Annotated in this window: 106 protein-coding genes, 7 pseudogenes and 1 other annotated feature (1 of these 114 only partly in view); of the genes and pseudogenes, 80 read left to right on the forward strand and 33 right to left on the reverse strand. The window is 32.0% G+C overall.

What is annotated here, in order from left to right; translation table 11 throughout:
- The 7 genes from CN946_RS07565 to CN946_RS07600 form a co-directional block, all read left to right on the forward strand.
- Positions 1 to 944, forward strand: the 3' portion of a protein-coding gene (locus tag CN946_RS07565; protein ID WP_176547246.1) for a glutamine synthetase family protein. It extends 358 nt beyond the left edge of the window; only the last 944 of its 1302 coding nucleotides appear in the window; its start codon lies beyond the left edge, outside the window; it ends in the stop codon at positions 942 to 944.
- A gap of 114 nt (positions 945 to 1058) precedes the next feature.
- Positions 1059 to 2393, forward strand: a complete 1335-nt coding sequence (gene glnA, locus CN946_RS07570) for a type I glutamate--ammonia ligase (RefSeq protein WP_098860584.1) — start codon at positions 1059 to 1061, stop codon at positions 2391 to 2393.
- Positions 2394 to 2828: 435 nt separating this feature from the next.
- The gene (locus tag CN946_RS07580; RefSeq protein WP_098860585.1) at positions 2829 to 3287 is read left to right on the forward strand and encodes a TspO/MBR family protein; all 459 of its coding nucleotides are present in this window, start codon (positions 2829 to 2831) and stop codon (positions 3285 to 3287) included.
- A 335-nt stretch (positions 3288 to 3622) separates the two neighbouring features.
- Positions 3623 to 4063, forward strand: a complete 441-nt coding sequence (locus CN946_RS07585) for a MarR family winged helix-turn-helix transcriptional regulator (protein ID WP_286133863.1) — start codon at positions 3623 to 3625, stop codon at positions 4061 to 4063.
- A gap of 28 nt (positions 4064 to 4091) precedes the next feature.
- Positions 4092 to 4730: a nitroreductase family protein gene (locus tag CN946_RS07590; protein WP_098860586.1), complete on the forward strand. Its 639-nt coding sequence runs from the start codon at positions 4092 to 4094 to the stop codon at positions 4728 to 4730.
- A 42-nt stretch (positions 4731 to 4772) separates the two neighbouring features.
- Entirely contained in the window at positions 4773 to 5066 is a 294-nt protein-coding gene (locus CN946_RS07595; RefSeq protein ID WP_098860587.1) for a putative quinol monooxygenase, read from the forward strand.
- 359 nt (positions 5067 to 5425) lie between these two features.
- Positions 5426 to 5599, forward strand: coding sequence for a hypothetical protein (locus tag CN946_RS07600; RefSeq protein ID WP_025671792.1), 174 nt, complete (start codon positions 5426 to 5428; stop codon positions 5597 to 5599).
- Between the two features lie 200 nt (positions 5600 to 5799).
- Here the strand turns inward: CN946_RS07600 and CN946_RS07605 are convergent, their stop codons facing one another.
- Positions 5800 to 7074 (reverse strand): MFS transporter, encoded by a 1275-nt coding sequence (locus tag CN946_RS07605; RefSeq protein WP_098860588.1) that lies wholly within the window; start codon positions 7072 to 7074, stop codon positions 5800 to 5802.
- 201 nt (positions 7075 to 7275) lie between these two features.
- On the opposite strand from CN946_RS07605, the gene CN946_RS07610 reads away from it, so the two are divergent.
- Positions 7276 to 8511 carry a sulfite reductase subunit alpha gene (locus CN946_RS07610; protein ID WP_483295375.1) on the forward strand — a complete coding sequence of 412 codons (1236 nt, stop codon included), beginning with the start codon at positions 7276 to 7278 and terminating at the stop codon, positions 8509 to 8511.
- Positions 8512 to 8677: 166 nt separating this feature from the next.
- On the opposite strand, the gene iadA is transcribed toward CN946_RS07610, so the two are convergent.
- Positions 8678 to 9850, reverse strand: coding sequence for a beta-aspartyl-peptidase (gene iadA / locus CN946_RS07615; RefSeq protein ID WP_098860590.1), 1173 nt, complete (start codon positions 9848 to 9850; stop codon positions 8678 to 8680).
- 32 nt (positions 9851 to 9882) lie between these two features.
- Complete coding sequence (locus CN946_RS07620) at positions 9883 to 11304, reverse strand: YfcC family protein (protein WP_098860591.1); 1422 nt, start codon at positions 11302 to 11304, stop codon at positions 9883 to 9885.
- 261 nt (positions 11305 to 11565) lie between these two features.
- Here CN946_RS07620 and CN946_RS07625 point away from each other — a divergent pair, with 261 nt between their 5' ends.
- Positions 11566 to 13632, forward strand: coding sequence for a sigma-54 interaction domain-containing protein (locus CN946_RS07625; protein WP_098860592.1), 2067 nt, complete (start codon positions 11566 to 11568; stop codon positions 13630 to 13632).
- 109 nt (positions 13633 to 13741) lie between these two features.
- Here the strand turns inward: CN946_RS07625 and CN946_RS24080 are convergent, their stop codons facing one another.
- From CN946_RS24080 to CN946_RS07640, 4 genes are all read right to left on the reverse strand, one after another.
- A complete protein-coding gene (locus tag CN946_RS24080) occupies positions 13742 to 13861 on the reverse strand; it encodes a hypothetical protein (RefSeq protein ID WP_483295376.1) in 120 nt (39 codons plus the stop codon).
- A 253-nt stretch (positions 13862 to 14114) separates the two neighbouring features.
- The gene (locus CN946_RS07630) at positions 14115 to 14477 is read right to left on the reverse strand and encodes a YciI family protein (protein ID WP_098860593.1); all 363 of its coding nucleotides are present in this window, start codon (positions 14475 to 14477) and stop codon (positions 14115 to 14117) included.
- A 290-nt stretch (positions 14478 to 14767) separates the two neighbouring features.
- A complete protein-coding gene (locus tag CN946_RS07635) occupies positions 14768 to 15166 on the reverse strand; it encodes a hypothetical protein (protein WP_098860594.1) in 399 nt (132 codons plus the stop codon).
- A gap of 211 nt (positions 15167 to 15377) precedes the next feature.
- Entirely contained in the window at positions 15378 to 15812 is a 435-nt protein-coding gene (locus tag CN946_RS07640) for a hypothetical protein (RefSeq protein WP_286133864.1), read from the reverse strand.
- A gap of 369 nt (positions 15813 to 16181) precedes the next feature.
- On the opposite strand from CN946_RS07640, the gene CN946_RS07645 reads away from it, so the two are divergent.
- From CN946_RS07645 to CN946_RS23775, 8 genes and pseudogenes are all read left to right on the forward strand, one after another.
- A complete protein-coding gene (locus tag CN946_RS07645; protein WP_098860596.1) occupies positions 16182 to 16847 on the forward strand; it encodes a DUF2642 domain-containing protein in 666 nt (221 codons plus the stop codon).
- A 417-nt stretch (positions 16848 to 17264) separates the two neighbouring features.
- Entirely contained in the window at positions 17265 to 18620 is a 1356-nt protein-coding gene (locus tag CN946_RS07650; protein WP_098860597.1) for an arsenic transporter, read from the forward strand.
- Positions 18621 to 18656: 36 nt separating this feature from the next.
- On the forward strand, positions 18657 to 19319 hold the full coding sequence (locus tag CN946_RS07655) for a DUF2642 domain-containing protein (protein ID WP_098860598.1): 663 nt from the start codon (positions 18657 to 18659) through the stop codon (positions 19317 to 19319).
- Positions 19320 to 19494: 175 nt separating this feature from the next.
- A pseudogene (locus CN946_RS07660) lies at positions 19495 to 20190 on the forward strand (SpoVR family protein); the annotation flags it as partial.
- A 464-nt stretch (positions 20191 to 20654) separates the two neighbouring features.
- Positions 20655 to 21920 (forward strand): radical SAM/SPASM domain-containing protein, encoded by a 1266-nt coding sequence (locus CN946_RS07665; RefSeq protein WP_098860599.1) that lies wholly within the window; start codon positions 20655 to 20657, stop codon positions 21918 to 21920.
- A 3-nt stretch (positions 21921 to 21923) separates the two neighbouring features.
- Positions 21924 to 23171 carry an MFS transporter gene (locus CN946_RS07670; protein WP_098860600.1) on the forward strand — a complete coding sequence of 416 codons (1248 nt, stop codon included), beginning with the start codon at positions 21924 to 21926 and terminating at the stop codon, positions 23169 to 23171.
- A 28-nt stretch (positions 23172 to 23199) separates the two neighbouring features.
- A pseudogene (locus CN946_RS07675) lies at positions 23200 to 23562 on the forward strand (stage V sporulation protein R); the annotation flags it as partial.
- 41 nt (positions 23563 to 23603) lie between these two features.
- Positions 23604 to 23838, forward strand: a pseudogene (locus CN946_RS23775) (hypothetical protein); the annotation flags it as partial.
- A gap of 517 nt (positions 23839 to 24355) precedes the next feature.
- Here CN946_RS23775 and CN946_RS07680 read toward each other — a convergent pair.
- Entirely contained in the window at positions 24356 to 25021 is a 666-nt protein-coding gene (locus tag CN946_RS07680) for a hypothetical protein (RefSeq protein WP_098860602.1), read from the reverse strand.
- Between the two features lie 790 nt (positions 25022 to 25811).
- Here CN946_RS07680 and CN946_RS07685 point away from each other — a divergent pair.
- Positions 25812 to 26348 (forward strand): annotated as a pseudogene (locus tag CN946_RS07685) (SpoVR family protein); the annotation flags it as partial.
- 353 nt (positions 26349 to 26701) lie between these two features.
- Here the strand turns inward: CN946_RS07685 and CN946_RS07690 are convergent.
- The 4 genes from CN946_RS07690 to CN946_RS07710 form a co-directional block, all read right to left on the reverse strand.
- The gene (locus CN946_RS07690; protein ID WP_286133865.1) at positions 26702 to 27550 is read right to left on the reverse strand and encodes an N-acetylmuramoyl-L-alanine amidase; all 849 of its coding nucleotides are present in this window, start codon (positions 27548 to 27550) and stop codon (positions 26702 to 26704) included.
- Positions 27547 to 28590 carry a YARHG domain-containing protein gene (locus CN946_RS07695; RefSeq protein WP_286133866.1) on the reverse strand — a complete coding sequence of 348 codons (1044 nt, stop codon included), beginning with the start codon at positions 28588 to 28590 and terminating at the stop codon, positions 27547 to 27549. Before CN946_RS07695 ends, CN946_RS07690 begins: the two co-directional genes overlap by 4 nt.
- Positions 28591 to 29026: 436 nt before the next feature.
- Positions 29027 to 29221: a VanZ family protein gene (locus CN946_RS23985; protein ID WP_098860603.1), complete on the reverse strand. Its 195-nt coding sequence runs from the start codon at positions 29219 to 29221 to the stop codon at positions 29027 to 29029.
- 806 nt (positions 29222 to 30027) lie between these two features.
- Positions 30028 to 30492 carry an HAD domain-containing protein gene (locus tag CN946_RS07710; RefSeq protein WP_098860605.1) on the reverse strand — a complete coding sequence of 155 codons (465 nt, stop codon included), beginning with the start codon at positions 30490 to 30492 and terminating at the stop codon, positions 30028 to 30030.
- Between the two features lie 248 nt (positions 30493 to 30740).
- Between CN946_RS07710 and CN946_RS07715 the strand changes: the two genes are divergently transcribed.
- The 13 genes from CN946_RS07715 (at position 30741) to CN946_RS07770 (ending at position 40781) form a co-directional block, all read left to right on the forward strand.
- Positions 30741 to 31997, forward strand: coding sequence for an alkaline phosphatase (locus CN946_RS07715; RefSeq protein ID WP_098860606.1), 1257 nt, complete (start codon positions 30741 to 30743; stop codon positions 31995 to 31997).
- 225 nt (positions 31998 to 32222) lie between these two features.
- Complete coding sequence (locus CN946_RS07720) at positions 32223 to 33086, forward strand: alkaline phosphatase family protein (RefSeq protein WP_286133867.1); 864 nt, start codon at positions 32223 to 32225, stop codon at positions 33084 to 33086.
- A 774-nt stretch (positions 33087 to 33860) separates the two neighbouring features.
- Entirely contained in the window at positions 33861 to 34019 is a 159-nt protein-coding gene (locus CN946_RS23365; protein ID WP_176547247.1) for a hypothetical protein, read from the forward strand.
- Between the two features lie 83 nt (positions 34020 to 34102).
- On the forward strand, positions 34103 to 35035 hold the full coding sequence (locus CN946_RS07725) for a M48 family metallopeptidase (protein WP_176547248.1): 933 nt from the start codon (positions 34103 to 34105) through the stop codon (positions 35033 to 35035).
- Between the two features lie 244 nt (positions 35036 to 35279).
- Positions 35280 to 35999, forward strand: coding sequence for a metallophosphoesterase family protein (locus tag CN946_RS07730; protein WP_098860609.1), 720 nt, complete (start codon positions 35280 to 35282; stop codon positions 35997 to 35999).
- A gap of 201 nt (positions 36000 to 36200) precedes the next feature.
- On the forward strand, positions 36201 to 36728 hold the full coding sequence (locus CN946_RS07735) for a dihydrofolate reductase family protein (protein ID WP_098860610.1): 528 nt from the start codon (positions 36201 to 36203) through the stop codon (positions 36726 to 36728).
- 343 nt (positions 36729 to 37071) lie between these two features.
- Positions 37072 to 37758 (forward strand): Dph6-related ATP pyrophosphatase, encoded by a 687-nt coding sequence (locus CN946_RS07740; RefSeq protein WP_098860611.1) that lies wholly within the window; start codon positions 37072 to 37074, stop codon positions 37756 to 37758.
- 87 nt (positions 37759 to 37845) lie between these two features.
- Positions 37846 to 38259, forward strand: coding sequence for a hypothetical protein (locus CN946_RS07745; RefSeq protein WP_098860612.1), 414 nt, complete (start codon positions 37846 to 37848; stop codon positions 38257 to 38259).
- A 98-nt stretch (positions 38260 to 38357) separates the two neighbouring features.
- Entirely contained in the window at positions 38358 to 38762 is a 405-nt protein-coding gene (locus tag CN946_RS07750; RefSeq protein ID WP_286133868.1) for a DUF5412 domain-containing protein, read from the forward strand.
- Positions 38763 to 38829: 67 nt separating this feature from the next.
- Positions 38830 to 39066: a hypothetical protein gene (locus CN946_RS07755; RefSeq protein ID WP_098860613.1), complete on the forward strand. Its 237-nt coding sequence runs from the start codon at positions 38830 to 38832 to the stop codon at positions 39064 to 39066.
- A gap of 168 nt (positions 39067 to 39234) precedes the next feature.
- Complete coding sequence (locus tag CN946_RS07760) at positions 39235 to 39510, forward strand: DUF4190 domain-containing protein (RefSeq protein WP_286133869.1); 276 nt, start codon at positions 39235 to 39237, stop codon at positions 39508 to 39510.
- A 163-nt stretch (positions 39511 to 39673) separates the two neighbouring features.
- Positions 39674 to 40045, forward strand: a complete 372-nt coding sequence (locus CN946_RS07765) for an iron chaperone (protein WP_098860615.1) — start codon at positions 39674 to 39676, stop codon at positions 40043 to 40045.
- 184 nt (positions 40046 to 40229) lie between these two features.
- A complete protein-coding gene (locus CN946_RS07770) occupies positions 40230 to 40781 on the forward strand; it encodes an AAA family ATPase (RefSeq protein WP_098860616.1) in 552 nt (183 codons plus the stop codon).
- Between the two features lie 34 nt (positions 40782 to 40815).
- Here CN946_RS07770 and CN946_RS07775 read toward each other — a convergent pair whose 3' ends face one another.
- Positions 40816 to 41583, reverse strand: coding sequence for a divergent polysaccharide deacetylase family protein (locus CN946_RS07775; protein WP_098860617.1), 768 nt, complete (start codon positions 41581 to 41583; stop codon positions 40816 to 40818).
- Positions 41584 to 42077: 494 nt separating this feature from the next.
- Here CN946_RS07775 and CN946_RS07785 point away from each other — a divergent pair, with 494 nt between their 5' ends.
- The 4 genes from CN946_RS07785 (at position 42078) to CN946_RS07795 (ending at position 43411) form a co-directional block, all read left to right on the forward strand.
- A complete protein-coding gene (locus tag CN946_RS07785) occupies positions 42078 to 42167 on the forward strand; it encodes a PspC domain-containing protein (RefSeq protein WP_098860619.1) in 90 nt (29 codons plus the stop codon).
- A 69-nt stretch (positions 42168 to 42236) separates the two neighbouring features.
- On the forward strand, positions 42237 to 42359 hold the full coding sequence (locus tag CN946_RS23785; protein ID WP_286133870.1) for a hypothetical protein: 123 nt from the start codon (positions 42237 to 42239) through the stop codon (positions 42357 to 42359).
- A 91-nt stretch (positions 42360 to 42450) separates the two neighbouring features.
- Positions 42451 to 42981 (forward strand): nucleotidyltransferase domain-containing protein, encoded by a 531-nt coding sequence (locus tag CN946_RS07790; protein ID WP_286133871.1) that lies wholly within the window; start codon positions 42451 to 42453, stop codon positions 42979 to 42981.
- Positions 42982 to 43027: 46 nt separating this feature from the next.
- Positions 43028 to 43411 carry a glyoxalase superfamily protein gene (locus CN946_RS07795; protein WP_098860621.1) on the forward strand — a complete coding sequence of 128 codons (384 nt, stop codon included), beginning with the start codon at positions 43028 to 43030 and terminating at the stop codon, positions 43409 to 43411.
- A 120-nt stretch (positions 43412 to 43531) separates the two neighbouring features.
- On the opposite strand, the gene CN946_RS07800 is transcribed toward CN946_RS07795, so the two are convergent.
- Positions 43532 to 44023, reverse strand: a complete 492-nt coding sequence (locus CN946_RS07800) for an FUSC family protein (RefSeq protein WP_098860622.1) — start codon at positions 44021 to 44023, stop codon at positions 43532 to 43534.
- 150 nt (positions 44024 to 44173) lie between these two features.
- Between CN946_RS07800 and CN946_RS07805 the strand changes: the two genes are divergently transcribed.
- Positions 44174 to 44485, forward strand: coding sequence for an antibiotic biosynthesis monooxygenase (locus CN946_RS07805; protein ID WP_098860623.1), 312 nt, complete (start codon positions 44174 to 44176; stop codon positions 44483 to 44485).
- A gap of 109 nt (positions 44486 to 44594) precedes the next feature.
- Here the strand turns inward: CN946_RS07805 and CN946_RS07810 are convergent, their stop codons facing one another.
- The gene (locus tag CN946_RS07810) at positions 44595 to 45464 is read right to left on the reverse strand and encodes a metallophosphoesterase (RefSeq protein WP_098860624.1); all 870 of its coding nucleotides are present in this window, start codon (positions 45462 to 45464) and stop codon (positions 44595 to 44597) included.
- A gap of 172 nt (positions 45465 to 45636) precedes the next feature.
- Between CN946_RS07810 and CN946_RS07815 the strand changes: the two genes are divergently transcribed.
- Entirely contained in the window at positions 45637 to 46281 is a 645-nt protein-coding gene (locus CN946_RS07815) for a response regulator transcription factor (protein ID WP_098860625.1), read from the forward strand.
- Positions 46278 to 47663, forward strand: a complete 1386-nt coding sequence (locus CN946_RS07820) for a sensor histidine kinase (RefSeq protein WP_098860626.1) — start codon at positions 46278 to 46280, stop codon at positions 47661 to 47663. The genes CN946_RS07815 and CN946_RS07820 overlap by 4 nt, the downstream gene beginning before the upstream one ends.
- A gap of 138 nt (positions 47664 to 47801) precedes the next feature.
- Here CN946_RS07820 and CN946_RS07825 read toward each other — a convergent pair whose 3' ends face one another.
- The gene (locus CN946_RS07825; RefSeq protein WP_098860627.1) at positions 47802 to 48137 is read right to left on the reverse strand and encodes a L,D-transpeptidase; all 336 of its coding nucleotides are present in this window, start codon (positions 48135 to 48137) and stop codon (positions 47802 to 47804) included.
- 196 nt (positions 48138 to 48333) lie between these two features.
- Here CN946_RS07825 and CN946_RS07830 point away from each other — a divergent pair, with 196 nt between their 5' ends.
- The 3 genes from CN946_RS07830 to CN946_RS07840 all read left to right on the forward strand — a co-directional run bounded on the left by CN946_RS07830 (position 48334) and on the right by CN946_RS07840 (position 50327).
- Positions 48334 to 48975: a glucosaminidase domain-containing protein gene (locus CN946_RS07830; RefSeq protein WP_098860628.1), complete on the forward strand. Its 642-nt coding sequence runs from the start codon at positions 48334 to 48336 to the stop codon at positions 48973 to 48975.
- 134 nt (positions 48976 to 49109) lie between these two features.
- Positions 49110 to 49526 carry a GNAT family N-acetyltransferase gene (locus CN946_RS07835; RefSeq protein WP_098860629.1) on the forward strand — a complete coding sequence of 139 codons (417 nt, stop codon included), beginning with the start codon at positions 49110 to 49112 and terminating at the stop codon, positions 49524 to 49526.
- 360 nt (positions 49527 to 49886) lie between these two features.
- Positions 49887 to 50327 (forward strand): hypothetical protein, encoded by a 441-nt coding sequence (locus CN946_RS07840; protein WP_098860630.1) that lies wholly within the window; start codon positions 49887 to 49889, stop codon positions 50325 to 50327.
- A 69-nt stretch (positions 50328 to 50396) separates the two neighbouring features.
- On the opposite strand, the gene CN946_RS07845 is transcribed toward CN946_RS07840, so the two are convergent.
- Together CN946_RS07845 and lexA are read right to left on the reverse strand one after the other, a co-directional pair.
- On the reverse strand, positions 50397 to 51023 hold the full coding sequence (locus CN946_RS07845) for a GyrI-like domain-containing protein (protein WP_098860631.1): 627 nt from the start codon (positions 51021 to 51023) through the stop codon (positions 50397 to 50399).
- 105 nt (positions 51024 to 51128) lie between these two features.
- Positions 51129 to 51776 (reverse strand): transcriptional repressor LexA, encoded by a 648-nt coding sequence (gene lexA / locus CN946_RS07850; protein ID WP_098860632.1) that lies wholly within the window; start codon positions 51774 to 51776, stop codon positions 51129 to 51131.
- Positions 51777 to 51916: 140 nt separating this feature from the next.
- On the opposite strand from lexA, the gene CN946_RS07855 reads away from it, so the two are divergent.
- From CN946_RS07855 to CN946_RS07880, 6 genes are all read left to right on the forward strand, one after another.
- Positions 51917 to 52573 (forward strand): YneB family resolvase-like protein, encoded by a 657-nt coding sequence (locus CN946_RS07855; RefSeq protein WP_098860633.1) that lies wholly within the window; start codon positions 51917 to 51919, stop codon positions 52571 to 52573.
- Positions 52574 to 52795: 222 nt separating this feature from the next.
- Positions 52796 to 53035 carry a DUF896 domain-containing protein gene (locus tag CN946_RS07860; RefSeq protein ID WP_098427400.1) on the forward strand — a complete coding sequence of 80 codons (240 nt, stop codon included), beginning with the start codon at positions 52796 to 52798 and terminating at the stop codon, positions 53033 to 53035.
- A 187-nt stretch (positions 53036 to 53222) separates the two neighbouring features.
- A complete protein-coding gene (gene tkt / locus CN946_RS07865) occupies positions 53223 to 55226 on the forward strand; it encodes a transketolase (protein ID WP_098860634.1) in 2004 nt (667 codons plus the stop codon).
- A 190-nt stretch (positions 55227 to 55416) separates the two neighbouring features.
- Positions 55417 to 55854 carry a sporulation inhibitor of replication protein SirA gene (sirA, locus tag CN946_RS07870; protein ID WP_098860635.1) on the forward strand — a complete coding sequence of 146 codons (438 nt, stop codon included), beginning with the start codon at positions 55417 to 55419 and terminating at the stop codon, positions 55852 to 55854.
- An 85-nt stretch (positions 55855 to 55939) separates the two neighbouring features.
- Positions 55940 to 56152 carry a YneF family protein gene (locus CN946_RS07875; RefSeq protein WP_056476721.1) on the forward strand — a complete coding sequence of 71 codons (213 nt, stop codon included), beginning with the start codon at positions 55940 to 55942 and terminating at the stop codon, positions 56150 to 56152.
- A gap of 946 nt (positions 56153 to 57098) precedes the next feature.
- Positions 57099 to 59390, forward strand: coding sequence for an FIMAH domain-containing protein (locus CN946_RS07880; protein ID WP_176547250.1), 2292 nt, complete (start codon positions 57099 to 57101; stop codon positions 59388 to 59390).
- Between the two features lie 251 nt (positions 59391 to 59641).
- On the opposite strand, the gene CN946_RS23370 is transcribed toward CN946_RS07880, so the two are convergent.
- From CN946_RS23370 to CN946_RS07890, 3 genes are all read right to left on the reverse strand, one after another.
- Positions 59642 to 59785, reverse strand: a complete 144-nt coding sequence (locus CN946_RS23370; RefSeq protein WP_176547251.1) for a hypothetical protein — start codon at positions 59783 to 59785, stop codon at positions 59642 to 59644.
- A gap of 79 nt (positions 59786 to 59864) precedes the next feature.
- The gene (locus CN946_RS07885; protein ID WP_098860636.1) at positions 59865 to 60062 is read right to left on the reverse strand and encodes a hypothetical protein; all 198 of its coding nucleotides are present in this window, start codon (positions 60060 to 60062) and stop codon (positions 59865 to 59867) included.
- Between the two features lie 71 nt (positions 60063 to 60133).
- Positions 60134 to 61021, reverse strand: a complete 888-nt coding sequence (locus CN946_RS07890; protein ID WP_286133872.1) for a type II toxin-antitoxin system SpoIISA family toxin — start codon at positions 61019 to 61021, stop codon at positions 60134 to 60136.
- Positions 61022 to 61266: 245 nt separating this feature from the next.
- On the opposite strand from CN946_RS07890, the gene CN946_RS07895 reads away from it, so the two are divergent.
- From CN946_RS07895 to CN946_RS07910, 3 genes and pseudogenes are all read left to right on the forward strand, one after another.
- Complete coding sequence (locus CN946_RS07895) at positions 61267 to 63018, forward strand: ABC transporter transmembrane domain-containing protein (RefSeq protein WP_098860638.1); 1752 nt, start codon at positions 61267 to 61269, stop codon at positions 63016 to 63018.
- A gap of 1 nt (position 63019) precedes the next feature.
- A pseudogene (locus CN946_RS07900) lies at positions 63020 to 64804 on the forward strand (ABC transporter ATP-binding protein).
- A 704-nt stretch (positions 64805 to 65508) separates the two neighbouring features.
- Positions 65509 to 67398, forward strand: coding sequence for a S53 family peptidase (locus CN946_RS07910; RefSeq protein ID WP_098860640.1), 1890 nt, complete (start codon positions 65509 to 65511; stop codon positions 67396 to 67398).
- Positions 67399 to 67482: 84 nt separating this feature from the next.
- Here CN946_RS07910 and CN946_RS07915 read toward each other — a convergent pair whose 3' ends face one another.
- Together CN946_RS07915 and CN946_RS07920 are read right to left on the reverse strand one after the other, a co-directional pair.
- Positions 67483 to 67788, reverse strand: coding sequence for an AzlD domain-containing protein (locus tag CN946_RS07915; RefSeq protein WP_098860641.1), 306 nt, complete (start codon positions 67786 to 67788; stop codon positions 67483 to 67485).
- Positions 67785 to 68525, reverse strand: a complete 741-nt coding sequence (locus CN946_RS07920) for an AzlC family ABC transporter permease (RefSeq protein WP_098860642.1) — start codon at positions 68523 to 68525, stop codon at positions 67785 to 67787. Before CN946_RS07920 ends, CN946_RS07915 begins: the two co-directional genes overlap by 4 nt.
- A gap of 615 nt (positions 68526 to 69140) precedes the next feature.
- On the opposite strand from CN946_RS07920, the gene CN946_RS07925 reads away from it, so the two are divergent.
- Both CN946_RS07925 and CN946_RS07930 read left to right on the forward strand, forming a co-directional pair.
- Complete coding sequence (locus CN946_RS07925) at positions 69141 to 69848, forward strand: cytochrome c biogenesis CcdA family protein (protein ID WP_098860643.1); 708 nt, start codon at positions 69141 to 69143, stop codon at positions 69846 to 69848.
- Between the two features lie 199 nt (positions 69849 to 70047).
- Positions 70048 to 70527, forward strand: coding sequence for a CcdC family protein (locus CN946_RS07930; protein ID WP_097977948.1), 480 nt, complete (start codon positions 70048 to 70050; stop codon positions 70525 to 70527).
- A gap of 29 nt (positions 70528 to 70556) precedes the next feature.
- Here the strand turns inward: CN946_RS07930 and CN946_RS07935 are convergent, their stop codons facing one another.
- Positions 70557 to 70988, reverse strand: a complete 432-nt coding sequence (locus CN946_RS07935) for a DUF2621 family protein (protein WP_097977842.1) — start codon at positions 70986 to 70988, stop codon at positions 70557 to 70559.
- 186 nt (positions 70989 to 71174) lie between these two features.
- On the opposite strand from CN946_RS07935, the gene CN946_RS07940 reads away from it, so the two are divergent.
- The gene (locus CN946_RS07940; protein WP_098860644.1) at positions 71175 to 71645 is read left to right on the forward strand and encodes a hypothetical protein; all 471 of its coding nucleotides are present in this window, start codon (positions 71175 to 71177) and stop codon (positions 71643 to 71645) included.
- Positions 71646 to 71910: 265 nt separating this feature from the next.
- Positions 71911 to 72060, forward strand: coding sequence for a hypothetical protein (locus CN946_RS23375; protein ID WP_091021567.1), 150 nt, complete (start codon positions 71911 to 71913; stop codon positions 72058 to 72060).
- Between the two features lie 165 nt (positions 72061 to 72225).
- Here CN946_RS23375 and CN946_RS07950 read toward each other — a convergent pair whose 3' ends face one another.
- On the reverse strand, positions 72226 to 72741 hold the full coding sequence (locus tag CN946_RS07950) for a hypothetical protein (RefSeq protein WP_098860645.1): 516 nt from the start codon (positions 72739 to 72741) through the stop codon (positions 72226 to 72228).
- Between the two features lie 932 nt (positions 72742 to 73673).
- Here CN946_RS07950 and CN946_RS07955 point away from each other — a divergent pair.
- Positions 73674 to 74378 carry a DsbA family protein gene (locus CN946_RS07955; RefSeq protein WP_098427415.1) on the forward strand — a complete coding sequence of 235 codons (705 nt, stop codon included), beginning with the start codon at positions 73674 to 73676 and terminating at the stop codon, positions 74376 to 74378.
- A 231-nt stretch (positions 74379 to 74609) separates the two neighbouring features.
- On the opposite strand, the gene CN946_RS07960 is transcribed toward CN946_RS07955, so the two are convergent.
- From CN946_RS07960 to sspO, 3 genes are all read right to left on the reverse strand, one after another.
- Positions 74610 to 74768 (reverse strand): YfhD family protein, encoded by a 159-nt coding sequence (locus CN946_RS07960; protein WP_286133873.1) that lies wholly within the window; start codon positions 74766 to 74768, stop codon positions 74610 to 74612.
- 32 nt (positions 74769 to 74800) lie between these two features.
- Positions 74801 to 74935 (reverse strand): small acid-soluble spore protein P, encoded by a 135-nt coding sequence (locus CN946_RS07965; protein WP_084006741.1) that lies wholly within the window; start codon positions 74933 to 74935, stop codon positions 74801 to 74803.
- A 667-nt stretch (positions 74936 to 75602) separates the two neighbouring features.
- Positions 75603 to 75749 (reverse strand): small acid-soluble spore protein O, encoded by a 147-nt coding sequence (sspO, locus tag CN946_RS07975; RefSeq protein ID WP_069032362.1) that lies wholly within the window; start codon positions 75747 to 75749, stop codon positions 75603 to 75605.
- 447 nt (positions 75750 to 76196) lie between these two features.
- Between sspO and CN946_RS24085 the strand changes: the two are divergent.
- From CN946_RS24085 to tlp, 8 genes and pseudogenes are all read left to right on the forward strand, one after another.
- Positions 76197 to 76586 (forward strand): annotated as a pseudogene (locus tag CN946_RS24085) (M15 family metallopeptidase); the annotation flags it as partial.
- A 108-nt stretch (positions 76587 to 76694) separates the two neighbouring features.
- A pseudogene (locus CN946_RS24090) lies at positions 76695 to 76814 on the forward strand (peptidoglycan-binding domain-containing protein); the annotation flags it as partial.
- 264 nt (positions 76815 to 77078) lie between these two features.
- Entirely contained in the window at positions 77079 to 78119 is a 1041-nt protein-coding gene (locus CN946_RS07985) for an acyltransferase family protein (RefSeq protein WP_176547252.1), read from the forward strand.
- 426 nt (positions 78120 to 78545) lie between these two features.
- The gene (gene acnA / locus CN946_RS07990) at positions 78546 to 81272 is read left to right on the forward strand and encodes an aconitate hydratase AcnA (RefSeq protein ID WP_098860649.1); all 2727 of its coding nucleotides are present in this window, start codon (positions 78546 to 78548) and stop codon (positions 81270 to 81272) included.
- 526 nt (positions 81273 to 81798) lie between these two features.
- On the forward strand, positions 81799 to 82350 hold the full coding sequence (locus CN946_RS07995; RefSeq protein ID WP_098860650.1) for a TlpA family protein disulfide reductase: 552 nt from the start codon (positions 81799 to 81801) through the stop codon (positions 82348 to 82350).
- A gap of 72 nt (positions 82351 to 82422) precedes the next feature.
- Positions 82423 to 82560 carry an FbpB family small basic protein gene (locus tag CN946_RS08000; protein WP_082459651.1) on the forward strand — a complete coding sequence of 46 codons (138 nt, stop codon included), beginning with the start codon at positions 82423 to 82425 and terminating at the stop codon, positions 82558 to 82560.
- 136 nt (positions 82561 to 82696) lie between these two features.
- Positions 82697 to 82837 carry an acid-soluble spore protein N gene (locus tag CN946_RS08005; protein WP_056476763.1) on the forward strand — a complete coding sequence of 47 codons (141 nt, stop codon included), beginning with the start codon at positions 82697 to 82699 and terminating at the stop codon, positions 82835 to 82837.
- A 44-nt stretch (positions 82838 to 82881) separates the two neighbouring features.
- Positions 82882 to 83109: a small acid-soluble spore protein Tlp gene (gene tlp / locus CN946_RS08010; RefSeq protein ID WP_286133874.1), complete on the forward strand. Its 228-nt coding sequence runs from the start codon at positions 82882 to 82884 to the stop codon at positions 83107 to 83109.
- A 53-nt stretch (positions 83110 to 83162) separates the two neighbouring features.
- Here the strand turns inward: tlp and CN946_RS08015 are convergent, their stop codons facing one another.
- Positions 83163 to 84449: a glycosyl hydrolase family 18 protein gene (locus tag CN946_RS08015; RefSeq protein WP_098860652.1), complete on the reverse strand. Its 1287-nt coding sequence runs from the start codon at positions 84447 to 84449 to the stop codon at positions 83163 to 83165.
- Positions 84450 to 84539: 90 nt separating this feature from the next.
- Between CN946_RS08015 and CN946_RS08020 the strand changes: the two genes are divergently transcribed.
- Positions 84540 to 84737 carry a hypothetical protein gene (locus CN946_RS08020; RefSeq protein ID WP_098860653.1) on the forward strand — a complete coding sequence of 66 codons (198 nt, stop codon included), beginning with the start codon at positions 84540 to 84542 and terminating at the stop codon, positions 84735 to 84737.
- 41 nt (positions 84738 to 84778) lie between these two features.
- Here the strand turns inward: CN946_RS08020 and CN946_RS08025 are convergent, their stop codons facing one another.
- Both CN946_RS08025 and CN946_RS23380 read right to left on the reverse strand, forming a co-directional pair.
- Positions 84779 to 85666: a prohibitin family protein gene (locus CN946_RS08025; RefSeq protein WP_286133878.1), complete on the reverse strand. Its 888-nt coding sequence runs from the start codon at positions 85664 to 85666 to the stop codon at positions 84779 to 84781.
- On the reverse strand, positions 85653 to 85814 hold the full coding sequence (locus CN946_RS23380; protein ID WP_176547254.1) for a hypothetical protein: 162 nt from the start codon (positions 85812 to 85814) through the stop codon (positions 85653 to 85655). The genes CN946_RS08025 and CN946_RS23380 overlap by 14 nt, the downstream gene beginning before the upstream one ends.
- A 140-nt stretch (positions 85815 to 85954) precedes the next feature.
- On the opposite strand from CN946_RS23380, the gene CN946_RS08030 reads away from it, so the two are divergent.
- The gene (locus tag CN946_RS08030; protein ID WP_098427428.1) at positions 85955 to 86377 is read left to right on the forward strand and encodes an acyl-CoA thioesterase; all 423 of its coding nucleotides are present in this window, start codon (positions 85955 to 85957) and stop codon (positions 86375 to 86377) included.
- Positions 86378 to 86469: 92 nt separating this feature from the next.
- On the opposite strand, the gene plsY is transcribed toward CN946_RS08030, so the two are convergent.
- Positions 86470 to 87072 carry a glycerol-3-phosphate 1-O-acyltransferase PlsY gene (gene plsY, locus CN946_RS08035; protein WP_069032376.1) on the reverse strand — a complete coding sequence of 201 codons (603 nt, stop codon included), beginning with the start codon at positions 87070 to 87072 and terminating at the stop codon, positions 86470 to 86472.
- Between the two features lie 175 nt (positions 87073 to 87247).
- On the opposite strand from plsY, the gene CN946_RS08040 reads away from it, so the two are divergent.
- The 11 genes from CN946_RS08040 to CN946_RS08090 all read left to right on the forward strand — a co-directional run bounded on the left by CN946_RS08040 (position 87248) and on the right by CN946_RS08090 (position 102012).
- Positions 87248 to 87922: a response regulator transcription factor gene (locus CN946_RS08040; protein WP_098860655.1), complete on the forward strand. Its 675-nt coding sequence runs from the start codon at positions 87248 to 87250 to the stop codon at positions 87920 to 87922.
- A gap of 3 nt (positions 87923 to 87925) precedes the next feature.
- Entirely contained in the window at positions 87926 to 89716 is a 1791-nt protein-coding gene (locus tag CN946_RS08045) for a sensor histidine kinase (RefSeq protein WP_098860656.1), read from the forward strand.
- Between the two features lie 81 nt (positions 89717 to 89797).
- Positions 89798 to 90991 carry a S1C family serine protease gene (locus tag CN946_RS08050; RefSeq protein ID WP_098860657.1) on the forward strand — a complete coding sequence of 398 codons (1194 nt, stop codon included), beginning with the start codon at positions 89798 to 89800 and terminating at the stop codon, positions 90989 to 90991.
- Between the two features lie 243 nt (positions 90992 to 91234).
- On the forward strand, positions 91235 to 91645 hold the full coding sequence (locus CN946_RS08055) for a CoA-binding protein (RefSeq protein ID WP_098427433.1): 411 nt from the start codon (positions 91235 to 91237) through the stop codon (positions 91643 to 91645).
- A 546-nt stretch (positions 91646 to 92191) separates the two neighbouring features.
- Positions 92192 to 94165 carry a DNA topoisomerase IV subunit B gene (gene parE, locus CN946_RS08060; protein ID WP_098860658.1) on the forward strand — a complete coding sequence of 658 codons (1974 nt, stop codon included), beginning with the start codon at positions 92192 to 92194 and terminating at the stop codon, positions 94163 to 94165.
- On the forward strand, positions 94165 to 96597 hold the full coding sequence (parC, locus tag CN946_RS08065; protein ID WP_098860659.1) for a DNA topoisomerase IV subunit A: 2433 nt from the start codon (positions 94165 to 94167) through the stop codon (positions 96595 to 96597). The genes parE and parC overlap by 1 nt, the downstream gene beginning before the upstream one ends.
- A gap of 318 nt (positions 96598 to 96915) precedes the next feature.
- Positions 96916 to 98097, forward strand: a complete 1182-nt coding sequence (locus tag CN946_RS08070; RefSeq protein ID WP_098860660.1) for a branched-chain amino acid ABC transporter substrate-binding protein — start codon at positions 96916 to 96918, stop codon at positions 98095 to 98097.
- A 140-nt stretch (positions 98098 to 98237) separates the two neighbouring features.
- Complete coding sequence (locus tag CN946_RS08075) at positions 98238 to 99221, forward strand: branched-chain amino acid ABC transporter permease (RefSeq protein ID WP_098427437.1); 984 nt, start codon at positions 98238 to 98240, stop codon at positions 99219 to 99221.
- A 9-nt stretch (positions 99222 to 99230) separates the two neighbouring features.
- Positions 99231 to 100499 carry an ABC transporter permease subunit gene (locus tag CN946_RS08080; protein WP_098860661.1) on the forward strand — a complete coding sequence of 423 codons (1269 nt, stop codon included), beginning with the start codon at positions 99231 to 99233 and terminating at the stop codon, positions 100497 to 100499.
- A 16-nt stretch (positions 100500 to 100515) separates the two neighbouring features.
- Entirely contained in the window at positions 100516 to 101286 is a 771-nt protein-coding gene (locus CN946_RS08085) for an ABC transporter ATP-binding protein (protein ID WP_098860662.1), read from the forward strand.
- A gap of 18 nt (positions 101287 to 101304) precedes the next feature.
- Positions 101305 to 102012 (forward strand): ABC transporter ATP-binding protein, encoded by a 708-nt coding sequence (locus CN946_RS08090; RefSeq protein WP_069032386.1) that lies wholly within the window; start codon positions 101305 to 101307, stop codon positions 102010 to 102012.
- A 578-nt stretch (positions 102013 to 102590) separates the two neighbouring features.
- On the opposite strand, the gene CN946_RS08095 is transcribed toward CN946_RS08090, so the two are convergent.
- Complete coding sequence (locus CN946_RS08095; RefSeq protein ID WP_098860663.1) at positions 102591 to 103019, reverse strand: hypothetical protein; 429 nt, start codon at positions 103017 to 103019, stop codon at positions 102591 to 102593.
- Between the two features lie 211 nt (positions 103020 to 103230).
- Positions 103231 to 103410, forward strand: a binding site (T-box leader).
- Between the two features lie 80 nt (positions 103411 to 103490).
- Between CN946_RS08095 and CN946_RS08100 the strand changes: the two genes are divergently transcribed.
- The 4 genes from CN946_RS08100 to CN946_RS08115 all read left to right on the forward strand — a co-directional run bounded on the left by CN946_RS08100 (position 103491) and on the right by CN946_RS08115 (position 106346).
- The gene (locus CN946_RS08100; RefSeq protein ID WP_098860664.1) at positions 103491 to 104876 is read left to right on the forward strand and encodes a glycine--tRNA ligase; all 1386 of its coding nucleotides are present in this window, start codon (positions 103491 to 103493) and stop codon (positions 104874 to 104876) included.
- A 127-nt stretch (positions 104877 to 105003) separates the two neighbouring features.
- Positions 105004 to 105726: a Bax inhibitor-1/YccA family protein gene (locus tag CN946_RS08105; RefSeq protein WP_098860665.1), complete on the forward strand. Its 723-nt coding sequence runs from the start codon at positions 105004 to 105006 to the stop codon at positions 105724 to 105726.
- Positions 105727 to 105840: 114 nt separating this feature from the next.
- Positions 105841 to 106035 carry an NETI motif-containing protein gene (locus tag CN946_RS08110; protein WP_098860666.1) on the forward strand — a complete coding sequence of 65 codons (195 nt, stop codon included), beginning with the start codon at positions 105841 to 105843 and terminating at the stop codon, positions 106033 to 106035.
- A 62-nt stretch (positions 106036 to 106097) separates the two neighbouring features.
- Positions 106098 to 106346, forward strand: coding sequence for a DNA alkylation repair protein (locus CN946_RS08115; protein ID WP_069032392.1), 249 nt, complete (start codon positions 106098 to 106100; stop codon positions 106344 to 106346).
- The last annotated feature ends 78 nt before the right edge of the window (positions 106347 to 106424 follow it).

The raw sequence follows: 106424 nt of genomic DNA on the forward strand, positions 1-106424 counted from the left end.
TTAATGTAGGACCTGAACCTGAATTCTTCTTATTTAATAAGGAAGGAAATCAGTTAGTTCCAAATGACAATGGTGGATATTTTGATGTAGCCCCCCTAGATAAAACAGTTACAATACGACGTGAAATTACGAAAGCACTTCAGGCTTTAGGTTTAGAAGTTGAGGCTTTACATCACGAAGTTGCAATCGGTCAACATGAGATTGATTGGAAATACGCACCAGGATTACAAACAGCTGATAATATTCAATTATTTAAATATACAGTTAAAACAATTGCTGAAAAAAATGGTTTAGTTGCTACTTTCATGCCAAAACCAATTTTTGGAGAAAATGGCTCAGGTATGCATTGTCATATGAGTCTAGGAAATGATAATGGTAATGCCTTTTATGATCAGCATGATTCAATTGGATTATCTGAAACAGCACGACAATTTATTGCAGGTGTTTTAACACATGCTCGTGCAAATGCTTCAGTTACAAATCCAACAGTTAATTCATATAAACGTTTAGTTCCAGGCTATGAAGCACCAGTTTATGTAGCTTGGTCACAAAGTAATCGTACATGTACAATTCGTATACCAGCTGCAAGAGGTGCAGGTACTAGAATCGAAGTACGAAATCCAGACCCATCTGCAAATCCTTATTTAGCTTTAGCTGTTCTATTATCTGCAGGCTTGGATGGTGTTGAAAGAAAATTAACACCTCCAGTCGAGCGTAGTGAAAACCTGTATTTGATGGATGATGTAACTAGAAAAGCAGAAGGTATTGAAACATTGCCTGGAAGCTTACTAGAAGCAGTTACAGAACTTGAAAACAGTGAATTCCTGCAGCAAGTTTTAGGAAAACATGTATTTTATTCATTCCTTCAAAATAAAAAAGAAGAATGGGATGCATATCGATTACGTGTATCAGAATGGGAAAAAGAAACATATTTAAACTGCTAATCACTAAACTTAAAATAAAAAAATAGAAAAGTGGAAGTAGGATCTCTCTACTTTTCTATTTTAAAGTGTGTTAGACTAATTTTGTTTGTTGCATACGAAAGGGGAACTTTTATAATGGCTAAGTTTACAAAAGAAGATATTTTCCGTATTTCAAAAGAACAAAACGTAAAGTACATACGTCTACAATTTACGGATTTACTAGGGATTATCAAAAACGTTGAAATTCCAGTAAGTCAGCTTGAAAAAGCTTTAGACAATAAAATGATGTTTGACGGTTCTTCAATTGAAGGATTCGTTCGTATCGAAGAGTCAGATATGTATTTATTCCCAGATTTAGACACTTGGGTAGTATTCCCATGGACTGCTGAAAAAGGAAAAGTAGCTCGTTTAATCTGTGATATTTACAATGCAGATGGCACTCCATTTGAAGGAGATCCTCGTAATAACTTAAAACGTATGTTAAAAGAAGCGGAAGCTTTAGGCTTCACAGATTTCAACTTAGGGCCTGAGCCAGAATTCTTCTTATTTAAATTAGATGAAAAAGGCGAGCCAACTCTTGAATTAAATGATAAAGGCGGTTACTTCGACTTAGCACCAACTGATTTAGGTGAAAACTGCCGTCGTGATATCGTTCTTGAACTTGAAGAAATGGGCTTTGAAATCGAAGCATCTCACCACGAAGTAGCTCCAGGACAACATGAAATTGATTTCAAATATGCTGGTGCAATCAAAGCTTGTGATGACATTCAAACATTTAAATTAGTTGTAAAAACAATCGCTCGTAAACACGGTTTACACGCTACTTTCATGCCAAAACCACTATTTGGTGTAAATGGTTCAGGTATGCACTGTAACTTATCGTTATTTACAAATGGTAAAAACGCATTCTACGATGAGACTGGTGAATTAGGTTTAAGTGAAACTGCACGTCATTTCATCGCAGGGATCTTAAAACATGCTCCAAACTTTACAGCTGTTACAAACCCAACTGTAAACTCATACAAACGTTTAGTACCTGGCTATGAAGCTCCATGTTACGTTGCTTGGTCTGCAAGAAACCGTAGTCCACTAATTCGTATTCCTGCATCTCGTGGCTTAAGCACACGTGTAGAAGTACGTTCAGTTGACCCAGCTGCAAACCCATACTTAGCATTATCAGTATTATTAGCAGCAGGTTTAGACGGAATCAAAAATAAATTAGAAGCTCCAGCTCCAGTAGACCGTAACATCTACGTTATGTCTAAAGAAGAGCGTGAAGAAGTTGGAATCATCGATTTACCAGCAACTTTAGCAGCTGCACTTGATCTATTAAAAACTGACGAAGTAATCGTTGGTGCTCTAGGATCACACTTATTCGAACACTTTGTAGAAGCAAAAGAAATCGAATGGGATATCTTCCGTACTCAAGTTCACCCTTGGGAAAGAGATCAATACATGTCAGTATATTAATGAAATCAACCCTTGACGCTATTGGCGTTGAGGGTTTTTTATTTATGGGCAGTTTGTTGGTTGTTTATTAATTATTTTTATTGCCCGTAAATCGCCAAATTTCTTAGCATATAATTTACTTGAAAATGATCAAACAAAAGAAGTACATAGTTATAGTTTTAATGATGATAAAGGATTTGAACTAACATTTAGAAAAACAGCTGAAACGAATGGGTACTGGACGTATAAGGATGGTCAAAAAGATGATTATAGTGTGGTAAATGTTTCGTTAGATATTAATCCTATAAATGTAGAAATACGATAGGACTTTATATTCGTTTAAGTTGAAAATAATGTTGTAATCCCTAAAAAAGAGTATTTAATAAAGTACTCTTTTTTTTAAACCATACTATATACATATAAATTGGTAGAGTACAAGTATAGGGAGGTACGGATGTGAGCTCAATTCTTACATTTATTTTCGCGTTAATATTATTTTCATTGTCTGGGATATTATTTCCAATAGATCTTAAATGGTATAGCAAGTTGAAAAAACCTGTATGGACTCCACCTAGTAAATTATTTGGAATAGTGTGGGGAGTGCTCTATCTATTAATTGCACTGTCACTCGCTATTGTAGAGTACAAAATTGGTTTAAAAAATACTTCATTTATTTATTTGCTTATCTGGATTATAAATTATATAAGTAACCAGGCATTTAGTTATTTTCAATTTAAATTAAAGAGACTTGATTTAGCAGCATTAGATTGTTTAATTGTGGCAGTAACAGCAGTATTATTAATCATATTAACTATACCCTATTCGATGTTAGCCTCTGTTTTATTAATTCCTTATGCTATTTGGACTATTTTTGCTACATTTTTAGCTTTTTCTATTTACAGTCTAAATCATTAAAAATTTTTGTCTCATATAAAATTATTAAATCTTAGACTCTTCTACAAATTAAATTTTAAACAACCAATTATTGCTAAAAAATTATGAAGAAGGAAACAAATAACTAAGGGTAATGTTATTTGTTTCCTTCTTTGCAGGGAAGAAAAATCATCAATAAGAAATGAAATTGAATCATCTGAAATTTATAACAAAATTAAATTTTTATTTTGTACTTGATTCATGTAGGACTAAGGTGTATATTAATTGACATATCAATGGTTGACCCGTCAATGATTGATGTGTCAATAATTATTAACTGTTAATAAAATTTCATCATATTTTTTTGGAGGTAGCGCGTGCCTAATACAAAAGAAACAAAAGTACTTTCACTATTAAAAGAGTTAAAAGTTCAAATTGAAACAACATTTGAAAAATGTATGGGTATTAGTCAATCACGATTAGAAATTTTGAATCAATTGTTTGAGCACGGTGAAATTAGTCAATCTCAGCTTCAAAAAACTTTAAAAATTGATAGTGCTGCAATTACTAGACATTTAAAACAACTTGAGTTAAATGGAAAGATCACTAGAAGAAAGTGTGAGACTGATAACAGAATAACGTTAGTTAGATTAACAGAAATGGGACAAGATCAAATGTCTAGTTTATGGAAGGAAAAAGTAGAGTTTGTAGAGAACATGCTTATTGGCTTTTCCGAAGAAGAAATTGACTTAACGCTTGAATATTTAAACCGTATACAAATAAATATGAACCAAATTAATTCTGTTCGCGATAACTAAATAAATTAGTAAAGAGGAGAATACAACAATGACTACGACAACATTAACTAATAATTTTAACGAAATTTTAAAAGGAAGACGCTCGATCCGCAAATATGATCCAAATGTTAAAATCCCAGTGGAGGAAATGCATGAAATAATTGAAACGGCTACTTTAGCCCCTTCTTCAGTAAATATGCAACCGTGGAGGTTCTTAGTAATTGAAAGTGATGAAGCAAAAGCTACATTAGCTCCATTGGCTCGATTTAATCAATCTCAAGTTGAAACTTCTTCTGCGATGATTGCACTTTTTGGGGACTTAAATAATTTTGACTATGCTGAAGAAATATATGGTCGTGCAGTCGAATTAGGTTATATGCCAGCAGACGTTAAGGAGAAACAACTAGAAACACTTAGTGGTTTCTTTGCAAACAGTACTGCCGAGCAAATGAAAGATACTGTTTTAATTGATGGTGGATTGGTAGCAATGCAATTTATGCTAACTGCTCGTGCTTATGGTTATGACACTTGTCCAATCGGTGGCTTCGAAAAAGACGAAATTGCAGAAGCATTCGGTATGGATAAAGACCGATATGTTCCTGTTATGTTGATATCAATAGGTAAGGCTGTTGATGCAGGATATCAATCTGTGCGATTACCAGTTGAACGTGTAGCAGAGTGGAAATAAAAAATAATATATAATAAAACACAATGAAAGAAGGTATATATCATGATTATTATTCATGCGAAAATGACAATTGATTCAGCAAAAGAAACGAAATTTTTAGAGGAAATGACTTCGCTATTAGAATTATCAAGAGCAGAAGAAGGGAATATTTCATACGATTTGACAAAACAAACGGATAGGGAAAATGATTACATCATGGTCGAAACTTGGCAAGATTTAAATGCTGTAGCTGCACATAATACAAGTGCTCATTTTACAGCGTTTTCTGAAAAAGCAAAAGAATACCTTACAGCGCCTATTCAAATAAATCTTTATGAAGCAAATAAAATAAAGTAATTTATCAAAAATTGAATAGTGTTAGTAAATATACTAGACGATAATTTGAAACGTATAAAAATTAAACTATAAGAGCCAGTTATGAATTTGGTTCATAATGTACATTAAACCTATCTTAAGCTTTATGGTAAGATAGGTTTTTTTCTTCTCAAAATTAAAACTTTGTAAGAGTAAAAAGCTAACTTTAAAATATAAAGGTAAATGTGTTTCCTCATTAGTAACTTCAATTTCATGAAATTACATAGCTGGATTTAGGTTCATGTTGCTTTTTGAATTCTTACATACATAGAATTATTATAGCCGATACTAAAATTATGGTGTAAATTACATCATAAACTTCGATGTGGAGGTAAACTTATATGAATATTCGTGAAGGTTTAATTCCAACAGTTTTAGGTTCTGCTGTAACAGCTACTGGTTATGCATTAAAACAAAAACGAGGAACGAATAAAATGATCGCAAATACAGTTTTTGGTTTTGGTTTAGCCCATATTGTATTAGGTGCGATTGACTTAGTTGAGCATCGAAGTTAGATTGAAAGAGGAGAGTGTTAATTTCTAAACACTCTCTTTTTTCAATCTTTTATTTAACAGAATTTTCACTTGCCCAATGTTAGTTTAATAAGGAAGAAAGCTTCATAACGTGGCTTTTTTTGAATATTGAGCAGTTTTATTGAATATGAAAATGAGAAAACTATTTAAGGGTGCCCCTATTTTGGACACCCCTATCTCTTTTAGTAATTTGTAGTTTTCGCAACTTCTGTATTATTTGGTTCAGATACACGAGTTAAAAAGAAGATACCAATAACAAATAGAATAATTAGACTAAATACACCCATATTAGAATGACCTGTAAGTTGAGCAGTCAAGCCGACTATTAATGGTCCCATGATCGATGCAAATTTACCGAATATATTATAAAAGCCAAAAAACTCATTTGATTTTTCTTTAGGGACAAGTTTTGCGTAATATGAACGACTTAAAGCTTGGATTCCACCTTGAGATGTGGCAACAAGCATAGCTAAAATCCAAAAGTCTAGAGTAGAATTTAAAAAGTAAGCATATATACAAACAATCATATAAATAATGATTCCAACATAAAGCATAATTTTACCTGAAAATTTATCTGCAAGTTTTCCGTAAATAATTGCAAATGGAGCAGCAACGACCTGTGTAACAAACAAAATAATTAATAGATTTGTTGAACTGATTCCAAGGTCAGTTCCATAAGCGGTTGACATCGTTATAATCGTCCCAACGCCATCGATATAAAAGAAATATGCAAGTAAAAATATAAATAAAGCACGATATTGTCGGATGTTTTTAAAGGTTTTTCCTAGTCTCTTAAAGCTATTTAATACAGGTTTTTGTTCAGGTTCAATAAAATAATTTTGACGAACGTTTCGTAACAAAGGAATTGCAAAAATGCCCCACCAGACAGCAGTTATGAGAAAGGCAATTTGACTTGCGAGAGTTGTTGGAATTGGAAGGATCTCCTTTTGAGCTAATACGATCAAAGCAATACTAATGATAAATGGGATTGTACTACCTATATATCCTAAACTAAAACCTCGGGCGGATACCTTATTCATGCGTTCCTCTGACGTTACATCTACTAAAAAAGCGTCATAAAATACATTCGCACCTGCAAAGCCAATAGCTGTAATCGTATAACAAATCAATAGTAAAAGCCAGTTATCATTAGGAATAAAAGTAAGTAGTACAGTAAAAGAAACACCGAGAGTAAAAAAGAAAGTAAAGAGCTTCTTTTTAAATCCTTTATAGTCGGCAATTGTTCCAAGAATTGGACCTAGCATAGCTAATATGAAAGTAGAAATTGCGATCGTATAACCTAAATAAGCAGTAGAATCAGAAGCACTTATTCCGGCTTTTGAAGCAGAAGCTTTATAAAAAAGAGGGAATACGGCAGTGCTAATAATAATAGAATAAGCTGAATTGGCCCAATCGTAGAAAATCCAACTATTTTCTTGCTTCGTAAAACTCTTCATGAGTTTTTTCCTCCCAATGATTAGTAACTGCTATGTTTAGAATAGGTTATAGATTAGATACTACTAATATTTTATTTATCCTCTACAGTTTTCAGTATATTATCTAAAAATTCCCTGTATTAGTAGTGTACAAGAGGAGAATCCGTAAGAATTCGGGACACGCGGCTAAAGAAAAGCACAAAAAAGGTAAAAAAGTCGTAGATGTTAATACATAATTTCCCACTTCTATGTTATCTTAGTTATATACACAATTCTTGGAGGTTACGAGTAATGAAATCTACTTTAAACGATACTACAAATGAGAAACTCCCATATTCAAGAACCAATCCATTTCCAGCGAAGGTTCTCAAAAATATTAATTTAAATGGAACTGACTCAAACAAGGAAACAAGGCATATTGAATTATCATTGAAAGGGTCAGGATTTACTTATGTCCCAGGTGCTGCACTTGGTGTGGTTCCTTCGAATGATCCAGAGTTAGTTGCTGCTCTTATAAATGAAATGAAATGGGATGCAGAAGCAATTGTTACTGTTGGTAAGCAAGGTGAAACACTATCTTTAAAAGAAGCGCTTACATCCTACTTTGAAATTACACTGTTGACGAAGAAGATATTACAACAGGCAGCTGTATTTACAGAAAACGAAGATCTGAAAAACCTAGTGTTGGTTGAAAATGCAACTCAACTAAAGGAATATTGTTATGGACGAGATTTACTTGATATGTTACGTAATTTTGGTCCATGGAGTGCATCTGCTCAAGAAATCGTTTCATTATTAAGAAAAATGACTCCGCGACTATATTCAATCGCAAGCAGTATTGCTGCAAATCCAGATGAAGTTCATCTAACAATCGGTGCAGTACGCTACACTGCACACGGACGCGAACGAAAAGGTGTTTGTTCAGTTTTATGTTCTGAACGTATTAAAGACGGAGATACTCTTCCAGTCTATGTTCAAGCAAATAAACACTTCTATTTGCCAGAGTCTGGGGACAAAGACATTATTATGGTTGGACCTGGGACGGGTATTGCACCATTCCGTTCGTTCATCCAAGAAAGAGCAGTCAATAAAGTCACTGGCCGTTCATGGCTATTTTTTGGAGACCAGCATGAAGCGTCAGATTTCCTTTATAAAAATGAGTTGGAAAAATATCAACAAGATGGAGTGTTAACGAAAATTGACACTGCATTCTCTCGTGATACGGATCAAAAAGTCTATGTGCAACATAAAATGCTTGAAAATAGCAAAGAATTGTATGAATGGATTGAAAAAGGAGCTTATTTCTACGTTTGTGGGGATAAGGAATATATGGCTAAAGACGTTAACGAAGCGCTTATTACTATTCTTGAAAAAGAAGGTTCAATGGATCGCGATGCAGCTGAAGCACATCTTAAAGATATGCAGAAGCAAGGGCGTTATCAACGTGATGTGTATTAATATTAAAAGGTATTAAGAATACAGGTATTTTGTAACATAAAGTAACCCTTCGTTCCAGCTGGTACGAAGGGTTGCTTTTTTTATTGTTTTTAAGGTTAATTTTTTGCTCTAACGCCTAAATTTAATGCGACTTTCCCTTTTTGAGATATACCTTTTCTAATGATTGTTATTCAAAAGTGCCTTTTACAATTGGAGTACCATTTTCAACCATCTTTCTTCCAAGTGCAAATACTGTTTCAATTTCTAAAGTTTCTTGATTTAATAAAACAATATCTGCGTCGTTACCGGATATTATGTTACCTTTGTGAGATAGTTTTAGCACTTGTGCAGGATTTGAAGTAATTACTTGAATTGCTATTTCTAATGGAATCCCTTCATTAATTACCGCATCTCTTACTTCTTGATATAAAGATGAAATTTTGCCAATTTGAAGTCCTAAATAGTCACCATTTGTGTCAAAAAAGGGAAGACTTGCCTGAGCATCTGATGAAAAAGTTATGTTTTCAATCTGAACCCCTTCTTCAAGCATTACTCTTAGTCCTTTGCTACACTTTACTTCGCCTTTTTCTAAAAACTGAGGAATTGTACTTGTAGTAAAATCTACAAATCCACCTTTTAGTGCAAAATCTATACCAGCTTTAAACAATTCTTCATTCCGATTAATATGAGTCGGATGAAACTGACGAATTGGAATATTTGTATGATCGACTAGTTGATAAAGAAGGGAAAGTTTATCTTTGCCATCACCGACATGAATTTCTAATATGCCAGCCTTTCCAGATAAAATTCCTCCATTCCGCGCAGCCGATGCAATCTTTGAAAGTTCTTCAATTGTTGGTTCCGAGGAGCGGTGGTCAGCTATAGCGATTTCACCAACACCAATAATCTTATCAATCAGAATAATATCTCTTTGGATTGATTCTGTTAGTGTCTTTACAGGGGTTTGATAGGAACCAGTATGAATATAACAAGTAATGCCTTCTTCTTCTAATCCACGTGCTTTTGCAAGTAAATTCTCCGTAGTTCTTGTTGTACCGTCTGTACCTAGTACACCAACTACTGTAGTAACGCCAGCGATTGTTACATTCGTAAGCATTAGTTCAGGAGTGCGTGTTTTAAATCCACCTTCGCCACCACCTCCGATGATATGTACATGTGAATCAATAAAACCTGGTACAACTAAAAAGTTGGAGGCATCTATGACATCGCATGAAAGAAAGTCTGGTGGAATAGTGATATGATCTGCAATCTTTTCAATTTTTCCTCCTGCTAAAAGTAAATCTTTTCTGCCAATAGAGTGTGGTGTGTATACTTGACCGTTTTTTATTAAGGTTAACAAATTTTTTTCCTCCTAATACCTTTGTTAATATTTTAAAAAGGACCGTAATTTATTAAGTGTGCGATTACAACAGCAATTAAACCGATTAAATATTGAATGAATACTAATGGGAAAATCCATCGAGCCCATTTTGTCCAAGGTATTCCAGCGATTGCTAATCCTGCCATTAAAGTTCCAGCTGTTGGGAAAATAATGTTCCCAATTCCATCAGCAAAAGAAAATGATAGGACAGCAGTTTGTCGAGTAATTCCTAGTAGGTCGGCTAATGGTGCCATTATGGGCATTGTTAGCATTGCATGACCACTACCCGAAGCTAAAATAAAGTGTATAGCTGCTTGGAAATTATATATTCCAATTACACTTAAAGAAGCAGGGATATGTTTAATAACTTCAGATACTCCATGAAGCATTGGATCAACAATATGTCCTTGATTTAAAACGACTAGAATTGCACGGGAAACACCTATAATAAGGGCACCACTAATTAAAGAAGCAGATCCCTGAGTAAATGATTTAACTACTTCATCGATTGATAATCCTCCAATTATCCCAATAGTAATTGTTAAGATAATAAACAAAGAAGCAATTTCGCTAATATACCATTGATATTTAATGACACCATAAGCTAAAACAATATAGTTTATAAGAAAAGCAAAGAATATCCATTTATGTCTAGAAGATAATTTAGCTTTAGACGATAATAGGTCATTAGATTGCTCAACAGAGTATTTTCCGTAAAATCCCATTTGTGGGTTTTTCTTTACTTTCATGGCATATCGATAAATAAAAATAACTGATATTAAATAAACAATTACAAACAATACAAGTCGAAATCCTATTCCAGAAAATGTAGGTAATTCTGCAATTCCTTGAGCGATACCAACTGTAAACGGATTCATTATTGCCGTTGTAAAACCTGCTGATGCGCCAACTAATACGATTGCAGTTCCTGTCATTGTGTCGAAACCTAAAGCAAGGGCTAATGGAATAAGAAGTGGGATATAAGCCAAAGATTCTTCAGCCATTCCCATTAAAGAACCTGCTATTGCAAAGAAAAGCATCATAATTGGAATTAATAATTTTTCTCTATTAGCTAGTTTTTTAGCCAAAGTAGAGATTAATGCTTCAATTGTGCCAGTTGCACTTAATACACCGAAAAAACCTCCGATTATTAGAACAAAGAAAATAATATTTGCTGCATCTACCATGCCCAAATGAATGGCTTTAATCATTTCAAAGAATCCTACTGGTGTTGCTGCGATTGATTTAAATGAATTTGGATCAACTGTTGAATGTCCATTGATGTCTATGTGTGCGTATTCACCTGTTGGTAAAACATAAGTAAGAATTGTTGCAATAAGTAATATTACTAATAAGAGTGCAAAGATATTAATTTTACGTTCTTTGATAACATTTCTCTGTTGTGCTATTTTATTAGCCTGAATTTGTGACATCATTTCATCTCCTTTGAAAGTAGAGTACTAGAATAATCTGATTTAATATTCTAGAATTAGTAGCAAAAAATTATTAAACGCTATTCGATATTCCCTCCTATCTTATTGGATTAACTATTAAAATTACTACAATCTACTATTAGCAAATAGCGTGCCAAGTTTTAAAGTCTAATTTTAAAGAAAATTTATGTGTTATCTGGGTTTGTTGTTTCTTTTTGGGTGATATAATAGAACCAAAAAGAACTGATTGGAGGGAATTATATGAAGAAAAACTCACTTACTTTGATTACAGGGAGTAAAAAAACAAGACAAGCTCTGTCTAATCAGTTAATTCAATTACTAGAAGATTATATAAATATTAAATCCTATGCAATTGCTGACTGTGAGTTATTAGAGTTTAAAGACGATATTATTCTTTTTTCTTCTGAAGAAGCAAAAAATGAAACCGAAAAAATAGCGACAGTTCGTGGTAAACATGTCATGGTAGGAAAGAGAACACTTAATCATGAGAATGTTGAAAAACTATTAAGGATTGAGGAGGGTACAAATGTATTAGTTGTTAATGATGATTTTCATTCTACGGTTGAATTAATACAGTCCCTTTACCAATTAGGAATCGACCATATAGAATATTTCCCATTTAAAAATGATCAATTATATTATCCAAACATAAGCATTGCAGTATCTCCTGGTGAAACTCATTTAAGTCCTTCATATATTAAAGAAGTAATTGATATAGGAGTTCGTCTTTTTGATATCTCCGCTATACTTCATATTGTTGAAATCTGTAACCTTAATAAAAACATTTCATCATTAATTTCGGAAAAATATATTAGAAATATTATTGAATTGCAAAGAGAACTTTTACATGCAGAGCAAAATGAGAAAAAAGTAAATAGGCATTTACAAAATGTTGTAGATACAGTTGATGATGGTATTTTAGCGTTAGATATTAACGGAAACATAACGGTATTTAATGAAAAACTTTCTTTGCTTTTTCAAGTACCTATTGAGAATGCATTAGGAAAACACATAGACAATGTTATTGAACTGCAAAATGTTAAGGAGTTTATATTAAATGGATTTGAAGAATTTAAATTTTTTTCCATCAATAACACTGATTTAGTCATCTATCGATTCTATATAAAAGATGATGAAAGAGTTGTAGCTACCTTTAAAAGTGTAAACAGAGCTTCTGAAATAGAAAAAACTGCTCAAAGAGAGCTTAGAAATCAAGGTTTTTTTGCTAGATACGATTTTAAAGATATTATTGGCGAGCATCAATCCATTATAGAGTGTAAAAATATTGCCAAAAAACTTGCGATGACAGAGCACCCGATATTAATCCAAGGTGAGACGGGTACTGGTAAAGAACTCTTCGCTCATGCTATGCATCAACAATCTAATCGGAAAAATGGACCTTTTTTAGCAGTTAATTGTAGTGCTTTTACGGAGAGTTTATTAGAGAGTGAGCTATTTGGTTATGACGAAGGTACCTTTACAGGAGCTAAAAAAGGTGGAAAAAAAGGGTTGTTTGAACTTGCAAATGGAGGGACATTATTCTTAGATGAAATTGGTGATATTAGCCTAAACGTACAGTCACATTTATTGCGTGTACTTCAGGAACAAGAGATTCGCAGAATTGGAGGAAGGAAAATTATTTCAATAAATGTACGGATAATTGCTGCAACTAATAAAGATCTTCATCTTAAAATTGCTGACGGTTCATTTCGGTCAGATTTGTTTTACAGATTAAACGTTTTAAATCTATTAATCCCACCGTTACGATCTCGGAAATTGGATATACCTTTGTTAGTAAATCATTTTGTTACAAAAAGTGGAAAAAAAGTGATGATGGATAAAGACGTTTTAGAAACATTAAATGATCTTGAATGGAACGGAAATATTAGGGAACTAAAAGGAGTAATTGATTACATGCTCACTGTCTGTGAAGGAGGGATTATTACTCTAAAAGATTTTCCTAATCATATTCAAACAAAAACTAATCGATTAAAGACTATAGAAAAAACTGAATATGAATTACCAAGAAGTGTCCTTGAGGTACAAGAATCCATCACGATACTAGAATCAATAAAAAATTTAAATGACATAGGAAAGATAGCAAGTAGAGAGGCCATTTCAACTAGAAGTGAGGAGATTGGTAGATACTTAACCTCACAACAAATTCGACTTCGATTAAATACAATGGAACAAAAAGGATTTGTTATTAAAGGTAAAGGAAGAGCAGGTACAAAAATTACTTCCTTAGGTACTGATTATTTATATTTCTTAAAGGGGAATTCAACACTTTTATCGAGTGAACAATGATAGCTGCCATAAACTACTTTAGAACTCAAGTTAAATATTGGGAAAAAGAAGAAATATGTCAGTATATTAATCAATGCAACCCTTGACGCTATTAGTGTTGAGGGTTTTTCTATTTGAGGGCAATTTTCTTTTTTGCGTTTCTATAACTTGTTAAATAGATGCTAATTCGATTTTTCAGCAAATCACAAACTAGATTTTCTACTAATTTTTTCGTTTTTGTCCAACGCATATTAATTTTTTATACTCCTGATTTCTTCACATGTTCGTATCTATTATACTATGAACTAATCTGCCAGTTACTTGAATAAGAAAAAAAGCTACCGAAGCAGCTTAAAGGTTAATTAACATATGTATGAGTTAGTTAAACAACATTTAGTATTTGGCAGTATAGTTGTTTAGGATTGACTAATGAAGTAAATGATTTTGAATGATTTAAAACACTTCATTTGAAGCGTTGTTACTCCAATGTTTAGCCTACTAGTCTATTCGAATACTTGACGTAGTTCAATCTGTCCTTCTCCAAGACCATGTGGGTCTGGCGCCCGCATCGCCCACTCGATGGCTTCCTCGCGAGATTTTACATCTATGAACCAGTATCCTGCAATCAACTCATTAACTTCAGCAAAAGGTCCCTCTGTAATGGTCGGCGTTTCTCCGGGAACAGGGTAAGTAATACGTATACCATTGGAGCTTGGATGCAGTCCACCGACTGACACCAGAACTCCAGCTTTCTTCAGTTCTTCATTATATTTCTTCATCGCAGCAAACATAAGATCCATCTGCTCCTTTGGCATTGTCCCTGCTTCAGAATCCTTTGATGCCTTCACAACCATCATAAATTTCATTAATAACTCCTCCTCTTGGTTATGGCTTTCTAATGTTAAACCATTATACATTGGTAACATTCTTACTGTTGCAGCTATCATCAGTATATCTTAGTTCAAGCTTTTTATCGAATGAGGTATGCTTTCATTTCAATTCACATCATCTTCATCATAATCGTAAAGTTCTTTATGTTAATTATATTACCTACAGAAGCTTTTTCCTTTTTAAATTATTTGACATCTGAGTTGAAAAAGCAAATCTTGTTGTTCAACTAAAGCATGAGTTAGTTGAACAAGATATTGTTATTTTTCTAATCAACCTTGCATTTTTTACCGAATATATCTAGTAAAGTTAGGCTAGCTTTTCCACTTGGTAATCTTAGTAAAAAGAGCAAATGAAAATACACAAAAACAAATAAAAACAAACGTACCCCAATACAAACAGTTACGATAGAGTACAAAAACAATTGAATTAAGTAAGTGTAAAGTATCCTCTGACTATTTATTTTACTTTCAATTAAGTCAACGACTAATGTGACTGGGATACCTACCACAACATAAACGAGAAACATGATAGTAGATACAAATAATACACCCATCCCATGTGCATAAAATAGATTTTCTTCACTATAATTCTCTGGACTCATATAAAAAGGCACTACATAAATAAAAATAATTGTAATGGCAATTGCTAATAAAATCTTTTTCATAAAACTACCTCTTTAATATTAAAATATAACACTCAGATTAATAAATTCTAATGTAATTTTATCATTTAATTACTTGCCATGAACTGATTTATTAACAAGTCAATTCAATTTTCCTTATTGAACTATCCTGCCATTTTGTTGAATAAAAAAAGAGCCGATCACAGCTCCAAAATGTTATCGAACTAACGCAATGCTTTAGTTGCACAACATTTTATGATTGATTATAGGAATTTAAATCTATGCACCCGTCAAATGTACTTCTAAATTTTTTAGTAAAATCATCAACTTTACTAAGTAATAAAATCAATGAAGAGTCCCAAAATACCAATTCAACCACAGCATTAGGATGTTGTATTTTGGGATTATCAACCCAAAAATTTGGATTTCCGTCTGCATAGGGTTCTACTTTAATACCATCTAAATTAATTTTCTCTTTTTTATCGAAAGCTGAAAATACACCCCATATTAAATAAAAATCCTCTTTTTCAGCAAGTTTTTTTAGGTTTTTACCAGTTATCAAGAACTTATTAAGACGATAATCTTCAAAGTAATCAAGATGTTCATCAAAATTAAACCACTCTAAATCAGTTAGAAGCCAATTAAAATCATTTTCGAGTCCATCGAATGAGTTTAATATATCTTTCAACGTTAAAAACTCCTCTAATATCGTGTTCAATTCTTCACACCTCACAACTTTTTTAATTTATTGTAGCATTTCCTTTTTAAACTAAACGGCCAATTAGTCTAATTAGAAAATCAACAATCTACTTTAACACAGCCAAAAAAATAAAGTAAAATCGAGTAAGTGATCCCATTCCAATGTACAAAATAAATGTTTTTTCACATATTCAATCAATAATAGACATTTTTTAAATGCATATCTTAATTAATAAAAGAATAAAAGTAAAATTGTAGAAATAAATAAAATAAATAAATGTACGATTTAGGTAGAACTTTATTTAATTTTTATAAGAAGACAATATTTTTATTTTAAATTAAAAAGGGGGGAGAAAAGTTGAGTTATATAGATTCATTACTAGATCGACAAGTGTTTGTACTTCTATCTGGAGATATAGCTTTTGAAGGTATTTTAACTGATGCAGGACAAGACATACTTGTATTATATAATGGTCAAAAATATTATTATATCCCTTGGATTCATGTTCATCGAGTACATTTATGTCAACTTATTAAAGATAAAATAGATGCTCCTAACGAGCCTTCAATTGCAAATGAAATTGAATTAATCTCCTACAGAAAAGTTTTAACCAATGCGAGAGGGATCTTCTCGGAAATATATGTTACGGGTAATTTGACGTTTCATGGCTATATAACAAGTGTTTTAAGTGACTACATCGTTTTTTATTCACCCGTTTTTAAAATGATGTATATCTCTTTATCCCATCTAAAGTGGCTCTCACCTTATCATCAAAATGTAACACCTTATTCAATTGATAATGCAAACTTTCCTATAAATCCATCGAATATCTCCCCAGTGCGCTCATTTGAATCTCAATTAAAAAAAGAAGAAGGGAAACTAGTTATTTTTGATGGTGGGAATGATCCAATGAAAATTGGTTTGCTGAATACGATTGAAAATAGTGTAATTGAATTATCGGTCGCAAATGGGGAAGTAGTTTTTTTAAGACTTAATCATATTAAGTCTGTTCATTTGCCTTAAATGAATTTATGTTTTTTATGAAATACTAACCGACAGATTTTGTTAATTGGGAAGCTCTTATTCTAGAGCTTCCCTTTTTTATCGGTTTCTTATATTGAAAAATATTTTAATATAATTAATCTGAAAGGAAGATATTTTCTAGTCTATCTAATTAGAAAAAATATAAATCGGAGTAGATCCTTTCAAATGTAAGTTGAATACCCACTAAATGTGATATTCATTGTGATTTTTCTAAAGGAACTATTGGACAATTGCTACAATAGTTATTTATCTTTAGGGGACAATTGTATTATATAGGTAAAACAACCATCTTCTATAAAATAATGAAATCATCTAAAACATCATTGCTATATTTGAATAATAATATAACAAATGGACAAGTTTCATTGGAAAATATTTTATAAGAAGGTGAGTTTTATGAATTTCGAAATTCTAATGAGTGCTTCTGTATTTCTCTTAACGATGGCAGTCATATTTTGGAGACCAAAAGGAATAAATGAAGCATGGCCTGCTGCATTTGGGGCAGTGATTATTTTAGTGACTGGGATCGTAACAAAAAGCAATTTAATCGATATTGTACACAAAATTGGTGAAGCTTCTATTACAATTATCGCAACGATTGTAATGGCGATTATTTTAGAAAGTTTTGGATTTTTCCATTGGTCTGCTGCTAGACTTGCAAGTTTAGCAAAAGGGTCAGGGCGCAGATTATACTGGTATATCCAGCTTTTATGCTTTTTAATGACATTACTCTTTAATAATGATGGCAGTATCTTAATTACAACTCCGATTTTAATTCTCCTATTAAAAAATCTACGTTTAAAACCACATCAACAAATACCATATCTTCTTAGCGGAGCATTAATTGCCACAGCTTCAAGTGCACCAATCGGTGTAAGTAATATCGTAAACTTAATCGCATTAAAAATTGTTCATATGACTCTTTATATGCACACAGCTATGATGTTTGTCCCTGCAAGTACAGGATTACTATTTATGTCATGGCTAATGTATATGGTATTAAGAAATAAATTACCAAAACAATTGCCGGTGTCTACCGATGATATTGAAGAGTCATTTTTTATGAAAAATTTTCATCCTTTAAAAGGGAAAATGTCAGTAGAGACAAAACAAAAAAGAACAAAATTTATGTTAAAGGTATTGGGCTTTGTTTTTCTAATGCGCTGCTTATTATTCGTTGCTTCATTTTTAGGAATTCCGATTCAATATGTAGCAGTTTTAGGTTCACTCGTCTTATTAACTTGGAGATGGTATCACTTACGGACAAGCCCTGTTGATATCTTAAAAAAGACACCTTGGCATATTTTAGTCTTTGCTTTTTCGATGTATGTGATTATTTATGGTCTCCATAATGCTGGTTTAACTGCAGCTTTAGTAAAATTCTGTGAGCCATTCGTAAATCAAGGCTTATTTCAAGCAAGCTTTATTATGGGAGGATTAGTTTCAATCCTATCTAATCTGTTTAATAATCATCCAGCTTTAATGGTTGGAACCATTACACTAACAGAAATGGGACTAGATCCGATTACATTAAAGACGATTTATCTAGCAAATATAATCGGTAGTGACATTGGATCGTTATTACTTCCAGTAGGTACTTTAGCATCCCTAATTTGGATGCACATCTTAAAACAAAATAAAATTAAGATAAAATGGAAGGATTATCTAAATGTATCAATAATCGTCATTCCATTAACAACAATCGTAACGCTGTTTCTACTATATTATTGGGTGCAATTAGTTTTCGCCTAATAAACAATTTCAATCTAATAGAAAGAGGAGATGCAAGTGAGTGATGTACAATCATTAGTTGGAGAAAAAATTTATGTACAATTATCAGGTGGTAATTATTTTGAAGGAATACTAACAGATTATGGTAGAGATGTCCTTGTATTGTACGATGGACAAAAATACTATTATATTCCATGGCTTCACGTTCACAGGGTAAGTCTTAGTAACAACTTTAAAGACAAAATAGATAAACCTACTGGACCTTCAATAGCAGAAGATATTGGAACGATCTCTTATCGTAAAATATTATCTAATGCAAAAGGAATCTTTGCAGAGATTTATGTCACAGGTAATATCACATTTCATGGAAATATTATAAACGTTCTAAGTGACTATATCGTGTTTTATTCACCGGTATTTAAAATGTTGTATATTCCTTTATCACATTTAAAATGGCTAACACCATACAATTATAATGCCAATCCCTATAACTCAAAAATCAATCTATTACCTGAAAATGCAAATATGGCATTTTCACGCTTATTTGATACACAATTAAAAAAAGAAGAAGGAAAATTTGTCGTATTTGATGGGGCGATTGACCCAATGAAAATTGGAATCCTTAAGAGTGTAGAGGAAGGTGTCATTGAATTAATTGTAGCAAGTGGAGAGGTCACTTTATTGAGGCTTAATCATATTAAATCTTATCACTTACCATAGCTGATATGTTCTTAGAAAGATTTTTTGAGCAAATGTTTACCCTTGGGGTGCGGGCAATACATTTCAGTATATTTATTGATCGACCCTTGACGTTGTATGCGTTGAGGGTTTTATATTTAGGTTATGATTCTAAATTTTAAAAATTAAAAAGTTATAGTAAACACTTTATGGCAAGCTGTTCTTGTTTCGGAAAGAAATGGTCTATTTTAAATTAAAACTTTAAACGAAAATTATGAATGAAGGCTGGGCAAGTTATTGGCATATAAGAATTATGCGCGAATTAAATCTTGATTCAAACGAAGCGATTGAGTACGCAAAACTTAATGCAGGAGTAGTTCAGCCATCAAAAACAAGCATTAATCCGTATTATTTAGGACTAAGAATGTTTGAAGATATTGAATATCGATATAATAATCCAACCAAAGAAATGAAAGAATTAGGAGTAAAACCTGGCAGTGGTCGAGAAAAAATGTTTGAAGTACGAGAGTTAGAATCTGATAGTTCATTTATCCGAAACTATTTAACGAAAGAATTAGTTATGCGTGAAGATATGTATTTATTCCAGCGCCAAGGTAAGGAATATAAAGTCACAGATAAGGCATGGGAAAATGTTAGAGATCAGTTAGTTGTCAGCAGGGTAAATGGCGGATTCCCATACATCGTTGTTCAAGAGGGCGATTACTTAAAAAATGGCGAGCTTTATTTGAAGCACTCCTATGAAAATATGGAACTTGATGTGAAGTATGTAGAGAAGGTAATGCCTTATATTCATCAGTTGTGGGGTAGAGGGGTTCATTTGGAGACGAATATTGAGAATAAGTCTGTTTTATTTAGTTATGATGGGAAGAACATTCATCGGAAGTATATTTAGGACCACCTGTAAAGGTGGTTTTCTTGTTTCATTTTTGAGATAGAATATTAATAACTTATTTAATTAAATGAAAACACTCAATTCGATTTCACATAACTGATTTTCTAAATTCAACAAAAACTTTTAATTATATTCCCTTTAAATTATTTGAATTTTGTATTTAATCTAAAATTAAGGAATTATTTGGTAAATACTTAAATATTAATTAACTTAGAAAAGGAGGGATAAAGATGAAGCTAATTCAATATGCTTTAGATTTAGAACCTACTGGCTTAACTGAAAAAGTATTAATGATTAACAATTGTAATTGCACAATCAATTTTGTTTGTTAATTTAAAGTAATTGTATAGAAAAGGTAGATGTTTCATCTACCTTTTTTGATTTGAAAGGTAGGAGAAACATATGAAAATATGCAAAAAATCTAGATTTAATGCACTGAGTAAATCATATAATATAATAATGAATTGATTTTATATAACAGCTTTACAGGTGCTATCGGTGTTATTCCAAATGATAAAAAAGAATTAGTAGTTTCTCTCCTTAAAAATGGTGAAATTTATGAAATAGACTTATATAAAGATGAAATCGTAAATGTCTTAATTGAAAACGGATTTTTTGTTCCTTTGGGAAGTGACGAACTTCTAAAAGCTAAAATATTTCATGAAGGTTATTTTAATAGTGAAAAAACCCTACAATTAATTATAATGCCGACTGAACAATGTAACTTTTGGTGTGTGTATTGCTATGAGTCCTTTTTACGGGGGCAAATGAAACCGAATATCGTAAAAGCGATTAAAAATTTAATTGACTCAAAAATTGGAAATCTAAACAACTTTATAATTTCATGGTTTGGCGGTGAACCAACTGAAGCATTAGATGTAATTTATGAATTATCTGACCATGCAATCAAAAGATGTGCTGAATATGGAGTCAATTACTCTTCAGGTATTACAACAAATGGATATAATCTTACACCTGAAATTTTCAAAAAACTAATTGATTGTAAGGTTACTTCATATCAAATTACTGTTGATGGATCCGAAGATGATCATAATAAGCGACGAATTTTACGAGATGGTGGATCTACTTATAATGAAATAATGAATAACTTGACTTCAATGAGCCAGACCTATGAAAATTTTAAAGTCGTACTAAGAGTGAATTATGACCCTGAAAATGCGAAAAGTATCAATCCTTTTTTAGAAGAAATAAAACTCAAATTTGCAGGCGACCCTAGGTTTACCCCTTCCTTTCACTCAATTGGTAAATGGGGTGGTTCGAATGATGATAATCTTACTGTATGTTCAGAAAGAGAAGCTGTACAATTTAGGTATGATGTATACAAAGAATTAAATAAATCCAATATAGACCTTTCAACTTTAAGAAACACACTACTTCCTGGAGGAAATGTATGTTATGCTGCTAAACCTTGGTCATTTGTAATCGGTTCTGATGGAACTTTATATAAATGTACTGTTGCTCTTGATGATACACGAAATAAAGTTGGGCAATTACAAGATGATGGTCAACTTCAAATAGTAAAAGAAAAGTTTGATCTTTGGGTAATGGCTAATGAATCTATCGATTCTGGCTGTCAAAGTTGTTTTTATAGACCATCATGTCAGGGAGCTTCCTGTCCATTAGTTAGATTAAATACTGGAAACAGCCCTTGTCCTACTGACAAAAAATATATAAAAAAAACTTTAGCTAGTGTAGTAGGAAATGGTTGATAAATGACACCAAAAACTAATAATCCAAGTAACCTTTTCACGCTTTCTTTAATTACATTGTATCTCGGTAGATTTGTTTCATTCTTAGGAGATTGGCTTTATATTGTTGCACTTAGTTTAATTCTTGCAAAGGAAAGCCCAATTGCCCTTTCGATCTTGTGGATTATTCGAAATGTTGCTCCATTTGCATGTAGTTTTATTGCTGGCTCTTTTGCTGATCGTTTAGGTCATAAACGAACGGTTGTTGTTGCCGAAATTGTTCGAGGTATCGCTATTTTTTTTATGGCATTTTGTTATAATACTCCCTATATATTTTTCTTCGTCTTAATAGCAAGTTCATTTGGTACTTTTTTTGCAGCAGGTTATACGCCAATTATTACTGTATTAACAACAGATTCATCAAGACACCAAGTAAATTCAATTCTTAGCTTAATTGGACAATTAGCACAGTTTATTGGTCCTTTATTAGGAGCTATCCTATTATTAAAAAACCCTGAAATTCCGTTCTTCTTACAAGCCATTTCATTTCTAATCTCTGGGTTAAGTTTCTTATTAATCAAAATTCCTGAAAAACAAAAAAAAGAAGGTGCTGTTTTAAATTTTCGTCTATTAAAGGAAGATATTACATTTTCAGTAAAATATATTTGGAATCACAACTTACTAAAAAAACTAACTATTACTATGTCAATATTTATACTGGGATCAACAATTATTGATGCATATGAAGTAGCATTTCTTAAAAATGCAGTAGGACTAAACGAAAAAGTTTACGGATTAGTAATAAGTATTGGCGGCGTTACTTATATTATTAGCTCTTTTGCAAATAGTTTTTTGGGAAAATACTTTAAAATAGGTTCATTATTTTATTTGGGACTTTTTATTGCTGTCATGGGTAACTTAATGTTTGGTTTTTCAGTAAATATTCCATTCATTATTTTTAGCCAACTATTAATTGCGATTGGTGGAACAACCTTTTTCACAACTTATTATACGTTAATCCAGACTATTATTCCCGTCGGTATCCAGGGTCGTATTTCGAGTTTTCAAAATATATTACCTACTTTAACCGCTACTTGTTCGGCTTCCATTTCAGCATTTTTTATTTCTTTAGCTCCAATTCGGTATTTTATGATAGGTAGTGCTTTTTTTATGGTATTTTCGATATTGCCTGGCTTTTCTGTTTTTAGATCATTATTAAAGAAAAACGACATATCAACTGCTAGTCAAGATAATAACAATGAATCAACGTAAATTCATTGGAAAAGAGATGTTTTTGAAAAACATCTCTTTTTTACATAAATTCATACTTGTAATACGAGGAGATATGTATGTATACCAGCGACAAGGTAAGGAATATAAAGTTACCGATAAAGCATGGGAAAATGTTAGGGAACAACTTGTAGTTAGTCGAGTAAATGGTGGATTCCCTTATATAGTTGTTCAAGAGGGGGATTATATAAAAAATGGTGAGCTTTATTTGAAGCATTCCTATGAAAATATGGAACTTGATGTGAAGTATGTTGAGAAGGTAATGCCTTATATTCATCAGTTATGGGGTAGGGGTTCTTTGGAGACGAATAATGAGAATAAGTCTGTGTTGTTTGGATATGATGGGAAGAATATTCATCTGAAGTATATATAATACCATCTCTTTAGAGGTGGTACTTTTTTCCTCACCGAATAGTATCAAACGCATATAACATTACACCTCAGGACACCAACCTCAATAGACAATGCGATCAGCTTATTTGGAAAAAGTGATTCGAGATGCAGGAGGTTGCACTGATAGGTGGATACCAATCAACGGAAGTGTTACAATCGCTGAAGCCAAGGCTGCTGGCTTTAAAATGCTAATTACACGTGATTCATTGCTATATATATGGATGATCTAGATGGTGATGGTTTAGTAGGTGAATAATCAGAGTTATGCGACGATTCTTTACTTCTTATTAAAGTAACGAGGGAACTTATAAAAGGATGATCTAAAATCGTTCATCCTTTTTTCGTTATACGGAAAAATAGTTGAATTAGAAAAAGGACTATTTACATATTAATAGAATAAAAAGTAATATATTAAAAAGTGCTAAAGGAGACAGTATGATAAAATATGTAGTAATTAGTATAATTTTTATTCCAATAGTTATTATTATTTGTAATTTGAATTCTGAAAATTTAAGTGTTTGGATGCTAGTAATATTGTTTTCACAAACGACTGTTTATACCCTTTGGGATTATTTTAAAAAAAGAAGTAATGATAAGAAACATTATAATTAACTTATGTATTATTAGAGCAATGGATGGAGCATACAGTTGTTAGGTGCGCCAATTTTCAAGACGCTTCTAACGCTGATAACTGCACTTATAATGCTTTTTCATATTCTTAATCTTTCCCAAACAAAAAAGAAAGCTACAAAAATATGTAGCTTTCTTTTTTCTTATCTTGTGAATTTTTGTACTTTTGTTGAGGTAGCAACTAGTTTTGTTCTTGAACTATCACTATATGTATAAGTAATTGTTTTAACGTAATCGTTAACAGCATCTTTATCAACGTAAGTTTGTTGTTTGTAGTAATAAACTGTGGGTTGACCAAAATAAGCCAATGCACCTAATGTTACTGTTGCTACTGCTTGAACAGTCTTAACTTTCACATACGTATTAAGTCCTCCCAATAGGATAAGGGCTACGTTATACGCATCTTTATCTAATTTGTTTGTACCGTATTCAGTACCAATTAAATCCCAAGAGTATGATGGACCATCAGATACTACTACGTAAGTTTCAAAGTCAGAAGTTGGTTGGCTTCCAAATTCATTAGTAATTTGAGCTTTAACTGTACCATCTTCATTGTAAATAACAGTTTCTGATGATAGAAGATAACCATTATCACTTATTTTAAATTGTTCAGCACTTTTTTCTTTACTGTAAGTGACACCTTTTTCAAGCATTTGGGATGTCCTTTGATCTAATTCTTGGATGTTCTGTTCGTAATTAATTTCTGTCTTTTGTTCCTTAGGATTTGTTTTTGCTTGTGTTACAGTAGTCGCTAGAGGACTGAGAACCATTGCGAAAACTAGAGATAAAGATACTAATTGTTTTTTCATTTGATGTCTCCCCTTTATTTTTGTTGGGATTAATTCCCATCTACATCTATATTACCAAAGTTTCAAAAATTAAAAAATTGGGAAAATTTTAACGTCTTTTGTTACATTTTTAACAGAAATGTAAGAAAGTAAGAATAAAATAGTAAAATCTGGCTTTATATCAAGCACCTGTATTGGGAAAAATTACTCAGAAATTTAGTTCAGACGATATTCCTGGAATAACTGGTGAGCTTCCAAACGATTATCTTACTTTTTTTAAACATTATAATGGAGGGTAAGTAGATAACTGTGTCAGTAATTACTACGAGATTGAGAACATTTATTTATTTTAACATCTATGTTTGGTTTAAAATGGGAATCTGATAAGGATTTTATGACTCAGTTCGAAATTTATAAAAATAGAATACCTAATAGCTGCATTCCGATAGCAAGTGATGCAGGAGGTAGCTTTTGGCTGTTTAAATTTATCAAAGAATAAGTTATAGGTATGTATATTTTGACACCATGAAGAAGAACTTGAAGAAGAATACATAGGATTTAGATGGATATGAAGTAGAAGATATTTGGGTTGATGATAGCTAATTAGGAATTTTAATAAATTGATTTTTAAATTAACGATAGCGACTCTAAAATAAATTTAAGTGCGATGGTTATTTTAACATTGTATATGGTCTTCAATAAATGAATAAGGGGTTATCCGATAATTGGGGAAAATATTTCGCACTAAAGATTTAATAAATAAGCATCGAATAGCTTTTATTGAGCAAATTACTAAGGTTGTTAGAAGACGGAAGGCTGGGCAAGTTATTGGCATATAAGAATTATGCGTGAACTAAATCTAGATTCAAATGAAGCAATCGAATACGCAAAGCTTAACGCAGGAGTAGTTCAACCATCAAAAACAAGTATCAACCCATACTATTTAGGACTAAGAATGTTTGAAGATATAGAAGAGCGATATAATAATCCGACGAAAGAAATGAGAGAGTTAGGTGTTAAACCTGGCAGCGGTCGAGAAAAAATGTTTGAAGTACGAGAATTAGAGTCTGATAGTTCATTTATACGAAACTATTTAACGAAAGAATTAGTTATGCGCGAAGATATGTATTTATTCCAGCGACAAGGTAAGGAATATAAAGTAACTGATAAGGCATGGGAGAATGTTAGAGATCAACTTGTAGTAAGTCGGGTAAATGGTGGATTCCCTTATATCGTTGTTCAAGAAGGGGATTATTTAAAAAATGGGGAGCTTTATTTGAAGCATTCTTATGAACATATGGAACTTGATGTGAAGTATGTTGAGAAGGTTATGCCGTATATTCATCAGTCAAAACCAGGCTTCATAGAGCTAGGAAGAAGCTGAAAGTTTTTTTTTGAGGAGGATAAAATTGATGAATTGGAGGGGACCTTTTTCTGAATATAAATGGACAAGCATTCCGAACTATGTTCAGAGAGGAGTATTAATAAAAGGTTTCGTGCTTTAAAAAATGGGGCACAAAGTTGTAACCTTCTTTCTTAAATTCTAATTTCACTCAGTAAAAATCTAACTTTATCTATATCAGAAATAGACCCTCAATAAAAAAATAAACGTGCAAGGCATCCAAGGATCCCAATACACGTTTAGAAATACAAAAATAAGAAGTGCGGGATCTTAGCAGTAAATATGTTATTTACGAACATCTACTTTGACCCATCGTCAATAACTTCTGAACTATATCGATCGATCCCATCTGCTATCTTCATCAATAAATTTATTAAATATTGTTGATCCGATAGTTTTCGATCTTCTTCGGGATTTGTCATATATCCAAGTTCTATTAAAGTAACAGGAACCTTTGACCAATTAAATCCTGAGAGATCGTCACGATAGGAAATTCCTTTTACTATTGTAGATTGGTCTTTTTTTACTTCTTCAACTATATTCTGTGAAATTAGTAAGCTATCCTTATAAAGTGAAGGGATATATGGATTTTTTTTAGACGGAGTTAAGACAGAAAATCCTTTTGTAGAATTATCATTTGACCCGTCGGCATGGATTCTTATAAATAAATCAACATTGTTTTTGTTCGCTATTTCTGCTCTTTCTTTATTGCTTAAATTTACATTATTTGTTGTACGAGTGAATATGACATTGTAACCTCTTTTTTTAAGGATTTCACCTAATTTAAGTGATGCCTCTAAACTTAAAATATACTCGGGCTTCTTCGTCACTACTCCAGTTGTACCACCAGTCACCTTTATCTTCATTTCACTAGAGCCCGGTCCTAATGGTTCAAGTGCTGTATTTGCTTTGCTTTGGTGACCCGGATCAATACAGATTATAAGTGGTTTTGTGGAGTTCTTCTTTTCATATGTTTGTATGACTTTATTTGATTTTTCTTTAAGGGTTTCTATTTTAGACTGCTGAATTAGTGATGTTTTGTGCGGTTTAATATCAGAATGATCTTTTGGATAAAATAAAAAACTTAAAATACAGATTGTAAAGATCATAAAAAAAATAATGCTCTTTTTATTAACTACCAACTTCAATTAAGGAGCTCCTCCCTAGCTTTGATTAGGTTTACATTATAAGTTTCAATCTCACTTAAAGTACCATTATAATTCACATTTGGACTATACCATGATTGAGCTAAAAAATAGTTGCGCATTTTAACCGTTTTAAAAATGTATCCATGACGTGCATAAATTTCGTTTCTAGCTATACCCAACTCATCTTTCGTCAAATAATCTATATCATCTTGAGTTAGTTTTCTTATATTACTCATTGGCAAGATAAACTCATTTGCAGTAGACATGTCACCATATACCATTGTATGGATTACGATAGCTAAATCATCTTTCGAATTTCCTTCCAATACAGGTATTGAAACACCGCAAGAGCCTGAATAATACATTAAATCATCGTTAGATAACGTATGTGGATACTGTGCAACACATTGATCACCTACATAAATATACCATGATGTATTTTTAGACATTGCTATTTCATCTGCAATATTTGCTACTTTAATCGCCCAATCCCTTATTGGAGAAATTTCTCCACTATCATATAAATTAAATATTAATTGAAGATTTTGAAGAGAAATATTATTAGCTGTTAAATTTATTACACCATCACTTTGTGTTATGTCCCAACTACCAACAGATAGACTTTTACTCCCATCGTAAATTTTTAATTGTTCTAATCGATTTATATAAGAAGGAATCGTTTGGGTATTAGTTGGATTTTTTTCAGAAACTTTTTCTGTCTCTTCCACTTTTTCTTTCTTTTTCGCTTTATCTTTCTTTTTTACCTGATTCGCTACATGTTGTGAGTGTTGACTTTTACTTGTAAGTTTTGGATAAATTAAATAAATTGCGACTGCCAATACGATTAATACGGCGATTGAAATCAGTATACCTTTCATTCTATTATACTTATTTTTATAATTACTTTCCTGCAAATTCCGATTTTCCGAACGAGTTTCGACCTGATTAGTCACTTCCGGATTACTAGTTCTTTCTCCGCAATTTGTACAAAATATTGCCCCTTGCTCTAAGTTTCCACCACATTTAGTACAGTAAGCCAAATTTTCTCACTCCCTTTTTAATATTTAAAATTATTCAAATGTTGACTTTAAGAAAAAATGCATTTTATTTTTTTAGGAAAGAATGCGATAAGGTGGCTGAGTTGCAATGCAGGAAAGAAGTGGCATGTAGAATTGATAAAATATGAAAAAGACGATTAATCCACAAGAAAAGCATTGGATTAAAAAACGACTAAGAGGATTCTCTTTAGTCGCTTTGTAAAAATAAATGAAGTTTACACAATAATAAATATATGATTGGTCTCTATTTCAAAGCACAAAAATTTAATATACTTCCTATAATGCATACAAAAAAATTATAAAAATATCCTGAGAAACGGTGAATTCCCCCAATTATAAAATTCAACTAATTAAATATAAATATTAAAATGATTTGATTTCTATAAAAAAATAAGTGGGGCAGGGGGAGAAGTCGGTTTTAAATAGAGGTTTTTTCTTTTAAATACCAACACGAATATACTCTCGAAATAATCCAACCTAATAATATACCACCAGCGTTTAAGATTACATCATCGATATCCATCACTTTATTAGGGTATCCTGTTATATAATTGATTCCAAACTGAATTATTTCAATTGACAGAGACAGAAAAAGACCAAATAAAAAAATTATGAAACCGCAGAATTTTTCTTTTTAGTACTACATAGAGAACTGGTATTGGAAGTAATAAAAGAATGTTACCTATTACTTGTATCCATAGATCATGTTCAATCGAATTGAGAATTGTCTTAAAAGGTAAAAATTGATAAAAGAGTTTACTAGTTAATTCGGGATTTTTTATATAAAAATACGTAATTGGAAAGAAAACAACTTTTACTAAAGATAAGAAGTAAAAAAACCATATTGTAAAATGATAGAATCTTTGCTTTGTAAATGTTTTACTAATCCATTTTATCTTCACAAAATATGAAATTAATCCTAACAAAAATACAAATATAAATTCAACAGGATCTAATGTTACTGAAAAGCCGATCATGTTAGTATTTCCAAGATATAGATGTTTTTCCTTCGATTAAGGTCTGTGTAGTTTTCTTTTATTAACCAATTCATTGTATCCTCCTAAAATTTAGTAATGGGAAAGTCCCTCAACTAATAAATCGGAGGAATTTATAAGTAAATAAAGCATTCTATGTGAACAAAAATTGAACTCAAATTCTTGTGTAAATTCTTCCAAAACAAGGAAATAGTTGATATTATGACGAAATAATATAAAACACTTCATGAAAGGCTGGTCTAAAATGCTTAATATCGTTTTTCCTGGTTTAGTCTTAATTATTTTAATTGCTGTATTTGTACTATTTAATAGAATCATTAAGAAATCTAAAAGATCATAGTTTGAGAGCGAAAAGAATCTACAATTTGATTCTTTTTTTATTTAGTTCTTCTACATAATGTTTTTTACTTTAAATTAAAAAACGTTAACTCAGTTTTTTAATAACTTCTTCAACGATTTTATTCGTTATTCCGTTAAAGGGAAGACATCGAATAAAGTGATCATTTAATTTCCCCATATGCCATTGATCATCTATGATTACAAACTTTTCAACGTCTTTTCTACTTAACCATTTTGATATTTCCAATTCTCTTATTTCAGGATTCATTTTCAAATCAATTATAGGTGTAATATCAATTATTAGAGCAGGGTTTATATCACAATCCTGAAAATTTCTAATAAGTTCTCTCCAAAGGTAACCATCTTTGCTTTGATGGATTCGCCAAGTCGAGGTGATTACAATTCCAGCTTGTGTCTTTTCGGTAATCCTTTTCAAATTTTCCATTGCCTCTTGATCAAACTTAATACAATCAATTTGGTTTAAATTATTTCTTCTAATTTGACGATCAGAATTTAAAACTCCGTCAATATCTAAAAAAATAATCTTCATACTTTTCACCTTCCTAACTAAAAATATATAAACATTTAATTATTCATTCCTATCAAGAGTTTGTTTTATAAAAATAAATAAACTTCATTTAAAATAGAATTAATTTAAAACGAAAATTTAAGAATCACTTTAACAAAGATTACAAAATATTCATACAAATTTATACCTTATTTACAGTATATATACAGTTCCTAAATACTCTTCCGTTATATTGAAAGTAAGAAAATATTCAATAGGGAGTGTTATTCATGGGGAACAAGAAAACGATTATTAGTACTGCTTTAACAATTGCAACTGCAACAACATTGGGATTTAATCATTTCGTAGATGCAAAAGAATCGGATAATAGTCACAAACAAGGAAAGGCTAAAAATGTGATTGTTTTTGTTGGCGACGGAATGGGAGCTGCACACCGTGAGGCGATCCGACTGGCTACTGTTGGACAAACTGGTAAACTAGCAATGGATGATATGCCTTATGCTGGATTGGTACATACTAGCTCAACTACCGCTATTACAGATTCGGCTGCTGCTGCTACTGCTATGGCGTCAGGGGTAAAAACGTATAATGGGGCTATTGGTGTTGATGCAAACAAAAAGTCAGTAAAAACAGTCTTGGAAATGGCAAAAGAAGCTGGGAAATCAACTGGTTTAGTCACAACTAGCCAGATTACGGATGCAACTCCAGCAGCATTTGGTGCCCATGTGACAGATCGTTCAAAACAAAGTGACATTGCTAAGCAGTATCTTGAAAACAGCAAAGTCGATGTTTTATTAGGTGGGGGAGAAGACTTTTGGTATCCTGCAGGAAATGCTGGAAGCTACGAAGACCACCCAGCAAAGGATCCTTCTGAACAAAGTAAGGGAACACAAGGTAATCTTGTTGATGAAGCGAAAAAGCTTGGCTACAATTACGTAACGAATGCAAATGAGCTACAAAAAGCGAAAGACGGTAAGTTGTTAGGTCTTTTTGCAAATGAAGAAATGTTCGAACAAAGAGAAGAGGGAAAAGGTGATCTTTATGATCCAGTAGTTTCTCTTCCTGACATGACAAAAAAAGCGATCGATACTTTATCGGATAATAAAAAAGGTTTCTTCTTAATGGTAGAGGAAGAAGGCACAGACGAAATGTCTCATGAGAACAATGCTGAAAAAATGATCAAAGCTGGTCAAGAACTAGATAAATCAGTATCTATAGCTAAGGAATACGCAAAGAACCACCCTGACACTCTTGTTCTTGTAGTAGCAGATCATGAATGTGGCGGCTTATCAATTGAAGATGTGGACAGGAAAGATGAGTCAGGCGATGGGATTTCTAAAGAAGACGGACCATTTAATGTAGCAAACAGTAGCAATCAATTCATGATTGACTGGACAACAAGTGGTCACGGTGGCGTATCTGTTCCTTTAACGGCGATTGGTGCTGGATCAGAGTTATTATCAGGAACATATGAAAACACTTATATCTATGAGGCTATTAAACAAGCAATGGGTTTGAAAAAATAATTTTTGTTGAAAAACATTCCATTTATCTAATGGGATGTTTTTTTATGGAGCGCCAGGCAAGCTTAACAACAAAAAGAAGATCGTCATTATTTACTAAAATCCAAGAAGGGTAATTACATACACAAAGAGAATTAATGTTTTAAGGAAAAATACGGAAGAAATTATGCTAAAGATACTTTAATTACATTGAAACAATAAAATAATTAAGAAAAAGGTAGTGTTATGTTGAGAAAATGGGTTATAGTACTTTTTTTAATTTGTTTTGTATTAATTGCTTTTATACAGATTAATAATACGTTTAAATTATTTAATTTCAATTCGCTATCTGAATCGGAAATTCCAAAAATTGATCACATTGTAATAGTAATTGAGGAAAATCATGCGAAACAGCAAATTATGGGGAATCATTTTGCACCTTATATTAATTCACTAATGAACCAAGGTGCCAACTTAATTAACTATCATGCAATTGAACATCCTAGCCAGCCGAATTATTTGGACTTGTTCTCTGGATCAAATCAAGGTGTCACTGACGATTCTTTACCAAAAACAAAATTCTCAACAGATAATTTAGCAAGTGAGCTTAATGAAAATAAATTAACATTTGCCGGTTATTCTGAAGATTTGCCTTCAATTGGTTTTAATGGAGAATACAACAAAGATTATGCACGCAAACACAATCCATGGGTTAATTTTGCAAATGTCTCAAAAAAAGCAAATCAACCATTAGAAAAATTCCCAACAAATTTTAGTAAACTGCCAACTGTTTCCATTATAATCCCTAATCTCCAAAATGACATGCACGATGGAACAATTAAACAAGGAGATCAGTGGTTAAAAAAACAAATTGGTGAGTATGTCAAATGGGCAAAAACGAATAATAGTTTGTTAATTGTAACATGGGATGAAGATGACTTTTCACATAATAACAAAATTCCCACCGTTTTTGTCGGACCCATGGTAAAAAAAGGACAATTTAACGAAAATTTAAACCATTTTAATCTTTTACATACAATAGAGGATATTTACGGATTAAAGCATGCAGGGACAAATAAATCTGTTAAAACTATTAAAAATATATGGAAATAATTATTGGTTTATTAATAGTGGATATAGACAACAAATATGAGTCTAGCAAGGTGATTTTTGGAAAACAGTAGCTATCAATTCAGGATTGAATAGACAACAAGTGGTGATTTTTAGATACATTCCATTTTAGTATGGAATGTTTTTTCGGGCTAAAAAATTGAGTGGATAAATTAATTGTAAAAAAGAGTATATTTATTTTATTTAAAAATAAACGGCTGTCCTATTTGAAATGATAAAGGACAGCCATTTTTTACTCAACCTTGAGTAAATTTAAATCAATTAAGGTCTTAAAAGGAAAGTGTAAATTTAATAGCGAATATCTATCATAAGAGGTGTTCGGACAATATCGTTTTTAAAAAGATATAGGCAATGGCTTTTCAAATTTGAGAATAGAAGGAATGATCTAGCTGAATTCATTTTGGAGATAATTTTTTTACCTTCGCTTTTTATTGGAACAAAATTTCTTCTTAAGAATTATTCTTTTATTATTGCTTTACTCGTTGTGTTTTTAGCTATAAATCTCTATTCTCTCTCGGATGGCTTTTTAAGAAAAACTTTTAATGAATTTAATGTCAACATACCAAAATGGATCAGTATTATTCCGACTACTTTAATCATTGCTTATATAATTTTTATAGATAAATAGAAATGATTCCTTCAATTGTATCATTTTAGGCAATCATTCAGCATAACAGGGAACTAGATAAACTAAATAAATCTAGTATTTTAAGGTAGAGAGTATTTATGAACCTTTCATAAAAAGGAAGTGATCTGTTGTTAGAAAATAGTATTAAATGTGAACCAAATGTATCAAAAAAGAAAATCTTTGCATCTCTTTTATTTGTTCCAGGTTTTTATCTAATGGTTTTATTTACAACCGTATTAATCGTATTTGTTGGAAGTGGGTTAATCTTTTCATTCATTACTTTGTAGGTAAATTTTTAGGTGAATTAGGATTTGCTTATTTTGGATTAATTTTACTCGATGCTTTACCTTTTTTTGGAATGATATTTGGAGTGGTAAGTTGTTTTATTGCAATTATTTCTATGTTTTTTAAAAATAAACAATTTGAGCCGGCTATATTAATTAATCCACATGAGCATCCAAAACTTCGTGATTTAATTTCTGAACTTTCTGCAAAAATGGATTCACAAATGCCAGACGCGATGATTTTGCATGTAAAATCAAAATTTTTTGTGTCTGAAGGCAAAATTAATGTCTTTAATGGAACTGCAAAAGGTAGAATACTTGCAATTAGTTTTCCTTTACTTCATGTATTAACGGTAGATGAACTACGTGCGATTATTGCCCATGAACTCTCGCATTTTACGGGAAGAGATTTAGTTTTCAATAGGTTCGTTTCGCCTGTATATAAAGGTGCAAATAAGTATTTAGACTATATTACATCCTTATTTAATCACAATGGTCGTCGTCGTCCAATATTTATATCGATTCCAATGATATTACCAAAAGTACTTATGGAGTATTTTCTTAAGACTTTTCACAAATATAATATGAAAATTTCTAGAGAAATGGAGTACAGAGCCGATTATATTGCCTCGAAAATGTGTGGAAATAAAAATTATAAAGAAGCTTTGTCCAAGTTAATAAGTCATGGTAATATTTTTAATCGATTAATTGATGAACAAATGACTGAGAAAATTGTTCATGGTTTTCAATTTGAAAATTACTTTAGTTTTTACCGTGAACATGTTGAAACATACAAAAAGCAAATAGAGGAGTCATTAGCAAAAGCTTTAAGTGATCCTGAAGCAGAATTCGCTACACATCCGACATTGAAAAATAGAATTGTAAATCTACCGAATGTTGATACAATATATGATAACAATGGAAAAGCATTAGAGTTAATAAATTCGTTTGATTATTTAGAGGTAAGTATGACAAAGCACTATACTTATTATTTAAATAACAATGCTCTTCATTTCTGATAATTCATTGCTTTATATTTTAAAAAATAAGAAAAGGGGCTAAAAAATAGCTCCTTTTTTCTTTTATTGGTAACATAATAAGGAAGGATTAATATTCTTTTAAATTGAATATTTTAATGGTTAACAAATATGAGAAGTTCTCTTTAACAATTTCAATACAAATAAATGTTTGCTAGTTTATAAGGCATAGTTAGATTGGGTCTTTGATGTAAAATGCAAATGTTTGGGAACAGGAGGAAGCATCATGACAAAAATAGCAATTATTTCAGATATCCACGGAAATAAAACTGCATTAGAAGCAGTTTTAAAAGACATTTGCTCTAGAGAAATTGAGAGGATTTTTTGCTTAGGTGACCTAATTGGAAAAGGGCCTCAAGGCTCAGCGTGTATAGAGCTCGTTCAAAAAAATTGCGAAAAAGTAGTCCGTGGCAATTGGGATGTATTTATTCAGTCACCTGCAGAAAATGATTTTATTCAATGGTTTAGAGACCGATTAAAAGAAGAAGACTATCAATTTCTAGCTTCATTACCTTTTCATATTGACCTTGAATTAAATGGACAATTAATCAGGTTTTTTCACGCTTCTCCAAGGAGTGAATTTGAGAGGATATTACCATTTCATCCAATTGAAAAACGATTAAGTATGTTTGAAAATAGTGAGATAACAAATTCAAACAAAAACGATAAAACTCCTGATATCATCTTTTATGGAGATATACATACTACCTTTTTGGAAACTTTCAAAAACGGAATTTTATGCAATGTAGGTAGCGTTGGAAATTCCCTTGATTTAACTTCAGCGTCATATGCGATTCTTGATGGTACTTATTCAACTAATTCAATCCAATTTGTAAGGGTGGAATATGATAGAGAAGCTGAACTTATGATTGCCGAAGAGTTAAAATTGCCGGATTTAGACAAATATCATGATGAAATAATGTTCGCTAAGTATAGAAATTCATAATTTAAAATTAAAAACAGTGGGAAATCGTATCTTCCCACTGTTTATTTTATTATTTAACTGTTTTTTTTTATGGTTTTGACAGTCTCAATTAACTTTTGTCATTTCCTATTGCTAAGAGCATATTATTGTTACACTCAATTATACTAGATTAATGAATATGTTATGTGCAAATACAAACTTCAAAAATAAAGGAGATTTATCATGGAAAAACAACGTAAAATTATATTATACATTGGTACTTCAATTGATGGCTATATAGCAAACAATGATGGCACGTTAGAATGGCTAGAAACAACAGAAGTAGAAGGAGACTCTGGCTATATTACACTTTTAGAAAGAATTGACACTGTTGTGATGGGAAAAGGAACATATGACGTCGTTCGTGGTTTTGATATGGAGTATCCTTATAGTACATATAAAAACTATGTGTTTTCAAAATCTGCAACCGGATCTGATGAATATGCTACTTTTATAGACGAAGATATTAAAACTTTTATACAAGATTTAAAACAACAACCTGGTAAAGACATTTGGTTAGTCGGTGGAGGCAATCTAGTTCGAGAATTTTTTAAAGAAAATTTGATTGATGAATTTCAACTAGCAATCGCTCCAATCGTTTTAGGGAAAGGAATCTCTCTTTACACTGGTGATGACATTACCCAAAAATACACTTTAACGAAAGTAGAAAAATTAGGTCAACTTGCTATGCTTCATTATGTTAGGAAATAATATTTATGAATGTTCCTATTTAGTAGAGTAGATCGCTGGTTATTAAAAAATTACAAATAAATTACAGTCCTATATTATTGGTCTGCAGTAGCAGATCTTTTTATTTGCTTAATTTTATATATTGGCTAATTTCATGAAAAAATCGACTTTTGTCGGTCTTCTTATTTTTGTAACAATTGATTGATTAAATAACAAGGGAGGCTGAATATTTTGTCGAATAATAAGATAAGATTAAAAATATTTTCGGTAATAGGAGATGACTAATGCCAAGTAAATTTAATGGATTTCTGAAAAAATTTAATATAAATAGTGATAAAGTCATTAAGAAAAAGGAGTGAGTTGAATGGTAGAAACAGTAAACTGGAAAAATAATGCTATTGGACGTAATTTTATAACTTCTTTTAGTGGAGGGAAAGATAGTGTACTAGCTTTATATAAAGCTATGAAAATAGGGGAAGCGGTTGGATTAATCGTTATGCTAGAGGAAGAAGGGAACCGTTCTAGATCCCATGGAATGCCTCCCGAAATAATACGCGCTCAAGCTGAATCAATAGGTTTACCTGTTTATACAGGGGTGGCAAGTTGGTCGGAATATGAAAAAGTATTTACACAGCTATTAGTAAATGCAAAAAATCAAGGAGCAGATGTATTAGTAACGGGTGATATTGATATGCCTGTTCAAGATTGCTGGCATGATAAGGTTACAAAAAATGTTGGATTAATGCTTGGTATGCCATTATGGGAAATGAATCATCGTGAAGCTGTCGATGAGTTTTTAAATAAAGGTTTTCAAACCATTGTTGTAACAGTCAACTTAACGTTAGGAATGCGGGAAGAAGATTTAGGACGAACGTTAACTCACGAATATGTGAAGGAGCTTGAAAATCGAGGGATTGATCCATGCGGAGAAAGTGGTGAGTTCCATACTACCGTGATAGATGGACCGATTTTTAAGTATCCGATTTTAGTTAAAAAGTGTGAGATTATTAGGGACGGAGAATATGCTTATTTGCCTTTAGAACTTGCATAATTGAAAAAGGAATTAAGAATGTATATAAAATACTAAATTTATTAAGGTAAAATTCAGATAACAAAAAACTTCTAGGGAGAATATCCTATGCATTCTTTTTTTCAAAAAGGAAGACAACGATATATGAAAATTGGATTAAAACCTATAGTTTTGATTGCAATAATATCTGCCGTTTTAATCTTAAGTGGATTTGATATGAATATTAAAGAGGTATTGATTTATCTTGTACTTTATCAGACCGGAAAGAGTATTATCTATTACTTTGAATCAAAAAAAGTAAATTGGAAGGAAAGTATTAATGGAATTATTATTTGTTTATTATTTGTATGTGTATATCACATTTTATTTCATTTCTTGATTTCAGTTGGTTTTAAGTCCATAAAGGTTATTAAAGCTATAATCTGCTTACTAGTTGGCACTTTGGGAATATTATCATTTTTGGATATAACACTTATTATTCCTTTTAAGATTCTTAAGCAAAAGGGAATTAAAAGAAAATAGTAATTAAAGTTTTTATAAATCAAATTATAGCTATATTAATTATTATTTCAGTTTCAGGAATATAGAAATTTCATAGGGTTCTTAAAGGAGTTTGTAATTTGTCTACTATAATACTAGAAAATAAAAAAAATTGGCAGAAAAGAAGACGATTTTTATTTAAAATACTAATTTCTGTAAGCGTATTATTTTTGGTGTTAATCGGATATGGAGTATACTGGGTATTTTTTGATATGAATAGATTACCAAAAGGAGATTATCTTACAGAAGAAAAATCTCCAAACGGAAATTATACTTTAAAAGCATTCGTAACAAATGGAGGAGCAACAACTGGATATGCTGTTAGAGGAGAACTGGTATATAACAAGGTAAAGAAGAGTAAAACTGTATACTGGAATTATCGTGAGAGCGCAGCAGACATTGAATGGATCGATAATGATACAGTTGTTATTAACGGACACAAGCTGAATATACCTGATGATAAATTTGATTTTCGACATAATTAAATATAGTTTTATGAGGGAATTACATAGATTTTAAGATGATAAGAAAAGGTAGGGAAGGAGCAATCCTATGAAATTGTTATTATCAATCGTGTTAGCATCCATTTTAGGTATATTTCTTTTGATGATAGGAGAAGTTGGTATAATTATAGGATTCGGAATTGTAGCTGGTACTTTATTTAGAGGAGTATATCTTTTAAACGATTTAAGCAAGAGACTTTCAAAAGTAGCTCCAATTATACCGAAATCAGTTAAGGTAAAAGAAGCTTATGAAAATTATTTAAGAGAAAAAGAAATAAACATTTGAGGATGGAAATTATTTCAATCCTTTTTTTGTTGTATACTCTTTAAATGGTTCTTACTTTTTATAATAAAATGCTGAAATTAACCCAAATTACAAATAAGCTTTGTTAGTGTAATATTATAATAGAATTATATATAAAATTGTAATTATACTTTTATGGGGGAAATAGTAGTGGTAACAACAAATAGTAAATCTATATCTTCATTAACTTTAGGCGTTTTATCGATCATCATTCCTTATATTGGCTTTATACTTGGTATAATAGGTCTATTTATTTCTCGAAAAAGTATTGCCGAAATTAATCGCTCGAATGAAAAAGGGAAAGGTCTAGCGATTTCAGGAAGGGTTTGTAGTATTGTTGGAATATGTATACAGGCAATTTTGATTATCATTTTAGTTTTAGGAATTATTACATTTTTTTCAATGAATGATAATATGACTTTTTAATGAGAACAAAATAGAACAAGGGTTTTCGAATGAAAAAAAGTAGATAAATAGCTTTTAATCATAATAAAACTTTGATGCGACTTTGACTGTTTGGATTTAAATGTATATAGTTTAAATTATAGTCTTACGTATCTACATAATTTTTGATTAAGGAGGGACGGACATGGAAGTTTTTGCAGAATATTTAGCAGGTATTGATCATCCAGACCACCGTGAGCGGACTGCTGAAATTTTGGATTGGATTTCGAATAAATTTCCTAGCCTAGAGCCGCAAATTAAATGGAATACGCCTATGTTTTCAGATCATGGTACATTCATTATTGGCATTTCGACTGCAAAGCAACATATGAGCGTATCACCTGAAGAAAAAGGTATTGTTCAATTTGCCGATGAAATTGCAAATGCTGGTTATAGTGCTACAAAAGGATTGTTTCGTATTCCTTGGAAAGTCCCGGTTAATTATGAATTACTTGAGAAAATGATTGAGTTCAATATTCAAGATAAAGCAGAATTTACGACTTTTTGGCGTAAATAATGTTACTCATTTCATAAACTAGTTGGTAAAGATTAAATTTAATAGCAGTACGATTAATTAAAAATAGGAGCTGACTAGTTCAGCTTCTATTTTTTGTTCATAAAGATTTAAATAGTAACAAGGTCATTTTAAGTACTAAATCGAATAATATAGAATCAATGTTTTAAGATAAGTGGTGATTTAAGTGAAAAATAGTGTACCAAATAAAATCCATATCATTGGTTCAGTTGGAAGTGGAAAGACGACATTAGCAAGGCAGATGTCCAAAAAGCTAAATATACCTTATTATGAGTTAGATAATGTTGTATGGAAAAGGCAAAAGGGTCAAAACGATATCAGGCGTTCCGAACAAGAAAGAGAATGCTATTTAGATACACTCATTCGTTCGGATACATGGATTATTGAAGGTGTTCATAATGAAGAATGGGTAGGTAATAGTTTTAAAAATGCAGACTTGATTATTTTTTTAGATACCAAATATTCTGTTAGAACCTACCGAATCATTAAAAGATATTTCTTTCAAAAACTTAAATTAGAGAAGTCAAATTATAATCCGACACTTAAAATATTCTTCAAAATGTTTAAATGGAATAAGTATTTTGAACAAGTGGGGAAACCAACATTTTTTAAAAAGTTTAAGGATTACAATGATAAAATATTAGTCGTTTATAATATAAGTGAGATTGAAGATTATTTTAAAGAACACAGATCAAAAAATATAGGAATCGCAAATTAAGCGGTTCCTAATTTTTGTATTTAGCAGCTATTTCTTAATGTAATGGGATCGGAAGGTTTTCTACTAATTCTGATAAAAATACAAATTTAGCTTCTTCTTTAATTTTAGGTATGTATTCCTTTATTACATTTGAAGTAATTTCGCCTGGTTCGCCAACATGTCCAATCGCAATCATAGTTGGTTCGATTCTTACTTTTTCTAAAAGTAATCGAGTTTGCTTTTCTATATGTTTATAGGTGTATAAATCATCGAAAAATAACTTGTTTTCAATGACCGGCACGCCTATCTCATCTGCAATTTTAGTAACTACGCTCCGATAATTCGTCTTACTATCGAAAAAAAATAGGCCCTTTTCTTTACAAGCAGTTAAGACAATGCGCATTACTCTCTCATCGGAAGTTGCTTTTGAACCCATATGATTATTTATTCCTATTGCGTATGGGACGTCATCAATAGCGGCTAGAACCCTTCTTCGAATTTCGTCATCACTTAAGTTGGTCTTAATCGCATTTGGACCTAACCAACTTGCTTTCCCTTTCCTTGGTTCCATTGGTAAATGAACTATTACTTCATAACCTTTAGAGTGGGCGACAGTTGCATCCTTTTTAGTAGAAGGTAAAAAAGGCATCACTGCAACTGTTAATGGGATCGGTAGTGAAAGCATTTGGTCCGTTCCTTTCATGTTATTACCAAAATCATCAATCACTATAGCAAGCTTATGATTAGGCTCAGCAAATACTGAAGAGCAGGTAGTAGATAGAGCTACTAAAATAGAGAAAATAGAAGTAATCCAAAGCTTCATCGGTAAATCTCCTTTTCCATTAATTACTATGCTCTACTATTTTCTGTGATTATAAAGAAAATAACCGTAAAAATTGAAAAGAAACTAAAATGTTTAAATACAACTAAATGTTATTTTGTGCTCATTTAAAAAATAAAAGTTCAATTAAATTAAATAGTTGAGTAGTATGATTCCTATTGCTTCACACTTTTTTATTTTAATTCCAGATTTGCTTTATAAAAAAGGAACTTTAATTCTGTTGGAGAATGTAATTAAGTTAAAGTTTTGTTTTCATCTTAGGAGGTTTTATGAAAGATTTCCATTGCTGCGCAACATGCCAGCATTTTAAAGCAGAGAAACAAGTAAAAGGTATGAAATATTATTGTAGTAGATTGGGATTTGAAACAATGACGAACTATAAGTTTAATTGTTGGAGTCCAAATGAGAGTGTGAAGAAGTTGATCAATAAGTGCAATTTGGACCGATAGACTCATAAACAAAAAAAGGAAGATAAAATGAATAGAAATAGGTTATATAAGTCGAATACAGATTATGTATTTTTAGGTGTATGTGGAGGAATTGCAGAAGCTTTATTAATTCCATAAATTCTTGTAAGATTGGTATTCTTATTTTTGCCAGTATCACTTCTAGTCTATCTAGTTTTGGGAGCACTGATGGGAAATGATGATTTTTATTACGTTGAAAATGTAAGAAAGAAGAGTAGGTTTAAAACTGTGATATTTGCTTTTGTATTTGCTGTAATCGTAATCGTAATTTTATCAAGCTTAGGTCTTTAGTAGGCTACTTCAATTAATTAGATAACAGATAAGTTGTAGAAGGTCCAAAACGTTTGAGATAGAAACTTATCATAATAAGTGAAAAGATGTGGTGAAATTGGACAATAACGAAACCATTTTAGTAGAGAAACAAATAAAGATTCTCAATGAGATAAACATAATCTGTTTAAATTTAACATTTCAACTCTGGCTACGAGGAGGGTGGGCAATTGATTTTCTGCTTGGAAATATTACTCGCGAACACTCGGATATTGATTTAGTCACATTCATTCAATATCGGGAAGAGTTAGAACTGGCAATGGTTAATGCTGGTTTTAAAAAAATCCCGGTTAGTATGCTTCAAACGGATTTCATAAAAGATGAGGTCGATGTGAGTTTTGTATTTGTTAGAATATCAGAAGAATGTAAAATCATAGCGAATGGTTTTCCAAACTGGGAATGGAGAAATGATGCTTTGCCAATTCAAAAATATAATTTAAAAGGTATATCAATTAATGTCCTAAACCCACACCAGTTACTTGACGAAAAAAAGATATATGAAAAAGGTACAGGACGTAAGCTTCGTCCAAAGGATATTGAGAGTATGAAAGTAATTCAAGGAATTATTGATGAGATTAGCTAAATGAACTTAAAAGGTAGTATTTTTAAAAGAAAAGGAGAGAAAAGAAATGAGCACATCGAAATTTTCGATGAAAAGTCCAACGCCTATTCTACGTATGTTTGATGAAGATAAGGCAAAAGAATTTTACATAACATTTTTAGAATTTGAGATTGATTGGGAGCACCGATTTGAAGATGATTTTCCTTTATATATGCAAATATCATATAACAATTGTGTAATTCATCTTTCTGAGCACCATGGAGACTGTAGTCCAGGTTCAGCTATTAGAATTGAGGTAGAAAATTTAGAGTTACTTCATTCGAAGCTACTGTCTAAGAAATATAAATATGCTCGCCCTGGCATCGAAGAAACTCCTTGGAAAACACGAGAGGTCCGGGTTGGAGATCCATTTGGTAATAGAATTGTCTTTTATGAGAACATGAAAGACTGAGTTCTATTGTACATTAACGTCTATAAACAGCCTTATGAATAAAGAGGATTGAATTAGGTAGCATTCTAATTTAATCCTCTTAAAAATTGAAAAAATGAATAAATCAGGTTAGTATTTGTACTATTTTAATTCATTTTTTCTTGAACTGAGTGTAGACCAAACGACCTGTATTAATCCAGCGGTCAAAACACCTACAAGCGTATCCCTCATTCGATCCATCGCATAAACTTTTGATTGGTGTTCAAATGCAAAGACAAATAGAATTGTGAGAGCGACCTGGTGAATGACTTTTTTGTCTAATTTTAAATATTTAGCAATATATGTACCAATTAAAATTAAAAGTCCTAAGTTCCATCCAGTGACTTTCAGATAACTTGCAATTATTACAGTAATACCAATTCCAATCATTGTTCCAATTACTCGCTTGATTGATAAACTAATTGTTTTGTCCATTGTTGATTGAACAGTAAGTATTAGAGAAACTGGACCTAAGTAGGGATGTGAGGAACCAAAAAATTTAGAGATTTCCCATGCTAATGCAGAACCAATTGATAATTTCCAGATAAGACTAGTTATATTTTCAGATGAGTTCAGTGAATTTGTTTCTTCCATAAGTACCTCTTATAGAACTTTCTATTTTTTATATTATCCTCTCAAATTATATCTATTAAGTATGGGTTGTTGATAAGAATAAATAAGAAATTGAATACTTATAATATTGTTTAGCTAATAGACAACTAATAATAGAAATGGGTTGAAACAATGATAACCGTTTTATTTGAATATAAGTTTGAAAAGAAGTTTTTAGAGGATTTTAAATCAAGATTAAAAAAATCAGCACATCCAAAATTTCATTCAGAGCCCTCAAATATTGGAATGAATTTTATGCAAAGAGAAGATGAGCAATATTATTACATCAATTTATTTATTAAATATAGAAGTATAGAAGAATATGAAGAACGAACGAGGTTTGAAAGAAGCCAAGCTGAATGGAATGAGACTTGGTTTAGTAATGACATTACCCATGAACTATTATCAGTAACAATCTGGAAGGATTTTAGTCCAATGTCCTAGCATCTTCATTGCAACGTGATTCTTATACTTTATGAAAATTTTGTGAACTTGGTTATAAAGGATAATTTTTACGTACCCGCAAGGAATTCATATTTCCTTGCGGGTTTTATTATTTATTCGTTAAAGTAAAAACTGAAATTTCTGGAACACTAAAAAATCGAAACGGAAGCCTTGTTGTTCCTATACCTCGATTAACATATAAATTCAATGGTTTGATATGATGATTTATTTTATATAATCCTTCAGTATAAATAGTTGCTAATGGCGGAGTATAAAATGCTTCGTGAAATGGAAGCTTTACTTGTCCACCATGACTATGGCCAGAGAGTTGTAAGTCAATTGGATACTCTTTAAGGCGTTCTGCAACATCGGGTTCATGTACTAGTAAAAGATTAAAGGCGTTTTTTCGTATATTTTTAAATGCCTCAGCGGGCTTTGGTCTTCCTAAAAGATAGTCATCTAAACCGATAATATTTAGTTTACTGTAATCTTTTAAGACGATTTCTTTCTGTTCATTTTCTAAAACTGTAAAACCAGATTTTATGAAAACTGATGATGAGATTTTCTTCCCTGCACCACCAACGTCATGATTTCCGTAAATAGCATATTTGCCATATTTTGCTTTTAATTGTTGAAGTACAGCAGGGATTTGATCTAGTTTATTGTATAAAGCGCTATTATCAATTAAATCACCAGTAAATACAATTAAATCAGGATTTTGTTTATTAATTTGATCGACAACATTATTTAATTGCTTTAATGTATAATGAGCACCAAGATGGCTATCACTAAATTGAACAATTTTCAATCCTTCCATCTGCTTTGAAACGGAATTTGATGAGATTGTTATTTGATTTACATCTAACATTTTTGGTTCAATACATTTTGAATAACTATATAAAATAATAGGGAAAATTAATAGTAGCAACGTAAAAACTATTAATCTCCTAACGATCTTTCGAAATATGGTATATTTCATGTCTATAACCTGCCTTTTATGAATGAATTGATACAATTAAGATTGTAAATAAAATAAATAGAGCACTGACTAAAATTTCAACTATCCTCACTTTATCACTCCCCCTAGAACAGTTTAAGCTCCTTATGTTACATGAACGTGACAAAATAACTTTTGAACGGAGGAATTAAAAATCAATATTCTAATCGCTGATGATGAAAAAGATATGTTAAAGATCCTACAGGCATATTTCAAAAAGGAAGGATATAATGTTTTCTTAGCAGAAGACGGAGAACAAGCTATCGAAATCTTTTATAGCGAAAAAATTGATTTAGCTATTTTAGATTGGATGATGCCTTATAATAGTGGGATTAATGTGTGTAAAGAAATAAAGAAAAATGGTGAAACAAAAGTCTTAATGCTAACAGCTAGAAGTGAAGATGAGGACGAATTACAAGCTTTAAAACTAGGGGCAGACGATTATGTAAGAAAGCCATTCCATCCTGGTATCTTGATTACTAGAGCAAAAAAATTACTAAAAGAGGAGCATCTTATTGTAATTGGTAATATAAAAGTAGATTTTAAAGGTAAAATAGCATTCAGAAACGAGGGGAATTTAAATTTAACGAAAAAAGAAATTGATTTATTAAGCTGTTTTGTTCGTAATCGTGGAAATATATTGTCACGTGAGGATTTATTAATGAATGTATGGGGTATTGATTACGATGGAGATGATCGAACGGTGGATACACATATAAGAAGATTAAGAGAAAAAATAGGAGAAGATCTTATTCAAACACATCGAGGTTTAGGATACAGTCTTATAAAAGAAAAATGAATCGATTAGGAAGAAAAATATCGATTACAATTACCGTCTGTATTCTTTTTGTTTTTATTTTTTATTTAATTATCAATTCTTATTTATTACCTAAATATTACTTATTTCAGATGAAAAATAGAGTACATGACCTTTCAACAGCTATAAACAAGATGCCAATGGCTGAGTTTAAACAGTCCATTAATCAATTGGAACAAAAAAATAATGTAACAATTGCTTATGAACCAATTCAAACTAATTTAGACCAGTTTAATGGAATATTAAGAGATAATTTATATCAAAAAAGAGTAACGTTAAATAAATTTTGGGTTACAGAACAAACATTAAACCAAGTTAAAAGTGGTAAAAGAATTAGTAAAATCTACGATCAAGGTAAATTGAAATCTAGTTTTTTAGTCGATTTTATTCAAAAGGATAATGTATTTATTGTAGTCGGTGTCTCTATTGTATATTTAAGTGATGCTGTTCAAATCGTTAATAAATTTACTATTTATATTATGATTTTCTTGATTTTAATGTTGATTTTAATGGTTTGGATTTGGTCAAAAAAAATAACAGATCCATTAAAAGAATTAAAAGATATTTCTAAAGAAATCGCTCAATTAGAATTTAAAAAGGCAAGAATTTCAACAAATGATGAAATCGAAGAACTTGCTAAAAGTATTAACGAAATGAGTGACAAATTGAGGATTGCCCATGATGATTTAAATCAACGGAATGCAAATTTAAAAACATTCATATCAGATATTTCTCATGAACTTAAGACTCCGCTGGCTTTAATCAAAGCTTATTCTGCAGGCATTAAAGACGGAATAGATGATGGAACTTATGTCGATACGATTATTAAACAAACAGATCAAATAAACCGATTAATCGATAAATTATTAGAATTATCAAGAATTGAACGTGAAATATTACATATAGAACAATTTGACTTAATTCAGCTTTTTGAATCTAGTTTGGAAAACTTTGAAATCGAATTGAATCAAAATAATATCATTTTGACAAAAGAATATAGTAGAACGAACCAACTAAATATTGAAGTAGATCGTGACCAAATTGAGAAAGTATTCAATAATTTAATTAGTAATGCAATTAAATATACAAAAAATCCGGGAATTAATATTAAGATTTACGAGGAAAATGAGGAAATTCTATTCATGATTAAAAATGAAACAAATCTTAAAAATTCTACTCAAATTAAGCAAATCTGGGAACCGTTTTATGTTATGGAGGCTTCCCGAAGTAAACATTTAACAGGTACAGGCTTAGGTCTAGCGATTGTAAAATCCATTTTAACCCGTCATCAGTTAAAACATGATGTGAAATTAATAGATGGAAACATTCAATTTTCGATTCATTTTCCAAAACCCTTACAGTAAAGTAAGGGTTTTTATTTTCTACTTAGTTATAAGATTCAAGCCATAAAGCAGCATTATAGAAATGTAAATTTATTTAACATAGAAGTACCTATTAATCTATGAAACCCGACAAGAAAAGAACCTCATGTGCTTTTACATTTATTGGTGAATAACGACACCTGTACCAATTGGAGCCATTGAAGATAACTCAAGAACATCTTTATTGTACATTCGAATACAACCATGTGAAACAAAGTGACCAATTGTTGCAGGATTATCAGTTCCATGAATTCCGTAATGTGGAGCTGATAGTCCCATCCATAGTACTCCAAAAGGTCCACCAGGATTTGGATCTTTATTAATAATTGTATAGGTTCCTGTAGGAGTAGGAGTAAGCATTTTTCCAACACCGATTGGGTAAGTTTTAAGCAGATTGTTTCCATCGAAAAGTTTTAGCTGGCGGTTTGATGTAGAAATGTAGATCCAATTAGTCATTTTATCAGCTCCAGTTTTTAACCATAGTATGAAGAAAGTTTAATAGTTGTTAAATACAAGAGGAGTAATAGAAATATGAATTTTAAATAGAAAATATAGTAAGTTTACATTACTTTTCTACTATTTCCTTAGTACCAAGATTGGAGCAAATGAATACTCTATAGGACAAGCACTTAAAGGAGAGGATTAGTCTATAGTGTCTAATACAGTTAAATATTTTCAATATGCCCAAGAAGTTTCAAAAAAAATTGGCTGGTTAACAGAAGTAATTTATACTCAATGGCAAGTAGAAACAGCACATTTTACGTCTAAAAATTTTAAGAAAAATAACAATATCGCAGGCCAAACGTGGTATCCAGGCTTACCTCTTAGTAGTAGGGGAACAGCTAGACCTAAAAATGAAGGTGGTTATTATATAAAATATAATGATCCAGTTCAGGGCTATGTTGATTTTATTTTAAATAATCCGAGGTATGGTAAAGTTAAAACATACAAAACTGCTAATGAACAATTTAAAGCAATCGCTTCCGCAGGTTGGGCAGTAGCCCCTAATTATGCAGATGTACTCATCTCGGTTAATAATGCAAATATTAAAAATGGATTATATAAAAGGATTATTCAAATTGAGTTACATCCTTATAAAGGAGTTCTAAAAAAAGGATCAAGGGGAGTACAAGTAAAGAAAGTCCAAGAAAAAATAGGCGTCAAAGTGGATGGGATTTTCGGGATTTTAACCGAAAAAGCGGTTAAAGAATTTCAAAGTAAAAATGATTTAGTAGTTGATGGAATTGTTGGGGTAAAAACATGGGGCAAACTTTTCAATCCAACAAATCTATAAGGTATTTAATCATTTATAAAATGACCTGTATGGTTTTAAATACAGGTTTTTTAATTTTAACCTACTACATAAGAGGGTTTGAAAGAATTTTATAGAAAAGTTAACTATAACCATTTAAGAAAAGGAGAACGAAAGTGGAAATTAGAATTGCGGTAAAGAATGATTGTGAATCAATCGTAATTCTAGATTCTCAAATTATTGAAAGTCGAATTAGGGAAAATCAAATTAAAGGATCAATTGAAGAAAATCGATGCATTGTATGTGAAATGAATAAAAGGATAGTAGGTTTTATGATTTATCATAAATTTTTCTTTGGCCATTTATTTATTGATTTAATAATTGTCTCACCAGAAACGAGGAGGCTTGGTGTAGCAAAAAATCTCATGAAATATGTTGAGGTTTTTTCAGAAAAGAAATTATTTTCATCTACTAACAAATCAAATATCTCAATGCAAAAAGTTTTTCAATCTCTAGGATATATTGAAAGTGGATTTATCGATAATTTGGATGAAGGAGATCCTGAAATTATTTATGTTAAATTAATAGATTAAACGATATTTTTGGTAATTTATTTTTTGAAGAAGAATAACAATATTTTTATTACCCCAATTATCATTAGCCACTCCCAAATACCCATCTTCAATACTATATAAATTTACTCTCAAGCGGTTCTCAAACTTTGTTCGAAATAATCCTATCTTTTCATAGTTAAATTGAAAACGTTTACTATTATTCACAATAATAACGAAAGAGTGTGTAAAAAGTCCTGATGGATTAATTGATTTGTTACTTTAGGCTATTCGATATAAAAAATTTTTAAATACATTCTTCCTGTTATTCTATTTTTCAATGCATGATGAATAGTAATAATATATAAATGCTCCAATTATATCACTATAAGGAGTGGAAATATGGATTTTAAAAGGGAATTCATCTTAAAAACAAAAGCAATATATAAAGAAACTGTTACAGAAAATATGGCTTACAGTAAGATGTGTGAAAAATTTGAATCATATTTTGTTGATTTAAAGGAGTCTTTAAAAAAGGAAATTGAAGTTTCGAATGGTGAGTTTGATATTATGATTGATAAAGATAGTGTTATTGAGGTCTTATTAAATCAAAGAGAGTTATTAATTACGATTGATGACGCTGGGGTAGTAGTTAGTATTAAATATTTTGATGAAGTGCAAAATGAACAGGTTGAAAATAAGATTGATATAATTGAATATGATGGTGGGGCATACAAGAGTCAAGTATTTCAATCACCTATTACTAGAAATATAATCGATAACTATTTAGCAATTGCGTTTAGAGATGATTTAGAGAAGAATTTTGAGAGTTATAGTGAATGATAAAGTGATCTGTTCCAGTTAACTAATAGTAAGTCTAGAGCTTGGTCCTTCCAAGCTCTTTTAATTTGTCTATAGTTCTTCCACTTGAAATCTTAAAACAGTTTTCAATTTTTCAGGTTGTGTTTTTCTCGCATCAGAAATATAGATTTCTTTATGTGTTTTTTGAATTCTTTGTAGATCATTCTCCATACAGAACTCTTCCATTAATTTAAAGGTTCTTGGTTCGTCATCATAACTTCCGATGTGCATGGTTTGTACACATAAGCCTTCTGAAATCGATTCGAGTTTTAAGTTTGCTAATAATGGATTTTTCTTTTTTTGTTTAAGTTGATCTAAAATGATGTATGTTAAATTTTCTGTAACAAATTCGGGTTGTCTAATCATTAATTTATATAGAAGATGTTCTTTATTTAAATAGGCTAGTTTTCTACCTTCTTCATCTAAATCCCATACACCTTCAAGAGGGAAGACTGTGTAATCAAAATATCCTTCTGGAACAATGCCCTTTTTGGGTAACATTTTAATGGCATATGCTAAAGAATAAAGTGCTTCGATATTTTCTTTAAATAATTCATTATTTGGATTGCCTTTGCCTTCAATCGTTATATATTTAAAGGTTGGTATGTTAATTTTACTAGGCTTACTTTTTGGTAAATAAATTTCTTTTAAACTTTTTCTCCACTCAAGTTTACTCACTAAAAAAACTCCCTTAATAATAAGTCAGTTTGGTTTATTTTGTTATGACTATGCTTGTTAAAAACAAAAAGCAATCACATAAATATGTCATTGCTTTTAAGAGGTTTAATGATATGTACGATAGACTCCTATTACTTTTCCTAAAATTGATACTTGTTTTAATAAAATAGGAAACAGTGCATCATTTTCAGGTTGAAGTCTAAAATGGTCGCTTTCTTTATAAAAGCGCTTTACAGTAGCTTCACTATCTTCAGTCATGGCAACAACAATTTCGCCATTTTCAGCAGTGAATTGCTTTTTAACGATTACAAGATCGCCATTCAAAATACCAGCATTGATCATACTATCTCCTTCTACACGTAGCATAAAAACTTGTTCGTTAGATGGAGCGACAGATGTCGGTAAAGGGAAATATTCTTCTACGTTTTCGACTGCAGTAATTGGAATACCTGCAGTTACTTTACCGATTACGGGAATGTTAATAATATCGTTATGGATTTCACTGTATGATGCTGGTACTTCATTTACAACCGTTGCTGTATCACCAAGAATCTCAATTGCACGCGGTTTCGTAGGGTCTCTACGGATAAAGCCTTTTTGTTCTAGTCTCTCTAAATGACCATGTACTGTAGAGCTTGAAGCTAAACCAACAGCCTCAGCAATCTCTCGAACTGAAGGTGGATAACCTTTAATTTTTACTTCGTCTTTAATATAAGCTAAAATTTCTGCTTGCCTTTTCGATAGTTTGTTCATTCGAATTTCCCCCTTGCCTATAAAGTAGATAATACGTTCCTCTTTATTTTTTTCATTATATCATGATAGGATATGATATACAAACGTTAGTTCTATTTTTTATTAAAGTAGTTTTCGTGTTCGTATGGAGGGAACAGTTAATGAATGCAATAATTTACGCGAGAGTAAGTACAGCAAAGGATTCACAAGAAACATCATTAAATAGACAAATAAGTGAACTAACCGAATTAGCTGAGCGGATGGGAATGTGTATTCTAGAAACAATAGGCGAACAGGCTAGTGGGTATGAAGTAGAAAGAGAAGGGCTATTCCAGCTATTTCAAATTATAAAAGAGCATCAAGTTGATGCTTTGTTAATACAAGATGAAACAAGATTAGGAAGAGGTCATGCAAGAATAGCATTATTACATTTTTTAAAAAGGGAAGGAATAAGATTATTTACCTCTTCTCAAAATGGACAATTTCAATTAAGTGAAAGTGATGAAATGGTTTTAGAAATTTTAAGTATTGTAGAGGAATATCAACGGAAAATTCATAATATGAAAATAAAAAGAGGTATGAAAAAGGCGGTTGAAAACGGGTATAAGCCTCAAAAAAACTTAGAAGGTAGTTTAAACGCAGGTGGTAGAGATAAGTTGGAATTACCGATTTCCGAAATTGTAAGATTACGTCAAAACGACCTAACATTTGAAGAAATTGCAGCTACCTTAAAAGGATTTGGATATAACGTTTCAAAGGCAACTGTCAATAGAAGGTATAATGAACATATGAAAGAAAACTCCAATATTGAAAGCTAATGCAATTTATTGTAAGATGAGATACATTGAATAAAATATCAGACTCTGACTAACGATCGCTATTTTCTTTGCTTAGCCTGCTAAGTGCGGTGCTCTTTACACCTATTAAAACAGCTCGAAGTTAGACTTTCTCGCAAAGAATGAACAGGCAATTAATCGCCTGTTTTCAAAGTATGGAACTAACAATGAATAGATAAGATACAAATAAAGGAGAGGTTATCAATGGTTACTAAAAAAACTTTAGATAGAATAAATGAATTATCAAAAAAAGCAAAAGAAGAAGGATTAAGTCCTGAAGAGAAAGTTGAACAAGATCAATTAAGGAAAGAATATTTAGCAGATTTCCGTTCTCGTATGATGGATGAATTAACTTCACTTAAAATTGTTGATGAAAAAGGGAATGATATTACACCAGCAAAGTTAAAATATGAAAAAGCAATGCGTAAAAAAAACTTACATTAAAAAGGTTTTAATATTATAAAATTTCATATTTTGTTTAAAATAACAGAAAAAAGCAGAAGAATATTCTGCTTTTTTCTATTTCTTGGAAAGAATTTGTTAAAAATGTCAAAACTAAGTGTTAGTTATTGTAATAAATCATGGTAAATTATATGATAATATCTATGAATAAGCTAAAGGAGCGAAATTTATGTCTAATAATATTGAACAATTAGCAATTAATACGATTCGTACATTATCAATTGATGCAATCGAGAAATCCAATTCTGGTCACCCAGGAATGCCAATGGGCGCTGCACCGATGGCATATGCATTGTTTGCAAAATTTATGAATCATAACCCGAAAAATTCAAAATGGTTTAACAGAGACCGATTTGTGTTATCAGCAGGCCATGGTTCAATGTTACTATATAGCATGTTACATTTATCAGGCTACGAAGTTTCGATTGAAGATATTAAAAACTTCCGTCAATGGGGAAGCAACACTCCAGGACATCCTGAATTTGGACATACACACGGTGTTGAAGCTACAACAGGTCCATTAGGACAAGGTATTGCGATGGCTGTTGGGATGGCTTTAGCAGAGCGTCATTTAGCAGGTACATATAATAAAGAAGATTTAAATGTAGTTGACCACTTTACATACTCAATTTGTGGTGATGGAGATTTAATGGAAGGTGTTTCTGCAGAGGCAGCTTCATTAGCGGGACATTTACAATTAGGTCGCTTAGTAGTTCTTTATGATTCGAATGATATTTCATTAGACGGAGAATTAAATCGTTCATTCTCTGAAAGTGTAGAAGACCGCTTTAAAGCTTATGGATGGCAAGTAATCCGAGTTGAAGATGGTAATAACTTAGATGAAATTACTGCAGCGATCCAAAAAGCTCAAGAAGAATTATCAAAACCAACTTTAATCGAAGTGAAGACAACAATCGGTTACGGTTCTCCGAATAAATCTGGTAAATCAAAATCTCACGGTGAGCCATTAGGAAAAGAAGAAACGATTTTAACGAAACAAGCGTATGCTTGGGGTTATGAAAATGCATTCTACGTTCCAGAAGAAGTGTATGCACATTTTAATAAAGTAATCGTTGAAGCTGGTGCAAAGAAAGAAGCAGAATGGGATGCTACATTTGCAAAATACGAAGAAAAATATCCTGAATTAGCAGCTCAATTAAAGAATGCGATTGAAGGTAAAATTACTGTAGATTTAGAAACAGCATTACCTAAGTATGAAGTAGGTAAAAAAATTGCGACTCGTTCATCTTCAGGTGAAGCAATTAACGCTATTGCAAACGTATTACCTAGTTTCTTTGGTGGATCCGCTGACTTAGCTGGATCTAACAAAACGTATATGAATGGTAAAGGTGACTTTACGAGAGAAAGCTACGATGGACGTAATATTTGGTTCGGTGTACGTGAATTTGCAATGGGTGCAGCCTTAAATGGTATGGCGTTACATGGTGGCGTTCATTCGTTTGGCGCGACATTCTTTGTTTTCTCTGATTACTTAAAACCAGCAATTCGCTTAGCAGCTTTAATGAATTTACCTGTTACTTATGTATTTACACATGATAGTATCGCAGTTGGTGAAGACGGACCTACTCATGAACCAGTTGAGCAACTAGCAGCATTCAGATCAATGCCTAATCTAAATGTAATTCGTCCAGCAGACGGAAATGAAAGCTCAGCATCATGGAAAGTGGCAGTAGAAGCTAAAGACGCTCCTACAATGTTAGTATTGTCTCGTCAAGATTTACCAACTTTAGAGGGAACTACTACTGATATTTATAATAAAGTTTCGAAAGGTGCATACGTTATTTCTCCTGCTAAACAAGATAAAATTGATATCGTATTAATTGCTGCAGGTAGTGAAGTACAATTAGCAGTTGGAGCACAAGAAAAACTAGCAACAGAAGGAATTTCTGCATCGGTTGTTTCAATGCCTTCAATGGACTTATTTGAAAAGCAATCTGATGAATATAAACAATCAGTATTACCAAAAGAAGTTACGAAACGAGTAGCAGTAGAAATGGGTTCATCATTCGGCTGGCATAAATATGTAGGATTAGATGGAGAAGTTATTTCAATCGATACATTTGGTGCATCTGCTCCAGGTAACTTATTAATGGAGAAATTCGGTTTTACTGTTGATCATGTCGTTTCAGCAGCAAAAAAAGTATTACAATAAAAGGTGAAGACGGGAAAATAGGGAAAGAATTTTAAATTCTTTTCCTATTTCCTAACCTTTTTTCAATATAATACTTTATTAAAGATTTTTCGACAAAACTAGTTGATTTTCACTCCTTAAAAATGACAAATATTTTGAATGGAATTTTATATAATCTTCCTTACAGATAGTTGTTGGGAGTGGACAAGATATGAGGGAATATAAAATTTTTTTAATTCGAGAACCACTGTCTATAGAATTTTATGGGAAAGAGCATAAAATATATCAACTAGTATATGAGTATTATTACTCATCTATTGAACTAAGGAATATTATCGAAAAACAATTAGAATATATTACAGAACCAATACCATTATTCGAGCTACATACATTTATTCGCAAATTTGATTCTCAACAGATCTACTTTTATGAGGAAACTGGAGAGTATCTTCTCGAACTTGTTGATGGTGCAAAGGCTCAGCTAAAACTTTATCCTCACGAACTAATATTATATGCAGAAGGATCATTAGAGGCAGAAACAATATTCTTTGAGCTATTAAGAAAGTTTCGTTCAACATTCATTGCAATTGATGTGAAGGATCAGCGATTTGGCTGGCTAAGACCTATCGCCTATCAAAAGTATATTTAAATGATTAAATTACAGTTTGCTCTTGTATAAACTGGTTAGTTTTAGTAAAATTGTTTCTAGATGATTTTAAGGAGGAAGCAATAAAATGTGGGTATACTTTCTAGTCGGCATCTTAGCATTAATTGCAGGTGTAGCGATTGGATTTTTCATAGCTCGTCAATATACAATGAACTACCTAAAGAAAAATCCACCAATTAATGAACAAATGTTAAAAGTAATGATGGCTCAAATGGGACAAAAACCTTCACAAAAGAAAATTAATCAAATGATGAAGGCTATGAACAACCAAACAAAATAATAAATCCTTTTAAATATAAGGCTTTATAGCTTGTTTTGAAATAAATATTGAACATATTCTTTCTGGAACCAGCTCTTTTAAGTGAATTCTTCACTAAGAATTTGTAATTATTTAAATCATGAATCATTATACTAATCTGAAACCACTTATTCTGTTGGGATTAACCAATAGGAAAGTGGTTTTTATATTTTTAGAGGAAATTTTAATGAATACCAAAAGAAATTAGCCATAAATAGGGAAAGAAAAAAATTTAAGACATCGACTTTCGAGAAAAGTTGGTGTTTTTTTATATCTTTTTCTTCATTTTGAATTTATAAGAATTCGGATTATCTTGCAAATTTTAATACAACACTCCAATACAGTACTTATACAGTACTTGGTTAAGAAATGCGTATTCATAATTCAAATGTTTATTTAATCATTTAGTACATTGGCAAATTATTTTAGAACAAATATTTTTATACAAAACATGCCAAAATCCGCAAACAGTTGACAAATTTTTAGAAATTTAATCGTTTAATTCGTCGATTCCTATCTATTTAACAAATTACACGAAGAAGAAAGTCGATAAAAAAGTTCATGTTAGTTCCAATATTTGTCAAAATACCCATTATTAAAAGATTAGAATTGTTAACAAACTATTAAATAATTTATTGTGCTTCATCATATTAGTGCATCTAGTAAACTATCAATGAAGTCTATTAATTAGTAAATTGTTAGGCTTACCTAAAAGATAGATTTCATGTAGGAGGAGGAATTTGTCAGATTGTTTTCCGATTTATAATTATGTTTTTACGTTTAAAGGGGGGGAATAAGTAGACTGTTGGCTTAATCAGGGGGTGACGATAAAAAGTCCGAAAAGAAATGATGACATCACATAATCGACAGGACAAATTCGAAATCGAAAGCTACATAATTATAGTTTACAAGTGAGAGGAGAATTATTTTGAAGCGTAGAAATAAGATTGCTGCTTTATCGACCACTTTAATGATTTCGATGTATTCAACATCCGCATTCGCTGCTGAACCAGGGCTTGATAAAATGCCCGGACCAGTGGATCCTCAGTCATGGGTGAATCCAGACGATATGACCTGGAATGATTATAAACCAGTCCCTGGTATAAATTGGAGTACCGATAAGAGTATTCAACCGGAAACAAACCTTAAAGGAGCGCTGATCTTGGTTGATTTTCCGGGTCAGGATTTTATCTTGACCTTGCCTAAGGGGAAGGATCCTATCGGTAATCCACAAGTCAATGCAGTTCCTCGCGAAAAACTCGGGGAGTTTTGGACGAATTACTTGAATGTTCCAAGTGAGCTAAATCATTATCAGACAATTGATGGCTTTTGGAAAGAGAACTCATATGGAAAATGGGGCGTAACCCTTGATTCTTACGGTCCTTATCGCTTGGATAAATACGAATTTCAGTATGGGCTTGACAATTTTAATTCTGGTTTTCTGCCGAGTAATTATAAGACCGGTAACCTCTTCCAGGACGGCATTAATGCAGCAACAGCAGACATAGTCGCATCAGGAAAAAACTATGACTTTGCGTTCATTGTACATGCTGGCTATGATGAATCAACCGTATGGCAAGAACTGGGCGAAATGAAGTTTATGAATCAGAATACGGTGCCAGCTGAATTTGGTCCACCGAATTTAACTGGATTTGAGACTATGCCAAACTGGGCAAAAACTCGTTATGTACCATGGACTTCTTGGTTTGCAGCAAAATCTATTTGGTCTGCTGCATCGAGTGCAACATTAAATGGCAAATCGATTCGTGTTTCTATTCAAGGTGAAAGTGATGGCATGTCTACATTTGCTCACGAATTTGGTCACCTTAAGGGACTGGGCGATAACTATAATAATGCAGCTCTAGACCCTCGAACCTATTCGGGTTATTGGGAAACGATGAGTCGCGGGTCATTTAATGGCCCAGGTGGAACGCATACCCGATGGATGATTCCGGCAACCCTTGGTTCATCGTTACCGGCACCACATACGCTTCGAAATAAAATGAAACAAGGATTTCTATCCAATGATGAAGTCCTGCAGCTCAACCGTGATGAATTAAAAGAGTCTGGACCTGTGTTTGCGGATATTATTGCGCGCGAAGTACCAATTGGCAGTAAATTCGGCAGAAGCGGACTCCATGGTATCAACATCAGTATGACCGATTTAACACCAAGTAATTACCTAAGCGGTGACTGGCGTAACGATATGATCGGCAACGTAAACAACGCTAAGTACAATAACTACACCCTAGAAGTGGTAGACCGAGTTGGTGCGGACTCCTTTGCAGCCGATTCAGGTGTATTGATTTCCAAAACAAAAAATGCAGAGACTGCCCCGTTCATTTGGCCAGTTGATTCACATCCTGAAGATATCTCTGTGAAGGACTTTACTAAGCCTGACGGTACAACTGTAGCGGTTACAAAAGGTGACCCACGTCAAGCCCTGGATTCTTTATTCCATGCAGGGGGTGGAGCAAGTTTGGTTGGCGGTAAATTCAATGGTTCTATTAGCCAAGGCGATGTTGTCAGTGAGTACATCGACCCGTACAATAAACTTCAATTCTACATTTTAGGGAAGTACAAAGGCAATGACGGCGTCCTACATTATCAAGTTGCTGTTCGTAATACCGAGGGCTCAGGTGCCTATAAACGCGGGGTAAATGTAAGCGCTGGCACTATACAACCTGCTGTAGCGGGCAAAGTGGCAGTTTATCATTTTAATGTTACTAATACCGGCGAAGCGAAGGATCTTATTCGTGTTAACGCTTCTGCAGGTAATGATTGGACAGTTCAACTTGATAACAATGTTGTAGCAGTTGAACCGGGTAAAACCGTTGATGTACCTGTGTACGTGAAAATTCCTAAAGGTATGACAGCACCGGCCAATATTAACTTTACGGCAACTTCAGAAACAGACTCAAATCAAAGTGCTACTGATAACAATCTTTTACTAAACAATCTGAATGCAGCTGGTGTAAGTTCTATAATCGACAGCTTCGACAATGCAGGAGCCTTCAAAGCAGGGTCAGCGCAAGCCTTGAAGGCACATTTGAAATCTGTAGATCAATTTGAAAAGAATGGTAATGCTGATAAAGTTATCAAACATATTAATGATTTTAAAGGATTTCTAGAATATGAAAATGCTTGGAAAAAGGTTTCCGCAAAAGCGTATAATAATTTAAAAGCATACTCCGATGCAATGATTGAGGTTTGGGAATAGGGTAGATTGACTGTTTTTGGTAGAGTAACTGTGCCAGAGAAATGGAAGAACACTAATGTATGAATCTTCATAAAAAATGTGAAAGCATTTAGTTCCTACAAAAATAAGTAAAAATAAAACCGCTTTCTATTGGGAAATCAAACAATGGGAAGTGGTTTTTTTGTGATAAAATAATATAATAAAAAGGCTCCGATTAAATTTCGGAGCCTTTAATTAATACGAACTATTTAAAACCTTAGAGAAAACAATCATTAATTGTTTTTTTTAAATTTATCAATTTCATCCTTTATTTTTCTATTCAAGTTCAGTAATAAACTATTTTCTTTAGAACGTTTTGGTAAAGTACCTGTGGGCTTGTTCGTTAAAAAGGGGCTTTTCTGTTTTTTATCACTCATTAAATCATCTCCCATACATAGCTTTGTTCAAATATATTATTTGTATGGGCAATCTATGAAAGTTTAAAACATTTTATATCTATTCGTTGATGCGACTAGCTTTTAAGCGATTTAAGGCTTCGTCACTTCTTTTAAATATTTCTCTAGTGAATAAAGATGGAGATGTTTGTGGGGTAGTTCGAGTAGCCTTTTCATGTAAGAAGGGAGACTTAACTCTACCGTGACCATTTACACTCGCCACTAAATTTGTATTTGTTGATCCTGTTTTATTTGGCATTTTCCCACTCCTCTTCAAGCTAATAGCATAATTCTATCAAACTTATATTTTATAATCTATATTATTCTCTGTTACTCTAAATCAATTTGATGAGGTTTTTTTAACCAACTATGTATCAGAGACAAATTAATTACGTGATCAACGTCGATATCTAATATAGGCTCTTTTTGTGAGTCTATAGAAATTACTACTGGAAATATTTTTTCTAGATATGGAATGAGAGCAATCTGTTCGTTAATTTGAATTACCGTTTTTTCATTAATTGAAGTGAGTTGTTCTTCAGTTATGTTAATTCCCAGAACAGCACCTATTTCTTGTTTAAAGTTAATGTCTTTGTCTTTCTTAAAAACAGTAATACTATGTCTGCATATTTCACCATAAGTAAACAAAAAGTCTTCCAAACTTTTCCGATAGCTTTCAATCTCATTCCATTCTTGTGTCTCAAATGAGGATATTTTCATCATATCAAGTATTTCTGTGAATTGTAGACTTCTATTTTGAGTTTGAACGATAATTTTTTTCATTACATCATTGACGTTTTCTACTTCATTGATTTGTTCCATTTCCGTGCCACCTATTTTCTTAATGGTAGGTGTAAGAAATAAAGCTAAATCTACAAAGATGAACATTCCTGCTAATAATGTGAAGTGTTGCCACTTATTTACATTGAAACCTCTTTGATTAAGCAATAACACAGCTCCTAAAATGAAAAAAAAATACCATGTTCTCCTTAGGTTTTGTTTTTGATTATTAAAAAACTTTTTAAATACCCAACTTGTGTATAATATGATGGCTAAAAACACGGTAAGAATAAACCATTTATTTTGTTGAAAAAAATTAATTATAGAATCTCCAAACACCATATTTAAAAGGAATAGTAGCAATATTAGAATGACTGGGATCAAAATTCTTTTTTTCGTAGTTAATAGATTTTTAGATTTATCTTGAGTATCTTCCATAATTCACCTCCGTATATAAATTTTACCATAAAGAGATATGTTTATTATGTCTACTTTTTTCTATTTTTTGTCCTTCCAGTTAATCTTTATAGAGAAACATAACTTTGGCTTTACCGAAAATTAACAACCATTTTAAATAAGCAGATTATTAAAAAGTATTTAATTTTTATGTTATAATGGACACTGTGTTTTGAGTTTTCTAAATATTGTAAAATTAATTATGATAGCATTGCGGGGGTGAAGGAATGTCAGTTTTTAAAGATTTGTTTTGGTTTTTTAAACAAGAAAAAAGAAGCTATGTATGGGGAATATCTCTTTTAGTAATCGTTGCAATTTTAGAGCTACTACCTCCGAAAGTTATTGGTTATGTAATTGATGAAATGGTAAAAAACTCACTTAATAGTAAAAACTTACTTTTTTTGGTAGGTTTAATTTTTATTAATGGGTTACTTCTTTATGCATTTCGATATTGGTGGAGGAGATTAATATTTGGTTCTTCTTTAAAGTTAGCCAGACAGCTTAGAGATGATTTATATAATCATTTTTCGAAAATGTCTCCATCGTTTTATCAAAAAAATAGAATAGGAGATTTAATGGCTCACGCAACAAACGATGTTCAAGCAGTACGCGAGACAGCTGGGGTTGGAATCTTAACTTTTGTTGATTCTATTATTTTAGGTGGATCGGTACTAATAATGATGGCAGTTTCAATAAGTTGGAAGTTAACGCTTATTAGTCTATTACCATTACCAGTTATGGCCATTTTGACTCAATATTATGGTAAATTATTACATCAACGTTTTCATTTAGCGCAAGAATCATTTTCGGAATTAAATAATAAAGTTCAAGAAAGTATGAGTGGTTTAAAGGTTATAAGAAGTCTAGGGCAAACAAAAGAAGATGTAACTACTTTTAAAAACCAAGCAGATTTAGTAGTGAAATACAATATGAGAGTTGCTAGAATTGATGCACTTTTTGATCCAACAATCATGTTAGTTGTTTCGATTTGCTATATTATTGCAGTTGTTTATGGTTCTAGATTAGTTATTGCAGATGATATTACTGTTGGGCAATTAATTACATTTGTTACTTATTTAGGAATATTAATTTGGCCAATGCTTGCAATTGGATGGTTATTCAATATAGTCGAAAGAGGCCGCGCTTCTTATGATCGAATCCGTTCTTTATTAAGTGTTGAACCTGAAATTAAAAATAAGAAAAATGCATTAGAAAAAATTCAGATGGGTGAAATTACTTATTCAATTGATTCATTTAAGTTTAATGAAAAATCAAATTTTGAATTAAAGGATATATATATTAATGTTCAGGAAGGCCAAACAATTGGAATAGTTGGTAAAACTGGTCAAGGAAAAACAACTCTTTTAAAACTTTTATTGAGAGAGTATGAAGTAGTTAACGGGAGTATTTCAGTTGGCGATTTAGATATTAAAGATACAACTTTATTATCACTTAGATCACATATCGGTTATGTGCCTCAAGAACATTTTTTATTTTCATCATCAGTTAAGGAAAATATAGCGTTTAGCCAAATTGATTCTTCAATCGAAACAGTACATAAAGCTGCCGAGATTGCTAATATTCATGCGGATATTTTAGAATTCCCGTTAGGCTACGATACGATTGTAGGAGAAAGAGGGGTATCATTATCTGGTGGACAGAAACAAAGAATTTCAATTGCTAGATCTTTAATTAAAAATCCTAATATTTTAATATTAGACGACTGTTTATCAGCGGTGGATGCAAAAACAGAGGAAAAAATATTACACTCTTTAAAGGATGAAAGAAGTGGGAAAACAACATTTATTACTTCTCATCGTATGAGTGCTGTCATGCATAGTGATTTAATCATCGTTTTAGACGAAGGAAGAATTATTCAAAGAGGTAAACATGAAGATTTAGTTCAAATTGATGGTTGGTACAAAGAAATGTTTGAAAGACAACAACTAGAAGAACTAGTAGAGCAAGGAGGGAGATAAAATGAATCAAGAGATTGAAATCGATGCTAAAAGGCAGAAAAAAGATTTAATACGACTACTATCATTTCTAAAAAAATATAAAGTTTTACTGACTTTTGCATTTATTTTCTTATTCCTTGCAACAGCATGTGAAATGTATGGTCCAATTTTAGTTAAAAGATTTTTAGATGATCACTTAATGAAAAGGTATTTTCCAAAAGATACAATCATAACGTTATTTTCTATATATGTTGCAATAACAATCGGAAAAATCGTTTTATCATATTTACAGCTTTTAATGTTTCAACAAATCGCTTTTAAAGTTGTTCAAGATATAAGAATGAAAGTTTATGAGCATGTACATTCATTAGCTTTTTCGTTTTTTGATAAAACGCCGATTGGAAGTATTGTATCAAGAATTACGAATGATACAGAAGCTATAAAAGATTTTTACGTTAGTGTACTGGCAACGTTTATCTAGCAAATTGTCTTTTTAGTGGGAATCATTATTGCGATGTACTCATTAGACGCTAAATTAGCAACGATTTGTGTAGGGTTAGTTGTAATTGTTTATTTTATTATACTAACCTATCGTAAAAAAAGTTTTCCATTTTTTATGGAGACTAGAGGGCAGTTAAGTAATTTAAATGCGAAATTAAACGAACACTTACAAGGGATGTCAATCATACAAGCATTTAACCAACAAAAAAGATTACAAAATGAATTTGAGGGAGTTAATAAGTCTCACTATAATGCAGGTGTAAAAACAATCCGATTAGATTCTCTGTTTTTAAGACCGGCAACAGATTTAATTTATACAATTGGAATAATGTTTGTTCTTAGCTTCTTTGGCATTACTTCCTTTAGTAATCCAGTTGAGATTGGTACAGTCTATGCATTTGTAAGTTATTTAGAAAGATTTTTTGAACCGATTACGCAAATGATGATGAAATTATCTTTGTTACAGCAAGCTGTCGTATCATCATCAAGAGTATTTGACTTAATGGATGAAGAACAAAAAGCTCCTACTAAAGTTGGAACTGACTTACCAAAAGTAAAAGAAGGAAGTATTGATTTTAAAAATGTATCATTCGCATATGACGGAGTACACAATGTCATTCATGATATTTCATTCTCAGTTAAACCTGGTCAATCAGTTGCTTTTGTAGGTCATACAGGAAGTGGTAAGTCAACAATCATGAATCTACTATTACGTTTTTACGATGTGAAAGACGGGGAAATTCGGATTGATGATCAAAAACTATCAACATTTGAAGAAAGTGAATTACGTTCTAATATCGGATTAGTTTTACAAGATCCGTACTTATTTGTTGGAGATATAAAAGGAAATATCTCAATGTATAATAACAAAATAACTGAGAGAGAAATTAAAGAAGCAGCCGAATTAGTAAGAGCGAATGAATTTATTGAAAAATTACCAAATGGGTATGACGAGGCAGTTGTTGAAAGAGGTTCAACTTTATCAAGTGGACAGCGCCAATTAATCACTTTTGCAAGAACGATCGCAGCTAAACCTACTATTCTTATATTAGATGAAGCAACTGCAAATATTGATAGTGAAACAGAAGAAGCAATTCAAGAAGCTTTAACAGAGATGAGAAAAGGTAGAACGACTGTTATCATTGCTCATCGTTTATCAACAATTCAAGATGTTGATTGCATATATGTATTGCACAAAGGGAAAATCGTAGAAGAAGGCAACCATCAACAGCTGCTTGCAAAACAAGGATTGTACTATAATATGTATCTATTACAAAATAAAGGGTCTTTATTATTGGCGGAGTAATGAAAAAGTAGCTAGATTTTCTAGCTGCTTTTTTTATATAGAACTATATTCAGGAGGATATTAGTAAAAATTAATTCATTATTAATATATTCATAAAGTGGAGCTAAATTAATCGAATCCCTAGTTATCTGTTTTATGTGTTAAATTATTCTAGTAAATTCTACATTAAATAAGTTATTTAGTTGATAATAAAACGATTTAATTTACAAATAGTAGAATGATACCAAAACGAATAGGAGAAGATCACGATAATAGTTCAAATGTGGGGTGTCTCGAAGATTAGGAAGGTAGATCGAAATAAGAATATTTTAGTGTTAAAGTACCTGTTTTTACTAAAACTCGCTTAATTTACTCGTTATTTGTTATTTTATAATAATTAACTTTTTGTTAAATTGAATAATGGAAAGTAAGAACTTAATTAATTTTTTCTAATTAAGAGTGTTAATGCATTTTTCTAAAAAGGAAAATATTACTAAAAAATATACAGAATTTGTTAGAATTGTTCGAAAATTGGAGGTTTTTAGCGTTTTAAATCGAATGATATTTCTTTTTTTAGACTATTTCGAGAATTATAATCGATATCAGAAAATAAATTTAGTATTTTTAAAATTAAATATGAAAATGAAAGGGTATTAAATTTATTATTCTACAATATTAGTCTTTTAATTTAGGAGTTTTACGTACTCAACAAGGAGGAATATGCTTTGAAAAACTGGAAAAAACCATTAATGACTGTAGCAGCGGCAAGTTCTTTATTATTAGTCAATACACCAACATTTAAAGTAGCCGCGCAAGTAAATAAGGAAGTAGCCCAAGGTACAGGGGCTGCTGTACTAGATGGAACAAATTATTTTGGAGAAATGGATCCTAATACTACGTTATCAATCGATTTTGTTTTGAAACTTCAAAACAAAGATGATTTAGAAAAATATATTAAGGAAACAGTTACACCATACTCTCCTCATTATCGAAAGTATTTAAGTGTTGATGAATTCAAAGCTAAATATGCACCAAATCCGGCTTATATCCATTCTGTTACGTCATATCTACAAGCATATGGTATTAAAACTGATGTTCATGCAAATAATTTAACGATTACTACAACAGGAACAGTTGCTCAATTAAATAAAGCCTTAAGTGTCGATTTAAAATATGCTAGTTTTAAAGGTAAAAGTATTCATGCTACTAAAAAGAACCCAACTTTACCAAAAGTAATTTCAGATAATATTTTATGTATTTTAGGTTTAAATAATTATTCAAATTTAGAATCTAGAGCGGTTAAACAACCAACAATAATTGATAAGAAGGATGTACCAACTGGTCCACTTAGTTTAACTCCACAAGATTTACAAAGTCATTACAATGTTAATCCGCTTTATAAAAAGGGAGCAACTGGTGCTGGTCAAACAATCGGTATAGTAACTCTAGCGGAATTTAATACTGATGATGCATATAAATTCTGGGATAATATGGGAATTGAAACTAAGCCTAATCGTATTTCAGTAAAAGATGTAGATGGCGGTTCTGGTTGGGATGGTTATGAAGAAACTACATTAGATATACAACAAGCAGGTGCAATTGCTCCTGATGCAAATATTAATGTGTATGTAGGTCCTAACTCAGATACTGGATTTGTAGATGCATTTTCGAATGCAATTAATGAGAATGTAGCAAAACAAATTTCAGTAAGTTGGGGATCAAGTGAACTAAGTATTGATTCATACGTACAGCAACAAATGGAAGCACCAGAGTATGAAGACACATTTAATCAATTGTTTATGCAAGCAGCAGCACAAGGTATATCGATGTTTGCAGCAGCTGGTGATGCAGGTGCTTATGATGAAACTAGAGGTTCAGATAAAGTATTTAAACTGACAGCTGATTTCCCAGCAGCAAGTCCGTACATCACAGTAGCAGGTGGAACAACATTACCTTTCCAATTCCACTCTAATTCAACAGGTGTCGATGTCAAAGTTGGTGAAGAACGTGCTTGGGGTTGGGATTATCTACATGATTATTACAAAGCTAGAAAACTACCAGATGCTAACTTAGTTAATGGTGGTGGTGGCGGTTTCAGTACTTATTTTGAAACTCCAGATTATCAAAAAGGTGTAAGTGGGGTTAACAGTTTTACTGCAGTTGATGAGTTTACTATTTCACAAGATTTATCAAATGTCACATACAAACAACCTACTATTATTCCAGGACAAGGTACAGGCCGTAACCTTCCAGATTTATCAATGGCTGCTGATCCATACACTGGATATTATGTGTATTTAAGTGAACCAGGTAAACCTGGAACAAATTCCGGGTATGCTGTATTTGGTGGAACTAGTTTCGTATCACCTCAACTGAATGGATTATCGGCGTTAATTAATAGTGCAGATAACACTCAAGTTGGTTTCTGGAATCCTCAAATTTATCGCTTTGCACAACAAAGCACATCGCCTTTCACGCCATTAAACAAATCAGGTGCTGAAAACGATAATCTATTCTATTCTGGTACACCAGGTACGCTTTATAACCAAGCTACAGGACTTGGAATACCTGATGTAGCAAAATTAGCTGATAATTTCAGTACTCCAGTAAAATAAATTTCAAAAGAAAAAGTCGCATATTATGCGACTTTTTTTGTATTTACTAAATTATTGAAACTAACTTATAGATATAGAAAATAACTAAATAAAATAAAGCTTCATCACTAAAGCCGTTCCTATTGCTCCAAAAACAACGAAAATGATATGTAATCTAAGTAATGATAAGATAATTGCAACTAATCCACCAATTAGTCCAACGCTGATATTTCCTTTTTGAACACTTAATATTCCTGGGAAAATTAATGCACCCAATGCAGCATATGGAACACCTTTTAACCAGGAGGATACCCAATTTGGAAATTGAATCCGATCAACAATAAATACCGGAATTATTCGGGGAATCATTGTCACTAGGCACATACCTAAAACAAGTAAAAAGACAATCATTCTTTGCGATCTCCTTTCATTAATACAATTGCAAGTAAACTAGCAAGGATGGAAGACAAAATTAATGACCAGCCTTGACTTAAAAAAGATGAAAGGATGAAATTTAATAGCATACTCACTAATACAATTAAACATGCTCTCCAATTTGTACGGATAGCTGGGGTTAATAACCCGATAAACATAGCGTATAAAGATATTCCCATGCTTTCGCTAATAATCTTTGGAATAAGTTTGGAAAAAACTACTCCTAAAATAGTACCGCTTATCCAAGTACAATAAGCAATTGTATGTAATGTAATCAGATAGATGGACGAATAACTTGCTGAACTGCTTTTTTTACCTAAAGTAGTTACAGCGAAATTTTCATCAGTTAGTGTAATAGACAAGTAGACTCTATGCCAAAATGGTAGAGTTTTAAATTGATGATTAAATGATAGACTCATAACAAAGTTTCTAAAATTTAAAATAAATGTAGCGATATAGATTTGGAAAAAACTCACACCTGCCAAATACATTGATAAACCCATAAACTGACTAGCGCCAGCATAAACTAGCGCACTAAAAGAAATAGTATTTAGCACATCAATGTCAGCTTGCTTTGCAATTAATCCGAATGTAAAAGCAACAGGCAAATAGCCAATAATTAAGGGAACAGACGCTAAAAATCCTTCCTTCATTTCCTTACTACGATTCGCTTTAGTAAGTGTAGTTTTTGATTCTTGCAAAACAGTAGACATCTTAAGTTAGAAACTCCCTTCATTAAAAATATCCTTTAGTAATTAAGAACAATAAAGTGTTCTATAGCTGAGATGGCAGAAAATGTTTTCAGACACTTTATATTTCTGTATTCATACTTGTTTAGTGTTAGGAAAACAATCGGCCATCAAAGATGGTCATATGATTATACTATAAAATTAAGAAAATTTTTATAATACTAAAAATTTAATTTGTTTAATATTTGGGATCATTAATGAAACTAAAGCATTTGAAGTTAAAAGAGGAGTTTTTGGAAATGCCATAAAAAATTTTGACTTATTCATGAAATTTATAAATTATAGGTAATATTTTCCAGTAATAAATGATAAGGATTAATAATAAAAACATACTTGGCCATATTTTTTTAAACATTTTTCCACCTTAATCATAATTTAGTTTATTAACAAGTGTGCCGAAATTTTAGAGAAAATATTCCATTTTAATCACTATTTTTCAATTTTTTGGTAATGAATGAATGATTAGAGGTTCTTAAAATATGTGTATGATGCGGTCTATTAACTACTTTTAATACTAAATAAAAAGCAATTCTGTTATAATGTTAACTAGAATGTAAAGATAAGAAGGGATGTAAGTTAATGGGGGATTTAAATATTGGTATTGCATTTGGAGCGGGATTTCTCTCCTTTATTTCTCCATGTTGTCTACCGATTTATCCAGCGTTTTTATCGTATATTACAGGGGTATCTTTAAGTGATTTACAAAATGAAAAAAGAATACATAAAAGTAAAACTTTACTACATACTTTGTTCTTTTTACTAGGTTTTACAATCATTTTTATTGTTTTAGGTTTTAGTACTTCCATAATTGGTTCTTTTTTTATGCGTTATCAAGATTTTATTCGTCAAGTTGGTGCGATTTTAATTGTATTTTTAGGATTAGTCGTAACGGGTATTTTTCAACCGAAGTTTTTAATGAATGATCAAAGGTTTCAATTTTCAAAACGCCCTTCAGGTTTTCTAGGTTCTACTTTAATTGGATTAGCATTTGCAGCAGGTTGGACACCTTGTACTGGACCAATCTTAACTTCAGTATTTGCACTTGCAGTAAGTAACCCAGGTTCAAGTCTATTTTATATGTTAGCTTATACTCTTGGATTTTCTATTCCATTTTTTGTATTGTCGTTTTATTTAGGATCACTAAGTTGGATTAAAAAGTATTCACATAAAATCGTCGTTTTTGGTGGATATATCATGATCATAATGGGAATCATGTTATATTTTGATTGGTTGACTAAAATAACAATTTATTTTACTAGATTTTTTGGTGGATTTACTGGGTTTTAACCATTATTTTTCCAATGTAAAAAAATGCAGGATTTGAAGTTATTGGATTTGCATCGAAGTGGTAGAAGCAGTATTATATAATCAGTTTATATGATAAAAAAAGTGCTTTGTATTCACAAAAACTATATTAGTCAATGCATAAAAGTATTGTTATTCTTTAAGATTGAGAAAAAAGGTAGTGAAAAAAATGAGTAAAGATATGAGTATAATTTTTAGCACAGTATTTGCAACCTGTATGGCTTTAGGTGTAATTTTCGTTAGACTAAAAGCTGCTAAAAAGCCGACAAACCTTAAAAAAATAATTTTACCTCCATTTTTTATGAGTAGTGGAGCATTAATGTACTTAGTACCTGAGTTTAGATTGACAGGTTCTGAAGTATTAGAAGCTGTTTGTATGGGAGTATTTTTTTCGTTATTTCTAATTAAAACGTCTAAATTTGAAATTGTAGATAATGAAATTTATTTAAAAAGATCAAAAGCATTTGTCTTTATCTTACTTGGTTTATTAGTAGTTCGAATCGTGATGAAGTTATATTTAAGTTCATCAATCGATGTAGGCCAATTAAGTGGTATGTTCTTCTTATTAGCATTTTCAATGATTGTTCCTTGGCGCTTAGCAATGTACAAATCATATCAAAAAATGAGAAGACAGCTTCCATCAAATACAATTATTACATGAAAAAACGTGTACCTTATCGGTACACGTTTTTATTTTGCAAGTAAATGCTTATAATCAGTAAAATCAATTTCTTTTTTCTTTAATGTTTTAACTAAAAATGCATGATCACGTTTAGGGGTTGCTTTAATATAACCTTCAATAATTAAACCTTGTGTAATTTGCGGAGCGTTAGCTATTAGAGCTAACTCACCAATTTTTCCTGCTATTTTATCTCGAGCTATATCTCTAAATAAAGATGGAACAGGTTTTACTAATTCTTCAAGTAATTCTTTCTGTTCAGTTGACCATAAATGTCTTGTTTGTTGTAAATATTCTTCCTGCCAATCTAAAATCGATTTCCCATCCTCTTTAGGTAATCTTTTTAAAAACTTTCTGAACATAAAGTATCCGCCGATTGACATCATTCCTAACAAGAAAATTGTCCATAAGACAATCATAATTTGAGAAAAGAACGAAAACATATGTATCCTCCTTGTATTAGGTAAACATACCACTATTATAGTAAGAAAATATGACAAGTATCAAGCAAGTACATATGTTTTTTGTCAAAAAATGACCATTTATTTTTAAGTACTAGTTTCATTTTAAGTATTTGAATCATATAGTAGAAAAAATAAAGAAAAAAGTCGTAGAGGAGGCGAAAGAATGTGAAACAAACTAAATTCTCTTCTCACTTTACTTTTCTAAGTATTTTATTTTATATGGCTGCCAGTTCAATATTCCTGGTCATTCTGTACAAGTTAATATCAATGCTTGTAGGAAGCGGAAATGATGTAAAGACCTATCTGCAAATCGCTGTAGTCGTAATTGTATTAAGTATTACAGCTTTCCGCCTAATAAGAAGTGATATTGTGTTAATCCAGGATCAAATTATTATTCATAAAGGCATTCTAACAGTTAAACTTAAGGTCAATGATATTACAGAAATAAAGCAACTAGTCGAAGTTTATGGAAAAAATAAAGAAATAATAACTTTATTAATTCATATTAACGAGTCAGTACAACCATTTATGTTAACCCTCGAAAATCCAAAAGCTTTTATAAGAGAACTGTTAATTTTAAATTCCGACATTATATTTGATGAAGAATTGATTATTTTAGTCAATAAAAATAACTAATAAATGAAAGCCGAGTTTATTTAATGTAGACTTGGCTTTTTGCATTTTTAGAATATTGATCAATGAAATGAAAACCAATTGGAAATGAAATATTTTACTAAGTTTCTAATGTTTATAGTGATATATGCAAGGTTAAGCGTTATAATAGTGTTTTATAGTGATATATGCAAGGTTAAGCGTTATAATAATGTTTTCTTCAGTAAAATAATGTATATTATATTTGTTGAATAGATTCTCTTTTAAGATAGAAAAGTAGGTGAATAAAGTGGGAAAATATCAATTGGATACAAAAGGTCAGATGGCTGTGTCAAAGTTTCATGAAAAACAGACGCCTGCCAAATTTGATAAAAAGCAGCAACTTGAAAAAATGCGTGCGGAGTATTTGAAAAATAAGCAAAAACAAACAGATAAATAATATGAATGAAAACATAGGAAGACTAAAATCTCCCTATGTTTTTTTATTCGAAGTACTTTTTTCAATTATTAGTCATCAGATAGCCAATTCCCGACTAATATTTCAATGGGAATCAGTAGACTAGCTGTTTGGGCACTCGAGTAAACTCCAACAGAAATTTTTCTTTTAATTGTCGGTTTCTTTTTTTGTTGACGCTGCTTTTCCGGCTTTGTACATAAAGGTAAGAAACAGAATAGTCATAACGCGTTCAATCCATGTCAAAGAAAAGTTCACAAACAAAAAGGCAATGATTTCAACGATAAATGAAACGAAAGTAAATGAGATCGCGCCAACGAAAAATAATTTGTACCACTGGCGGTACGTTAAATGAATGTCCTTTTTTCGTGCAGCATACTTATACACAAGTGAAAACAAGACTGGCATCATCACTGGAATGATTAGTACAATGAGCGGGATGACAATCAGTAGAAACAGCTCAGCATTGTCTCCGAATCCATTTTCTAAAACCGCCCATAACGAAGTCGTATCCGATGCTATATCGAAATTCATCAAGAGCTCAAATAGCCCCGCACTTAACACGAAACTTGCCAGTAAATAATAACCGATGATGCTTCGTTTTTTCGAATGAAGCACTTCGTTGTACTTACTTGGCTGAAAGCTTGATAGCATGATTTTAAACATAATTTTCCTCCAATTTTCCAAATCATTTTCAATTATACAGGTGAACGAGCTTTCACATGACTAGTAATTTTTAACATATTCTTAAGAAAAAAAGACTCGAAAAGAATCTTGCGTGTATGCGTTAGCCAATCAAGAATTCACCATATTGAAGGGATGTTTAATACTTACTTCCAAAGTAGTAAACTAATAAAGATTTTGAATAAAAAGGGAAATTTACTTATGATAGAGAAATCTTTATTTTATGGTAAGATTATCCAACAAGAATTTAAAAACTATGAGTATACATAAAGGACAAGGGTTTTCAAATTTGGTTCGATCTACATTTAAGCAGCGATAAAGGCAACATCTATTTATACGTAGATAAGTTAGAAAAGAAAGGTCTTGTGGGCATACAACCTAACCCAAATGATAGAAGGGCTTCGAATGTCGTACTGACAGAAAAAGTAAGAGCATTATTTAACGAGATTTTTCCCAAACACGTTCCAACCATTTCTCAAAATTTATCATTTATCTCGAATGATGAAAAAGACAGTTAATTGATTATGTAAAGAAATAAGACGCTAAAAAGTGTTTGATATTCTCATTTAACACTATCCTGTCAAATCATGCGTTATGAAAGTTTAATCGAACAAGTGGTAAATTTAATAATTTATAATAAGAGCATTTCTTTGTAATGAGAAATGCTTTTTATTTTTGTCAAAATTAAAAAGATATTCCAATATCAATATAAATAAAACTTGTGAGTATACAAAATGATTACGATCTTAATAAAAACAAAAACACTACTTATGTACTTAAATAGGTACTTTTTGAATATGGATAATCTTTATATTAATAATAATTTTCAATTACGAGGGTTATGAATAGTTAGGCTACTTTAGTTTATGTTACAATAATCTACAGTACATAATTGTAGGGGGAATATAGCACTAATGAGTAAAAAGAAAAAATCTAATAGTAATCAAACGTTCGCTATTTCTGTATTTGTTGGAATAGTTGTTTTAGTTGGAGCATTATTTTTAGTTTCTAAATTGCAAGATAAAAAGACTGAAGAAGTATATCCAACAATTGCTGGAGTAAATCAAGTGAAAGTTGATGGGTTTGACACAAAGGATCAACCAACATTTAGCAATAAAGATGCAAAAGTGGAAGTAGTTGAATTTGGTGATTATAAATGTCCAATTTGTGCTCAATGGAATAAAGTAGTTTTTCCTCAACTTAAAGCCGATTATATTGATAATGGTTTAATCAATTTTTCATTTATTAACTATCCATTTATTTCGAAAGATTCAAATTTAGCTGCACTTGCATCAGAAGTAGTTTATAAAACTCATAAAGATTCATTTTGGAAGTTTCAAGAGCAAATCTACTTAAAACAAGAAGATGAAACAACTACTTGGGCTACACCTGATAAACTAGCAAGTATTGCAAAATCTGTTATTCCGAATTTAGACGAAAAACAATTTAAAAAAGATTTATACAAAAAAGATGCAATGAAACAAGTTGCTAACGATGTTGCAATTGCTAACCATTATGGTGTTAATGGCACACCTACAATATTTGTAAATGGTAAAGCAGTGGACAACCCTAGCTTAGAATCAATTAAAGCAGCTATTGACGCTGAAATAAACAAATAATTAAAAAGGGTATGCGGAAGTGTTCGCATACCTTTTTTTGGTGGACAATTTACAATAAAGTTGATTTTCAGACTGATTGCAAGCGCTTGTCTTTCGAGGCGCGAAGCCTGGCGAGGAGCGGAGTTACCCTAGCCGGTAATGAGCACCGCAGACAGGCGAAGTAACGAAGAAAGCGAGCGTTTGGCGGGCAGTCTCCAAAGGTATGCGGAACAATCGCATACCTTTTTTTGTTTACATTTTTTTCTTTACACGTGCATCTGCTTGAGCTGAACGTTCTTGTGCTTCCATATCATTTTGATCTGCTAATTCCGCTGAATACTCGACATCAAGTCCATCAGGCTTTACATTCTTATTAAAATTAGAGTTGTAAGTATTTTTGTTCTTTTTCAAATTAAACCCCTCCATTATCTAATTAATTTAAATTACATATCGTGGTGACTATGTTTTTTCTGTCTTGTATGATTTTGGTTCTTTACTTTATGAGAACCGCTTAATGGTTTTGGTTGTCCACTTTCATGGTCAATTGGGCTATTTCTTTTTGACGATTTGTTTGTCATTCTTGTCACCTTCCTTTACAAATAGCTTTAGTTGTATGCGAAAAAATATGCCAAAATGAAATATTTACTAATTTATAATTGAAAGCGTTTTAATCATTTTTTTCTAATAATTTTCGATAACCATTTTCCATATATATAAATAAATTAATGAAAGGGAGGTATTTCTTATGATCTAATTCATCTTATATTAATTAAAAAATTGAATGTTGAGAAAATTATTTTTCATAATAAAAAACGACAAACAACAATTAAATCTAAGAAATTAATAGAGTAAAAGTTAATTTTTTTAGTTTGTCTGACTCTTTTGATGTATGAAACAAGTAATTTGACCAATACTAGTAATAGTCAAAATGAAAGAGGAGACTGATACTGATTATGCAAATACTAACAGTTTGTCTTATATATTCCGGTGTGATCGTACTCTATCTCTTGTTCAAGAAAGTTCAATATAATAAGAGACAAAAAAATGTGATTAATTTTTTCCTATACTATAATCGAAGAAAAAGTAATGTTAATAGAGATACGAAAAGAACAGGAGATATTATTTATTTAATGCCTCAATCGACGTTGAACAAAGGGATTTTAAGAAAGCGAAAAGATGATTTTGAGTAATGATCAAAAAATATAAAAAATAGCAAGCAATCCGTACAAATTGCTTGCTATTTTTTTATTGTCTTTTTTTTGTCTTTTTATTGTTTAACTTATAATCAGCTGAAAGTGGCTCTTGTGCTGTTTCTTCATTAAAACCAGCAGCTTTCCCTTGCTCGATTGAAGCTGACATTCCGCTACCAGAATTATTTTTACGTCTAGACATGATTATTCCTCCTTATATAAGGCTATTTTCGCCAACAATTTTAATGAATTGGTTTGAAAACTGCCTTTTATAATCGATATTCTATCCTATATTTATTTAAGTACCCTAAAATTTCATTGGTAAATAATGTGAGTGTCATTATTAAATTGTTCAATGTCTGCACCTTACAATAGGTGTTTTTTATGTTTGTAGTTCTGGAATTGTCAGGAATGTAACAAGGTTTCAAAAACTAACAGGAGTAAAGACTTGTCCGGTAGTAAAAAACGAGAACTTTTGGACTATTTATTCAAACAATCTTTCAATTTTATGAATATATTGGCTTATGTATACGATTTAATGGTTATTTAGAAGTTTTCAAAGTATGAAAGCAAGCGATGTTATTTACGGGATAAGTCTTCCTAAGTAGGTTGGCTTTTTAAATTATTTATTTAAAAGGAGACAACATATATGACAAATCCAACTTATCAAGAAAGAAATTTATCAAATATAAATAAGCTAGCTCCTAATACAAAGCAAGCAGCTTTAAAATGGTACAATTATTGTATAAAAAACAATATCAATGTTTTAATTTACGAAACGACACGAACAAAAGAACGTCAAGAAGTACTAGTTGATAATGGCAAGTCCCAAACTAGAAAGTCATATCATCTTGTAGGTCAAGCATTAGACTTTGTTCCAATTGTAAATGATAAAGAAGGGTGGAACTCATACGATACTGAACCCTTTAAATCGGCTATTAGATATGCTAAATCCATTGGCTTCACATGGGGTGGGGACTGGAGTGGCTTTGTAGATCAGGCACATTTACAATTTGAATACAAAGGATATGGCACCGATAAAGTATTAGAAGTTAAACCTCCTGCATATCCAGGAACGATTTTAAAATCAGGTTCAAAAGGAAAGAGTGTTAAATTAGTTCAAAAAGAATTAGGAATTACCGCAGACGGTATTTTCGGTCCAATTACGGATCGGGCAGTAAGAAATTTTCAAAAGAAAAATGGCCTGACCGTAGATGGAAAAGTAGGCCCAAAACTTGGGCAAAATTATTTGACTAAGAAAAGGTAAAATCTCATTAGTAAATTTAGTTTAGATTAAAATAAATTTACCATTCGAAATTTCAAATTGTAAAAATAAAACTACGTTCAAACCCTGTATCAGTACTGTACAGGGTTTGTTTTAATATTTGATAAATCTTATTGGTAGAAAGGGGGTTCTTAACGGAAAGAGCTTAAAAAAATATAAGATTGTAAAAATTCACATCCTCCAATATGATGAATAATGGACAAAAAACTTATTTATTGGTGCTTGAAGCATTTCAGGAGGAAACGGATGAAACGATTTATCGAAATAGACATCGCGAGGGGGGTAACTATATTTTTGGTTGTAATGGGACATACGGCAATTCCAATCTGGTTAAATAACATATTAAGAGACTTTAGAATGCCGTTGTTTTTCTTTGTATCAGGTTATCTTTTTAGTAGTCATAGGTACTTAAATGATACGCGACTATTATGGATCAACAAATTTTATGCTTTACTAGTACCTTACTTTACAGCAGGGATATTATCTTATTTTTACTGGTTAATTTTAAACGCAGTAAACCCTTTAAAATATGAATTTTTATGGTACAAGCCTCTTGTTGGTATTTTATATGGGAATGGAGTTAATGGATGGTTAAGCATAAATATACCGTTATGGTTTTTAGTTTGTTTATTTTGTGTTCAATTACTCTATTGTTACTCACAAAAAATCATTGGCGGATTTAGGGTTTACACTCAAATTGGTTTTTACTTAATTTTAGGATTTTTGGGATATGTTATAAGTCGTTTTGTATTTTTACCTTGGGGATTAGATATCGCTTTAGTTTCACTTTTTTTCATGCATTTAGGGAATAAATTTAAGGATTATCAATTATTAAATAAAATAAAACCATTTGGCATTGTATCAATTTTATCACTAATAATATTCGGAATTTCTACTTATATCAACAATGCAGATATGAACAATAGGATTTATGATAACTTTTTTGTATTTTATATAGCTGGCATTTCTGGAAGCATTGCAACATTATCGATTGCAAAATTGGTTTCTAAAAAGAAATTACCTACAGACTTTTTTACTTTTTTAGGTAGAGAATCATTAATAATTTTAATTTTCCATGTTGGATTTGCTATTGCTACATTGAAATACATAGATAATCTTTTTGTAAAAGGTACTATTCATTGGACCATATACTTTGCATTTGGATTATTAATTCCTATCTCACTATCGGTTTTCATTAATAAGGTTCCAATTTTAAATATATTACTTAACGGTAAGGGCAAGCCAGTCACTACTGAAATTACAATTAATCAATTAAAGGCGTCTTAAAAAAATAATGTGCAATAATCATTTTGTTAAAAAAGCCCTGTGTCCTTTTTTGGATACAGGGCTTATATTCGTTAGTTGGTTAACTACTCATCCATTGAAATGATTTCTACTTAAAGTGTTTTCATTGAAAAATCCTAAAATTTGATCCACACGTATTACAGACTGACACCTTCAAAAATCACATCACGTTCACAAATTTTTAAAAACTTAAATTAATTATATTGAAATAAACAATGATATAATTGAGCAAAATATTATTAAATGAACTATTTGATTTAAAAGGTCATAAGTAATACTTATTACAAATGATAAGTTACTTGTTATTTACTTATGATATACATTGTAATAATATATTATTGTAAGGTATTGAAAAGTTTGGATATAAAATATATTCAGACATTTTTTGCTTAATAGGGGGAAGAAAACATGGGGAAAAATGACGTTTTCCAATCACGTTCGACATTTACTGCGAACGATAAAACTTATCATTATTATCGCTTAAAAGCAATTGAGGAAGCTGGAGTAGCTAAAATCGGTAAATTACCTTATTCGATTAAAGTGTTACTAGAATCAGTTCTTCGTCAAGTAGATGGAAGAGTAATTACAAAAGATCATGTTGAAAATTTAGCAAAATGGGGAACAAACGAGCTACAAGATGTAGATGTTCCGTTTAAACCTTCTCGTGTTATTTTACAAGACTTCACAGGTGTTCCAGCTGTAGTTGACTTAGCTTCATTACGTAAGGCAATGGCTGATATGGGTGGAGACCCGGAAGTAATTAATCCAGAAATTCCAGTAGATCTAGTAATTGACCACTCTGTAATGGTTGATAAAGCTGGTTCAGCGGATGCATTAGATTTCAATATGGATTTAGAATTTTCTCGTAACGAAGAGCGTTACCAATTCTTAAGCTGGGCTCAAAAAGCATTTAATAACTATCGTGCAGTTCCACCAGCAACTGGTATCGTTCACCAAGTTAACTTAGAATACTTAGCAAATGTAGTACATGCAATTGCAAATGAAGATGGTGAAGTTGTTGCATTCCCTGATACATTAGTAGGTACTGACTCACATACTACTATGATAAATGGTATTGGTGTATTAGGTTGGGGTGTAGGTGGTATTGAAGCTGAAGCAGGTATGCTTGGTCAACCATCATATTTCCCAGTTCCAGAAGTTATCGGTGTTAAATTAATTGGTGCTTTACCAAGTGGAACAACTGCAACTGATGTTGCGTTAAAAGTTACTGAAGTTTTACGAAAAAAAGGTGTAGTAAATAAATTTGTTGAGTTCTTTGGACCAGGTTTACAAAGCATGCCTTTAGCAGACCGTGCTACAATTGCAAACATGGCTCCTGAATACGGTGCAACATGTGGATTCTTCCCAGTTGATGCTGAAGCACTTAACTACCTACGTTTAACAGGTCGTTCTGAAGAGCAAATTCAATTAGTAGAAGCATACTGCAAAGCTAATGATTTATTCTATACAGCTGACTTAGAAGATCCTACATTTACTGATTTAGTAGAGATCAATCTTTCAGAAATTGAATCAAATCTTTCTGGTCCAAAACGTCCACAAGATTTAATTCCATTATCTGAAATGAAAAAAGCATTCCAAGCAGCAGTTTCTGCTCCAGTGGGTAATGCAGGATTCGGTTTAACTGATGAAACATTAGATAAAGAGGTAAACGTTAAATTTGAAAATGGTACTGAAACAACATTTAAAACTGGTGCAGTAGCTATTGCAGCAATCACAAGTTGTACAAATACTTCAAACCCATACGTTATGTTAGGTGCTGGTTTAGTAGCTAAAAAAGCTGTTGAAAAAGGATTAACAGTACCTGCTTATGTAAAAACTTCATTAGCTCCTGGATCTAAAGTTGTTAGTGGATATTTACAAGAAGCTGGATTAATTCCTTTCTTAAATCAATTAGGATTTAACATCGTTGGTTACGGATGTACTACATGTATCGGTAACTCAGGTCCATTAGCTCCTGAAATGGAAGAAGCTATTGCTGATAATGATATGTTAGTAACATCTGTACTTTCTGGTAACCGTAACTTCGAAGGACGTATTCATCCTCAAGTTAAAGGTAACTACTTAGCATCACCACCATTAGTAGTTGCTTACGCGTTAGCAGGTAATGTAAATATCGACTTCTCAGTTGAGCCAATCGGTCAAGATAAAGATGGAAACGATGTATTCTTAAAAGATATTTGGCCAACATCTGCAGAAGTTCAAGAAGTAGTTGCATCTACAGTTACTCCTGAATTATTCAAAAAAGAATACGAAAGAGTATTTGAAGATAACAAACGTTGGAACGAAATTCAAACAACTGATGATTCTTTATACAAATGGGATAGCGAATCAACTTATATCGCAAATCCTCCATTCTTTGAAGGATTATCAAAAGAGCCAGGCATAGTTAAACCATTAGCTGGTTTAAAAATCGTTGGTAAATTCGGTGATTCAGTAACAACTGACCACATCTCACCAGCTGGTTCAATTGGTAAAACAACGCCTGCAGGACTTTACCTACAAAGTAAAGGTGTTAAACCTGTAGACTTTAACTCATACGGTTCTCGTCGTGGTAACCACGATGTAATGATGCGTGGTACATTTGCTAATATTCGTATCCGTAACCAAATCGCTCCAGGTACAGAAGGTGGATACACTACTTATTGGCCAACTGGCGAAGTAATGTCAATTTATGATGCAGCAATGCGTTATAAAGAAGATGGAACTGGATTAATGATCTTAGCTGGAAATGACTACGGTATGGGAAGTTCTCGAGACTGGGCTGCTAAAGGAACAAACCTTTTAGGTATCAAAACAGTTCTTGCTGAAAGCTTTGAGCGTATTCATAGAAGTAACTTAGTATTAATGGGTGTTTTACCACTTCAATTTAAAGATGGTGAAAATGCTGAAACATTTGGATTAACAGGCAAAGAAGTATTTGCTGTTAATGTAGATGAGAATGTTAAACCACGTGATCTTGTAAAAGTAACTGCAACAAAAGAAGACGGCACAACTGTTGACTTTGAAGTAGTTGCGCGTTTCGACAGCGAAGTTGAAATCGACTACTACCGTCATGGTGGTATCTTACAAATGGTATTACGTGACAAATTAAATAATTCTAAAGTAACTCATTAATTTGTATAGAAAACACGGTCTTTTAATGGACCGTGTTTTTTTTGATTTTTAAGTAAGTGGTATTGCAATTAAAACTGTTGAATAGCAAAAAAATAATGGCACTGCAAATAAAAACCAGAAATCACAATTAAGATAGCGAAATCGCAATTAAATCTGTAGAATCGCAATTAAAAATCAGAAATAGCAATTAAAAATAAGGAATCGCAAATAAAAGCCAGAAATCGCAATTAATATGATGAAATCACAATTAATTCTCTAGTATATCAATTAAAATCCGAATATCCGTAATTTAACAGACAGAAACGATCAGCCATACACCAAAATGTACTAAATGGATAAAAAATTTACGAATTAATAGGGGATTCCTGTAAAAAATATAAAAAAGTGGATCTATATTAAGATAATTTGAATGGAAAATAATATATAAATGTATTCAGAAGATATTGTCTAAGAACGTATGCGAGCTTGTTCCACTTTTGTATTTATTATGGTTAAATAGAGATAGTTCATTAAAAGGGTGATTTGTATGAAAAAAGTAATTCCTTTACTGATTCTTTTAGTAGCGTTAGGATATTCAATTTTTCAATTATATGAGAAAAAAGAAGAAGAGAAAAAAGTCAGTAATAATAATGATGCTTATATTGCTTCAATTCAAAAATTAGGTGTTCAAGTTGGACAACAGGCACCTGATATTCAATTGATGACTTTAGATGAAAAGAAGATTAATTTGTCTTCATTCAAAGGTAAGAAAGTAATCTTAAACTTCTGGGCTACTTGGTGCCCTCCTTGTCAAGACGAGATACCAGCACTAGAGAAATTCCATCAAGAGCACAAGGATATTGAAATGATTGGTGTTGCGGATTATATTGGCGAGAAAAAGGATTTAAATTTTATCAAGAACTTTGTTAATAAAAATAGTATGAATTATCGAATTTTAATTGATGAAAACGGTGATAATTTTCGTAAATATGGTGTGATTTCAATACCTACTACATACTTTATTAATCCGAATGGAGAGGTAGTTTTTAAGCAAATTGGGCCATTAACTGAAAAACAATTAAATGCATTTTTAAAATAAGAAAAAATTTACTAAAATGTAAGAAAACTTTTTTTTTTGGCAATACTAACATAAAAAGAAGAGGTGATTGTTTTGAGAAAGAAAAGACATAAATCGTTTCAAGAATTAATTCTTGAAAATAAAAATTCTCTATTAAATGATGAAGAAGCTTTGAATAAAATATATGATCGACTAGAAGAACGTTTAGAAAGAAAAGCTAAAGCTGAGTAAATTAGTCAGTTTCGAAAATCGAATTTTATTTATAGACAAGAGAAGGATTTATTTCCTTCTTTTTTTGTTGTCAAAATTAATTTCCTTTTACATATTTACAGCTACAAAACTCATACTATCGCTAGGGGGCGATAAAATGGGAAATCCAAAAAAACATCCTAAAGATTTTGTACCAAATCATATAGGTACACAAAACAAAGCAGCTGGTGGGAATAAAGGAAAACAAATGCAGTATAAAGATCCTACTGGTAAACAACCAATTGTAGATAACGGGTAAAATCCAAATCACAAAAACATAATTCTGAAATGGAGCGATATTTGATGGAACATACACCAAAGCCAGATGATCGTAGTGATAATGCAAGTAAAATCCAAAGTAATATTAACAATACGAAAGAAAATATGAAAGAAGCAGAAGCTTCAATGAAATTCGGTAATGACGAGCAACGTCAAAATGCAATAGCAAAAAATCAACGTCGCGAGGAATCTATCGCAGCATTAGAAAGTGAACTAAGAGACGAACAAGCATTTAATAATACGAATGACTGATTAAAAAATAAGCTAGGTATTTAGAGTTAGCCTCATAAATACCTAGCTTTTCTTTATGCTCTTTTAACTACATTAAAATTAGCTTCTAGAAGCTCCCAATTTTGAATAAATGGTAATCCTAATTTCCAATACGATATCCCTCGTATTTTCTCTTCTTTTATTAAGTTAAACTTGGCTTGAATTGATCTTGCATCTTCGAACCAAACTTCATGTTTTTGACCATTTGATTCTGTATATCGGTAATGCGGTGCTTTAGCTTTGTTATCAAAAAGGATTTCGTTTGTCATTTGGATTGCTAAATTTGTAGCAGCTTCAGCACTTAAAGCTTTAGCCATGGTACCTTGTTTAAATGGAACTTTCCAGTCGAATCCATATAGATTTTGTCCCATTACTATTTTTGGTACTGGAATTACGGTCTTTGCATAGTTGATTACTTTACGAACTTGATCGATCGGTGATACGGCCATAGGAGGACCGCCTTGCCAGCCCCAATCATATGTCATGATTACAACGAAGTCCACAACTTTACCTATGTTAGCATAATCATGAGCTTCGTAAAATCTACCCTTTTGGTTTGAACTTGTTTTTGGTATTAAAGTAGCACTCAATATGAATCCTTGAGGCAGCCTTGATTTTACTTTATTTAAAAAATTAATATAAGCTGCACGATCCGTTGAAGCAACGTCTTCAAAGTCTATATTTACTTCTCTAAAACCGTATTTATTAGCAGTACTAATAATTGTATTGATCAGCTTATCTTGAACTGCTGGACTTTGTAATATATCAGTTGCTAGAGATGTTGAAAACTGTCCATTTTCAAGATTAGAGACAACCATCATATAAATACAGCGATTATCCTTTGCGATTTGAGGAATGTTTCCAAGTGGCGGTTCTGATAGTGTACCATCTCTTTTTGCATCAAAGCTAAAATGTGCTAAATAGGTTAAAAACTTACTTTCTGTTCGAGCTGATTCTTCAAGCGCTGGTTTGATTGGGTTTGAAGTAGGTTGTAAATAGCCAATTGATTCGATATTTCTTTTCTTTCTTGGTGGAAGATGGAGCTTTTGACCGACATTTAATGATGCATATGGACTAATTCCACTTAAAGTTGCAATTTGACTTGATGTTACACCATAGGTTAAAGCTAAATCATATAAGTTATCACCGGGTTGAACAAAATATTCGTTTCCTGTAGTTGGTACAACAAGCGATTGACCTTTTATTATTTTATAAGGAGCTACAAGAGCATTTGAATTAATGAGTGCTTGGCGTTCAACTCCATAAAAATCTGCAATACTCATTACTGTTTCTCCACTTTTTACAACATGAATTTGCATCAAGTTTATCTCCTTCCATTAAACGTAGATATTCGTCTCTATTAAATATATGCCAAAGAGTTTGGATTAGAAGAGGTTAGGTGGAAAAGCAAATTGAAATTGATTTTGAATATAAAAAACCTAGCCAAAGCTAGGTTTCAGACTGTTGACAAACGCTCGCTTTCTTCGTTGCTTCGCCTGCCTGCGGTGCTCATTACCCTCAAAGGTAACTCCGCTCCTCATCAGGCTTCGCGCCTCGAAAGACAAGCGTTTGCAATCAGTCTGAAAATCAAGTTTATGGATTTCGTATAAATACTGAAACCTAGCCAAAGCTAGGTTTTTAGGACAAATATTTATTTTTTTGATTCTTTATCGCTATTTGGATCAAGTGGGAATTGAATGATATTTGAGTTACTGCCTGAGACAGTAGGGAGTTTACCATCCCATTTCTCTGCTTTTTTGTATTCAATTAATTCATTGGTCAACGTTTGTTGGATTACTTGGTTCGCTTTTGCTTGGCCTTGTGCCCGGATTAGTTGTGAATCAGCATCAGCCTTTGCTTCCACTTTTTTCTTTTCTGCTTCAATTTTAGCCGTTTCTAGTTCAATTTTTTTACGATCATTTTCTTGGGCAGCTTGAACACGTGCATCAATTGCATCCTGCGTTTTTGCGTCTGGTTTTGGCGTTCCTAATGTTAAATTTTCAACAAAGAAACCAAGTGCTTTTACATCGTCTTTATAGAGTGTTTCAATATCAGCTGAGGCATTACTTGATTTCTCACCGTATAATTGTAAAACTGTGTATTTTGAAACGGCAATTCGAGCTGCATCTTGTAAACGTTTCTTTAAATATGTATCCTCAATTTCTTCGATAGACACAGGTCCAAACTCGTTAAACATTGAGACTACTTTAGAAGGATCAATTTTATATGTATATGATAAATCCATTTCAATTCTTTTACCGTCTGAAGTAGCTAATGCAACGTCTTTATATTCTACAGTACGAAGACGGACAGGGTATTCGGTAACTTTATCGAATAAACCAACGAAATTCCAACCTTGAGATAATGTATTTTTCTGTATACCCCCATTTGGTGAATAGACAACTCCGACATAACCAGGTGTTATTTTTTCAATAAATAATGTTGGAATTGTTGCGATTAAGATCAGTGCAATACCCGCGATGATTCCTCCAATTAATTTACGGCTGAAAAATGAATTCTTTTTTTCATTTGGACGAATTTCCATTATTTTTGTCCTCCTTATCCTTTAAAATATTTTTTACTTTAGCTGATTTCTCACCAATTTTTACAAATGTTGGAGAAAGAAGAAGCCATACTCCGAATAAAAAAAGAAGGATGATTAAGATTGAGCCCACTAGAACCTTCAAAAAGATCGACCTCCTAATTTCTAATGTTAAAAAATCATTAGTTTATTATAAGAAAATTATAACATTTAGGATAAGTTAAAAAATAGAACAATTATTAATTTTTTGGTAAAGTATTCTGTAGAAGAATAAGAGGTGAATTTATGTTTATATCAGAAAAATTAGTTGAAGTAAGATATGCAGAAACAGATGCAATGGGTGTTGTATACCATGCAAATTATTTAGTATGGTTTGAAATTGGCCGTACTCAATTAATAAAAGATCTGGGCTTTAATTATGCAGAAATGGAATCACAAGGTGTCATTTCTCCAGTGATCGATTTGAATGTTTCATACAAGAAAAGTCTACGATATGGACAAACAGCTAAAGTCAAAACAAAAATAAAATCACTTACACCACTTAAAGTGATCTACGAATATGAGATTCTTAATGAAGAAGGCGATATTTGCTGTATAGGAAATTCAACACATGTTCTTGTACATAAAGAAACATTTAGACCGATTAAATTTAAGAAAATGTTCCCTGATTGGTATGAGGCATATGAGAAGGCGATGGGGCAGGTTTAAAGGTATAGAAGACAAAAAGTGCATGGAAAAATAAAAGATTAGAGAGGGAAGATCATTAATCTTCAATCTCTAATCTTTAGCTAATCTTGCTTTTAAAATTTAACTTTTGGTTCAGTTTTGTCTTTAATTCTTTTTATATTTGGACGATGTTTGTATACGACAAAGATTGTGAGTACGATTAAAATATAAGTTATTATGTACCCATTGTCTTTAATTAGTCCCGTGTATTCCATAATAAAAGCTAAAATTGTACCTAAAAAAGCTGTTAACATAGACGAAAGTGAAACGTATTTTGTTGTTTTTAAACTAATTGCGAAGATAATAATTAAGCAGACAAAAAGTAGTGGCGATGCATATAATAAGATCCCTGCAGAGGTTGCTACCGCTTTACCACCTCTAAAACCAGCAAATATTGGATACATATGACCAATAACAGCAACTAGACCGATAATTAATGGGTGAATTCCATGATAATGGAATAATACAGGTAATGAAGCTGCTAGTGTTCCTTTTAAAATATCTCCAAGTGTTACAATAATACCTGCTTTTTTACCTAATGTGCGGAATGTATTTGTCGCACCAAGATTTCCACTACCGTGTTGACGGATATCTACTCCGTAAAATATTTTTCCAACTACTAAACCGAATGGTACAGATCCGATTAAATAGGCTAGTACAATAATGACCAAACTCATTTTCTAGCTCCTTTTCAAACAATAATAAATTAGTGCAGTATCATATGATTTTATCACAATTTTAAGCGAATATATAGATAGTTGCTTTAGAATATTAATTCAAATGAGGAAACAAAGGACATTTTATTTTAGTTAAAAGTTCTTATATCTATCAATTTAATGAAAGGAAAAAAATATGAACCCGACAGTTTTAATCATTGAAGATGAAAAAAGATTAAGAGAAATCGTAAAAGAGTATTTTGAAAACGATCAATTTACAGTAATCGAAGCAGAAGATGGAGAACAAGGCATAAAGAAATTTATCGAAAATCAAGTAGATTTAATAATTCTAGATTTAATGCTACCAAAATTAGATGGTTGGGAAGTTTGTAAGCTAATTAGAGAGCAGTCAAGTATTCCGATCATTATGACCACTGCCCGCTCAGAAGAAGAAGATCAATTACTTGGTTTTGATATTGGAACAGATGAATATGTGACAAAGCCATTCAGTCCTAAAATTCTAGTAGCAAAAGCAAAGAGTGTACTTAGAAGAACAGCTGATCCGAAAGAAGACGATAAAGAAACTAAAACGATATGTGGAATTATGATAAATACATCATCAAGGACAGCTTCAATTAATAATGAAATATTACAACTTACGAATAAAGAGTTCGAATTACTATGTTATTTAATTGATAATAAAGGCATCGTATTAACAAGAGATCAATTATTGAATAATATTTGGGGCTTTGATTATTTTGGTGATGGAAGAACCGTCGATACACACATAAAAAAACTTAGACATAAATTGGGAGACAAAGCAAAGCATATAGCTACAGTAATTAGAGTTGGCTATAAGTTTGAGGAGTAGAAGATGAAAAATAGTATAGTCCGTAAACTTTTTTTATCCATAACGCTATTACTTGTTATTTTTTTATTAATTGTATTTGTTGGTCAATCAATCTTTATGCAATCTTTTTATACGAATAAGAAAGTAAATATTGTAACAGATGAACTTACACAATTTGCTAAAGGGTATAAAGCGGGTAAATTTAACAACAATCAGTTTCAGCAAGAACTATCCAAGCTATATTCCAAATACAATACAACTTTAGCAGTTTTAGATAAAAGAGGGGTCCTAAAAGCTGAGAATAATTTTGATTTAACCGTTCTTACGAATGAAGGAAAAAAGGTATATGTACCTTTAAATAATCTATTATATTCGGATCAAATAGACAGTATTTTAGGGCTAAATATTAAAGAAAATTCAAGGATTACAATCCGAGGTTATGTTCAAGATGATTATTTTATTCCACTCTATATAAAAACGAATATAGGTGTGTGGCAAGAGGAAAATCAACCATCTAACACAATTCAATTGTCAACTAAAGATAATCTCCAGGAAATGGTGAATATTGAAATTAAAGGGAAAGTTGTTAATTTACATTTACCTATTGCAAATCAATATACTTATTCAGCTCAAATGAACTCATTAATGGGTGCAATTACTGATTGGACAAAGAGTAATGAAGATTTTTCTAACTATACTGAGGAGGATTTTCCATTAATTTATCGCTACTTAGACCGAGCAAATGGATTAGAAAATAAAGTTTTTATTTACCCAATTAATACTAGTAAAGGGTCAAAAGAAGTTATTTTTGCCATTACCTCATTACAACCAGTAAATGAAGCAATGTATGTTTTAAAAGATTTTTATATTTACGCTTTTATTATTGCTTTATTATTGATTGTAATCGTTTCTTTTTACTATTCGAAATTGATTACGAAGCCATTATTAAAAATGAATTCAGTAACAGATCAATTAGCAAATTTAAACTTTAATGAGAAAATCGATATTCAATCCGATGATGAAATTGGACAATTATCCAAATCAATTAATTCATTATCCGAGAATTTAGCTAGTACAATTGAAAATTTACAGCAGGCAAATGTTAAATTAATGAAGGATATTGAAAAAGAAAAGCAGTTAGAACAAATAAGAAAAGAGTTTATTAGTGGTGTATCCCATGAGCTGAAAACGCCATTGAGTATCGTGCAAAGTTATGCAGAAGGTTTAAAAGATGGATTAAATATTGAAAAAAATGGTTATTATGCAGATGTAATCCTTGAAGAAGTTGATCGGATGAACGGGTTAGTTGTCGATATGCTAGAACTTTCCAAACTTCAATCTGGAACATACACACTTAAAAGTGAACCTTTCTTAATTGTGGATTGCATAGAAAATGTAATTATTCGCATGTTTGAAAATAGTAGTAATCATTGTCATTTCAATTTTAATCTAGATGAAGATACGCTCGTATTAGGTGAAAAAAGAAAAATAGAACAAGTAATCATTAATATTCTTTCAAATGCAATCCATTATGGTAACCCAGGTAGTGTCATAAAAATGAATTTATTAGATGAAGGGGATTCTGTAAATATCTCTATTTTTAATGAAGGTAATCCAATCCCTGCTGATAAAATTGATAAAATTTGGGATCGCTTCTATCGAATTGATGAATCTAGAAATAGACAAAATGGTGGAACAGGTTTAGGTTTAGCAATCGTAAAAACAATCCTTGACTTACATCATTCGACTATAAAAGTTCATAATAAGGAAGACGGAGTTGAATTTATTTTTAATTTAAAAAAATATTTGAATTAAATCAAAAAGTTCACAGCAAATACACATGAGTGGGTTAAATTAATATCAATCAAAGATACCTACATATTGGAGGAATGAATTATGGGATATTACGATGAAACAGATTTATACGATGAAAATAATCATAAAAGACAAAAGAGAAGTAGACGTGGAGGGTATCCGCTTGTTACAGGCTTTATTGGAGCGATAATTGGAGCTGTAACGATCTCAATCGTATCCCCGGATATTTTTAACTTAACAAATAAAAATGCAAACTTATCGAATGATACGAATACTGTACCCACACAAGTTATTAATGTATCAAGGGAAGATTTAACAACTACGATTCAAAATGCTCGCAAGTTTGTAGTAGGCGTTAATAATTATCAATCATCAAATCCATTTTCAATGGAAACGGAAGAAGCTGGATCGGGTTCAGGTGTTGTTTATAAAAAAGTAGGAAATAAAGCTTTAGTAGCGACAAATAACCATGTTGTTGCTGGTGCAAAACAATTAAAAGTAAAAATGGCAGATGGTCAATTAATTGATGCTAAACTTGTTGGAACAGATGAATTATTAGATTTAGCTGTTGTAGCAATTGATGCAAAATATGTTACGAATATTGCTAAATTAGGTGATTCGGAAAAAATTAACGTAGGTGAAACTGCTATTGCAATTGGAAATCCACTTGGATTTTTAGAAAGTACTGTAACAGAAGGAATTGTAAGTAGTAAAGCTCGTGAAATACCACAAGATATCGATGGAGATGGAGTTGCAGATTACCAAACTCAAGTAATACAAACGGATGCAGCGATTAATCCTGGTAATAGTGGTGGTGCTTTAATCAACGCAAAAGGTGAAGTAATCGGGATTAATTCAAGTAAAATTGCCGAACAAGCTGTTGAAGGAATTGGATTTGCAATCCCAATGAATATTGCAAAACCAGCTTTAGATCAAATCGAAAAATTTGGTGAAGTGACTCGACCTGTAATGGGTGTTGGATTAAAATCACTTGATGAAATACCACAATTTAATATCGAAGAAACATTAAAATTACCTGGTTCAGTGACTAAAGGTGCAGTTGTTACACATGTTGATCCAAATACGCCTGCTGCAAAAGTTGGAATGAAACAATTAGATGTTATCGTTGCACTTGATGACAAACCAGTAAGTGACGTAATTACTGTCAGAGAATACCTATATTCACACAAAAAAGTTGGAGATAAATTAAACATTACTTATTACCGTGATGGTAAATTAACTAATTCAACATTAACATTAGCATCTAGTCAATGATTGACAGGCAATTGACTTAGGAAATATGATAAAAGAATAATAAATAAGCGAAAATTTTAATATGTAACATATATTTGATTATTCAAAATGATTGAAAACGCTTGTCTTTCGAGGCGCGAAGGCTGATGAGGAGCGGAGTTACCTAAACAGGTAATGAGCACCGCAGTCAGACGAAGCAACGAAGAAAGCGAGCGTTTTTAACAGTTTGAAGCGCTTATTTTATACAGAAAGGGTGATTAGCAAATGAGTAAATACCCATCAAGAGAAGAAATCGGCAAAATTTTAAAATCAAGTAAAGTAATTGCAGTTGTTGGATTATCAGGGGACCCGTCTAAAACGTCTTATATGGTAAGCAAGGCAATGCAAGATGCTGGATATAAAATTATTCCAGTAAACCCAACAGTTGATACTGTTTTAGGAGAAAAAGCAGTAGCAAGTTTAACAGAAATAAAAGAAAAAGTTGATATTGTAAATGTATTTAGAAGACCTGAACACCTATTACCTGTAGCACAAGAGTTTCTTAAAATTGATTGCGATGTTTTCTTTGCACAACTTGGAATCGAAAACGAAGAAGCATATCAATTGTTAAAGGAAAATGGTAAAACGGTCATTATGGATCGTTGTATTAAAGTTGAGCATGCTATGACAAGATAGGCCGTTAAAAAAGCTCACTGTTTCAGACTGGCCATTAGAGGCGTTTTCTTCGTTGTTTTGCTTAGCCTGCGATGTTCATTACCGCTATGGTAACTTAGGTCATAACTCGCCTTCGTGCCTCGTAAGTCAAGCGCTTACAATCAGTCTGAAAATCAAATTTTTGAAATTTGTTTTAAAATCTGGCTCACTGTTAATCAGTGAGTTTTTTTAACGGAAGATCGAGTAGGGAATAAGAAAAAAAAGGAATACCGAGAAATTGTATAGATATTGTTTCAAAAATAGATAAGCAATTAAGTGCCATTTTGTACAATCAGTAAATTTGAATTTTGTTAACCAAATTTATCAATTTTCAACTTTAATCCTGCATTTTCTAGATTCTAAATTCCAGCTTTTTATAAACTTGTCCTATTTTTTTTTTCATGTTCGACTTGTAAGTTAGGAAAAAAACCATTAACATGAACGATTAGAAGAAACATTTTATTTATATTATGATATAATGGAACAGATGTTCTTATGCAAGTGTTTAGTTAGAAAGGAGAAATGGTGTTGGCAAAGAATGAAACAACATATAACGAAGATGCGATACAGGTACTAGAAGGTTTAGAAGCTGTACGTAAACGACCTGGAATGTATATTGGCAGCACAGATAGTAGAGGTCTGCACCATTTAGTTTATGAAATCGTAGATAACTCTGTAGATGAAGCATTAGCTGGTCACGGGACTCAAATAGATGTGGTTATTCATAAAGATAATAGCTTAAGTGTAAAAGACCATGGTCGTGGGATGCCTACTGGAATGCACAAAATGGGAAAACCAACTCCAGAAATTATTTTAACTGTATTACACGCAGGTGGTAAATTTGGACAAGGCGGCTACAAAACAAGTGGTGGTCTACATGGTGTTGGTGCATCAGTAGTAAATGCTTTATCAGAATGGTTAACAGTTGAAATTCACCGTGAAGGAACAATTTTCAAGCAACGTTTTGAAGATGGAGGTAAAGCAGTAACTTCATTAGAAATCATTGGTAAAACAAGACGAACTGGTACGACGATCCATTTTAAACCAGATCCAACAATTTTTAGCACTACAAATTATAACTTTGATACTTTATGTGAAAGACTTAGAGAGTCAGCATTTTTATTAAAAGGTTTAAAAATTACAATTAAAGATGAACGACATGATGCGTTCGAAGAGTTTTATTATGAAAACGGTATCGAAGCATTCGTATCGTATTTAAACGAAGAAAAAGAAGCATTACATCCTGTTGTATTCTTTGACGGATTACAAAATAAAATAGAGGTTGAATTTTCGTTCCAATTTAATGATGGATATTCGGAAACGATGCTTTCGTTCGTAAACAATGTTCGTACAAAAGATGGTGGTACGCACGAAGTTGGTGCAAAAACTGCTTTAACAAGAGCATTTAATGAATATGCAAGAAAAGTAAATCTCTTAAAAGAAAAAGATAAAAACCTAGATGGAGCGGATATTCGTGAGGGATTAGCTGCAATTGTATCTGTACGAATTCCTGAAGAGCTGCTTCAATTTGAAGGACAAACAAAAGGTAAATTAGGTACTAGTGAAGCAAGATCAGCTGTTGACTCAGTTGTTTCGGATCAATTAGCTTATTTCCTGGAAGAAAATCCAGACATTGCAACTTCATTAGTAAAGAAATCTATAAAAGCTTTTCAAGCTAGAGAAGCTGCAAGAAAAGCACGTGAAGAAGCAAGAAGTGGTAAAAAGAGAAAGCGTTCAGAAACTTCCTTAAGCGGTAAGCTTACTCCTGCACAGTCACGTAATCCACAGAAGAATGAGTTATACCTAGTAGAGGGTGATTCAGCTGGTGGTAGTGCTAAACAAGGTCGTGACCGACGTTTCCAAGCAATCTTGCCTTTACGTGGTAAGGTAATCAATACCGAGAAGGCAAAACTAGCGGACATAATGAAAAATGAAGAGATTAATACGATTATTCATGCGATTGGTGCAGGAGTAGGTAGTGATTTTGATATTGAAGATGTTAACTATGACAAAATCGTTATTATGACCGATGCTGATACAGATGGAGCGCATATTCAAGTACTTTTATTAACATTCTTTTACCGTTATATGAAGCCATTAGTAGAGGCTGGTAAAGTTTATATTGCCTTACCTCCTTTATTTAAAGTAAGTAAGGGTACTGGAAAAAAAGAAGTAATCGAATACGCTTGGTCAGAGGTAGATCTACAAGATGCAATCAAAAAAGTTGGTAAAGGGTATATGATTCAGCGTTATAAAGGACTTGGTGAGATGAATGCTGACCAACTTTGGGATACAACGATGGATCCAGAAACGAGAACGCTTATTCGTGTGAAAATTGATGATGCCGCAAGAGCGGATCGTCGTGTAACTACATTAATGGGTGATAAAGTTGAACCTAGACGTAAGTGGATCGAATCGAATGTTGTATTTGATTTAGATGAAGAGGATAAAATTTTAAACAATGAACAAGTTGAAGTAGAATCAGAAGGGAGCGATATCTGATGCAATCATCGGAAAAATTATATAATATCCCTTTAGAAGATATAATAGGCGACCGCTTTGGTCGCTATAGTAAGTATATTATTCAAGAACGAGCATTACCTGATGCTCGTGACGGATTAAAGCCAGTTCAACGCCGTATTTTATATTCAATGCATGTTGAAGGAAACACGCAAGACAAGCCTTACCGTAAATCTGCTAAAACAGTCGGAAATGTAATTGGTAATTACCATCCTCATGGTGATACTTCTGTTTATGATGCAATGGTACGACTAAGTCAAGATTGGAAATTAAGAAATGTATTAGTTCAAATGCATGGAAATAACGGTAGTATTGATGGAGACCCGCCAGCAGCTATGCGTTATACGGAAGCTAGGTTATCAGCAATAGCAAGTGAACTATTGAGAGATATTGATAAAGAAACAGTTGATTTTGTACCAAACTTCGACGATACGAGTATGGAGCCCGTGGTTTTACCTTCAATGTTTCCAAATTTATTGGTTAACGGTAGCACAGGAATCTCTGCTGGATATGCAACTGAAATACCTTCACACCACCTTGGAGAAGTTATCGATGCGACGATTATGCGCATTGAAAATAAAAACTGTACTGTAGATGAATTAATGACAGTAATCCACGGTCCTGATTTTGCTACTGGTGGGATTATTCAAGGTGTAGATGGTATAAAAAAAGCTTATGAAACAGGAAAAGGAAAAATCATTATTAGAAGCCGAGTTCATACCGAGGATTTACGTGGTGGAAAACAGGCATTAATTATTACAGAAATTCCTTCAGAAGTGAATAAAGCGAATTTAGTAAAGAAAATGGACGAGGTTCGTCTTGATCGAAAAGTAGATGGCATTACAGAAGTGCGTGATGAAACAGATCGCACTGGACTACGTATTGTCATTGAACTGAAAAAAGATGCAAATAACGAAGCAATTTTAAATTATTTATATAAAAATACTGAGCTTCAAATACCTTATAACTTCAATATGGTTGCGATTTATAATCGTACACCAAAACAGATGTCATTACCGGCAATTCTTGATGCTTATATTGAACATCAAAAAGAAGTCATTACAAATCGTTCAAATTTTGATTTAAGAAAAGCAAAAGCTCGCCAACATGTTGTAGAAGGTTTAATGAAGGCTTTATCGATTTTAGATGAAGTGATTACAACAATCCGTTCTGCAAATGATAAACGCGATGCAAAAGATAAGTTAATCGCTCAATTTGAGTTTACTGAACTACAAGCTGAAGCGATTGTTATGTTACAGTTATATCGTTTAACAAATACTGATATTACTGCATTACAAGAAGAAGCAGATGAGTTAGATAAAAAGATTAAACAGCTAGAAGCAATATTAAACAGTGAAGCAAAATTATTGTCAGTGATCAAAACAGACTTAAAGAAAATTAAGTTAAAATATGCAGACGACAGACGTTCAACAATTCAAAAAGAGATCGAAGAAATTAAAATTTCTAGAGAAGATATTATCGCTCAAGAAGACGTGATTGTCACAGTTACAAGTGAAGGATACGTTAAACGAACAAGTCCAAGATCTTATTCAGCTTCGAATGGTAAAGATTACGGTATGAAAGAAGGCGACCGTTTAATTTATCAAATAGAAAGTACAACGACGGATACTCTAATTTTATTTACGTCAAAAGGTAACTATTTATATTTACCAATTCATGAAATGCAGGATATCAGATGGAAAGATATGGGGCAACATGTTGCTAATATTATTCCTATTGAACGAGATGAAGCAATTCTTTCTGCTACGGTCGTAAATAATTTTGAAGAAAATAAAGATTATATTTTATTTGTCACTAAAAATGGTGTTGTAAAACGTACAAGTATACAGCAATTAAAAGTACAACGATATTCTAAACCACTTGTCGGTATGTCAATTAAGTCTGATGATTCCTTAATCTTTGCTGGTGTCACCTCAGAAACTGATCAAGTGTTATTGGCTACAAGTTCAGGATACACATTGTTATTTACTGTTGAAGAGATTAGTATTCAAGGCTTAAGAGCTGGTGGAGTTAAAGGAATTAACTTAAAGGATCATGATTTTGTTGTTTCTGCAGACACGGTTAGTAATGAAGTGAAAGAAATATTCTGTGCAACTCATCGAGGGGCAATTAAGAAAATGAAGCTCGATACGATCACTCAAAGTTCTAGAGGTACACGTGGTGTTAAAGTACTTCGAGATTTGAAAAATAATCCTCATTTGTTAATAGGGGTATACGCAATAAATAAAAATAATATGTTTGCTTTATTAAGTAAATCTGGTCAATTTGAGACAGTTGACCCAACTGATTTAAGAAATAGTGATCAATATAGTAATGGATCATTTGTTATGGATACAGATGATTCTGGTGAAATAAAGACGATAATTCGATACAAAAAAGAAGAAAATAATTAAAATCTGACCTATTCCAAGCTTTTTGGAATAGGTTTTTTTGTCGAATTTGTCGAAAAATGTAAAGTGATACTAGGAAAATATTTTTTTAAGATTAACCTAGTAAAATACATTAAAATCTTTTAATTTTATATTTCAAAAATAAGAAAAATAGGTTTTTAATGATTTTTTAATGGGAATAATTACCTAAAATAACAATAAATCGACAGAATTGTCGAAATATTTTGAATCAAAAGAACTTGTCTAACGAAAAAATATAGCTTACTATTTTCTTAAGAATTTTAAATTTTCAAAAAAATAGGTTTTTAAGGGGGCGTACATATGGTTTTTAAGAAGGGATTTGCAATTTTAGCATCAGTATCGTTAACTGCGGGGATTTTAGCAGGCTGTGGTAATAGTAGTTCAAAGGATGGGAACCAAGTCATTAAAATTGCGACAAATACACCATTATCTGGTAATAATGCAATTTTAGGTGAATCCATTAAACTGGGAGCTCAGCTTGCATTAGAAGATCAAAAAGCAGCTTTCAAAAAATTAGGCTTTGATTTAAAGATTGTACCTTATGATGACCAAGGGGATCCAAAAAAAGGTGTAGCAAATGCTGAGCAGTTAGCTGCAGACAATAAAATTCTTGGTGTTGTAGGACACTTAAACTCTGGTGTAGCAATTCCTTCTTCTGTAAAGTATGAGAAAGACCATATCGTAATGGTATCTCCTTCAAATACTGCTAATGAAGTAACTGATCGTGGATTAGGAGTAGTCAACCGAATTTGTGCTCGTGATGACTTCCAAGGTCCAGCAGGTGCAAATTTCGCTGTTAATACTTTAAAAGCTAAAAATATTTTTATCATTCAAGATAAAACACCTTACGGAACTGGTTTAGCAAATGAATTCAAAGCTGCTGCTGAGAAATTAGGCGCTAAAATTTTAGGTGAAGAAGGGATCTCAATTGGAGATAAAGACTTTAATGGGGTACTAAATAATGCAATTGCGAAAAAGCCTGATTTAGTATTCTTCGGTGGACTTTATGCTGAAGGTGGAATTTTATTAAAACAAGCTCGTGAAAAAGGATTAGACATCCCATTCATGGGTGGGGATGGAATGGACTCTTCAGGTTTAGTTGATATTGCTGGAGATGCTGTTAAAAACTTCTACTATACTTCAGTAGCTGGTGATACGGTAAAAACAGATAAAGGTAAAGCATTTGCAGACGCATATAAATCTAAATTTAATAAAAACATCGAATCATTCTCATCTTACGGTTATGATTCTGCGGGCGTTTTATTAGAAGGGTTAAAAAATGCGATCAACGATAATAAAGGAAAAACGCCAACACGTGAACAAGTTGAAAAAGCAGTACGTGCGATTCAAGATTATGATGGTGTAGTAACGAAGGTGGGCTTCGATGACAAAGGGGACAACAAATACGCGAAAGTATTTATTTATACGTTTAAAGAAGCTAAATACCCTGGTACTCAAGAAGGCGAAGTTACTAAACCATAATTAGAAACAAACCCTACCTGTCTAAAGAGAAGAGTATCCTGTAAAATGTGATACTCTTTTTCTCTCAATAAGATGAGAAAATTGTAAAATTTTGGAAGTTAATAGGGAATAAACTACATTATTTATAGGAGGTCTTATACATGAATGAAGTAATCCAAACACTACCTCAAGTTCTAATAGACGGTCTTGTTTTAGGAGCAGTATATGCAATCGTAGCACTCGGTTACACGATGGTTTATGGGATATTGGAACTAATCAATTTTGCACATGGTGAAATATTCATGGTGGGTGCGTTTATTGGTACTGCTGTATTAATTACATTTACTGGTTTAGGTTTATTAAGTAGTTTACCTGCAATTATCGTGTTAGCAATTGTTTTAATAGTAGCTTCATTAGCAACTGGTTTCCTAGGAATGGGAATCGAAAGAGTAGCATATCGTCCATTGCGAAAAGCACCAAAGTTAATTACATTAATTACAGCAATCGGTATTTCATTTTTACTACAAGATATCGTACGTTTTATTGCTGAATTAAAAGAAGGAAATTACATTATTACTGGCCCATCACTATTTTCAGGACAACACCAAATTAAAACTAGCTCACTTCTTTCTTCATTTGGAAATGCACAAATTAAATCAGCATCAATCATTATTTTAGTCGTTGCAGTTGTAATGATGATTTCATTAGATTACTTCATCAATAAAACAAAATGGGGTACAGCAATGCGTGCAGTTGCACAGGATCGTGAAACTGCATCATTAATGTCTGTAAATGTTAACAAAGTCATCTCTTTAACATTCTTTTTAGGTTCTGGATTAGGTGGTGCAACTGGTGTACTATTTGCATTACAGTACAGCACAATTGATCCGTATATCGGTTTTATTTTAGGCCTAAAAGCATTTACAGCTGCAGTATTAGGTGGAATCGGAAATATCCGTGGTGCAATGTTTGGCGGCTTATTAATCGGTGTAATCGAAGTGTTTGCAGCAACAAATTTATCAACTTTAACACATGGCATTTTCCCATCAGAATATAAAGATGTTGTTTCATTTGGAATTTTAATTCTAGTTCTAATATTCAAGCCAGAAGGTTTATTAGGTAAACCTGTAGCTGAGAAAGTGTAGGTGAATTAGATGAAGAGCATATTAAGTGGGTTAAAACAATCAAATAAACTACAAGGAATTTTCTTAGGAGCTTATATCGTTGTTACATCATTAGGATTATACCTATTGCAAGAATCCGTCACGGCATTTTTATTAATCTTGTTCTCACTTTACTTATTATATAAAACTAATTTTCCAGTCAAATTAAAATGGAGCATTGGAATCCTAGTTCTAACCGTGATTATGCCTTATGTTGCATCACAAGGTACAGCATTTGAATCATATATGGGTGTAGCGACTTTAGTTGGAATCTATGTTGCAATGGCACTTGGATTAAACGTAGTAGTTGGTTTAGCGGGTCTATTAGATTTAGGATTCGTTGCCTTCTTTGCAATCGGTTCATATACTTATGCAATTTTTTCGACTAAACAAGTTACGAATTTCTTACATTTTGATTTCCTTCCGTTTTCAGGAAACTCATTTTGGGTATTTATAATAATTGGTGGAATTATCGCTGCAATTGCAGGTGTATTATTAGGTATTCCAGTACTTCGTGTAAAAGGTGATTATTTAGCAATTGTAACACTAGGATTTGGAGAAATTATTCGTATTGTATTTAATAACTTAGATAAACCAATAAATATTACTGGAGGGGCACAAGGTATTTCTTCTATTCCAGCTCCTACTATTTTTGGATTAGAGATTGATAATTCTGGGCAATTTTATTATGTCGTGTTAGTTGTTTTAGCAATCGTCATTTTAGCTGTTACTAGATTACAAGATTCTAAGCTTGGACGTTCTTGGAAGGCAGTACGTGAGAATGAAATCGCTGCACAAGCATCAGGTATTCACTTAGTACGTACGAAATTAATTGCATTTGCAATCGGTGCATCCTTCTCAGGAATGATGGGAGTAGTATTCTCTGCAAAGCAAATGTTCATTGACCCAACAAGCTTTACTTTACTTGAATCGATTACAATCTTGGTAATGGTTATTTTAGGCGGAATGGGTAGTGTTCCAGGTGTTATTCTTGGAGCTGCACTTGTAACAATCTTAAATCTACAAGTATTAACAGAAGTAACAAACTATTTAAACCAATTAACATTAGATGGAGTTATTAATTTACCACCGGCTCTATCACCTTCTAAAATGCAACGTATGATTTTCGGGCTTATTTTAGTACTTGCAGCAATTTTCAGGCCAAAAGGATTATTGCCTGCCAAAAATAAGGTTGTTCCAAAAGAAGACGTCGTAGATCAAACTGTCGTCGAAGAAAAAACACGCACAGTTTCATTTTAAGAGAGGAGGTTATCAAATGTTAAAAACAACGAATTTAACGAAAAGCTTTGGCGGTTTAACAGCTGTTAATAATGTAAATATTGAAATTAAAGAAGGCTCAATTACAGCGGTAATTGGACCAAATGGAGCTGGAAAAACAACATTTTTTAATATGATTACTGGTGTGTACACTCCTAGTAGTGGTGAAATTTTGCTAGGGAATGAGAGCTTAGTAGGGTTAAAGCCACATACAGTTAATAAAAAAGGGATCGCGCGTACATTCCAAAATATTCGTTTATTTAATAGTATGACTGCTTTAGAAAATGTTATGGTAGGAATGCATCAGCATTTAAAATATGGTGTTTTTTCAACAATATTCCATTTACCTAAATTTAAAAAAGTAGAAAAATCGGCAATGAAAGAAGCATATAAATGGTTAGAATACGTAGGATTGGCTGATGTTTATAATGAGGAAGCATCGAGTCTATCATACGGTGCACAAAGACGACTTGAAATCGCTCGTGCATTAGCATCTCAACCAAGAATCTTACTTTTAGATGAGCCAGCTGCAGGGATGAATCCGAAAGAAACAAAAGAATTGACTGATTTAATCTTTCAAATGAGAGATGACCTTAACTTAACAATCGTCTTAATCGAGCATGATATGAAGCTTGTTATGGAAATATCTGAGTACCTATTTGTACTCGATCATGGCGAAAAAATTGCAGAAGGAAAACCACTCGAAATTCGAAATAACCAAAAAGTAATTGAAGCATATTTAGGAAAAAGTGCAGTGACTACTGCATAGTGAAAGGAGTACGAAAAGATGACGCTATTACAATTAAAAGATATTAACTCTTTTTACGGTGGTATTCAAGCACTGAAAAATATTAACATTGAAGTAAATGAAGGTGAAATCGTAACATTAATTGGAAGTAACGGTGCGGGAAAATCTACTACTCTAAAAACGATTTGTGGCCAAGTTAAACCAAAATCTGGAACGCTGATTTATAAAGGTGAAGAAATTATAAAGCTACAATCTCATGAAATTGCCTTAAAAGGAATCGCCCATGTACCAGAAGGAAGAAGAATCTTTTCTAAATTAAGTGTAAAAGAAAATTTAGAGATGGGCGCTTTCTCAGTTAAAGATAAAAAACTAATCGCTGCACGCATGGAAATGGTATTTGATTATTTTCCAAGACTGAAAGAGCGTTTAAGCCAAAAAGGCGGTACGATGAGTGGAGGAGAACAACAAATGCTAGCGATAGGTAGAGGACTGATGATGGGACCATCATTACTAATGCTAGATGAGCCATCAATGGGTCTTGCCCCAATTATCGTTGAACAAATATTTGAAATCATTGAGCAACTAAACAAACAAGGAATGACAATCTTATTAGTCGAACAAAACGCATACCAAGCATTACAAATTGCTCACCGTGGCTATGTAATTCAAACTGGAGAAATCCAAATGGTTGGTGAAGGTAAGACATTAATGAATAATGAAGAAGTGAAAAAAGCCTATTTAGCTTAATGATTCTGCAAATCAAAAATAGCTAAAGGAAAAAAGGGGATGTATCATAAGTCAGGTCAACTGACATGTGAACATCCCTTTTTTGATGTAAATGAGTGTAAAAATTATAGAGAGCGGGTATCTAGGAGGCACTGATCATTTTAAGTTTATTTTTCAGTCTTTTTTTTAAGAAAAATAGCAGATTTGAATTAATATTTAATTATATAAGAAGAAATATGCTATTTTTACACTCAATCGTATCTAAAATGATCTAATATTTCAGTGGAATACCTATACTGGTATAGGTACTTTTTTACGTTAATTGCAGATTCGCTGAATTTAATTGCAGATATGCTGAATTTAATTGCAGATATGCTGAATTTAATTGCAGATATGCTGATTTTAATTGCAGATTCACTGATTTTATTTGCACTTCGCCATTCATTTGCAAGTTTTCAACGTTGTTTGCACTGATAGGTCTCTTATTTGCTGCTATCAAAGGCTTATTTGCAGTGCAGTCGGTCGGAAAATTACTACGATTTTCTCAACACTAATAAAAAGAGGGAACCCATATGGATTCCCTCATTAATATGAAATTATTATTTACTAGAAATAAATTCCGAAACTTTTAATTGTTCTTCACTTGACGCATTGTTAATTGAAGATTGAAGTGATTCCTCTAGTAAACTACGATTCTTGTAAAAATCTTCATGTTTACTATTATAATAGTACTTCACTGCTTCTAAATCTGAGAAAAACTCTTTTCCAAGCTTTAGAAGAAATGTTACTGGAAGTCCTTCGATCACTACTGTATTTACATTTTCAGAAATTTCATTTACCGTACTGTTTGAAGTTGAAATCATTTCCTCGTTTAATTCTTTAACAAGTAATTGTTCGAACCCTTTTATTTTATTGTTTCTTTTGTTCACGATTCGCTTTTTGTTTGTTTTTAATAAACGAATGGAATGATGTTTATCAAGCAATACTGCTGAACGTTTCTTTTTCTTTAGAAAAATGCTGCTACTCAAAACTAGCACTCCCTTCTGATAGTATAGTATATAAATAAAACAACTTTTCTATCATACCAAGTAATGCTCATACTGTAAAGGTTTTATCTTTACATGTTAATTCCCGAAAAATATTCAAAAAATTCACGGTATTTTTTTTAGCAAAATTGTTCATAATAATATTTGACTTAATCATTGTCACTTTGTTAAAATAAAAACATATTATTTATTACATATAACGTTGACGGAAAGAAGTACCTAAAGATTATTTTGACTAGCGAATTGAGGATAGTGTGAGCTCAATCAAAACCTTTAGCGAAAGGCATTCCTGAGTTAATTCTTAAAGTGGACAATTTTTTTAATTGTCAACTAGGGTGGAACCGCGGGTGCATATACAGCTCTCGTCCCTAGGCAGAAAATGCCTAAGGATGAGAGCTTTTTTATTTCATTCTTGCATTTTCAAAAAACAATTGAAAATTGGAGGCAGATGAAATGTCAGAAAAATCAATGGATGTCGTAGTAAGTCATGCTAAACACAGAGGATTTGTATTTCCAGGATCTGAAATTTACGGTGGTTTAGCAAATACGTGGGATTATGGTCCACTTGGTGTTGAATTAAAAAATAACGTGAAAAAAGCTTGGTGGAAAAAGTTTGTTCAACAAAGTCCATATAATGTTGGATTAGATGCTGCAATCTTAATGAATCCACGTACATGGGAAGCTTCAGGTCATATTGGTAACTTTAATGATCCAATGATTGATTGCAAAAATTGTAAAGCTCGTCATCGTGCAGATAAATTAATCGAAAATGCACTTGAAGAAAAAGGAATGGAAATTATCGTTGATGGTCTTCCATTTTCAGAAATGGCTAAACTAATTGAAGAACATAAAATTGCTTGTCCTGATTGTGGTAGCCATGATTTTACAGATATTCGTCAATTTAACCTAATGTTTAAAACATTCCAAGGCGTTACTGAGTCAAGTACGAATGAAATTTTCTTACGTCCAGAAACAGCACAAGGTATATTCGTAAACTTTAAAAATGTTCAACGTACAATGAGAAAGAAAGTACCATTTGGTATAGCTCAAATTGGTAAAAGCTTCCGTAACGAAATTACACCGGGAAATTTCACATTCCGTACTCGTGAATTTGAACAAATGGAGCTTGAATTCTTCTGTAAACCAGGTGAAGAGTTAGAGTGGTATTCTTATTGGAAAGATACTGCTAATAAATGGCTTTTAGCTTTAGGTATTAATGAAGAAAATCTTCGTTTACGTGAACATAGTGCAGATGAATTATCACACTACAGTAACGCGACAACTGACTTTGAATATAAATTCCCATTTGGTTGGGGCGAATTATGGGGCATTGCGTCTCGTACAGATTATGATTTAAAACAACATATGGAATATTCAACAGAAGATTTCACATATCATGATCCAATTACAAATGATAAATACGTTCCATATTGTATCGAGCCATCATTAGGTGCAGATCGTGTTACATTAGCATTTTTAATTGATGCTTATGAAGAAGAAGCATTAGAAGATGGTACATCTCGTACAGTAATGCGTCTACATCCTGCATTAGCACCATATAAGGCAGCGATTTTACCATTATCAAAAAAATTATCAGAAAATGCACAAGAAGTATTTGCTTCTTTAGCAGAAGATTTCAATGTTGATTTCGATGAAACTGGTTCAATTGGTAAACGTTATAGACGTCAAGATGAAATCGGTACTCCATTCTGTATTACTTACGACTTCGAATCAATTGAAGATGGAAAAGTAACAGTTCGTGACCGTGACACGATGGAGCAAACTCGTGTTGCAATCAGTGAATTACAATCATTTTTAGCAAATAAAATTAAATTTTAATTTAGTTTTTTGAAATAAGGTGTCCTTTTGGACATCTTTTTTCATATATTTTACTAAAGCTTGTTTAAAGTTTAAGAAATTTACTAAAAATGGTAAAATGAAGGTATAAAATAAAGGAGGAGTTTAAATGAGGAGTTCAAATCCTATCTTAAATTCTGAACGATTAACGAAATCAAGGCATTCTGCTAAGGCTATGACGATCGGTGGGACAATTGGTAAAACAATTATTGCATTAATCTTACTTATCGCAACAGCGGGATACTCATTTTATCTAACGGCTACTGGAACATTTAATTCTAAAGTGTTTATTGGATGTTTAATCGTTGCATTCATTATTGGGTTAGTAACATCTTTTTCTCCTAGAATTGCACCGATTACTACACCTATTTATGCAGCAGTTGAAGGGATTCTAATTGGTAATATTTCAGCTGTATACGAAGCAACATATGGAATGATTGTCCTACAAGCGGTTCTATTAACAATTGCAATTATTGCAGGGACATTAATTTGTTATGCTACTGGACTAGTTAAAGTAACTCACCGTTTTAGATCAATTGTTTTCGGTTTAACAATCGGAGTGTTTATATTTTATTTACTAACGATGGTTCTTCAACTTTTCCATGTTCCAATTCCATATATCCATCAATCTGGTCCAATAGGAATATTTGTTAGTTTAGCGATACTTGTTATTGCTTCATTAAATCTATTCTTGGATTTTGATCTAATTACGACAAGTGTTAGACAAGGTGCTCCAAAAGAGTTCGAGTGGTATTGTGCTTTTGGTTTATTAGTAACAGTCATTTGGGTTTATATTGAAGCACTTCGATTCCTATCGAGGCTTCGCGATTAAATATTTTTAGTCAGGCAGACCTTACTCTCAAATGAAAGTAAGGTTTTTTACTATATTTTGATTAGAATTCGTCATGTTTAGATCGAATTACAATAGTAGAAAGTAGGGAAATAGATGAGTAAGAAAAAATTTGAAGTATTTGAAAATGAAACAATTAATGATTGCTTAGAGAGAATGGAAAGAGAAGGCTATTCACCAGTTAAAAGAATGGAAGTACCAATATTTTCAGAGCAAATGGTTAATGGGAAGGTAGAAATTGAACCAACTGGAAGAAAGATTGTATTTGAAGGTAGATTAAATACGAATTAATCTGAATAAAGATAATAATTTAATGGAATAGTAACCTTATATGAATAAAATGAGGTGAAAATATGCATAAATTAGCATGTCCACGCTGTAAAACAAACAAAAGTAGATTTTATTTAATCGAACAAAACCCAAAAGCAGTTAAATTAAATGCTCAAAGCGGAGATGTTGAAATAGAAGAATATGTTTCAAGTGGGCTAGATCCATTTTTTGTTCCATATAAAGGTCCAGAATATTTAGTTCAGTGTGGAACTTGTGGTTTAATTGATCAAAGTGTAATGTTTGAAAAGACAGCGGATTCATTGAAATTTTAAAATAAAAAAACTAAGTGTGAAGGTATAAATAGTATTAAAATAAGATGCCCTCTAAACTGGACACTAATAAAAAAGGTA

The sequence above is a fragment of the Bacillus sp. AFS053548 genome (assembly GCF_002575105.1).
Lineage (GTDB): Bacteria > Bacillota > Bacilli > Bacillales > Bacillaceae_G > Gottfriedia.

What these genes read in the sequence shown, in the direction of transcription:
- plsY (WP_069032376.1), bottom strand. Translation starts at nt 87,072, where the DNA reads ATGAGTTTGGTCATTATTGTACTAGCCTATTTAATCGGATCTGTACCA.
- CN946_RS07965 (WP_084006741.1), bottom strand. Translation starts at nt 74,935, where the DNA reads ATGACAAACAAATCGTCAAAAAGAAATAGCCCAATTGACCATGAAAGT.
- CN946_RS07925 (WP_098860643.1), top strand. Translation starts at nt 69,141, where the DNA reads ATGGGGGATTTAAATATTGGTATTGCATTTGGAGCGGGATTTCTCTCC.
- CN946_RS07820 (WP_098860626.1), top strand. Translation starts at nt 46,278, where the DNA reads ATGAATCGATTAGGAAGAAAAATATCGATTACAATTACCGTCTGTATT.
- CN946_RS07985 (WP_176547252.1), top strand. Translation starts at nt 77,079, where the DNA reads ATGAAACGATTTATCGAAATAGACATCGCGAGGGGGGTAACTATATTT.
- CN946_RS07620 (WP_098860591.1), bottom strand. Translation starts at nt 11,304, where the DNA reads ATGTCACAAATTCAGGCTAATAAAATAGCACAACAGAGAAATGTTATC.
- CN946_RS07950 (WP_098860645.1), bottom strand. Translation starts at nt 72,741, where the DNA reads ATGTTTAAAATCATGCTATCAAGCTTTCAGCCAAGTAAGTACAACGAA.
- CN946_RS07775 (WP_098860617.1), bottom strand. Translation starts at nt 41,583, where the DNA reads ATGAAGCTTTGGATTACTTCTATTTTCTCTATTTTAGTAGCTCTATCT.
- CN946_RS07795 (WP_098860621.1), top strand. Translation starts at nt 43,028, where the DNA reads ATGAGCACATCGAAATTTTCGATGAAAAGTCCAACGCCTATTCTACGT.
- CN946_RS07735 (WP_098860610.1), top strand. Translation starts at nt 36,201, where the DNA reads ATGGAAAAACAACGTAAAATTATATTATACATTGGTACTTCAATTGAT.
- CN946_RS07805 (WP_098860623.1), top strand. Translation starts at nt 44,174, where the DNA reads ATGATAACCGTTTTATTTGAATATAAGTTTGAAAAGAAGTTTTTAGAG.
- CN946_RS07955 (WP_098427415.1), top strand. Translation starts at nt 73,674, where the DNA reads ATGAGTAAAAAGAAAAAATCTAATAGTAATCAAACGTTCGCTATTTCT.
- CN946_RS07600 (WP_025671792.1), top strand. Translation starts at nt 5,426, where the DNA reads ATGAATATTCGTGAAGGTTTAATTCCAACAGTTTTAGGTTCTGCTGTA.
- CN946_RS24080 (WP_483295376.1), bottom strand. Translation starts at nt 13,861, where the DNA reads ATGCGTTGGACAAAAACGAAAAAATTAGTAGAAAATCTAGTTTGTGAT.
- lexA (WP_098860632.1), bottom strand. Translation starts at nt 51,776, where the DNA reads ATGAACAAACTATCGAAAAGGCAAGCAGAAATTTTAGCTTATATTAAA.
- tlp (WP_286133874.1), top strand. Translation starts at nt 82,882, where the DNA reads ATGGAACATACACCAAAGCCAGATGATCGTAGTGATAATGCAAGTAAA.
- CN946_RS07710 (WP_098860605.1), bottom strand. Translation starts at nt 30,492, where the DNA reads ATGAAGATTATTTTTTTAGATATTGACGGAGTTTTAAATTCTGATCGT.
- CN946_RS07890 (WP_286133872.1), bottom strand. Translation starts at nt 61,021, where the DNA reads ATGGAAGATACTCAAGATAAATCTAAAAATCTATTAACTACGAAAAAA.
- CN946_RS08115 (WP_069032392.1), top strand. Translation starts at nt 106,098, where the DNA reads ATGCATAAATTAGCATGTCCACGCTGTAAAACAAACAAAAGTAGATTT.
- CN946_RS07920 (WP_098860642.1), bottom strand. Translation starts at nt 68,525, where the DNA reads ATGTCTACTGTTTTGCAAGAATCAAAAACTACACTTACTAAAGCGAAT.
- sirA (WP_098860635.1), top strand. Translation starts at nt 55,417, where the DNA reads ATGAGGGAATATAAAATTTTTTTAATTCGAGAACCACTGTCTATAGAA.
- CN946_RS08005 (WP_056476763.1), top strand. Translation starts at nt 82,697, where the DNA reads ATGGGAAATCCAAAAAAACATCCTAAAGATTTTGTACCAAATCATATA.
- CN946_RS07605 (WP_098860588.1), bottom strand. Translation starts at nt 7,074, where the DNA reads ATGAAGAGTTTTACGAAGCAAGAAAATAGTTGGATTTTCTACGATTGG.
- CN946_RS07915 (WP_098860641.1), bottom strand. Translation starts at nt 67,788, where the DNA reads ATGATTGTCTTTTTACTTGTTTTAGGTATGTGCCTAGTGACAATGATT.
- CN946_RS08040 (WP_098860655.1), top strand. Translation starts at nt 87,248, where the DNA reads ATGAACCCGACAGTTTTAATCATTGAAGATGAAAAAAGATTAAGAGAA.
- CN946_RS07610 (WP_483295375.1), top strand. Translation starts at nt 7,276, where the DNA reads ATGTTAATACATAATTTCCCACTTCTATGTTATCTTAGTTATATACAC.
- CN946_RS08090 (WP_069032386.1), top strand. Translation starts at nt 101,305, where the DNA reads ATGACGCTATTACAATTAAAAGATATTAACTCTTTTTACGGTGGTATT.
- acnA (WP_098860649.1), top strand. Translation starts at nt 78,546, where the DNA reads ATGGGGAAAAATGACGTTTTCCAATCACGTTCGACATTTACTGCGAAC.
- CN946_RS07635 (WP_098860594.1), bottom strand. Translation starts at nt 15,166, where the DNA reads ATGAAAAAGATTTTATTAGCAATTGCCATTACAATTATTTTTATTTAT.
- CN946_RS07680 (WP_098860602.1), bottom strand. Translation starts at nt 25,021, where the DNA reads ATGAAAAAACAATTAGTATCTTTATCTCTAGTTTTCGCAATGGTTCTC.
- CN946_RS23785 (WP_286133870.1), top strand. Translation starts at nt 42,237, where the DNA reads ATGGGAAATGATGATTTTTATTACGTTGAAAATGTAAGAAAGAAGAGT.
- CN946_RS07810 (WP_098860624.1), bottom strand. Translation starts at nt 45,464, where the DNA reads ATGAAATATACCATATTTCGAAAGATCGTTAGGAGATTAATAGTTTTT.
- CN946_RS07755 (WP_098860613.1), top strand. Translation starts at nt 38,830, where the DNA reads ATGAAATTGTTATTATCAATCGTGTTAGCATCCATTTTAGGTATATTT.
- CN946_RS07630 (WP_098860593.1), bottom strand. Translation starts at nt 14,477, where the DNA reads ATGAAATTTATGATGGTTGTGAAGGCATCAAAGGATTCTGAAGCAGGG.
- CN946_RS08070 (WP_098860660.1), top strand. Translation starts at nt 96,916, where the DNA reads ATGGTTTTTAAGAAGGGATTTGCAATTTTAGCATCAGTATCGTTAACT.
- CN946_RS07885 (WP_098860636.1), bottom strand. Translation starts at nt 60,062, where the DNA reads ATGCCAAATAAAACAGGATCAACAAATACAAATTTAGTGGCGAGTGTA.
- parC (WP_098860659.1), top strand. Translation starts at nt 94,165, where the DNA reads ATGCAATCATCGGAAAAATTATATAATATCCCTTTAGAAGATATAATA.
- glnA (WP_098860584.1), top strand. Translation starts at nt 1,059, where the DNA reads ATGGCTAAGTTTACAAAAGAAGATATTTTCCGTATTTCAAAAGAACAA.
- CN946_RS07785 (WP_098860619.1), top strand. Translation starts at nt 42,078, where the DNA reads ATGAATAGAAATAGGTTATATAAGTCGAATACAGATTATGTATTTTTA.
- CN946_RS08080 (WP_098860661.1), top strand. Translation starts at nt 99,231, where the DNA reads ATGAAGAGCATATTAAGTGGGTTAAAACAATCAAATAAACTACAAGGA.
- CN946_RS07995 (WP_098860650.1), top strand. Translation starts at nt 81,799, where the DNA reads ATGAAAAAAGTAATTCCTTTACTGATTCTTTTAGTAGCGTTAGGATAT.
- CN946_RS08100 (WP_098860664.1), top strand. Translation starts at nt 103,491, where the DNA reads ATGTCAGAAAAATCAATGGATGTCGTAGTAAGTCATGCTAAACACAGA.
- CN946_RS08085 (WP_098860662.1), top strand. Translation starts at nt 100,516, where the DNA reads ATGTTAAAAACAACGAATTTAACGAAAAGCTTTGGCGGTTTAACAGCT.
- CN946_RS07745 (WP_098860612.1), top strand. Translation starts at nt 37,846, where the DNA reads ATGCATTCTTTTTTTCAAAAAGGAAGACAACGATATATGAAAATTGGA.
- CN946_RS07740 (WP_098860611.1), top strand. Translation starts at nt 37,072, where the DNA reads ATGGTAGAAACAGTAAACTGGAAAAATAATGCTATTGGACGTAATTTT.
- CN946_RS07670 (WP_098860600.1), top strand. Translation starts at nt 21,924, where the DNA reads ATGACACCAAAAACTAATAATCCAAGTAACCTTTTCACGCTTTCTTTA.
- CN946_RS07875 (WP_056476721.1), top strand. Translation starts at nt 55,940, where the DNA reads ATGTGGGTATACTTTCTAGTCGGCATCTTAGCATTAATTGCAGGTGTA.
- CN946_RS08030 (WP_098427428.1), top strand. Translation starts at nt 85,955, where the DNA reads ATGTTTATATCAGAAAAATTAGTTGAAGTAAGATATGCAGAAACAGAT.
- CN946_RS07650 (WP_098860597.1), top strand. Translation starts at nt 17,265, where the DNA reads ATGAATTTCGAAATTCTAATGAGTGCTTCTGTATTTCTCTTAACGATG.
- CN946_RS07860 (WP_098427400.1), top strand. Translation starts at nt 52,796, where the DNA reads ATGGTTACTAAAAAAACTTTAGATAGAATAAATGAATTATCAAAAAAA.
- CN946_RS08045 (WP_098860656.1), top strand. Translation starts at nt 87,926, where the DNA reads ATGAAAAATAGTATAGTCCGTAAACTTTTTTTATCCATAACGCTATTA.
- CN946_RS07935 (WP_097977842.1), bottom strand. Translation starts at nt 70,988, where the DNA reads ATGTTTTCGTTCTTTTCTCAAATTATGATTGTCTTATGGACAATTTTC.
- CN946_RS23370 (WP_176547251.1), bottom strand. Translation starts at nt 59,785, where the DNA reads ATGAGTGATAAAAAACAGAAAAGCCCCTTTTTAACGAACAAGCCCACA.
- CN946_RS08050 (WP_098860657.1), top strand. Translation starts at nt 89,798, where the DNA reads ATGGGATATTACGATGAAACAGATTTATACGATGAAAATAATCATAAA.
- CN946_RS08105 (WP_098860665.1), top strand. Translation starts at nt 105,004, where the DNA reads ATGAGGAGTTCAAATCCTATCTTAAATTCTGAACGATTAACGAAATCA.
- CN946_RS07930 (WP_097977948.1), top strand. Translation starts at nt 70,048, where the DNA reads ATGAGTATAATTTTTAGCACAGTATTTGCAACCTGTATGGCTTTAGGT.
- CN946_RS07590 (WP_098860586.1), top strand. Translation starts at nt 4,092, where the DNA reads ATGACTACGACAACATTAACTAATAATTTTAACGAAATTTTAAAAGGA.
- CN946_RS08075 (WP_098427437.1), top strand. Translation starts at nt 98,238, where the DNA reads ATGAATGAAGTAATCCAAACACTACCTCAAGTTCTAATAGACGGTCTT.
- CN946_RS07855 (WP_098860633.1), top strand. Translation starts at nt 51,917, where the DNA reads ATGAATGCAATAATTTACGCGAGAGTAAGTACAGCAAAGGATTCACAA.
- CN946_RS07825 (WP_098860627.1), bottom strand. Translation starts at nt 48,137, where the DNA reads ATGACTAATTGGATCTACATTTCTACATCAAACCGCCAGCTAAAACTT.
- tkt (WP_098860634.1), top strand. Translation starts at nt 53,223, where the DNA reads ATGTCTAATAATATTGAACAATTAGCAATTAATACGATTCGTACATTA.
- CN946_RS07840 (WP_098860630.1), top strand. Translation starts at nt 49,887, where the DNA reads ATGGATTTTAAAAGGGAATTCATCTTAAAAACAAAAGCAATATATAAA.
- CN946_RS07730 (WP_098860609.1), top strand. Translation starts at nt 35,280, where the DNA reads ATGACAAAAATAGCAATTATTTCAGATATCCACGGAAATAAAACTGCA.
- sspO (WP_069032362.1), bottom strand. Translation starts at nt 75,749, where the DNA reads ATGTCTAGACGTAAAAATAATTCTGGTAGCGGAATGTCAGCTTCAATC.
- CN946_RS07625 (WP_098860592.1), top strand. Translation starts at nt 11,566, where the DNA reads ATGAAGAAAAACTCACTTACTTTGATTACAGGGAGTAAAAAAACAAGA.
- CN946_RS08110 (WP_098860666.1), top strand. Translation starts at nt 105,841, where the DNA reads ATGAGTAAGAAAAAATTTGAAGTATTTGAAAATGAAACAATTAATGAT.
- CN946_RS07895 (WP_098860638.1), top strand. Translation starts at nt 61,267, where the DNA reads ATGTCAGTTTTTAAAGATTTGTTTTGGTTTTTTAAACAAGAAAAAAGA.
- CN946_RS07800 (WP_098860622.1), bottom strand. Translation starts at nt 44,023, where the DNA reads ATGGAAGAAACAAATTCACTGAACTCATCTGAAAATATAACTAGTCTT.
- CN946_RS07715 (WP_098860606.1), top strand. Translation starts at nt 30,741, where the DNA reads ATGGGGAACAAGAAAACGATTATTAGTACTGCTTTAACAATTGCAACT.
- CN946_RS07765 (WP_098860615.1), top strand. Translation starts at nt 39,674, where the DNA reads ATGGAAGTTTTTGCAGAATATTTAGCAGGTATTGATCATCCAGACCAC.
- CN946_RS07595 (WP_098860587.1), top strand. Translation starts at nt 4,773, where the DNA reads ATGATTATTATTCATGCGAAAATGACAATTGATTCAGCAAAAGAAACG.
- CN946_RS08055 (WP_098427433.1), top strand. Translation starts at nt 91,235, where the DNA reads ATGAGTAAATACCCATCAAGAGAAGAAATCGGCAAAATTTTAAAATCA.